At 67.2% G+C, this 113,684-nt stretch carries 96 protein-coding genes (2 of these 96 cut by a window edge); 30 read left to right on the top strand and 66 right to left on the bottom strand.

Features of this window, described 5'->3' with window-relative positions; genetic code table 11:
* From ntrC to surE, 31 genes are all read right to left on the bottom strand, one after another.
* Window positions 1-629 carry the beginning of a nitrogen regulation protein NR(I) gene (gene ntrC, locus HFGMBDPB_RS25385; protein ID WP_160851831.1) on the bottom strand. 940 nt of this gene lie to the left of the window's left edge, so the window shows 629 of its 1,569 coding nt (coding positions 1-629); its start codon is at window positions 627-629; its stop codon lies beyond the left edge, outside the window.
* 45 nt (window positions 630-674) lie between these two features.
* Entirely contained in the window at window positions 675-1,751 is a 1,077-nt protein-coding gene (gene glnL, locus HFGMBDPB_RS25380) for a nitrogen regulation protein NR(II) (protein WP_016447543.1), read from the bottom strand.
* A 30-nt stretch (window positions 1,752-1,781) separates the two neighbouring features.
* Window positions 1,782-2,285 (bottom strand): hypothetical protein, encoded by a 504-nt coding sequence (locus HFGMBDPB_RS25375; protein WP_017404153.1) that lies wholly within the window; start codon window positions 2,283-2,285, stop codon window positions 1,782-1,784.
* Between the two features lie 180 nt (window positions 2,286-2,465).
* Complete coding sequence (glnA, locus tag HFGMBDPB_RS25370; RefSeq protein ID WP_016447544.1) at window positions 2,466-3,881, bottom strand: type I glutamate--ammonia ligase; 1,416 nt, start codon at window positions 3,879-3,881, stop codon at window positions 2,466-2,468.
* 225 nt (window positions 3,882-4,106) lie between these two features.
* Window positions 4,107-4,925, bottom strand: coding sequence for a competence/damage-inducible protein A (locus HFGMBDPB_RS25365; RefSeq protein ID WP_212646520.1), 819 nt, complete (start codon window positions 4,923-4,925; stop codon window positions 4,107-4,109).
* Window positions 4,922-5,821, bottom strand: coding sequence for an EI24 domain-containing protein (locus HFGMBDPB_RS25360; RefSeq protein ID WP_212646519.1), 900 nt, complete (start codon window positions 5,819-5,821; stop codon window positions 4,922-4,924). Before HFGMBDPB_RS25360 ends, HFGMBDPB_RS25365 begins: the two co-directional genes overlap by 4 nt.
* Window positions 5,822-5,836: 15 nt before the next feature.
* Window positions 5,837-6,817 (bottom strand): sterol desaturase family protein, encoded by a 981-nt coding sequence (locus HFGMBDPB_RS25355; protein WP_013801177.1) that lies wholly within the window; start codon window positions 6,815-6,817, stop codon window positions 5,837-5,839.
* Window positions 6,818-6,856: 39 nt separating this feature from the next.
* Window positions 6,857-7,675, bottom strand: coding sequence for a polysaccharide deacetylase family protein (locus HFGMBDPB_RS25350; protein WP_017404151.1), 819 nt, complete (start codon window positions 7,673-7,675; stop codon window positions 6,857-6,859).
* The gene (locus HFGMBDPB_RS25345) at window positions 7,675-8,946 is read right to left on the bottom strand and encodes a YncE family protein (RefSeq protein ID WP_212646518.1); all 1,272 of its coding nucleotides are present in this window, start codon (window positions 8,944-8,946) and stop codon (window positions 7,675-7,677) included. Before HFGMBDPB_RS25345 ends, HFGMBDPB_RS25350 begins: the two co-directional genes overlap by 1 nt.
* A gap of 152 nt (window positions 8,947-9,098) precedes the next feature.
* A complete protein-coding gene (locus tag HFGMBDPB_RS25340; protein ID WP_012206807.1) occupies window positions 9,099-9,623 on the bottom strand; it encodes a phosphoribosyltransferase in 525 nt (174 codons plus the stop codon).
* 43 nt (window positions 9,624-9,666) lie between these two features.
* Window positions 9,667-11,043, bottom strand: coding sequence for an adenylosuccinate synthase (locus HFGMBDPB_RS25335; RefSeq protein WP_012206808.1), 1,377 nt, complete (start codon window positions 11,041-11,043; stop codon window positions 9,667-9,669).
* Between the two features lie 39 nt (window positions 11,044-11,082).
* Complete coding sequence (locus HFGMBDPB_RS25330; RefSeq protein WP_212646517.1) at window positions 11,083-12,231, bottom strand: ATP phosphoribosyltransferase regulatory subunit; 1,149 nt, start codon at window positions 12,229-12,231, stop codon at window positions 11,083-11,085.
* 201 nt (window positions 12,232-12,432) lie between these two features.
* Entirely contained in the window at window positions 12,433-13,323 is an 891-nt protein-coding gene (gene hflC, locus HFGMBDPB_RS25325; protein ID WP_016447552.1) for a protease modulator HflC, read from the bottom strand.
* A 12-nt stretch (window positions 13,324-13,335) separates the two neighbouring features.
* Window positions 13,336-14,730 (bottom strand): FtsH protease activity modulator HflK, encoded by a 1,395-nt coding sequence (hflK, locus tag HFGMBDPB_RS25320; RefSeq protein ID WP_016447553.1) that lies wholly within the window; start codon window positions 14,728-14,730, stop codon window positions 13,336-13,338.
* Between the two features lie 71 nt (window positions 14,731-14,801).
* The gene (hflX, locus tag HFGMBDPB_RS25315; RefSeq protein ID WP_016447554.1) at window positions 14,802-16,016 is read right to left on the bottom strand and encodes a GTPase HflX; all 1,215 of its coding nucleotides are present in this window, start codon (window positions 16,014-16,016) and stop codon (window positions 14,802-14,804) included.
* A gap of 67 nt (window positions 16,017-16,083) precedes the next feature.
* Window positions 16,084-16,335 carry an RNA chaperone Hfq gene (gene hfq / locus HFGMBDPB_RS25310; RefSeq protein WP_012206813.1) on the bottom strand — a complete coding sequence of 84 codons (252 nt, stop codon included), beginning with the start codon at window positions 16,333-16,335 and terminating at the stop codon, window positions 16,084-16,086.
* Window positions 16,336-16,437: 102 nt separating this feature from the next.
* Window positions 16,438-17,784 (bottom strand): ribosome biogenesis GTPase Der, encoded by a 1,347-nt coding sequence (gene der, locus HFGMBDPB_RS25305; RefSeq protein WP_016447555.1) that lies wholly within the window; start codon window positions 17,782-17,784, stop codon window positions 16,438-16,440.
* Window positions 17,785-17,799: 15 nt separating this feature from the next.
* Window positions 17,800-18,957, bottom strand: a complete 1,158-nt coding sequence (gene bamB, locus HFGMBDPB_RS25300; protein WP_016447556.1) for an outer membrane protein assembly factor BamB — start codon at window positions 18,955-18,957, stop codon at window positions 17,800-17,802.
* Window positions 18,958-18,977: 20 nt separating this feature from the next.
* Window positions 18,978-19,661, bottom strand: coding sequence for a YfgM family protein (locus HFGMBDPB_RS25295; RefSeq protein ID WP_016447557.1), 684 nt, complete (start codon window positions 19,659-19,661; stop codon window positions 18,978-18,980).
* 70 nt (window positions 19,662-19,731) lie between these two features.
* Window positions 19,732-20,991 (bottom strand): histidine--tRNA ligase, encoded by a 1,260-nt coding sequence (gene hisS, locus HFGMBDPB_RS25290; RefSeq protein WP_212646543.1) that lies wholly within the window; start codon window positions 20,989-20,991, stop codon window positions 19,732-19,734.
* Between the two features lie 184 nt (window positions 20,992-21,175).
* On the bottom strand, window positions 21,176-22,459 hold the full coding sequence (gene ispG, locus HFGMBDPB_RS25285; RefSeq protein WP_047472013.1) for a flavodoxin-dependent (E)-4-hydroxy-3-methylbut-2-enyl-diphosphate synthase: 1,284 nt from the start codon (window positions 22,457-22,459) through the stop codon (window positions 21,176-21,178).
* A 2-nt stretch (window positions 22,460-22,461) separates the two neighbouring features.
* On the bottom strand, window positions 22,462-23,424 hold the full coding sequence (locus tag HFGMBDPB_RS25280; RefSeq protein WP_212646516.1) for a RodZ domain-containing protein: 963 nt from the start codon (window positions 23,422-23,424) through the stop codon (window positions 22,462-22,464).
* Window positions 23,417-24,277 (bottom strand): type IV pilus biogenesis/stability protein PilW, encoded by an 861-nt coding sequence (pilW, locus tag HFGMBDPB_RS25275; protein ID WP_174538864.1) that lies wholly within the window; start codon window positions 24,275-24,277, stop codon window positions 23,417-23,419. The genes HFGMBDPB_RS25280 and pilW overlap by 8 nt, the downstream gene beginning before the upstream one ends.
* A 28-nt stretch (window positions 24,278-24,305) precedes the next feature.
* Window positions 24,306-25,430: a dual-specificity RNA methyltransferase RlmN gene (gene rlmN, locus HFGMBDPB_RS25270; protein ID WP_017404144.1), complete on the bottom strand. Its 1,125-nt coding sequence runs from the start codon at window positions 25,428-25,430 to the stop codon at window positions 24,306-24,308.
* Window positions 25,431-25,522: 92 nt separating this feature from the next.
* Window positions 25,523-25,948 (bottom strand): nucleoside-diphosphate kinase, encoded by a 426-nt coding sequence (gene ndk, locus HFGMBDPB_RS25265; RefSeq protein ID WP_016447563.1) that lies wholly within the window; start codon window positions 25,946-25,948, stop codon window positions 25,523-25,525.
* A gap of 124 nt (window positions 25,949-26,072) precedes the next feature.
* Window positions 26,073-27,470, bottom strand: coding sequence for a pseudouridine synthase (locus HFGMBDPB_RS25260; RefSeq protein ID WP_212646515.1), 1,398 nt, complete (start codon window positions 27,468-27,470; stop codon window positions 26,073-26,075).
* The gene (scpB, locus tag HFGMBDPB_RS25255) at window positions 27,467-28,384 is read right to left on the bottom strand and encodes an SMC-Scp complex subunit ScpB (protein WP_061287452.1); all 918 of its coding nucleotides are present in this window, start codon (window positions 28,382-28,384) and stop codon (window positions 27,467-27,469) included. The genes HFGMBDPB_RS25260 and scpB overlap by 4 nt, the downstream gene beginning before the upstream one ends.
* Before the next feature lie 110 nt (window positions 28,385-28,494).
* On the bottom strand, window positions 28,495-29,583 hold the full coding sequence (locus tag HFGMBDPB_RS25250; RefSeq protein WP_016447566.1) for an RluA family pseudouridine synthase: 1,089 nt from the start codon (window positions 29,581-29,583) through the stop codon (window positions 28,495-28,497).
* Window positions 29,583-30,488 (bottom strand): peptidoglycan DD-metalloendopeptidase family protein, encoded by a 906-nt coding sequence (locus tag HFGMBDPB_RS25245; protein ID WP_034364158.1) that lies wholly within the window; start codon window positions 30,486-30,488, stop codon window positions 29,583-29,585. The genes HFGMBDPB_RS25250 and HFGMBDPB_RS25245 overlap by 1 nt, the downstream gene beginning before the upstream one ends.
* Before the next feature lie 13 nt (window positions 30,489-30,501).
* A complete protein-coding gene (locus HFGMBDPB_RS25240; protein ID WP_016447568.1) occupies window positions 30,502-31,290 on the bottom strand; it encodes a protein-L-isoaspartate(D-aspartate) O-methyltransferase in 789 nt (262 codons plus the stop codon).
* Complete coding sequence (surE, locus tag HFGMBDPB_RS25235; RefSeq protein ID WP_016447569.1) at window positions 31,287-32,090, bottom strand: 5'/3'-nucleotidase SurE; 804 nt, start codon at window positions 32,088-32,090, stop codon at window positions 31,287-31,289. The genes HFGMBDPB_RS25240 and surE overlap by 4 nt, the downstream gene beginning before the upstream one ends.
* Before the next feature lie 117 nt (window positions 32,091-32,207).
* Between surE and HFGMBDPB_RS25230 the strand changes: the two genes are divergently transcribed.
* The 5 genes from HFGMBDPB_RS25230 (at window position 32,208) to HFGMBDPB_RS25210 (ending at window position 39,544) form a co-directional block, all read left to right on the top strand.
* Window positions 32,208-33,188 (top strand): NADPH:quinone oxidoreductase family protein, encoded by a 981-nt coding sequence (locus HFGMBDPB_RS25230; protein ID WP_016447570.1) that lies wholly within the window; start codon window positions 32,208-32,210, stop codon window positions 33,186-33,188.
* Between the two features lie 58 nt (window positions 33,189-33,246).
* Window positions 33,247-34,845, top strand: a complete 1,599-nt coding sequence (locus HFGMBDPB_RS25225) for a GGDEF domain-containing protein (protein WP_043790780.1) — start codon at window positions 33,247-33,249, stop codon at window positions 34,843-34,845.
* A 60-nt stretch (window positions 34,846-34,905) separates the two neighbouring features.
* Window positions 34,906-36,540 (top strand): alkaline phosphatase D family protein, encoded by a 1,635-nt coding sequence (locus HFGMBDPB_RS25220; protein WP_212646514.1) that lies wholly within the window; start codon window positions 34,906-34,908, stop codon window positions 36,538-36,540.
* A gap of 137 nt (window positions 36,541-36,677) precedes the next feature.
* Window positions 36,678-37,907: a sodium/glutamate symporter gene (gene gltS, locus HFGMBDPB_RS25215; RefSeq protein WP_016447573.1), complete on the top strand. Its 1,230-nt coding sequence runs from the start codon at window positions 36,678-36,680 to the stop codon at window positions 37,905-37,907.
* A 23-nt stretch (window positions 37,908-37,930) separates the two neighbouring features.
* Window positions 37,931-39,544, top strand: a complete 1,614-nt coding sequence (locus HFGMBDPB_RS25210) for a phospholipase D family protein (protein ID WP_016447574.1) — start codon at window positions 37,931-37,933, stop codon at window positions 39,542-39,544.
* A 16-nt stretch (window positions 39,545-39,560) separates the two neighbouring features.
* Here the strand turns inward: HFGMBDPB_RS25210 and HFGMBDPB_RS25205 are convergent, their stop codons facing one another.
* A complete protein-coding gene (locus tag HFGMBDPB_RS25205; RefSeq protein WP_046986655.1) occupies window positions 39,561-40,883 on the bottom strand; it encodes an NAD(P)/FAD-dependent oxidoreductase in 1,323 nt (440 codons plus the stop codon).
* 397 nt (window positions 40,884-41,280) lie between these two features.
* Between HFGMBDPB_RS25205 and HFGMBDPB_RS25200 the strand changes: the two genes are divergently transcribed.
* The 3 genes from HFGMBDPB_RS25200 to HFGMBDPB_RS25190 are packed head-to-tail and all read left to right on the top strand — an operon-like array spanning window position 41,281 to window position 42,697.
* Window positions 41,281-41,556, top strand: coding sequence for a ParD-like family protein (locus tag HFGMBDPB_RS25200; protein WP_016447576.1), 276 nt, complete (start codon window positions 41,281-41,283; stop codon window positions 41,554-41,556).
* Window positions 41,553-42,359 carry a type I methionyl aminopeptidase gene (map, locus tag HFGMBDPB_RS25195; RefSeq protein ID WP_203400549.1) on the top strand — a complete coding sequence of 269 codons (807 nt, stop codon included), beginning with the start codon at window positions 41,553-41,555 and terminating at the stop codon, window positions 42,357-42,359. The genes HFGMBDPB_RS25200 and map overlap by 4 nt, the downstream gene beginning before the upstream one ends.
* A 2-nt stretch (window positions 42,360-42,361) precedes the next feature.
* Window positions 42,362-42,697, top strand: a complete 336-nt coding sequence (locus HFGMBDPB_RS25190) for an SMR family transporter (protein WP_012206837.1) — start codon at window positions 42,362-42,364, stop codon at window positions 42,695-42,697.
* 27 nt (window positions 42,698-42,724) lie between these two features.
* Here the strand turns inward: HFGMBDPB_RS25190 and HFGMBDPB_RS25185 are convergent, their stop codons facing one another.
* From HFGMBDPB_RS25185 to HFGMBDPB_RS25175, 3 genes are all read right to left on the bottom strand, one after another.
* Window positions 42,725-44,371 carry an acyl-CoA synthetase gene (locus tag HFGMBDPB_RS25185; RefSeq protein ID WP_047326759.1) on the bottom strand — a complete coding sequence of 549 codons (1,647 nt, stop codon included), beginning with the start codon at window positions 44,369-44,371 and terminating at the stop codon, window positions 42,725-42,727.
* A gap of 471 nt (window positions 44,372-44,842) precedes the next feature.
* Complete coding sequence (locus tag HFGMBDPB_RS25180; RefSeq protein WP_212646513.1) at window positions 44,843-46,315, bottom strand: hypothetical protein; 1,473 nt, start codon at window positions 46,313-46,315, stop codon at window positions 44,843-44,845.
* Window positions 46,316-46,318: 3 nt separating this feature from the next.
* Window positions 46,319-47,656, bottom strand: a complete 1,338-nt coding sequence (locus HFGMBDPB_RS25175) for an SPFH domain-containing protein (RefSeq protein WP_151021216.1) — start codon at window positions 47,654-47,656, stop codon at window positions 46,319-46,321.
* A 266-nt stretch (window positions 47,657-47,922) separates the two neighbouring features.
* On the opposite strand from HFGMBDPB_RS25175, the gene HFGMBDPB_RS25170 reads away from it, so the two are divergent.
* The 5 genes from HFGMBDPB_RS25170 (at window position 47,923) to HFGMBDPB_RS25150 (ending at window position 56,265) form a co-directional block, all read left to right on the top strand.
* Window positions 47,923-48,648 (top strand): response regulator transcription factor, encoded by a 726-nt coding sequence (locus tag HFGMBDPB_RS25170; protein ID WP_016447581.1) that lies wholly within the window; start codon window positions 47,923-47,925, stop codon window positions 48,646-48,648.
* A complete protein-coding gene (locus tag HFGMBDPB_RS25165; RefSeq protein WP_212646512.1) occupies window positions 48,645-50,861 on the top strand; it encodes a sensor histidine kinase in 2,217 nt (738 codons plus the stop codon). Before HFGMBDPB_RS25170 ends, HFGMBDPB_RS25165 begins: the two co-directional genes overlap by 4 nt.
* A 41-nt stretch (window positions 50,862-50,902) precedes the next feature.
* Window positions 50,903-52,939 carry a DNA primase gene (gene dnaG, locus HFGMBDPB_RS25160; RefSeq protein WP_016447583.1) on the top strand — a complete coding sequence of 679 codons (2,037 nt, stop codon included), beginning with the start codon at window positions 50,903-50,905 and terminating at the stop codon, window positions 52,937-52,939.
* 260 nt (window positions 52,940-53,199) lie between these two features.
* A complete protein-coding gene (rpoD, locus tag HFGMBDPB_RS25155) occupies window positions 53,200-55,635 on the top strand; it encodes an RNA polymerase sigma factor RpoD (RefSeq protein ID WP_016447584.1) in 2,436 nt (811 codons plus the stop codon).
* Window positions 55,636-55,785: 150 nt separating this feature from the next.
* Complete coding sequence (locus HFGMBDPB_RS25150) at window positions 55,786-56,265, top strand: CYTH domain-containing protein (protein ID WP_016451277.1); 480 nt, start codon at window positions 55,786-55,788, stop codon at window positions 56,263-56,265.
* Window positions 56,266-56,377: 112 nt separating this feature from the next.
* Here the strand turns inward: HFGMBDPB_RS25150 and HFGMBDPB_RS25145 are convergent, their stop codons facing one another.
* Both HFGMBDPB_RS25145 and pdxR read right to left on the bottom strand, forming a co-directional pair.
* Window positions 56,378-56,884 carry a GNAT family N-acetyltransferase gene (locus HFGMBDPB_RS25145; RefSeq protein WP_016447586.1) on the bottom strand — a complete coding sequence of 169 codons (507 nt, stop codon included), beginning with the start codon at window positions 56,882-56,884 and terminating at the stop codon, window positions 56,378-56,380.
* A gap of 78 nt (window positions 56,885-56,962) precedes the next feature.
* Window positions 56,963-58,471: a MocR-like pyridoxine biosynthesis transcription factor PdxR gene (gene pdxR / locus HFGMBDPB_RS25140; RefSeq protein WP_016447587.1), complete on the bottom strand. Its 1,509-nt coding sequence runs from the start codon at window positions 58,469-58,471 to the stop codon at window positions 56,963-56,965.
* Window positions 58,472-58,618: 147 nt separating this feature from the next.
* Between pdxR and gabT the strand changes: the two genes are divergently transcribed.
* From gabT to HFGMBDPB_RS25125, 3 genes are all read left to right on the top strand, one after another.
* A complete protein-coding gene (gene gabT / locus HFGMBDPB_RS25135) occupies window positions 58,619-59,947 on the top strand; it encodes a 4-aminobutyrate--2-oxoglutarate transaminase (protein ID WP_203400548.1) in 1,329 nt (442 codons plus the stop codon).
* Between the two features lie 30 nt (window positions 59,948-59,977).
* Window positions 59,978-61,435 (top strand): NAD-dependent succinate-semialdehyde dehydrogenase, encoded by a 1,458-nt coding sequence (locus HFGMBDPB_RS25130; protein ID WP_203400547.1) that lies wholly within the window; start codon window positions 59,978-59,980, stop codon window positions 61,433-61,435.
* Window positions 61,436-61,540: 105 nt separating this feature from the next.
* Entirely contained in the window at window positions 61,541-62,518 is a 978-nt protein-coding gene (locus tag HFGMBDPB_RS25125) for a ketopantoate reductase family protein (RefSeq protein ID WP_203400546.1), read from the top strand.
* On the opposite strand, the gene HFGMBDPB_RS25120 is transcribed toward HFGMBDPB_RS25125, so the two are convergent.
* From HFGMBDPB_RS25120 to HFGMBDPB_RS25095, 6 genes are all read right to left on the bottom strand, one after another.
* Window positions 62,506-64,686 (bottom strand): TonB-dependent receptor domain-containing protein, encoded by a 2,181-nt coding sequence (locus HFGMBDPB_RS25120; protein ID WP_016451273.1) that lies wholly within the window; start codon window positions 64,684-64,686, stop codon window positions 62,506-62,508. The genes HFGMBDPB_RS25125 and HFGMBDPB_RS25120 overlap by 13 nt on opposite strands.
* 229 nt (window positions 64,687-64,915) lie before the next feature.
* On the bottom strand, window positions 64,916-66,301 hold the full coding sequence (locus HFGMBDPB_RS25115; RefSeq protein WP_212646511.1) for a sulfite reductase subunit alpha: 1,386 nt from the start codon (window positions 66,299-66,301) through the stop codon (window positions 64,916-64,918).
* A 45-nt stretch (window positions 66,302-66,346) separates the two neighbouring features.
* Window positions 66,347-67,423, bottom strand: a complete 1,077-nt coding sequence (locus HFGMBDPB_RS25110) for an FAD:protein FMN transferase (RefSeq protein WP_046985641.1) — start codon at window positions 67,421-67,423, stop codon at window positions 66,347-66,349.
* 47 nt (window positions 67,424-67,470) lie between these two features.
* Window positions 67,471-68,289 (bottom strand): DUF4198 domain-containing protein, encoded by an 819-nt coding sequence (locus HFGMBDPB_RS25105; RefSeq protein WP_046985642.1) that lies wholly within the window; start codon window positions 68,287-68,289, stop codon window positions 67,471-67,473.
* Window positions 68,290-68,389: 100 nt separating this feature from the next.
* On the bottom strand, window positions 68,390-68,917 hold the full coding sequence (locus tag HFGMBDPB_RS25100; RefSeq protein WP_013801141.1) for a DUF2271 domain-containing protein: 528 nt from the start codon (window positions 68,915-68,917) through the stop codon (window positions 68,390-68,392).
* 20 nt (window positions 68,918-68,937) lie between these two features.
* Window positions 68,938-69,576, bottom strand: a complete 639-nt coding sequence (locus HFGMBDPB_RS25095) for a PepSY-associated TM helix domain-containing protein (protein ID WP_026062185.1) — start codon at window positions 69,574-69,576, stop codon at window positions 68,938-68,940.
* 371 nt (window positions 69,577-69,947) lie between these two features.
* Between HFGMBDPB_RS25095 and HFGMBDPB_RS25090 the strand changes: the two genes are divergently transcribed.
* The 3 genes from HFGMBDPB_RS25090 (at window position 69,948) to HFGMBDPB_RS25080 (ending at window position 71,983) form a co-directional block, all read left to right on the top strand.
* Window positions 69,948-71,024: a Bug family tripartite tricarboxylate transporter substrate binding protein gene (locus HFGMBDPB_RS25090; protein WP_016451269.1), complete on the top strand. Its 1,077-nt coding sequence runs from the start codon at window positions 69,948-69,950 to the stop codon at window positions 71,022-71,024.
* A gap of 220 nt (window positions 71,025-71,244) precedes the next feature.
* On the top strand, window positions 71,245-71,550 hold the full coding sequence (locus HFGMBDPB_RS25085) for a winged helix-turn-helix transcriptional regulator (RefSeq protein ID WP_012206858.1): 306 nt from the start codon (window positions 71,245-71,247) through the stop codon (window positions 71,548-71,550).
* A 79-nt stretch (window positions 71,551-71,629) separates the two neighbouring features.
* The gene (locus HFGMBDPB_RS25080; protein ID WP_012206859.1) at window positions 71,630-71,983 is read left to right on the top strand and encodes an FKBP-type peptidyl-prolyl cis-trans isomerase; all 354 of its coding nucleotides are present in this window, start codon (window positions 71,630-71,632) and stop codon (window positions 71,981-71,983) included.
* 132 nt (window positions 71,984-72,115) lie between these two features.
* Here HFGMBDPB_RS25080 and HFGMBDPB_RS25075 read toward each other — a convergent pair whose 3' ends face one another.
* From HFGMBDPB_RS25075 to ppsA, 4 genes are all read right to left on the bottom strand, one after another.
* Window positions 72,116-72,631, bottom strand: coding sequence for a hypothetical protein (locus HFGMBDPB_RS25075; protein ID WP_212646510.1), 516 nt, complete (start codon window positions 72,629-72,631; stop codon window positions 72,116-72,118).
* A gap of 191 nt (window positions 72,632-72,822) precedes the next feature.
* Window positions 72,823-74,913 (bottom strand): VC_2705 family sodium/solute symporter, encoded by a 2,091-nt coding sequence (locus tag HFGMBDPB_RS25070; RefSeq protein ID WP_016447599.1) that lies wholly within the window; start codon window positions 74,911-74,913, stop codon window positions 72,823-72,825.
* Window positions 74,906-75,268, bottom strand: coding sequence for a DUF4212 domain-containing protein (locus HFGMBDPB_RS25065; protein WP_016447600.1), 363 nt, complete (start codon window positions 75,266-75,268; stop codon window positions 74,906-74,908). Before HFGMBDPB_RS25065 ends, HFGMBDPB_RS25070 begins: the two co-directional genes overlap by 8 nt.
* 17 nt (window positions 75,269-75,285) lie before the next feature.
* Window positions 75,286-77,676, bottom strand: a complete 2,391-nt coding sequence (gene ppsA / locus HFGMBDPB_RS25060) for a phosphoenolpyruvate synthase (protein ID WP_016447601.1) — start codon at window positions 77,674-77,676, stop codon at window positions 75,286-75,288.
* Between the two features lie 208 nt (window positions 77,677-77,884).
* Between ppsA and ppsR the strand changes: the two genes are divergently transcribed.
* Window positions 77,885-78,706 (top strand): posphoenolpyruvate synthetase regulatory kinase/phosphorylase PpsR, encoded by an 822-nt coding sequence (gene ppsR, locus HFGMBDPB_RS25055; protein ID WP_016447602.1) that lies wholly within the window; start codon window positions 77,885-77,887, stop codon window positions 78,704-78,706.
* A gap of 8 nt (window positions 78,707-78,714) precedes the next feature.
* Here ppsR and HFGMBDPB_RS25050 read toward each other — a convergent pair whose 3' ends face one another.
* A complete protein-coding gene (locus tag HFGMBDPB_RS25050) occupies window positions 78,715-79,659 on the bottom strand; it encodes a LysR family transcriptional regulator (RefSeq protein ID WP_043791855.1) in 945 nt (314 codons plus the stop codon).
* A 144-nt stretch (window positions 79,660-79,803) separates the two neighbouring features.
* Here HFGMBDPB_RS25050 and HFGMBDPB_RS25045 point away from each other — a divergent pair, with 144 nt between their 5' ends.
* Window positions 79,804-80,085, top strand: coding sequence for a DUF2798 domain-containing protein (locus HFGMBDPB_RS25045; protein WP_016447604.1), 282 nt, complete (start codon window positions 79,804-79,806; stop codon window positions 80,083-80,085).
* Between the two features lie 36 nt (window positions 80,086-80,121).
* Here the strand turns inward: HFGMBDPB_RS25045 and HFGMBDPB_RS25040 are convergent, their stop codons facing one another.
* The 5 genes from HFGMBDPB_RS25040 to ahpC form a co-directional block, all read right to left on the bottom strand.
* Complete coding sequence (locus HFGMBDPB_RS25040) at window positions 80,122-81,243, bottom strand: hemin-degrading factor (protein ID WP_017404638.1); 1,122 nt, start codon at window positions 81,241-81,243, stop codon at window positions 80,122-80,124.
* Window positions 81,240-81,593, bottom strand: coding sequence for a hypothetical protein (locus HFGMBDPB_RS25035; RefSeq protein WP_016447606.1), 354 nt, complete (start codon window positions 81,591-81,593; stop codon window positions 81,240-81,242). Before HFGMBDPB_RS25035 ends, HFGMBDPB_RS25040 begins: the two co-directional genes overlap by 4 nt.
* A gap of 70 nt (window positions 81,594-81,663) precedes the next feature.
* A complete protein-coding gene (locus HFGMBDPB_RS25030) occupies window positions 81,664-83,952 on the bottom strand; it encodes a TonB-dependent hemoglobin/transferrin/lactoferrin family receptor (RefSeq protein WP_203400543.1) in 2,289 nt (762 codons plus the stop codon).
* Between the two features lie 309 nt (window positions 83,953-84,261).
* Window positions 84,262-85,818 carry an alkyl hydroperoxide reductase subunit F gene (ahpF, locus tag HFGMBDPB_RS25025; RefSeq protein ID WP_212646509.1) on the bottom strand — a complete coding sequence of 519 codons (1,557 nt, stop codon included), beginning with the start codon at window positions 85,816-85,818 and terminating at the stop codon, window positions 84,262-84,264.
* 103 nt (window positions 85,819-85,921) lie between these two features.
* The gene (gene ahpC / locus HFGMBDPB_RS25020) at window positions 85,922-86,485 is read right to left on the bottom strand and encodes an alkyl hydroperoxide reductase subunit C (protein WP_016447610.1); all 564 of its coding nucleotides are present in this window, start codon (window positions 86,483-86,485) and stop codon (window positions 85,922-85,924) included.
* Window positions 86,486-86,853: 368 nt separating this feature from the next.
* On the opposite strand from ahpC, the gene bfr reads away from it, so the two are divergent.
* Window positions 86,854-87,330 (top strand): bacterioferritin, encoded by a 477-nt coding sequence (gene bfr / locus HFGMBDPB_RS25015; protein ID WP_016447611.1) that lies wholly within the window; start codon window positions 86,854-86,856, stop codon window positions 87,328-87,330.
* Window positions 87,331-87,424: 94 nt separating this feature from the next.
* Here bfr and HFGMBDPB_RS25010 read toward each other — a convergent pair whose 3' ends face one another.
* The 3 genes from HFGMBDPB_RS25010 to HFGMBDPB_RS25000 form a co-directional block, all read right to left on the bottom strand.
* On the bottom strand, window positions 87,425-88,723 hold the full coding sequence (locus tag HFGMBDPB_RS25010) for a sensor histidine kinase (RefSeq protein ID WP_070080937.1): 1,299 nt from the start codon (window positions 88,721-88,723) through the stop codon (window positions 87,425-87,427).
* A gap of 97 nt (window positions 88,724-88,820) precedes the next feature.
* Window positions 88,821-89,546: a FadR/GntR family transcriptional regulator gene (locus HFGMBDPB_RS25005; protein WP_016447613.1), complete on the bottom strand. Its 726-nt coding sequence runs from the start codon at window positions 89,544-89,546 to the stop codon at window positions 88,821-88,823.
* An 86-nt stretch (window positions 89,547-89,632) separates the two neighbouring features.
* Window positions 89,633-90,967, bottom strand: coding sequence for an MFS transporter (locus tag HFGMBDPB_RS25000; RefSeq protein WP_016447614.1), 1,335 nt, complete (start codon window positions 90,965-90,967; stop codon window positions 89,633-89,635).
* A gap of 216 nt (window positions 90,968-91,183) precedes the next feature.
* Here HFGMBDPB_RS25000 and HFGMBDPB_RS24995 point away from each other — a divergent pair, with 216 nt between their 5' ends.
* Window positions 91,184-91,726 (top strand): ureidoglycolate lyase, encoded by a 543-nt coding sequence (locus HFGMBDPB_RS24995; RefSeq protein WP_016451261.1) that lies wholly within the window; start codon window positions 91,184-91,186, stop codon window positions 91,724-91,726.
* Between the two features lie 62 nt (window positions 91,727-91,788).
* On the opposite strand, the gene HFGMBDPB_RS24990 is transcribed toward HFGMBDPB_RS24995, so the two are convergent.
* The 3 genes from HFGMBDPB_RS24990 to HFGMBDPB_RS24980 all read right to left on the bottom strand — a co-directional run bounded on the left by HFGMBDPB_RS24990 (window position 91,789) and on the right by HFGMBDPB_RS24980 (window position 96,890).
* A complete protein-coding gene (locus tag HFGMBDPB_RS24990) occupies window positions 91,789-92,757 on the bottom strand; it encodes an alpha-E domain-containing protein (RefSeq protein WP_016447616.1) in 969 nt (322 codons plus the stop codon).
* Entirely contained in the window at window positions 92,758-94,227 is a 1,470-nt protein-coding gene (locus tag HFGMBDPB_RS24985; protein WP_016447617.1) for a circularly permuted type 2 ATP-grasp protein, read from the bottom strand.
* A 143-nt stretch (window positions 94,228-94,370) separates the two neighbouring features.
* Window positions 94,371-96,890: a DNA internalization-related competence protein ComEC/Rec2 gene (locus tag HFGMBDPB_RS24980; protein WP_212646508.1), complete on the bottom strand. Its 2,520-nt coding sequence runs from the start codon at window positions 96,888-96,890 to the stop codon at window positions 94,371-94,373.
* Between the two features lie 174 nt (window positions 96,891-97,064).
* Here HFGMBDPB_RS24980 and HFGMBDPB_RS24975 point away from each other — a divergent pair, with 174 nt between their 5' ends.
* The gene (locus tag HFGMBDPB_RS24975) at window positions 97,065-97,523 is read left to right on the top strand and encodes a RidA family protein (RefSeq protein ID WP_012206880.1); all 459 of its coding nucleotides are present in this window, start codon (window positions 97,065-97,067) and stop codon (window positions 97,521-97,523) included.
* Between the two features lie 40 nt (window positions 97,524-97,563).
* Here HFGMBDPB_RS24975 and HFGMBDPB_RS24970 read toward each other — a convergent pair whose 3' ends face one another.
* The 4 genes from HFGMBDPB_RS24970 to HFGMBDPB_RS24955 all read right to left on the bottom strand — a co-directional run bounded on the left by HFGMBDPB_RS24970 (window position 97,564) and on the right by HFGMBDPB_RS24955 (window position 104,758).
* Complete coding sequence (locus HFGMBDPB_RS24970) at window positions 97,564-99,333, bottom strand: methyl-accepting chemotaxis protein (RefSeq protein ID WP_212646507.1); 1,770 nt, start codon at window positions 99,331-99,333, stop codon at window positions 97,564-97,566.
* 128 nt (window positions 99,334-99,461) lie between these two features.
* Window positions 99,462-101,849 carry a DNA topoisomerase IV subunit A gene (gene parC, locus HFGMBDPB_RS24965; protein ID WP_016447621.1) on the bottom strand — a complete coding sequence of 796 codons (2,388 nt, stop codon included), beginning with the start codon at window positions 101,847-101,849 and terminating at the stop codon, window positions 99,462-99,464.
* 39 nt (window positions 101,850-101,888) lie between these two features.
* Complete coding sequence (locus HFGMBDPB_RS24960) at window positions 101,889-102,770, bottom strand: lytic transglycosylase domain-containing protein (protein ID WP_074920991.1); 882 nt, start codon at window positions 102,768-102,770, stop codon at window positions 101,889-101,891.
* A gap of 5 nt (window positions 102,771-102,775) precedes the next feature.
* Entirely contained in the window at window positions 102,776-104,758 is a 1,983-nt protein-coding gene (locus tag HFGMBDPB_RS24955) for a DNA topoisomerase IV subunit B (protein WP_016447623.1), read from the bottom strand.
* 170 nt (window positions 104,759-104,928) lie between these two features.
* Here HFGMBDPB_RS24955 and HFGMBDPB_RS24950 point away from each other — a divergent pair, with 170 nt between their 5' ends.
* The 5 genes from HFGMBDPB_RS24950 to bamC all read left to right on the top strand — a co-directional run bounded on the left by HFGMBDPB_RS24950 (window position 104,929) and on the right by bamC (window position 109,069).
* Complete coding sequence (locus HFGMBDPB_RS24950; protein ID WP_017404391.1) at window positions 104,929-106,155, top strand: MFS transporter; 1,227 nt, start codon at window positions 104,929-104,931, stop codon at window positions 106,153-106,155.
* Window position 106,156: 1 nt separating this feature from the next.
* Window positions 106,157-106,306, top strand: a complete 150-nt coding sequence (locus HFGMBDPB_RS24945) for a hypothetical protein (RefSeq protein ID WP_016447625.1) — start codon at window positions 106,157-106,159, stop codon at window positions 106,304-106,306.
* A gap of 67 nt (window positions 106,307-106,373) precedes the next feature.
* A complete protein-coding gene (locus HFGMBDPB_RS24940) occupies window positions 106,374-106,943 on the top strand; it encodes a class I SAM-dependent methyltransferase (RefSeq protein WP_212646506.1) in 570 nt (189 codons plus the stop codon).
* Window positions 106,944-107,018: 75 nt separating this feature from the next.
* Entirely contained in the window at window positions 107,019-107,915 is an 897-nt protein-coding gene (dapA, locus tag HFGMBDPB_RS24935; RefSeq protein WP_016447627.1) for a 4-hydroxy-tetrahydrodipicolinate synthase, read from the top strand.
* 41 nt (window positions 107,916-107,956) lie between these two features.
* On the top strand, window positions 107,957-109,069 hold the full coding sequence (gene bamC / locus HFGMBDPB_RS24930; protein ID WP_016447628.1) for an NlpB/DapX family lipoprotein: 1,113 nt from the start codon (window positions 107,957-107,959) through the stop codon (window positions 109,067-109,069).
* Between the two features lie 212 nt (window positions 109,070-109,281).
* On the opposite strand, the gene HFGMBDPB_RS24925 is transcribed toward bamC, so the two are convergent.
* The 3 genes from HFGMBDPB_RS24925 to HFGMBDPB_RS24915 all read right to left on the bottom strand — a co-directional run bounded on the left by HFGMBDPB_RS24925 (window position 109,282) and on the right by HFGMBDPB_RS24915 (window position 112,151).
* Window positions 109,282-109,572: a hypothetical protein gene (locus HFGMBDPB_RS24925; protein ID WP_074920994.1), complete on the bottom strand. Its 291-nt coding sequence runs from the start codon at window positions 109,570-109,572 to the stop codon at window positions 109,282-109,284.
* A 385-nt stretch (window positions 109,573-109,957) separates the two neighbouring features.
* Window positions 109,958-111,088, bottom strand: coding sequence for a cupin domain-containing protein (locus HFGMBDPB_RS24920; protein ID WP_016447629.1), 1,131 nt, complete (start codon window positions 111,086-111,088; stop codon window positions 109,958-109,960).
* A 103-nt stretch (window positions 111,089-111,191) separates the two neighbouring features.
* A complete protein-coding gene (locus HFGMBDPB_RS24915; protein ID WP_061287434.1) occupies window positions 111,192-112,151 on the bottom strand; it encodes an AraC-like ligand-binding domain-containing protein in 960 nt (319 codons plus the stop codon).
* A 260-nt stretch (window positions 112,152-112,411) separates the two neighbouring features.
* On the opposite strand from HFGMBDPB_RS24915, the gene HFGMBDPB_RS24910 reads away from it, so the two are divergent.
* Window positions 112,412-113,684, top strand: partial view of an aldehyde dehydrogenase gene (locus HFGMBDPB_RS24910; protein WP_212646505.1) — the 5' portion only. It continues 179 nt past the right edge of the window; only the first 1,273 of its 1,452 coding nucleotides appear in the window; it begins with the start codon at window positions 112,412-112,414; its stop codon lies beyond the right edge, outside the window.

The raw sequence follows: 113,684 nt of genomic DNA, 5'->3' as shown, positions 1-113,684 counted from the left end.
TCCAGCAGGTCCTTGGGGATGGCGGCGGTGTTGATGGCCACGAAGGGGCCGCCCGCCACGGGCGAGTGCTTGTGCAGCGCGCGCGCCACCAGTTCCTTGCCCGAGCCCGACTCGCCCGTGACCAGCACCGTGACCTGGCTCTGGCTGAGCCGGCCGATGGCGCGAAAGACGTCCTGCATGGCAGGCGCCTGGCCCAGCATCTCGGCCTGCAGCGGGGCCTGTGCCTCGGCCACGTCCTCGCGCAGGCTTTCCTCGACGGCGCGGCGGATGAGTTCCACCGCCTTGGGCAGGTCGAAGGGTTTGGGCAGGTACTCGAAGGCTCCGCGCTGGAAGGCCGAGACGGCACTGTCCAGGTCGGAGTACGCGGTCATGATGATGACGGGCAGGCCGGGCTGCTGGGCACGGATCTGCTCGAGCAGTTCCAGGCCGGAGCCGCCGGGCATGCGGATATCGCTGACCAGCACCTGTGGTGGCTGGCGCGCCGGGTCGCTGGCATCGACATCGGACAGTGCCGTGAGCACGTCGCGCGCCTGAACGAAGCTGCGCGTTGCCCAACCTTCCCGGCCCAGTGCCTTTTCCAGCACGAAGCGGATGGAAGGGTCATCATCCACGATCCAGATCGGTTTCATTGGTGGTGCTTCCTTCCCTTGTTGCAGTGTTGACTTCCGTGGGCCTCAAGGCAGGGGAATGAGGATGCGGAAATCCGTGCGGCCCGGCTGGCTTTCACATTCGATCAGCCCCTGGTGGCGCTGCACGAAGGTCTGCGCCAGCGTCAGCCCCAGTCCCGAACCGCCATCCCTTCCCGATACCAGCGGATAGAAGATCCGCTCCTTGATGGCATCGGGAACGCCTGGCCCGTTGTCGATCACATGCAATTCCAATGCCAACCGGTAGCGTTGGCGACCAAAAGTTACCTGGCGCGCCACACGGGTTCTCAAAATGATCTCGGCATCGCCGGCAGCGATGCGTTCGTGCAAGGCCTGCGCCGCGTTCTGGACGATGTTGAGCACGGCCTGGATCAGCTGTGCGCTGTCGCCCCGGAACTCGGGAATGGAGATGTCGTAGTCGCGCGTAATGGTCAGCCCTGCAGGATGCTCGACCAGCACCAGCGAACGCACGCGCTCGCAGACTTCGTGGATGTTGACGTCACCGACCTCGTGCGGATGGCGGTGCGGCGCCAGCAGCCGGTCGACCAGCGCCTGCAGACGGTCGGCCTCGTGGATGATGACTTCGGTGTACTCGCGCAGCTCGGGCGCGTCCAGATCCATCTGCAGCAGCTGGGCCGCGCCACGGATGCCGCCCAGCGGGTTCTTGATCTCGTGGGCCAGGTTGCGGATCAGCTCCTTGTGCGCCTGGGCCTGCTCGCGCAAACGCTCCTCGCGGTCCTGGCGTGCCTGCTGCTCCAGCGGCCAGAACTCCACCAGCACATGGCCGGGCCGCTCGGCCAGGGAAACCGTGACGTGCACAGGAAGCGCATCGCCCCCCACGCGGTGCAGGCTGGCCTCGAAGCGCAGGGCGGCGAAGTCGTTGTCCTGGGCGCCGCGCAAGGCCTTGTCCAGCAAGGCCGGCTCGGTGAAGCAGGCTGCCAGCTCGCTGCCTTCGAGCATGCGGCGCGACAGGCCCAGTGCGTTCTCAAGGGCCGCGTTGGCGAAAAGCACGGCGCCTTGCTCGTCGAGCACGGTCATCAGCGTGCACAGCAGATCAAGCGCCTGATAGGAGGCCGGGGGCGCCGGCCGGTCGTCCTGGATCATGGCCGGGCTCGCATGGGCCGCTCGGGCCCGTCAGTTCTTGGGAAGTCGATCCAGTTCGCGGCGGATGCCGGCGACATCGCCTTCCTGCCGCGAGATGCTGCTCTTGAGCTGCTCGACACGTTCCAGATAGCCCTGGGGATTGCGCAACTCCAATGCGGTGCGCTGGGGATTGCCATCGTTGTACTCCTGACGCAGCTGTGTCAGCTTCTCCTGGGCGCGGGCCAGCTCGCTTTCGAGGATGGTCCGCGCATCGGAGTCGCGGGCCTTCTGGGCGCTGCTGTTGACCTTGGCCGGAGCGGGCGATCCTGCCGCAGGAGCGGCGGAGGTGCGCGGCGCCTGGCCGCCGCCCGAGGCCGCCGGCTTGCTGCCGCCATGGATCACCGTCACATGCCCGCCGTCCACCGGCTTGCAGTCCTTGGCCTTGGCCTGGCTGACGTTGTTGGTGTACTCGTTGCCGCAGCGGTAGATCACGTCCTGGGACCAGGCTCCTGCCGACAGCAGCGGCAGCAGCAGCGACACAAACAGTTTCTTCATTCCATTCCCTCGGGTAGCCAGATCGGAAGGGCCCGGCTTGTCCGGGCAAGTATCGCTCCATCTTCCGGGCTGGACGTCATTTCTTGAGCGGGACAACCCCTTTTGGTTCCGCGCCCAGCATACCCAGGTCCTGGCCGAAAGCAAAAAAGGCGGCTTGCGCCGCCTTTTTGCCGACCCGCCTTACAGCGAGAAGTACATGTCGTACTCGACCGGGTGCACGGCCTGACGGTAACGGGTCACTTCGCCCATCTTCAGCTCGATGTAGGCATCGAGCATGCTGTCCGAGAACACGCCGCCCTTGGTCAGGAACGAACGGTCTGCGTCCAGTGCTTCCAGGGCCTGGTCCAGGCTGTGGCAGACCGTGGGCACCAGCTTGTCCTCTTCCGGGGGCAGGTGGTACAGATCCTTGGTCGCGGCTTCGCCGGGATGGATCTTGTTTTCCACGCCGTCCAGACCTGCCATCAGCAGGGCCGAGAAGCCCAGGTAGGGGTTCATCAGCGGATCGGGGAAGCGTGCCTCGACGCGGCGGCCCTTGGGGTTGGCCACGTAGGGGATGCGGATCGATGCCGAGCGGTTCTTGGCCGAGTAGGCCAGCTTGACCGGAGCCTCGAAGCCGGGCACCAGGCGCTTGTAGCTGTTGGTGCCGGGGTTGGTGATGGCGTTCAGGGCACGGGCGTGCTTGATGATGCCGCCGATGTAGTACAGCGCGAAGTCGGACAGGCCGGCATAGCCGTCACCTGCGAACAGGTTCTTGCCATCCTTCCAGACGGACTGGTGCACGTGCATGCCGGAGCCGTTGTCGCCCGGATAGGGCTTGGGCATGAAGGTGGCGGTCTTGCCGTAGGTGTTGGCCACGTTCCAGATCACGTACTTCATGACCTGTGTCCAGTCGGCGCGCTCCACCAGGGTCGAGAACTTGGTGCCGATCTCGTTCTGGCCGGCGCCCGCCACTTCGTGGTGGAACACTTCGACGGGAATGCCCAGCTGCTCGAGCAGCAGCACCATCTCAGCGCGCAGGTCCTGGGTGCTGTCCACGGGCGGCACGGGGAAGTAGCCGCCCTTGTTGCGCGGACGGTGGCCGCGGTTGCCGGACTCGAACTTGGCGCCGGAATTCCAGGGGGCTTCGTACTCTTCGATTTCGTAGAAGGTGCTGCCGGGTTCGGTGTTCCAGCGCACGCCGTCGAAGATGAAGAATTCAGGTTCGGGACCGAAGTAGGCGGTATCGCCCAGGCCCGAGGCCTTCAGATAGGCTTCGGCACGCTTGGCCACCGAGCGGGGATCGCGGTCGTAGGCCTTGCCATCGCCGGGTTCGATCACATCGCACTGCAGGAACAGCGTGGTCTCTTCAAAGAAGGGGTCGATGTTCGCGGTGGCGGGATCGGGCATCAGTTGCATGTCCGATGCTTCAATGCCCTTCCAGCCTGCCACCGACGAGCCGTCGAAGGCGTGGCCCGAGGTGAACTTGTCTTCGTCGAAGTGCGACACCGGCACCGTGACGTGCTGCTCCTTGCCACGGGTGTCCGTAAAACGAAGGTCCACGAATTTGACCTCGTTCTCCTTCACCATGTTCAACACGTCTGCAACGGTCTTTGCCATCAGATCTCTCCTGCCAATCTGGCTGATCAAAAAAGATAAATACTCTTAAGCAGTTTGCGTGCCAGGCTGCATCCATTGAGTGCATGCCCGCAGACTGGCACCTGCTTGGCGCGCCAGCCCCGTGATTCTGCCGCCTTGCGTGGGCGTTGTGGATGACATTGCAGCTTGGCCCGGCCCGAGTGACCACTCACCAAATCGGTGCAGATTTGGATGAAGGGCCGCAAATCAGATATTGCGCACCAATTCAGGGCCAAGACTTGCACCAAATGAGTGCAGACCTTCCAGCAGCGTGGGCCAGGCCTTGGTGACGGCACCAGCTTCGCCCTTGACACCAAGTTCTATGTGCCGGCCGTGCTTGGAATCATCCACGCTGGGCAGGCTGAACACCTTGACGCCCGGGTGGTCGCGCTCTATGGCCACCATCAGCGGCGTCAGCGTGGCTTCCATGCCGCCGTAGACGATGACCGAATGCTCCCGCTGCACCGTGCTGTGGAAATGCTTGGCATAGCGCTGCTCAAGCACCCACTCGACCATGGGCCAGGCCATGACCGGGAAGCCGGGCACGAAGTGCACCGTGCCGCTGGCGCCCGAACAGGAAAAGCCCGGGATCTTGTTGTAGACGTTGGGGATGATGCGCGCGCCTTCGGGGAAGTTGCCCATCTGCAGCCGGTGCAGGTTGTCGGCCCGCTGGGGCTCGTAGGGCTTGCCTTCCTCGGTGGCCACATCGCGCATGCGTTCGCGGATCAGGGCCACGGCTTCCGGGTGCAGGGCCAGCGGCACGCCCAGGGCCTCGGCCGCGCATTGGCGCGTGTGGTCGTCGGGCGTGGCGCCTATCCCGCCAAAGCTGAAGAGCACGGCCTGCGATGCGAAGGCGCGGCGCAGGGCGTCGGTGATGCGTGCCCTATCGTCACCCACGTACTCGGCATGGGCCAGGGACAGGCCACGCGCGCCCAGCAGCTCGATCAGCTTGGGAAGGTGCTTGTCGGCACGCTTGCCCGACAGGATTTCGTCTCCGATGATGAGTGCGCCAACTTGAAGGGTCATGTGGTCTTTTCTTGCGGGGTGGGGGGAACAGGGGCTGTGCCGGCGCCTTGCGGCGCGTCGGGAGCGTAGGGAATGATGGGTGCTTCGGGCAGCGCCGGCTCCTCCTCGCGCATGCGCTGCAGCGCCGCCAGGCAGAAATGGGCAAACCACAGCGAGGAGAAGGCGAAGATCAGCGCATAGATCCAGATGGCCACCGGAATCAGTATCCAGAAGGCTGCAACGAAGACCACGCCCGAGGCCCAGACAATGGCCGGAGCCGCCCCCAGGTAGCCACAGACCACGCCCATGAGCATCAGCGCCAGGCGGTGGCGCAGGAACAGGCTGCGGCGTTCTGGCTTGCTGGCGTGGGCAGACAGCGCGTCGAAGGCCATGACGCGGTAGGTCAGCCAGCCCCAGATCAGCGGGGGGATCACCACCACCAGGGGAGGCACGAACCACAATGGAACCGATACCAGCAACGCGATCAGGGCGATCAGCGAGGAGCCGGCCGACCACAGCAGGCTGCCGATCAGGGTGGCACCCTGCCTGCGCTCGAGTGCCGGAAAGCGCCGTTGCGCCACCAGCTCGACCAGGGCCGGCGTCATGAACAGCGCCACCAGCAGCAGCGAGACCACGACCAGCACCGGCGTGACCGAGAGAACGACCAGCACCGGCGCCACCAGCTCGGGCAGCGATTGCACGCCCATCCAGGACCAGACCGTGTGCAGCCAGCCCACGCCCTGCAGGACTCCTTCCGTCCAGACCACGGCATCGGCCCAGAAGAAGTAACCCAGCAGCCAGGCCGTGATGGCCATGAAGAGCAGGGGAAACAGCGACCATGCAATCACCCGCTTATGCAGGCAATACGCCGTCGCACGCCAGAAGGAATCGAGTAGCAAGCCCATGCCGGCAAGCATACCCCGAGCCCAGCCTCAAGCGCGACCCATCAACCTTAGGAACCCACGCCATTGCTGGGCCCAAAAGCCCTGGCCGTAGTCGCGCAGCTGGCCCTGGGCATTGGGCTGGACCTGGTCGCGCACGCCGGTGGGATCGAAGCGCAGCTCGAAATTGGCGGTGCCGAACAGCATGTCCCACCAGGGCAGGAGCACGCCGAAGTTGTTGCCATGCGCCTTCTTGTTGCGCACGGGCGCCATGGGCTCGTGGCCAATGCCGATGGCGTGGTGGCGGCGGTGAAAGCGCGGGCTGATCCACAGCCGCTCGCCGATGGTGCCGAACCAGACGCGCAGGTTGGCATGCTGGAAGCTCTCGCTGAGCTGGGTGAAGGCCACGATGGCCACGAACTGGCCTGGAGCCACGCCGATGAGCTGGGCCACGAGCACGATGATGGTGTCGCGGATCACATCGTCGAGCAGGTGATTGCGGTTGTCGCTCCAGACCGTCATCTGGCGTTGCGAGTGGTGCAGCGCATGCAGCTTCCACCACCAGCCGATGCTGTGCTGGCCCCGGTGTATCCAGTAGTCGAGGAAGTCGAAGGCCAGCAGGTAGATGATCAGGCTGACCCAGGCCAGATCGGTCACGCCGGGCCAGACACCGTCCAGGTGAAAGCTCGGCAGGCCCCAGACATGCAGGCGGCCCATGAGCTCGTCCCACAGCGGGTCCAGCGTGAAGAACAGCGCCAGCCTGAACAGGCCCAGCCGGTGCACCACGGTATAGATGATGTCCACATGGATGGCGCGCCGGTCGGTAACGGGCTCGACGGGCCGCCAGTACTGCAGCGGCGCGATCACGGCCACCATGATGAAGATCTGCAGCAGGCCCACCAGCAGCCAGCCTGTGGCGTCGTAGGCATCCTCCAGCAGGCTGGCCTGTCCCAGCCAAAAGAGCACAGGCTGGACAACGCCCTCGAACAGGCGCTGCTGCGCATTACCGAACCACTGAATCCACCAGTCCACACCACGCTCCCATCGCCCGCCGCGCTGCGCGCGCGGACGTCATGCGAATTTTGCTATCCAATCCCGATAGTCGGGATGCTCCCGCAGCGTGCGGAAACAGAACCCCTGCTTGAGCAGGCCCGTGATCAAAGGTTCCAGCACGGCCGGTGCCCAGGGGTCCTTGCGTGACCAGATGCCCAGATGGGCCAGCAGGATGTCGCCGCTGCGGATGTTCTTGAGCGCCTGGGCCAGCAGCTGCGCATTCGGGTAGCGGTCGCTGGGCAGCTCGTCGCCCAGAAAGCCTGCGCTGGACCAGCCCACATGCATGTAGCCGCCCTGCCGCGCGGCGTCCAGCAGCGCGGGCGAGGTCTTGCCGCCGGGCGCACGGAACAGCGGCAGGGGCTTGCGCCCGGTGATCTGCTGCAGCCGCTGTGCAGCCCTGCGGATCTCGTCGCAATAGCCTGCCGCATCGACCGTGAAGTTCTCGTTGGCGCGTGGCCCGGCCGAGGGGCGCACGCGAAAGCCCGTGACCGGACCGTTCTTCGAGGCACGCAGATCACCGCGCCAGTACATGTGGTCGTAGGTGTGCGAGGCGAACTCATGGCCTTCGGCGGCGCGTGCGCGCCACCAGGGCGCCCAGGTCTCGCCCAGGCTGCCGTCGCCTTGCTGCGTGCGCTCGTTGGCGGCAAAGAAGGTCACTGGCACGCCATGGCGCTTGAGCACCTCGGCCACCAGGTCGGCAATGCCCATGTGGCCCGTGTCGAACGTCAGGTACACGGTCTTGGCGCAGCCCGTGCCCTGCCCTGCGGCCATCGAGGGGCGCAGCAGGCTGAAGGCGGCGGCGCCAGCCAGCGATTGCGCAAAGAGTCTGCGGTCCATCAGCGCTGCGCGTGGGCCAGTGTCCAGACACCGTGGGGCGACTTGCCGACCTTGACCTGCTGGACCACCTTCTTTTCGACGGTGTCGATCACCGACAGCTTGCGCGCCCAGCGCGAGCTGACCAGCAGGTAGCGGCCGTCGGCGGAAACGTCCATGCAGTCCGGGCCTCCCGGGGCCGGGTAGCTGGCCACGACCTGGTTGGTCTGCATGTCGATCTTGCTGATGGTGTTGGCCACGCGGTTGCTCACATACAGGTGGCGGCCATCGCCGGCGGCACGCATGGCGTGGGCGCCAGCGGCTGTCTTGATGCGGGCCACGCTGCGCGGCTCGGGGCCGGTGATGTCGAACACTTCCACGCCATCGCTGCCGGTCAGGCCGATGAACAGCTTGGTGCCGTCCGGGCTGCCATAGAGATCGGCCGGCATGGGGCCGGTGGGCACGCGGGCCTTGATGGTCTGCGTGGCGATGTCGATGGCCACCAGGGCATCGCTGTCCTGCATGGTGGAATAGATGGTCGTGCTCCTGGCATCGATCCAGAGATGGCTGGGCGTCTTGCCCGTGGGCACGCGCTTGACCAACTGCGGGTTCTGGCCATCCCAGCGGTAGATGTCGATGTGGTTGAGGCGGTTGGCCGCCGTGACGAACCACTTCATGTCCGGGCTGAAGCGCAGGTGATAGGGGTCGATGATGTCGCGGATCACGCGCTGCACCTCGCCCGTGCGCGGATCGACCAGGGTCAGGGTATCGCCCAGCGCATTGGCCACGACCAGCGATTTCTCGTCAGGCGTGAGGTAGAGGTGGTGCGGCTCCTTGCCCGTGGGAATGCGGGCCGTCTCCTGCCAGGTGACCGGGTCCACGATGCTGATGTTGGCATCGAGCGAGTTGAGCACGAAGATGGGCGTGGGGCCCTGGGTCTGCGGCGGCGGCGTGACACGCGCAACAGGCGCAACTGGCGCTACCGAGGCAGCAGAGGCCGCAGGCACGGAAGGCGCGGCGGGAACGGCAGCGGCCTGAGCCGATGCAGCCTGCGCCTGGGCGGCTGCAGGCGTGGCTGAGGCCGCACGGGCCGATTTGGATCCGGGCAGGGACGCCACGGCCAGCCAGGCCAGCGCACCGCCGCCCACAACCAAAGCCACAGCCGCGCCCAAGCGCCCGACGGAAAGACGTTTCACAAAGCACCACCTTCTGAGAATCTGCGCAGTGTAGCCGCGCCATTCAGCCCTCGGACGCTCTAGGGCATCGGCTTTTAAAGCTGTGCAAAAAACCGACATTTACGCGACGTTGGCCCGAGATATCGCGACAAGCGCGCCAACCCATGACTTGCATCAAGGCATGACGACAACGCATGAAAACGCAGGCCACAACGACAAAGGGAGCCGGCTGGCTCCCTTTGCAGGCAAGGACCTTGAAAGCGCAACGGCTCTCAGATCTTCCACTTTTCCATGAGCTTTTCGGGACGCAGCGTGTCGTAGTGCTCGAAAGGCTGGTGGATCCAGGGGTTGGTCGGCAGGTAGTCCACCGAGTAGTCGGGCGTGAACGCGGACAGGCCCTTGGTCCAGATCACGGCGCTGCGCAGCTCGGTGATCGGCGGATAGTTGGTCTTGAGCATGGCGATCACGGCATTCAGCGTGTGGCCCGAATCGGCCAGGTCATCGACCAGCAGCACGCGACCGGCAATCTCGCCCTTGGGCGTGGTGATGAAGCGCGCGATGTCCAGATGGCCCTGCACCGTGCCGGCTTCGGCGCGGTAGGAGCTGGTGGACATGATGGCCAGCGGCTTGTCGAAGATGCGGCTGAGCATGTCACCGGGACGCAGGCCGCCACGGGCCAGGCAGAGAATGGTGTCGAATTCCCAGCCGGACTGGTGCACTTTGATCGCGAGCTTTTCGATCAGTCCGTGGTATTCGTCGTAGCTCACATACAGGTGTTGACCGTCTTCCGTCAGCATGGAATGGCTCCTGGTTCAATCTTGGGGTTCAGCCGCCAGTGGTTCACTGGGCGGCGTAGGGGTTTTGCATCAGGATGGTGTGATCCCGGTCGGGGCTGGTCGAAACCATGGCGATGGGCACGCCCGTCACTTCCTCGATGCGCTCCAGATAGCGGCGGGCATTGGCCGGCAGCTTGTCGTAGTCGGTCACGCCCACGGTGGAATCGGTCCAGCCGGGGATGGACTCATAGATGGGCTTGCAGCGGGCGATCTCGTCGGCGCCCATGGGCAGCAGGTCGATCTTTTCGCCGTCCAGCTCGTAGCCCACGCACAGCAGCAGTTCCTGCAGGCCGTCGAGCACGTCGAGCTTGGTGATGCACAGGCCCGACAGGCCGTTGACCTGGGCGCTGCGCTTGAGCAGCGCGGCGTCAAACCAGCCGCAGCGGCGCGAGCGGCCGGTGGTCACGCCCTTTTCGGCGCCCACGGTGCTCATGTGCCAGCCCGGCGTGCCTTCCTTTTCCCAATCCAGTTCGGTGGGGAAAGGACCGCCGCCCACGCGGGTGCAGTAGGCCTTGGTGATGCCCAGGATGTAGTGCAGCATGCCGGGGCCCACGCCCGAGCCTGCAGCCGCATTGCCGGCGACGCAGTTGGACGAGGTGACATAGGGATAGGTGCCGTGGTCCACGTCCAGCAGCGTGCCCTGCGCGCCTTCGAACAGCAGGTTGGCGCCTTCGGCGTGCGCGGCGTTCAGCTCGCGGGAGACATCGGCCATCATGGGCTTGAGCAGCTCGGCATGGCGCATGGCCTCTTCGTACACCGCGTCGAATTGCACTTCGCCATCCTTGATGTACGGCTTGAGCGCGTCACCGAAGGTGAAGTTCTTCGAACCCAGCACGTTGACCAGGATGTGGTTGTGCAGGGCCAGCAGTTCGCGCAGCTTGGTGGCGAAGCGCTCGGGGTACTTGAGGTCCTGCACGCGCAGTGCGCGGCGGGCAATCTTGTCTTCGTAGGCGGGGCCGATGCCACGGCCGGTGGTGCCGATCTTCTCGGTGCCGCCCTGCTCGCGCGCCGCTTCGCGCGCCACGTCCAGCGCCGAGTGGAAGGGCAGGATCAGCGGGCAGGCTTCGGACACGCGCAGGCGGTCGCGCACTTGCACGCCGGCCTTCTCCAGGCCTTCGATTTCCTCGAACAGCTTGGCGGCCGACAGCACCACGCCGTTGCCGATATAGCACTTCACGCCGGGGCGCATGATGCCGCTGGGAATCAGGTGCAGCGCGGTCTTCACACCATTGATGACCAGCGTGTGGCCCGCATTGTGGCCACCCTGGAAGCGGACCACGCCCTGGGCGCTTTCGGTCAGCCAGTCCACCAGCTTGCCCTTGCCTTCGTCACCCCACTGGGTGCCGACCACGACCACGTTGCGACCTTTGGTAGCTTTCATATTCAAATCCGATGAAATCCGAAGAAATTGACAAATGCGTCAGATGGCTTGCACGGCCCACTGCCCGGCAACCTGCACGAGCTCACGGTCGCAGTGGAACTCGTCCACTTCGCTTTCATGGCCTGGCAGCACGCAGACCACGGTCTCGCCCTGCCGGCGCAATGCCGCGATGGCGGCTGCCACCTGGGGATCGTCGCCCCAGGGCGCACGGATGGCAGCCTTGAGCGGGCGCTCGGGCACAACGGCCACGAGCTGCTTGATGTCCAGGCTGAAGCCGGCGGCGGGCCGGTTGCGGCCGAAGACCGCGCCCACCTCGTCATAACGGCCGCCGCGCACCAGCGCGTCGCTGGCACCCGGAACATAGATGGCGAAGCGCGTGCCGCTGTAGTAGGCATAGCCGCGCAGATCGGCCAGATCAAAGCTCACGTTCACGCCTTCCAGGCGCTGGGCAAGCCAGCGCAGCTGGTCCAGCAGAGGCTGCACGCCTGCCGTGCGCGCCAGCAGCTTCTCGGCGCGGTCCAGCACCTCGATGCCGCCGTACAGCTGCAGCAAGGCCATCAGGCCTTCGCGCGAGGCGATGGGGAAGTCCTGGGTGAGGCGCTCGAGTTCGCTCGCATCCTTGGCGGCCAGCGCGGCATGCACGCCGCGCAGCACCTGCATGTCCACCATCACGCCAGCCAGCAGGCTGCGCACGATGCGCACATCGGCCAGATCGACGTTGATGTCGGTGACGCCTGCGCTGCGCAGGCAGTCCAGCGCCAGGTGCAGTGCCTCCAGGTCGGCTTCCATGCCCTGGTGGCCGTAGATTTCGGCACCGAACTGCAGCGGCTCGCGCGTGGCGCGGGGACGATCAGGGCGGGCATGGACGACGGGGCCGCAGTAGCACAGGCGCGTGAGGCCCTTGCGGTTGAGCAGATGGGCGTCGATGCGAGCCACCTGCTGCGTGGTATCGGCACGCAGGCCCATGGTGCGGCCCGTCAGCTGGTCGATGAGCTTGCAGGTCTGCAGGTCCAGCGCCTCCCCTGTGCCGGTGAGCAGGGATTCGAGGTATTCCAGCATGGGCGGCATGACCAGTTCATAGCCATAGCCACGTGCGGTATCGAGCAGGCCTCGACGCAATTCTTCGATGTGCCGGGCCTCGGAAGGCAAGACATCGGCGATGTGATCCGGCAGGACCCAAGCAGACATGGAAAAAGGGGGAGGCTGTTAAAAACGTGATTCTACCGGCTGTTGCGGGCCAGCCCAAATTGGGGGTGTCCCAAGGCCCACGAGGAGCGTTCGGTATTCCGAATCGATTCGGTGTGCGGGCGCCAGCGGCAGCGCAAGAAAAAACGGCGCCCCAACAGGGGCGCCGTGCATGGGCCGGGCGGCGTTGCCGCTCAGGCGTTCTTACTTTCCAGAGCTGCCGCCGTTGCGGTAGGCCTTGAAGAAGTCGGTCTGCGAAGGATCGAGCACAAGCACGTCGCTCTTCTTGGCAAAGCTGGACTTATAGGCCTCCAGGCTGCGGTAGAACTGCGCGAACTGCGGGTCCTTGCCAAAGGCGTCGGCATAGGTGCGGGCGGCTTCCGCATCGCCCTCGCCCTTGAGCTTCTGGGCATCGCGGTAGGCGTTGGCGATGGTGATCTCGCGCTGGCGATCGGCCTCGGCGCGGATCTTCTCGCCTTCGGCGGCGCCGGTGGAGCGCAGCTCGTTGGCCACGCGCTTGCGTTCGGCCTCCATGCGGCGATAGACCGATTCCGTGATGGTCTCGGCATAGTCCACGCGCGTGATGCGCACATCGACCACGTCCACGCCCCAGGGCTTGGCGCCGCGCACGGTCTCCAGCACTTCGCGCTTGACGTCGTTCATCAGCGCGTCGCGCTTGCTGGACAGAAGCTCGCGCACGGTGCGGCGGTTGATTTCCTCCTGGAAGGCGTTGCGCACCACGCGGTTGAGCTGCATGGCACCGGCCGATTCATCCAGGCCCACGTTGCGGATGTACTCCGACGGATCGGAGATGCGCCAGCGCACGTACCAGTCGATGACCACGCGCTGCTTTTCGGCAGTGAGCATGGGCTCGGTGTCGGTGCTGTCCAGCGTGAGCAGGCGCTTGTCGATGTAGCGCACGTTCTGGAACGGCGGCGGCATCTTGATGTTCAGGCCCGGCTCGGTGATCACTTCCTTGATCTGACCCAGGGCATAGACCACGCCGAACTGGCGTTGATCGACGACGAACAGCATGGAGCTGAGCAGCGCCAGCGCCAGAAGAATGCTGGTGATGAAAAATCCAACTCGGTTCACTTGGGCTGCTCCTCAGCGTGCTTCGCGGTCACGGCTGCGACTGCTGTCGCGGCTGCGCGCATCGTTCGAAAGGCCGGGAATGGCGGCAGGCGCAGGCGCCTGGGTGCTGGGGGCAGCCGAGCCATCGGCTGCCGGCACATTGCCGCTCACGCCTTGCATGATCTTGTCCAGCGGCAGGTACAGCAGGTTGGAGCCCTGGCGCGATTCCACCAGCACCTTGGTCACGTTGCCGTAGATCTGCTGCATGGTTTCCAGATACATGCGGTCGCGCGTGACCTGGGGCGCCTTCTGGTACTCGGTGAACACCGAGCTGAAGCGCTGCGCATCACCCTGGGCCTGGGCCACGATGCGGGCCTTGTAGCCATTGGCCTCTTCCAGCAGACGTGCCGCCGAGCCGGCTGCGCGGGGCACCACGTCGTTGGCATAGGCCTGGGCCTCGTTCTTGGCGCGCTCGCGCTCCTGGCCGGCACGCAGCACGTCGTCGAAGGCGGCCTGCACCTGCTCGGGCGGACGCACGCCGCCTTGCTGCAGGTTGATGCCCACGACTTCCACGCCCACCTTGTAGCGGTCCAGGATGGTCTGCATCAGGTCGCGCACGCGCGGCGCGATCTGGTCGCGCTCCTCGGCCAGCGCCGTGTCCATCTTCATCTTGCCGACGACTTCGCGCACGGCGGTCTCGGCGGCCTGGACCACGGCCTCGGACGGGTTCTTGCTCTCGAACAGCCAGGCACGCGCGTCGCTCAGACGGTACTGGACGGCGAACTTGATCTCGACGATGTTCTCGTCCTCGGTGAGCATGGCCGACTCGCGCAGGCCCGTGCTCTTGATGATGGTGTCGCGCCCCACGTCGGCCGAGCGGATCTGCGTCACGAACACCAGTTCATGGCGCTGGATCGGGTACGGCAGGCGCCAGTTGATGCCGGCACCCACCGTGCTCTTGTACTTGCCGAACTGGGTGATGACGGCCTGCTGGCCTTCCTGGACGATGAAGATGCCCGTGCCCATCCAGATGATGAAGGCAATGCCGGCAATCAGGCCCACGCCCATGCCGGCACTGCGCATGTCCGGTGGCTGGCTGCCACCGCCATTGCGCACGGGCGGCTGCCCGCGGCCACCGCCCGGCTTGCCGCCGAACAGGCCCGAAAGCTTGCGGTTGAGGTCACGCCACAGCTCGTCCAGATCCGGCGGCTGGCCACCCCCACCCGAGGAGGGACGGTTGTCACGGCTGTCGCGGTTGTCGCGTGCGGGTTCCGCAGGCGGCGGCGCAGCGGGACGGTCGGCATCGGGGCGCGAGGCATCGTCGTTCTTGTCGTCGCCACGTCCCCAGCGCGGATCATTCAGGTTGAACATCCCGCGAAGGCGCTGCGGCAGCATCGCCCAGCGATGGGCGCGTTGTGAAAGATTCATGCGAGAAGTCTCGGTTTCTTCGGTAAAGACAGGGACCCAATCGGCATTTTGCCCAATCAGGGCGCTAGCCCCTAGTATTCGGCGTCCTGCCCAGGGGGCATCGCGCCATCCACCTCCCCTTCGCCCCGCTCTTCACCACCATGCGCTTCGGCGTATTCCGCTTCTGCGCGCAGTGCGTGGTCGGCCAGCAGCTGCCGCAGCTGCGGCAGCCCCTCACCGGAGCGGGCGCTGACAAACACCCGTGAAACAGGTAGCCCGTCAAGCTCGTACTGGTCCTGCAACTGCGCTGGAAGCCGCTCTTCATCGACGGCATCGAGCTTGTTGAAAACCAGTACCAGAGGCACCTCCTGGGCACCGATTTCCTTCAGAACTTTCTGGACTTGTTGGATTTGTTCCGGGAAATTCGGATTGGAGGCGTCAACCACATGCAGCAGAAGATCGGCATCGATCGCCTCCTGCAACGTGGCCTGGAATGCATCGACCAGCCCGTGCGGCAGGTCGCGGATGAAGCCCACGGTGTCCGACAGGGACACCGATTGCCGGGCCTCGTTCAAATACAGCTGGCGCGTGGTCGTGTCCAGCGTGGCGAACAACTGGTCGGCCGCATAGGCCCGCGCCTTCACCAGCGCGTTGAACAGCGTGGATTTGCCGGCATTGGTGTAGCCGACCAGCGAGATGTTGAAGATGCCATGGCGCTCGCGCCGGCGGCGCTGCGTGGCGCGTTGCTTCTTGACCTTCAGCAGCCGTTCCTTGGTGCGCTTGATCGATTCGTCGATCATTCGGCGATCCAGCTCGATCTGCTTTTCACCAGGGCCGCCGCGCCCGCCGATGCCGCCCATCTGGCGCTCCAGGTGGGTCCAGCGGCGCACGAGGCGCGTGGCCACGTATTGCAGGCGCGCCAGCTCCACCTGCAGCTTGCCTTCATGGCTGCGGGCGCGCTGGGCGAAGATCTCCAGGATCAACAGGGTGCGGTCGTTGACCGGCATCTGCAGATGGCGCTCCAGATTGCGCTGCTGGGCCGGGCTCAGGGCCTGGTCGAACAGCACTTCCTGGGCACCGTGCATCTGGGCGAGCATGCGGATTTCGTCGGCCTTGCCGCTGCCCACGAACAGCGCCGCATCGGGCACCTTGCGCTTGCAGGTCAGGCGTGCAACGGGACGCAGGCCGGCCGTGCCGGCCAGCAGGCCCAGCTCTTCCAGCTCGCCATCGAAATGGGGAAAGCCGAAATCCACGCCCACCAGCAGCACTGGCGTTGGCGTGGACCGGTCAAAAGATTCAGAACTCAAGAAAAACCTCTCCCGAAGGGTGAGGAAGCTCCCCGGCTGTGCGGGGAGGCATCAGGGCGCAGCGAGCTCAAGCGCTGGCGTCGCTGCCGGCAGCTTCGGCCGTGGAGAAGTTCACGGCGCGGCCGGGAACAATGGTGGAGATGGCGTGCTTGTAAACCATCTGGGTGACGGTGTTGCGAAGCAGAACCACGTACTGGTCGAAGGATTCGATCTGGCCTTGCAGCTTGATGCCGTTGACGAGGTAGATGGACACCGGCACATGTTCGCGGCGCAGCGCGTTCAGGAACGGGTCTTGGAGGAGTTGGCCTTTGTTGCTCACGATATTCTCCGTGTTCGAAGAGTGTTGTTGTAAACCGACACCTTACCACAGTGTTTTGGGCCCCCTGTCTGCACAAGGGTTTTCCCCAAATTCCGTGGCTTGTTATTTGTCCTTGTCGGCGAAAGGATTATGAGAGGTTTTCAACTCGATCCGCAACGGCGTGCCGACCAAATTGAATTCCTTGCGGAACCGCCCTTCGAGGAAGCGCTTGTAGGCCTCCGTCACATGCTCGAGCGAATTGCCGTGTATGACGATGACCGGCGGGTTCATGCCGCCCTGGTGCGCGTAACGCATCTTGGGTCGGTAGATGCCTGTCTTCTTGGGCGTCTGGAACTGCACGGCTTCCATCAGCAGGCGCGTGAGCACCGGCGTGGGCATCTTGCAGGTGGCTGCCTTGTGCGCCTGGATGATGGAGTTCCACAGCGGACCCAGGCCCTGGCGCTTTTCGGCCGAGATGAAGTGCATGGGAGCGAACTTCAGGAAGGACAGGCGCGTCTCGATCGAGCGCTCCAGCATCTGGCGCTGGTAGTCGTCCACCGCATCCCATTTGTTCACGGCCAGCACCACGGCGCGGCCGCTTTCCAGCACGTAGCCGGCAATGTGCGCATCCTGGTCGGTCACGCCCTGCGTGGCATCGATGAGCAGCAGCACGACGTTGGCACTCTCGATGGCCTGCAGCGTCTTGACGACGGAGAACTTCTCGATGGCCTCGAACACCCGCCCCTTGCGGCGCAGGCCTGCCGTGTCGATGAGTTCGAACTTCTGGCCGGCGCGCTCGAAGGGCACGGAGATGGCATCGCGCGTGGTGCCCGGCATGTCGAAGGCGACCAGTCGCTCCTCGCCCAGCCAGGTATTGATCAGCGTGGACTTGCCGACGTTGGGGCGGCCGGCCACGGTGAGGCGGATGGGCTTCTGCGCCACATCGTCGAAGGGGTCGTCTTCCTCGGGTTCGGGCAGGTTGAGCTGGCCCAGGGCCAGGTCGACCAGGCCGCGCACACCCTGTCCGTGCGCGGCGGAAACCGGCAGCACTTCGCCCAGGCCCAGTTCGTAGAACTCGGTCAGCTGCACGCCTTCCTTCATGCCCTCGGCCTTGTTGGCCACGAGCACGCAGGGCTTGCCCAGGCGGCGCAGGTACTTGGCGATGTCATGGTCCTGGGCAGACATGCCCAGGCGCGCATCGACGACGAAGACCACGACGTCTGCCTCGGCCACGGCCTGCTGCGTCTGGCGCGCCATCTCCTTGAAGATGCCGCTGGATGCATCAGGCTCGAAGCCGCCGGTGTCGATCACGATGTATTCGTGCTTGCCCTGGCGGCCCTGTCCATAGTGGCGGTCACGCGTGAGGCCCGCGAAATCCGCGACGATTGCATCCCTCGACTTGGTCAGCCGATTGAACAGCGTCGATTTGCCCACATTGGGTCGCCCTACCAGGGCAATAACTGGCTTCATTCCCGAAAATACCTATCAATCCGGCCGGAAGCCGTACACAGTTCCGCTGCGGCTTACCACCACCAGCGTATTGGCAGCCGATACCGGGGGCGAGGCCACACCGGAGTCGTCCGTCTTCAATCGTGCCAGCGCCTGTCCGTCCGTCTTGGACAGCAGGTGCACCACACCATAGTCATCACCAAACACCACCGAACGGCCCAGCATCAACGGCGCCGTCAGGCGGCGGTGCTGCAACTGGTCGATGGACCACACGCGCGAGCCGTCGCCGCGGCGCCAGGCCTGGACGGTGCCATTGCTTTCGGCGCCGAACACGGTCTCGCCATCGCCGTCGATGCCGTCGGCACCCTTGGACGGCTGGGTCCAGCGCACCGATGCATTTTGCGTATCCACACAGCCCACGGCAGCCTGGAAGGCGCGCGCGCAGACGCTGTCGCCGACACGGCTGACGCGGCCGACGAGGTCCACCAGGCGCTCCACGTCATTGGTGCCGCGCGGGCTGGCCAGCGGGGCCTCCCAGCGCACGGCACCTGTGTCGGGATCGATGCCCACCATGCGGCCCGACAGGCCGGCCACCAGGGTGTTGCCCACGGCGATCAGAACGCCGGGCTGGCGCAGCACCAGCGGTTCGCCAGGGCGCTGCGCGGTCCACAGCTTGCGGCCATTGGCGGCATCGAATGCGGCCAGCGAGCGGTCGGCCGCCAGCACGAAGACGCGGCCTCCCGCCACCAGGGGCGGCGTGTAGGCGGCTGCGGGCAGCGGCTGCTTCCACAGCTGCTTGCCTTGCGAGTAGACGATGACCTGGTTGCTGCGCGTGAGCACGGCCTGGCGCTGGGCGTCGCCACCCACGCCGGCAGTCAGCGGCTCGCCAACGGTGAAGCGCGACAGCTGGCTGCCATTGCGCGCATCGAGGGCCGTGACGCTGCCGTCCTTGGCCGCGATCAGCAGCGTGTCACCCTGCACATGGATGTCGGTGGCCAGCGGCACTTCGGCGCCCAGCTTGGCCGTCCAGGCCTGGTGCACTGCCAGCAGGCCGGGGTTGGCCCCCAGTTCCTTGGGCTTGGGCTTGGTGTCGCTGCTGAACCACGAGGAGACTGTGGAGCAGCCGCCCAGGGCACCGGCCAGCAGGCCCAGAGCCATCCAGCGCGCAACGCCACGCGGGCGCGAGATTGCCATCAGTTGATCTGCCGAAGTTTTCAAGGTTGCTTCTCCGAGGTCGAAGTCTTGGCCTGTGCCAGCACGGTGGGCGTGGCGCCCAGGGCGTTGAGCTTGAATTCGATCAGGCGTCCGTAGTCCACGCCCTTGTCCAGGAGCGCATGGGCGCGCTGGTAGGCATCGATGGCCTCGGCCGTCTTGCCCTGGGCCGCAAGAATGTCACCGCGGCGGTCGGCCACGATGCCGGCGAAGGATTCGGGCATGCTGCCATCCAGCGCCTTCAGGGCTTCGTCGTACTGCTTTTGCTGCTCCAGCACGGCGCTCAGGCGCAGCTTGGCCAGGGCCTTGTAGCCTTCGTCGCCCTTGTCGGCCACCCAGGTCAGGGCTGCCTTGGCATCATCGAGCCTGCCTTCGTCCACTGCGGCCTTGGCCAGCAGCAGGCCGGCCTGGGCTGCCTGCGTGGTGCCGGCGTACTTGTCCTTGAGATCGGCAAAGGCCTGGCCGGCGCGCGCCGCATCCTTGCCTGACAGCGCCACATCGACGGCATGCGCCAGAGCGGCAGCCTGGGTGGCCTGGCGCTTTTCCCAGTACTGGTAGCCATTCCAGCCGGCAAAGCCGACAAAGATGACCACGAGCACACCCGTGATCAACGTGCCCCAGGTATTCCAGAAATGCTTGAGCTGCTCTATCTGCTCTTGTTCTTCGAGATCGAAATGGTTTGCCATGAATCGCCTGTGTCGCCTTGTGTATGGAGGACGCCGCTGGAGCGGTGGCCTGGAAAGCTGCGGATGACGGTCAAACCGCCGATTGTAGGGTGGCAGCCCATTGGGCCGCATCGGCCAGGGCTTGCTGCACCTGCTGGCCCGTGCCGTCGCGCAGCGACTTGACGGTGACCAGGCCCTGCTGCAGCTCGTCGGAGCCGAAGATCAATGCGAAATGCGCGCCACTGGCGTCGGCCTTCTTGAACTGCGACTTCATGCTGCCCAGGCCTTCGGCGCTGGCCGCATGCATCTGCACGCGCACGCCGGCCTCGCGCAGTTGCTGCAGGGTGCGCAGGGCCACGGGCATGGCCGACACGTCGGGAACGATGGCGTAGGCATGCAGCGTGGGCGCGGGGATGTCGGCGCCCAGCTCCTTGACGAGCTCCAGCACGCGCTCCACCCCCAGCGCCCAGCCCACGGCCGGCGCGCTCTTGCCGCCCACCTGCTCGATCAGGTAGTCGTAGCGGCCGCCGGCGCAGATGGTGCCCTGCGCGCCCAGCATGTCGGTGATGAACTCGAACACCGTGAGGTTGTAGTAGTCCAGGCCGCGCACCAGGCGCGGATTCACGGTCCAGGGCACGCCATTGGCGTCCAGGATGGCCTTGAGTCCGTCGAAGTGGGCCAGCGAGCCCTCGCCCAGGAAGTCCAGCAGGCGCGGCGCCCCGTTGACCATGGCCTGCATGGCGGGATTCTTGGTGTCCAGCACGCGCAGCGGGTTGCTGTACATGCGGCGCCTGGCCTCTTCGTCCATCACGTCCTGGTGCTGCTCCAGGTAGGCGATCAGGGCCTGGCGGTGGGCCTGGCGCTCCTCGGGCTGGCCCAGGCTGTTGATTTCCAGGCGCCACTGCGTCAGGCCCAGCTGCTTCCACAGGGAGACGGCCAGCAAAATGAGCTCGGCATCGACATCGGGGCCGGCAAAGCCCAGGGCCTCGGCACCGATCTGGTGGAACTGGCGGTAGCGGCCGCGCTGCGGGCGCTCGTGGCGGAACATGGGACCCATGTACCACATGCGCTTGCCGCCGTCGTACAGCAGGTTGTTTTCGATGGTGGCGCGCACCAGGCTCGCCGTGCCTTCTGGGCGCAGCGTCAGGCGCTCGCCATTGAGCTTGTCCTCGAAGGAGTACATCTCCTTTTCGACGATGTCCGTCACCTCGCCGATGCCGCGCACGAACAGTTGCGTGTGCTCGACGATGGGCGTGCGCACGTTGCGGTAGGCAAAGCGCGCCATCAGCTCGCGCACCTGCGCCTCCAGCCATTCCCAGCGAGCGGACTCGGCGGGAAGAATGTCGTTCATGCCTTTGACGGCGGAGAGTTTTTCGGGTTTGGCCACGTTGTTCTCGTTCGATGAATGCTCGGAAACAGGAGCGGACCCCGCCTTTTGCGCTCCATGCTCCCACGCGCATCCCGCGTGAGACCCCATGAAACAAAGCGTGGTGTGCTATCTATTTTGCAATAACTGCAATGCCTGGCGCAGCCGCTCAGGCGGGTGCGGCAGCGGTGGTGCCATAGGTGCGCGCCACATAGTCTTCGACCAGGGTCTGGAATTCCTCGGCAATGCGCTCGCCGCGCAGCGTCAACGCCTTCTCGCCGTCAATGTAGACGGGGGCAGCGGGCGCCTCGCCCGTCCCGGGCAGGCTGATGCCGATGTTGGCGTGCTTGCTCTCGCCAGGGCCGTTGACGATGCAGCCCATCACGGCCACCTTCATGGCCTCGACGCCGGGGTACTTCATGCGCCACAGCGGCATCTGGCCGCGCAGGTAGTCGTCGATGCGCTTGGCCAGCTCCTGGAAGGTGGTGCTGGTGGTGCGGCCGCAGCCAGGGCAGGCCGTGACGCTGGGCACGAAAACGCGCAGGCCCAGGGCCTGCAGGATTTCGGAGGCAACCACCACTTCCTGCGTGCGCGCCTCACCGGGCTGGGGCGTGAGCGAGACGCGGATGGTGTCGCCAATGCCTTCCTGCAGCAGCACGGACAGCGCGGCGGCCGAGGCCACCGTGCCCTTGGTGCCCATGCCGGCCTCGGTCAGGCCCAGGTGCAGCGCATAGTCGCAGCGCTGCGCAAGGGCCCGGTAGACCGAGATCAGGTCCTGCACGCCGCTGACCTTGCACGACAGGATGATGTTGTCGCCGTTCAGCCCCATGGACTCGGCCAGGCGCGCGGAATCGACGGCCGAGGAGATCAGCGCCTCGAACATGACCTGGCGCGTATCCCAGGGCTGGGCGCGGCGCGAGTTCTCGTCCATCAGGCGCGCCATCAGCTCCTGGTCCAGCGAACCCCAGTTGACCCCGATGCGCACGGCCTTGTCGTAGCGGGCTGCCGCCTCGATCATCTGGCCGAACTGCCTGTCCTTTTTCTCGCCCTTGCCGACGTTGCCGGGGTTGATGCGGTACTTGGACAGCGCCTCGGCGCAGGCCGGGTATTCGGTGAGCAGGCGGTGGCCGTTGTAGTGGAAGTCGCCCACCAGCGGCACGTACTCGCCCATGCGGTCGAGCTGCTCGCGGATGTAGGGCACGGCAGCGGCTGCCTCGGGCGTGTTGACGGTGATGCGCACCATCTCCGAGCCGGCCTGGGCCAGCTGGCGCACCTGTATGGCCGTCTCGACCGCGTCCACCGTATCGGTGTTGGTCATGGACTGCACGCGCACAGGCGCATCGCCGCCCACGGTGACGACATTGTTGCGCCAGACCACGCGGGCCTGGCGGGACTTGCGCGGCAGCGGCGAGGCAATCGCTATCGGCTGCTGCGTGGATAGGAAATCTTGCACGGTCACTTCACCTCAAAGCGGGCCACGTTGTCACGGGTGGTCTTGGCCACTTCCAGCAGCTCACCACGGACGCGCACTTCGGTGCCGCTGGCATTGCCGACGATGACAGACAGCGGCAGCGCACCTTCAGCGCCAACCGACTCACCTGCCGCCAGCGTCTTTTGCAGCACCACGCGGCCGTTGGCATCCTTGACCTGCACCCACGATTGTGCGCTGGCCTTCATGACCAGCACGCCACCAGGCGTTTGCGCGGCCTGGGTTGCAGGAGTCGCCGCTGCGGCATCGGCAGGCACATCGCCAGGCACGCCGGCTGCGGGAGCCGCTGCTGCAGGCGCCTGGACGGCTGGCATGGCTGCAGGCGCTGCAGGCGCCGCCCCTTCGGAGGCTGGCGCCGTCACTGCGGGCGCCACAGGCTCCTGGGCAGCCACGGGCTCGGACACGGTTGCGGCCGGCGACACCAGGGCAGCGGCGTCGGAAGAGCCGGCCTGCGGCTCCTCGGCATCGCCTTCGTGCTTGGGCAGGAAGTACACGGCGGCGGCGGCCGCCAGCAGCAGCAGCACGATGATGGCGACCTTGCGCGAACCGTTTTCGCGGCCCAGCGGTGTTCCGGTGGCCTTGAAGGAGCGCTCCTTGAACGTGGCATTGATGCTGCCGCGATCATCGGCCAGGCTCTTGAGCTGGGTGCGCGGCAGCAGGGCCAGCACCGAGGCCGAGTCCACGCGCAGCGTGCGGCAGACGCTTTGTGCCAGGGCCCGCATGAAGACATGGTCCTGGAAGGCGGCATAGTCATCCGCCTCCAGGGCCTCCAGCTTGGGGGCCGGCACCTTGAGCGCCGCCGCCAGTCCGGCCAGCGACAGGCCTGCCGCCTCGCGCGCCTGGCGCAGCAGCGTGCCCGCCGTCATGGAAGTTTTGGCGTTCTCGCCTTGCGTACCTGCTTCGTCATGCACCGCCAACACCTCACTCATTGAATGCTCCACGCTCGTAGGCCAGCCATTGGCGGGACTCCGGGAAGCGCTGGTGCAGCTGGTCGGCCAGCTGCCGCATCGCTGCAGATTGCTGCAGCGCCCTCTCTATCTTGATGCCCAGCCACAGGCTTTCCGCGTTGGACTGGGGGCTGCTGTTGAGGCGGCGGATGTAGAACTGCGCCCTCTTGGCGTCGCCCCCCTGCAGCATCACATTGCTCAGGTGATAGGCTATCACCGGGTTGGCGGCGTCGAGTTCATAGCCCTTGAGCAGCGCCTGCTGGGCCTCGACCAGCAGACCGGCCTGCTGCAGGCACAGGCCCTTGGCCATCCATGTCTTGGGACGCTCCAGGTAGCCGGGCTGGGCCAGTGCCTTGTCCAGCCATTCCTGGGCCTGCACATACTGCTTGCGCTGGCACAGCAGCCATCCGTAGTTGTGCTGCAGGTCACCGTCCTGGGGGCGCAGCGACATGGCCTTGCGCAGGCTGGCATCGGCCTGGTCCCAGTCCTGGTTGCGCATGTAGATCAGGGCCAGCAGTCCATAGCCATCGGCGGAACCGGGGTCGGAGGCCAGCGCCTGGTTTACCTCTTCCAGGGCCACATCGATGCGGCCGGCCTGGAAGTAGGAAGCCGCCAGCTCCAGGCGAATGGCCGCGCGGCGACGGGGATCGACCTCGGCGGCCGAGGCCATCGAGGCATTGGAGACGGACGAAGCATTGCCGGAGCCTGAATTCGCCGAAGGCACCAAAGGTTGCTTGCCGGCGCAGCCGGCCAAGGCAAGGACCAGCACCGGCACTGCCCAGCGCATGCATCCACCGATACCCCCCGATCGCAGCCGCCGAGCCACTGACTTCATGAACTGTCCCTTTGTTCCGTAGGTCCTCTCAAGGCATCTGCTTGAGAACAATGGTGCGCTGCTTTGCCATGCGCTCGGCAGCGCGCGTGCGGTCCTTGACATCGCCAGCCAGCTGTCCGCAGGCTGCGTCGATGTCGTCGCCACGTGTCTTGCGCACCGTGGTCACAATGCCGGCATTGCTCAGCAGGCTGGCGAACTCCGTCACCCGCGCTGCAGGTGAACGCAGCAGGCCCGAGGCCGGGAAGGGGTTGAACGGAATCAGGTTGAACTTGCACCAGCTGCGGCCGTCGCCACGTGCGCGGACCAACTCTATCAGTTGGCGCGCATGCTCGGGCTGATCATTGACGCCATCGAGCATGCAATATTCGAACGTGATGAAATCGCGCGGCGCGAACTCCAGGTAACGCTCGCAGGCATCGAGCAGCTCGTGGATGGGGTACTTGCGGTTCAGCGGCACCAGCGGGTCGCGCAGCTCGTCGTTGGGCGCATGCAGCGACACGGCCATGGCCACGGCGCAGTCCTGCGACAGCCTGTCGATCATCGGGACCACGCCCGAGGTGGACACGGTCACGCGGCGGCGCGAGAGGCCGTAGCCATGGTCATCCAGCATCACGCGCAGCGCCGGCACCAGGGCCGTGTAGTTCTGCAGCGGCTCGCCCATGCCCATCATCACCACGTTGGAGATGACGCGCTCGCCACCCGTGCCCAGGCGCTTGCGCAGCGCATGCTCGGCATACCAGAGCTGGGCCAGGATCTCGCCCGTGCTGAGGTTGCGGCTGAAGCCCTGGTGACCCGTGGAGCAGAAGCGGCAGCCCACGGCACAGCCGGCCTGGGACGACACGCACAGCGTGCCCCGGTCATCTTCGGGAATGAAAACGGATTCGACGGCATTGCCGCCCCCCACGTCGAACAGCCACTTGACCGTTCCATCGGCAGACACATGCTCGGTCAGAACCGGCAGGGCCGTGATGTGGGCACGCGCCTTGAGCTTTTCGCGCAGGGACTTGGCCAGATCGCTCATCTGGTCGAAATCGCTGGCGCCTCGCTGGTGGATCCAGCGGAACAGCTGCGTTGCGCGGAAACGCTTCTCGCCGAGCTGTTCGCAATAAGCGGCCAGTCCGTCGAGATCAAAATCTAGCAAATTGGTATTCATGTCGGCAGGCCGGTGCCACGCCGCTCTCGGCTCTTCCGCGGCAGGCATGGCCTGCACCGGACAGACCATGACGGCCGCGGAAGACGCGGGGATCAGCGCGAGTAGACGTTCATGCCGGGGAAGAAGAATGCCACTTCCACGGCTGCAGTTTCAGCGGCGTCAGAGCCGTGCACGGCGTTGGCGTCGATGCTGTCGGCGAAGTCGGCGCGGATCGTGCCCTTCTCAGCCTTCTTGGGGTCGGTGGCGCCCATCAGTTCACGGTTCTTCAGGATGGCGTTCTCGCCTTCCAGGGCCTGGATCATCACGGGGCCGGAGATCATGAAGTCCACCAGGTCCTTGAAGAAGGGACGCTCCTTGTGGACGCCGTAGAACTGCTCGGCTTCGCCGCGCGACAGGTGCACCATCTTGGCGGCGATGACCTTCAGGCCGGCGGCCTCGAAGCGAGCGTAGATCTGGCCGATCACGTTCTTGGCAACGGCGTCGGGCTTGATGATGGAAAGAGTGCGTTCGATGGCCATTTGAATGGTTCCTAATCAGGGTTACTATGGATTTTTGTCAATTGGACAAAACCGTTGATTCTAGCTGTGCCATCAAAGTCCTTGATGACATGGTGCTGCCAAAGGGGAGGCTGACCGCCGTATTTCAGCGGCGCCCTCCCGGCTTGCGCTTGGCGTTCTGGCGTGCACGCGACAGGCTGTCGGAGCCGATGTAGCCCACCGATGTACGCATCGGATCGGGCTGCTGGCTGCCACCTGTCTTGCCCCGCCCGCCTGCACCGCCCTGCCCTCTGCCCTGGCCGCCGTCCGCCTTGCCACCCTTGGGAGCGGGCTTGGCACGCGGGCCGTCCAGCATGGCATTGGGTGCCGGGCGATTGCCGTCGAAATAGCGGCCGCCGCCTTCGCGGCGGACGGTGTTGCGGTCGGCCGGGCCACCACGGCGGCCTCCGGCCGGAGGCTTGGGTGCAGCAGGCGCACGCGCCTGCATGCCTGCCGCGGAGGCCAGGGACTGGATGTCGGCCTGGTCCAGCTCCACCCAGGCGCCGCGCTTGAGGCCGCGCGGAAGCACCATGGCGCCATAGCGGATGCGGATCAGCCGACTCACGGCATGGCCCACCGCCTCGAACATGCGGCGCACTTCGCGGTTGCGGCCTTCGGAAATGGTCACGCGGTACCAGCAGTTGGCGCCTTCGCCGCCGCCATCCTCGATGGAGCCGAAGGCGGCCACGCCGTCTTCCAGCTGCACGCCATCGGTCAGGCGCTGCTTTTCTTCCTTGCTGAGCGCGCCCAGCACGCGGGCCGCGTACTCGCGCTCCAGGCCGAAGCGCGGGTGCATCAGGGAGTTGGCCAGCTCGCCCGAGCTGGTGAACAGCAGCAGGCCTTCGGTGTTCAGGTCCAGGCGGCCAACGGACTGCCATTTGCCATGCTGCAGGCGCGGCAGCTTGCGGAACACCGTGGGGCGGTTCTGGGGATCGTCGTGCGTGACGACTTCACCCACGGGCTTGTGGTAGGCGATGACACGCGCCGGCGGCGGATCGATGCGAAAGCGGATGGGCTGGCCGTTGACCTTGATCTGGTCGCCGAACTGGATGCGCTGGCCCACGTGGGCAGGCTCGTTGTTGACCGAGATGCGGCCTTCAAGAATGAGCTGCTCCATTTCAAGGCGCGATCCCAGCCCGGCCTGGGCCAGCACCTTGTGCAGCTTGGGCGAATCGACCTGGGGCAGCAGTACGCGCTTGGCAGGCGCGGCATCGTCGCGCTCTTCGGCGGCGTCGAGCTCGCCCGAGATGACGTCCGCAAAACCGTAGCCTTCGGCAGACCCTGAGTCGCTTGACTCTGATGCATCAGCCGTCACCAGCTCCTGCTCGGTGTCTTCGGCAGGCACAGCCTCGGCGGCCGGGCGCGGCTTGCGCGCAGGCCTGGCGCCAGGCCGGGACTCGGCCTTGGGAGCGCGCGAGCGCGCGGGGCGGGCCTTGCGCTGTGCGCCAGCCTCGTCGGACGCCGGCTGGGCGTCCTGGTCCTTGGAGATATCACTACCCGTCATGGCTTTCCTTCTTCGGCCTGCAGTGCAGCGCCGTCCGTATCCGTTGTGTCTGTCGTATCCGCGGTGTCCGCTTTTTCCGCTGTGTCTGCGGTCTGCGCAGCTTCTGCGGCACTCGCGGCATCTGTCCCATCCGGTGTCTCAGGCTCGCCCGAGGGCGCCTCTGGCAAGAGAGCGGCAAGGGCGTTGTCCTCACCGTCCTCGACCAGCTCCGGCAGCTCCGTCTCATCGGCCTGCAACGGCACCTGATCCAGCAATTCCTCGCCCACGTCCTGCGCGCCGATGACTGGCGGCACTTCGTCGGGACCCCAGCCTTCGGTCGGCGGGGCGTCACCGGCTGGCGCACTCTCTTGCACCTCAGGCTCGCCCGACTCCTCCAGCGCCTTGAACAGGCTTTGCTGGGATTCGGGCTCCTCAAGCATGGGCAACTGGTCCAGCGACTGCAGGCCCAGGTCGTCCAGAAACTGGCGCGTGGTGGCAAACAAAGAGGGTCGGCCCACGGTTTCCCGGTGGCCAATCACCTCGATCCAGCCCCGGTCTTCCAGTTGCTTGATCAGCAGGCTGTTGACCGTCACACCACGTATGTCCTCGATATCACCGCGCGTCACCGGCTGACGGTAGGCGATGATGGCCAGCGTCTCCAGGGTCGCACGGGTGTAGCGTGGCGGCTTTTCAGGATGCAGCCGGTCCAGGTACACCCGCATCTCGGGCCGGCTCTGGAAGCGCCACCCGGACGCCACCTGTACCAGCTCCACGCCCTTTTGCGCCCAGTCCTTCTGCAGGTCCAGCAGCAGGTCCTTCAGCGTGTCGGAGCCCAGCACGTCATCGAACAGCGAGCGCAGCTCACGCAGCGTGACAGGCTGCGGCGCGCAGATCAATGCAGTTTCCAGGACCCGCTTGGCATCTACCGTATTCATGGCTCAGCGTCTCGGGAACAAAGGCGCGCGTGCCACCAGGGGTGGCAGCCAGGGTGCGCCGAATCAAAGAAGAGGAAGCAAGCGCTCCACAGATGCCATGCGAGAGATGGTCAGAGGCTTTCGGCGGGATTGTAGCTCAGCCCCCAATTTTCCAGCGCCTGCGCCATGTCGGCGGGCAGCGGCGCATGCAGCACCAGGGCCTGGCCCGTCATGGGATGGGTGAAGGCCAGCCGGAAGGCGTGCAGGGCCTGGCGCGTCATGCCGCCAGCGTCCTTGCCACCGTAGACGGCATCGGCCACCAGCGGATGACCCAGAGAGGCCATGTGCACGCGGATCTGGTGGGTGCGGCCCGTATGCAGCGTGCAGCGCACCAGGCTGACCTCGTCGTTGCCGGCCAGCAGGTCGATGTCGGTGCGCGCGGTCTTGCCCGCATGCTGGGCCAGGTCGACCACGGCCATGCGCAGGCGGTTGCGCGGATCGCGGCCGATGGGCGCATCGACCTCGCGGTGCTTGCGCGGGCCCCAGGCCTTGTGGGCCAGCGCCAGGTACTGCCGGCTGACATCGCGTGCGGCGATCATGGCCACCAGCGCATCCATGGCGGCGCGGCTGCGCGCCACGACCATGAGGCCGCTGGTGTCCTTGTCCAGGCGATGGACGATGCCGGCGCGCGGCACCTCGCGCGCCTTGGGGTCGCGCCCCAGCAGGCCGTTGAGCAGGGTTCCCGTCCAGTTGCCGGGCGCCGGGTGCACGACCAGGCCAGCCGGCTTGTTGACGACCAGCAGGTGCTCGTCCTCATGCACCACGTCCAGCGCCATGTCCTCGGGCTGGAAGGCCATGCTCTGCTGCGTGGGCCGCATCTCCAGCACCATGCGGTCGCCGGCCGCGACCTTGGCGGAAGGCTTGCCCAGCACACGCCCGTTGAGGGTGACCGCGCCCTGCGCAAGCAGCTGCTGCAGATAGCTGCGCGAGAACTCGGCCACGCATTCGGCCAGCACCTTGTCGGCGCGCAGGCCGTGCTGGGCGGGCGGCACGGTGATTTCGCGCAGCTCGGCGGCGGCGGCCTCGACCTCGCCACCTTCGGCGTCGGCCTCGTCCTGGTCCTGGTCCTCGACCGATTCCGGCAGCGGTTCGCCGGGCGCAGAAGAAACAAGCCCCTGCGGGGCAGGGGCTTGTCCGGTTTGCCTGGTGCTGCGGCTCATCAGCGCGAAGGCAGGTAGCGCGAAGGATCGACAGGCTTGCCCTGGCGACGCACCTCGAAGTGCAGCTTCACGCGGTCGGCGTCGGTGCTGCCCATCTCGGCAATCTTCTGGCCCTTGCGCACGGTCTGGTCCTCCTTGACCAACAGCGTCTGGTTGTGCGCGTAGGCCGTGAGGTAGGTGTTGTTGTGCTTGAGGATGATCAGGTTGCCATAGCCACGCAGGCCGGCGCCGGCATAGACCACGCGGCCATCGGCAGCGGCCATCACGGGGTCGCCGGCCTTGCCTGCGATGTCATAGCCCTTGTTGCGCGCCTCGTCGAAGCCGGCAATCAGGCTGCCCGAGGCAGGCCAGATGAAGTCCACATCGTCGGCGCCCTTGCCGGCTGCGGGTGCAGGAGCCGGTGCCGGGGTCGGCGCGGGTGCAGGCGTTGCGGTGGAGCTGCCAGACGATGCCGAGGATGCCACGGGCGGCAGCGGCGTTGCCACCACCGGCGAGCCGCTGGGCGTGGAAGAGGAGGACGAGGACGAAGAACGTGTGCTGCCGCTGTCCGAACTTGCCATGGACGAGCTGGTCGGCGGCACGACGCGAACCACCTGACCGACTTCGATCAGGTTGGGGTTCTCCAGATTGTTCCAGCGCGCGATGTCCTTCCAGCTCTGGCCGGTCTCCAGGCCGATGCGGATCAGCGTGTCACCAGGCTTGATGGTGTAGTAGCCGGGCTTGCCGGCGTTCTCGACGCCGGGCAGCGGCTTGACGGCCGCCGATGGCGAGGAAGAGGTGGAAGTGGAGGTGGATGTTCCGCGGTCCTCCACGGGAGCCCTGTTCACTTGGGATGTGCAGCCTGCCAGAACCATGCCGGCCAGCACCACCGTTCCCCAAGCCCCAAGACTTCGCGATACCAACATAAGTTATTCCCTTCTAGGCGATGCCCGATTTTAGGGGGACAAAGTTCACGGCCTCCAAAATCGATTGCGTAAACCCGTGTGAACTCTTGTCAATCACCAGCAGTGCCTGCTTACCCCCCGTAACCACCATGGGCGCGACAAGCCGCCCGCCCACGGCCAACTGGTCGCACCAGGCCGAGGGCATGCTCTCGCCGCCGGCGGCCGAGATGATGCCCGCGTACGGAGCGCCGCTGCCATAGCCTTCCATGCCGTCTCCAAAGATCAGATGGACATTGGTCAGGCGCCAGGGCCGCAGGTTGCTGCGCGCTTTCTCGTGCAGGCCGCGCAGGCGCTCGATCGAATAGACCTCGCGTGCCACGCGCGCCAGCACGGCCGCCTGGTAGCCGCAGCCGGTGCCGATCTCCAGCACGCGGCCCAGGCCCGACTTCGCGGCCTCCGAACCCAGCAGCAGCTCGGTCATGCGGGCGACCACGCTGGGCTTGGAGATCGTCTGGCCCAGACCGATGGGCAGGCTGGTGTCCTCATAGGCCTGGTTGACCAGGGCGCTGTCCACGAAGCGGTGGCGCTCCACCGCTCCCATGGCAGCGAGCACGGCCGGCGACTGGATGCCGGTGGCGGCCAGTCGCTGCACCATGCGCGCGCGCACGGCGGCCGAATCCATGCCGATGCCCGAGGGCTGTTGCGGGGCACGGGCGGCGGCGGTGGCCAGCGCGGAGCGCGCGGGCACCGCGCGCGAGGCCGGCGCAGGGTTCTGCACCGAGCGCGCCACCCAAGAGGGAACTCCGGGACGGCGCTCGCTCACGGTTGCACCGCCCCGCCCTGGGCAGGCAGCACGGCCTGACTGGCCGATGCCAGCCTGGCCGCCGTCTGCGCCCAGTAGCCCAGGTTGTCATGGTCGGTCAGGTCCACCTTCAGCGGCGTGACAGACATGTGGCCGTGGGACGTGGCGTGGAAGTCCGTGCCCTCCGAGTCATCCATGGCCGCGCCTGCGCTGCCTATCCAATACATCATTTCGCCGCGCGGGCTCTCCTGGGTGATGACGCGCTCGGCCGCATGGCGGCGGCCCAGCCGGCACAGCTTGAGCGGCTTGAGCGCGGACAGCGGCATGTTGGGAATGTTCACGTTGAGCAGCCAGGGCGACAGGCCGATCAGTTCCTGCGACTGCATGTCCATGACCAGCTGGCGCGCGGCGGCGGCGGCAGCCTCAATCTCGGACCAGCCCTTGTCCACCTGGGAGAAGGCAATGGCGGGAATGCCGAAAAGAAAGCCCTCCATGGCCGCGCCGACGGTGCCCGAGTAGATGGTGTCGTCGCCCATGTTGGCGCCGTTGTTGATGCCGGAGACCACCAGGTCGGGCCGGTAGCCCAGCAGGCCGGTCAGGGCGATGTGCACGCAGTCTGCCGGCGTGCCGTTGACATAGCGGAAACCGTTGTGGGCCTGGTGCACGTACAGCGGTGCATTCAGCGTCAGGGCGTTGGACTTGGCACTGTTGTTGTGCTCCGGCGCCACCACCTCGACGTCTGCCACCGTGCGCAGCGCCTCGTACAAGGCCTGGATGCCGGGCGCCTGGTAGCCGTCGTCGTTACAAATGAGAATCTTCATGGATACAGCAGGGATTGCGGGCGATTGTAGGCGGGCGTCTCGTCGCCCGAGGGACAGGAGGCATTCCCGCCACACTCCTATCATCGGCCAGGCATTCAATCACAGGAGACAACCACCATGCACGCTTGGCTTTGCACAACGCCCACGGGCGTCGATCAACTGCAGTGGACGCAGCTGCCCACACCCGCACCGGGCCCTGGACAGGTACTGCTCGAAGTGAAGGCGGCCAGCCTGAACTTCCCCGATCTGCTGATCGTGCAGAACAAGTACCAGATGAAGCCTGAGCTGCCGTTCGTGCCGGGTTCGGAATACGCGGGCGTGGTCCAGGCCGTGGGCGAAGGCGTGAGCCACCTCAGCGTGGGCCAGCGCGTGGCCTGCCTGTCGGGCACCGGGGGCTTTGGCACCCATACGCTGGCACCGGCCGCGCTGTGCATGCCGCTGCCCGATGGATTCAGCTTCGTCGATGCAGCGGCCTTCATCATGACCTATGCCACCTCGCACCATGCGCTGATCGACCGTGGCCAGCTGCGCGAGGGCGAGACCGTGCTGGTGCTGGGCGCGGCAGGCGGCGTGGGCACGGCCGCCATCCAGATCGCCAAGGCGGCAGGCGCACGCGTGATCGCGGCAGCCTCCACCGACGAAAAGTGCGCGCTGTGCAAGGCACAGGGCGCCGATGCCACCATCAACTACAGCCAGGGCGACCTGCGCGCGGCCATCAAGGAGGCCACCGACGGCAAGGGCCCCGACGTGGTCTACGACCCCGTGGGCGGCGACTTCGCCGAGCCTGCCTTCCGCTCCATCGCCTGGCGCGGCCGCTATCTGATCGTGGGCTTTGCCGCAGGCCCCATCCCGGCCCTGCCGCTGAACCTGCCGCTGCTCAAGGGCGCATCGCTGGTGGGCGTCTTCTGGGGCGAGTTCTCCCGGCGCGAGCCCAAGGCCAACGCGGCCATGATGCAGGAGCTGGCCCAGTGGTACGGCCAGGGAAAGATCAAGCCCGTGATCGACCGCACCATGCCCATGGCCGAGCTGCACGCGGCCTACGCACGCATGGGATCGCGCCAGGTCCAGGGCAAGCTGGTCATGGTCAACGAGCAGTGAACCGGGCGCCGGCCATGCCACACTGGAGGGCATTGCATTCTGAAACAACTGCCCACCCATGGCCGAGCGCTCCGCTTCCGAACTGGCACGCGAAACCCTGCGGCAACTGGCGCTGAACCGCCTGCCGCCCACCCCGGAAAACTACACCCGCCTCTATGAGCAGGCAGCCGGCGAACCCGGCCCCGCCAGCTTTCCCCAGGGGCCGCTGCGCCACGTCCATGCGCTTTTGCCTGCGCAGACGCCCGGACAGAAGCGCCTGCGCGACCAGTTGGGCGCCGCCATAGAACGCAGCGACTGGCAGGGCCTGCAGCAGGTCATCACCGCCTATGCCAACGCGGCCCTGCAGCCGCCAACCCATGAGGCCAGGCCCGTGGAATTGCCCGTGCCGCCGCCCCTGCAGGCTTTGCCCGAGGATCTGACGCAGCAGCTGGCGCGGCGCTTCGAGGCCTTCTTTGCGCTGCTGAATACCCAGGAAGCCAAGACCCGGCAACTGCATCAGCAGCTCATGGAACAGCTGCAGGCACCGCCCGTGGACGCCAAGGCCCTGGCGCGGCGCCTGCATGACCAGCACTACCAGCTGTCGTTCTCCATTGCCGACCAGCTCCAGGTCCTGCAGCTGGTGCAGGAGCTGCTGCAGACCCTGATCCAGCATCTGGCCCAGGACCCCACGCACGGCAGCTGGCTGGTGCCGCAGCTCACGGCCATCGAGCAGGCCATCACGCCGCCGCTGTCACCCGCGCCCCTGGTGGATGCGCGGCGCGAGCTGCAGACCGTGATCCACCGGCGCATGCAGCTGCAGGACGGCATGGCCGCCGCGCAGCAGGCGCTCAAGGACATGCTGGGCGGCTTCGTCCAGCATCTGGCAAAGATCACGAGCAGCAACGAAACACTGGGCGCCCGCATGGAGGAAGCCGCGCGCCAGCTGGACGGCATCCAGCGCCTGGAGGATGCCGCCCCGCTGCTGCAACAGGTGCTGGAGGCCACCCGCACCATGGCCGCCGGCAGCCGCGTGGCCCAGGAAGAGCTGCAATCGCTGCGCAGCCATGTCGATGCCTGCGAGGCGCGCATAGAGGCCCTGCAGCAGGAACTGGACGAGGCCGCGCGCCGTGCACGCCACGATCCGCTGACCGGCCAGCTCAACCGCCTGGGTGTGAGCGAGGCGCTGGACCGCGAGGTGGCGCGCGCCCAGCGCCATGGCCAGCCGCTGAGCGTTGCCCTGCTCGACATGGACGGCATGCAGGCCCTCAATGCCGAGCTGGGGCATGCCATGGGCGATGCCGCCCTCATCCATGTGGCCCAGCTGGCACGCCAGGGACTGCGTCCCGAGGACGTGGTGGGCCGATACGAGGGCCAGGCCTTCGTGCTGCTGCTGCCCCAGACACCGGAGACTGCGGGCGCCCAGGCGCTGCAGCGCCTGCTGCAGTTGCTGGAGCAGACGCCTTTGCCAGCCTCTTCGCAGACGCCAGGCCAGCCGGCCCCCCGGCCATTGAGCTTCAGTGCGGGCGTGGCCCAGCTGCAAAGCCACGAAAACGGCATGGACGTGCTGCGCCGCGCGGATACCGCCATGCTGCAGGCCAAGGAGCGCGGCAAGCACAGCATTGCCACGGCATCAGGCGCACAATGGCAGCCAGTTGGAAATGCAGGCGCCGGCCTTTGATCCACCGAGGCCACGCTCCGTATCTCCCCGCTTTCTTGCGCCACCTGCCCCCGAACCGCCATGCCCCTGCCCTTCAGCGCCCCCGTCCCTGCACCGCGGCGCCAGTTTCTGGTCGCAGCGGGCTTGGCCACGGCGCTGGGCCAGTTGCCTGCCTGGGCCCGCCTGGGCGAGCGGCCTGCGCACAACCCCTTCACGCTGGGCGTGGCCAGCGGCGACCCCGAACCCGACAACGTGCTGCTGTGGACGCGGCTCACGCCGCCGCTTGCACAGCTGGGCGAGACCGACACCACGGCCATGCCTGCGCTCAGGATCCGCTGGGAGCTGGCGCACGACCCGCTGTTCCGCCAGATCGTGCGCAGCGGCGAGGCCATGGCCCAGCCCGAATGGGGCCACGGCGTGCATGTGCAGGTGGGAGGGCTGGCGCCTGACCGCTGGTACCACTACCGCTTCATGCTGGGTCAGGCCGTGAGCAGCACGGGCCGCTGCCGCACGGCGCCCGCGCCCGGCAGCCTGCCCCAGCGGCTGCGCCTGGCCTATGCCTCCTGCCAGCGCTGGGAGCACGGCTACTACGCAGCCTGGCGCCAGGTGGTGCAGGACGCGCCGGACCTGGTGCTCTTCCTGGGCGACTACATCTACGAGTACGCCACGCCCGCCATGACGCTGGGCCTGGCCCGCACCCACAACCTGCGGGCCGCGCAAAGCCTGCAGGACTACCGGGACCGCTACGCCCTGCACAAGAGCGACCCGCTGCTGCAGGCAGCGCACGCCATGTGCAACTGGTCCGTGGGCTGGGACGACCATGAGGTGGAGAACAACTACGCCGGCGACCAGGGCCAGGGCGATGCCGGGCGCTTCCTGGCCCGGCGCATGGCTGCCTGGCAGGCCTTCTACGAGAACATGCCGCTGCGCGCCAGCGCACTGACCGGCGCGGGCGCCCAGCATGGCGGCGGCGGGCTGCAGCTGTACCGCAGCCTGCAGTGGGGCCGGCTGGCCCGGCTGCATTTTCTGGACGGCCGCCAGTACCGCAGCGCCCAGGCCTGCCGCGCCGAGGGAGCGGCAGACAAGGGCAGCGTGCGCCCTGCGCAATGCGCAGCCCTGTCGGATACGGCGCGCAGCTTCCTGGGCTGGACGCAGGAGCAGTGGCTGTACCGCCAGCTGGCCGAAGATGCCCGCCAGCACGCAAGCGAGGGACCGCGCTGGAGCATCCTGGCCCAGCCCACCCTGGTGTCCGCGCACCGGCCGCCATCGGGATCGCAGGCCACGGACAGCTGGGACGGCTACCCTGCAGCGCGCCAGCGCCTGGTGCGCCACCTCACGCCGGGCGCCCAGCCCACGCCGCGCAACAGCGTGCTGCTGGGCGGCGACCTGCACCAGAACTATGTCTGTGCCGTGCACGCAGACCCCGAGGCCGCGCCCGAGCGGCGCAATCCCGTCGTGGCCAGCGAGTTCTGCAGCACCTCCATCACCTCGCGCAGCGGCACCACCCAGGCCAAGGTCGATGCCATCGTCGACCACAACCCTCAGGTGCTGTACGCACGCTGCGAGGAACGCGGCTACGGGCTGGCCGACATCACGCCCGAGCGCTGGACCAGCGAGCTGCGCGCCGTGGCCAACCCGATGCGAGCCGACAGCCGCATCTACACGCTGGCCCGCTTCACCGTCGAGGACAGGCGGCCCGGCCCCGTAGCCAGCTGACAGGGCACTGACGCAGGGCACGATCAAAGGGCACTTTCAGCAGGCCTGGCAATCAGTGGCTATCCTGACATCGCCCCCCGGCATGCCGCCTATCGTATGGTGCGCTGCCTTGCCCCGCCCACCGGAAAACGGAAGCCATGCACCTGACTTTCAGCGCCTACTACACCCTGATCTTCGCCGCCCTCGTCCTTTTGCTGGGCAAATGGCTGGTACGGCATCTGCGCCTGCTGCGCGAATTCAACATCCCCGAGCCCGTGGCCGGCGGCCTGGTCGTGGCCGTCGCCCTGTTCGTGCTCAACCAGACCCTGGGCTGCACCTTCAGCTTCAGCAGCGAGCTGCAGATGGCCTTCATGCTGGTGTTTTTCTCGTCCATCGGGCTGAGCGCCAATTTCGCCAAGCTGCGCGAAGGCGGCCGTTCGCTGCTGCTGTTCCTGGCCGTGGTCGCCGTCTTCATCAGCCTGCAGGATCTGGTCGGCGTGAGCCTGGCCAAGATGCTCGGGCTCGATCCGCTGTTCGGGCTGATCGCAGGCTCCGTCACCCTGACGGGCGGCCATGGCACGGCAGGTGCCTGGGGCCAGGTTTTCGAGCGCGAATACGGCATCCAGGGCGCGGTCACCCTGGGCATTGCCTGTGCCACCTTCGGACTAGTGATCGGCGGCCTGATCGGCGGCCCGCTGGCCAAGGCCCTGATCACGCGCCGCAGGCTTGCCGTGCATGACCCCGCAGCCGCCCCCGAAAAACAGCCCCCGCTGGGCGAAAGCGCAAGCCACGGCGGCTTCGAGAACCCCGAGCAGACGCGCCTGATCACCACCAGCGCGGCCATCGAAACACTGGCCCTGTTCGCGGGCTGCCTGGGCTTTGCCGAGTTCATGACGCAGTTCACCGCCGGCACCCTGTTCTCCCTGCCCACCTTCGTCTGGGCGCTGGCCGGTGGCGTCCTGATCCGCAACACGCTGGACTATGTCTTTCACTTCCAGGTATTCGACCGGGCCATCGACGTCTTCGGCAATGCCTCGCTGTCCATCTACCTGGCCATGGCCCTGCTGTCGCTCAAGCTGTGGGAGCTGGCGGGGCTGGCGGCGCCGCTGATGGTGATACTGGCGGCCCAGACGCTGGTCATGGGCCTGTATGCCGCGCTGGTGACCTTCCGCATCATGGGCAGCAACTACGATGCAGCCGTGCTGGCCGCCGGCCACTGCGGTTTCGGCATGGGTGCCACGCCCACGGCCGTGGCCAATATGCAGGCCATCACCAACCAGTACGGCCCATCGCACAAGGCCTTTCTCATCGTCCCTATGGTGGGCGCCTTCTTCGTCGACATCGTCAATGCCACCGTGATCCAGCTGTTCATACGCTGGCTGCACTGACCACTACGAACACCGAACGCACCATGCCCCTGCTGCGCCGTGCCCTTGCCGCCACCCAGGCGCTCGTCCTGACCCTGCTGCTGGCAGGCTGCAGCCTGCCGCCCCTGGCCGGCCGCAGCGAATCCACGGCACTGCCGCCCGAGGCCGCCCAGGCCACGCTGCTGGGCCAGGCGCTGGCACCGCTGCTGGACCAGCATCCGGGGCTCACCGCAATCCACGCGCTATCCGACGCACGCAATGCCTACGCCGCGCGCGCCCTGCTGGCCCGCGTGGCACAGCGCACGCTGGATGTGCAGTACTACATCTGGCGCGGCGACACCACGGGCCATCTGCTGCTCGACGAACTGCGCCGCGCCGCCGACCGGGGCGTGCGCGTTCGCCTGCTGCTGGACGACGGCGGCACGGCAGGACTGGACACCCAGCTCGGCGCCCTGGACCAGCATCCGCAGATCGAGGTGCGGCTGTTCAACCCCTTTGCCCAGCGCACGCCCAAGGCGCTGGGCTATGTCACGGATTTCTCGCGCACCCAGCGGCGCATGCACAACAAGAGCTTCACGGCCGACAGCCAGGCCAGCATCGTGGGCGGACGCAACATAGGCGACGAGTACTTCGCGGCCACCGACGGTGTGCTGTTCGCCGACCTGGACGTGGTGGCCATGGGGCCGGTGGTGGCCGACATTTCACATGCTTTCGACCAGTACTGGGCCAGCGCGTCGGCCTATCCCGCGGCCAGCCTGCTGCCGCCGCTGCCCGACTATGCGGTGGCGCGCGCCTACGAGGCCCTGGCCACCGAAGTGCAGCGCCCCGAAGCCCAGGCCTATGTGCGCGCCGTGGCGCAAAGCCCATTCACGCGCGAGCTGCTGGCCGGCCGCCTGCCACTGCAATGGGCCCGCGCCACCCTGGTCAGCGACGACCCGGCCAAGGTGCTGGGCCAGGTGCCCAAGGAGGGCCTGCTGATCACCCAGCTGACCCCGGCCATCGGCCAGCCGCAGCGCCAGCTGGACCTGGTCTCGCCCTACTTCGTGCCCACCGAGGCCGGCGTGCGCGCCCTGGCCGGCCTGCGCCGCCAGGGCATTGCCGTGCGCGTGCTCACCAACAGCCTGGAGGCGACCGACGTGGCCGTGGTCCATGCCGGCTATGCCCGCTACCGGCGCCCGCTGATCGAGGAAGGCGTGCAGCTGTACGAGCTGCGCCGGCAGATCGGCAGGCAGGACGACGAACCCAGCCCAGGCCCGCGTTCGCCCGCAGCGGCATCGGCAGGGAAAGCGGGGGTGGGCTCAGGCAGCCGCCCCGGCAGCTCGGGCTCCAGCCTGCATGCGAAGACTTTTGCGGTCGATGGCGAGCGCATCTTCGTGGGCTCGTTCAACTTCGACCCGCGCTCGGCCCACCTCAACACCGAAATGGGCCTGCTGATCGACAGCCCCGAGATGGCTTCGCAGATGAGCCGCATGCTCGACCAGAGCCTGCCGTCCGCCGCCTACCACGTGCAGATCGATGCACAGGGCCGCCTGAGCTGGACCACGGAAAGCGGCACGCCGCCTGCGCCACTCACCACCACCACCGAGCCCGGCAGCAGTGCATTCAAGAGCCTGATGCTGCGCGTGCTGGGCTGGCTGCCCATCGAGGGGCTGCTTTGATGCCGGGCCCGGCCGCTCAGTCCAGCCGGATCGACGGGCGCAGGCGCGAATTCATCAAATCGATCAGCCACAGCAGCCCGCCGCGCCAAAAGCCGTAGATGCGGGCCTGGTGCGAGCGGTACAGCATGATGTGGCTCAGCATGGCCATGCGCCCGCGGATCACGCCGCCGTTGAACAGGCCGAATTTGCCCAGCGATCCATAGGCGTCGTAGTGGGCCAGCGACACCAGGGCGCCAAAGTCGCGGTAGGCAAAGCCTTCGGGACGGAAACCCGGCTCCTTCAGCAAGCGCGGCAGCGTCTCCACCAGATAGCGGGCCTGCTGGTGCGCCACCTGGGCGGTGGGCGGCAGCGGCACGCTGGCCCCGGGCAGGGTGAAGCTGGCGCAATCCCCCACGGCGTAGACATGGGGGTCGCTGGTCTGCAACTGGCCGTTGACCTTGAGCTGGTTGCCTTGCGTGGTCTCCAGTCCCAGCTGCGCCAGGAAGGCCGGGGCCTTCACGCCCGCTGCCCAGACGCGCAGGCCTGCGGGGACGAACTCGCCGCTGGCCAGCACGAACCCCTCTTCGCTGGCCGACTGCACGCGGCCGTTGACGATCACCGAAACGCCCAGGGCCTGCAGCCGCAGGCGCGTGGCTTCGGAAATCTCTTCAGGAAAACCGGGCAGCAGGCGCGGCCCGGCCTCGATCAGCACGATGCCGAAGCGCGCGGCCTCGCCCAGCGCGCCGTAGGCCCGGGCGCTCTCGGCCAGCTGCACCAGCTCGGCCGCCAGCTCCACGCCCGTGGCGCCGCCGCCCACGATGGCCACGCGCAGCTGCTCGCCGCTGGTCATGCAGCGCACCATGCGCAGGCGGATCTCGCTGTTGAAGGCATCGGCCTTGCGGCGCGAGTCGATCATGAAGCAGTGCTCGTCCACGCCCGGCGTGCCGAAATCATTGGCGCCGCTGCCCACGGCGATCACCAGCCTGTCGTAGGCAATGCGCCGGCCCGGCACGATCTCGCGGCCATCGGGCGCCTCGATGGGGGCCAGCAGCACCTCGCGGGCCTCGCGGTCCAGGCCGCACATTTCGCCGGGCTGGTAGGCAAAGCTGGCGTCGCTGGCCTGGGCCAGGTAGGTGGTCTGCTGCTGGGCCAGGTCGCGCGTGCCGGCCGCAATGGTGTGCAGCATGGGCTTCCAGACATGGGCCGAATCGCTGTCCACCAGGGTCACCGAGCCGATGGCGTCCGTGCGTCCCTTGCCCAGCGCCGTGGCAATCTCCAGCCCCGCCACGCCACCGCCCACGACGACGATGCGCGCCCCGCCCGATGCCGTTGCCGAACCCGCTTCTTGTTCCTTGCCCATTGCTGCTCCCTGCCGGAAGGCCCGGCCGGCCGCACCATGCGCCGGCTTGCAGGACATTCGCTTCCAGACAGTCTTGATTCTTGTCAGTTTGGGTAGCAGGCGACTTGCTAGGGGTAAGCCCTAGATCTGCAACAGATATCTGATAGAAGACCGCCGATCACACCGAGCAGGGTCTTGTACAGGACCGCGCCGCAGGAAAAACATCACCTCTGTCGGATGGCCAGCCGGACCTGATCATTGCGCTATCAACACAAGAGCATCCGCCCCGTCCGTCACGCAGCATCGCCGACGACATGACGGCCTGCATCTGCAGGCATGCACGAATGCCCCGCTGCCGGGCCCGCGATTTGCGATTGTCAATATACGAAACGTATATTCCCCGTATGATCGCCACCCCATGGGAATCGTCAAAATATCCGACCAATTGCACGACCAGATCCGCCTGTCCAGCGCGGCCCTGGGTCGATCCATCAACGCCCAGGCCGAGCATTGGCTGCGTGTCGGCCAGCTGGCCGAACACCACCCCCATCTCGACTACGCAGGCATCTGCGCCCTGCTGCTGCAAGAGGCCGCGGCCACGCTGAAGCTGGGCGAGCCCGAAGCGGCGCCGGCTCCCGCCGATACGGCAGCACGCCGCCCGCGCCCCGTGCGCCTGTCGGAAGGCCTGCAATGAGGGGCGCCAAGCTGCGCAGCGTTCCGCTGCACGATGCCCTCGATATCGGGCAATCACGCAAGGCCGGTGGCCTGGCCGCCCGCGTCCTGCAGATGCTGGTGCCCCACGTGCAGCCAGGCGTCAGCACCGAGCACCTGGACAGGCTCTGCCATGACTTCATCGTCGACGAACTGCGCTGCGTGCCCACCAACGTGGGCTACCACGGCTTTCCGAAGACGGTCTGCACCTCGCCCAACCACGTGGTCTGCCACGGCATCCCCGACGCCCGTCAGATCCTGCGCGAGGGCGACATCCTCAATGTCGATGTGGCCGTGACCACGCCCGAGGGCTGGATCGGCGACACCAGCCGCATGTACTACGTGGGCCAGCCCTCCAACCAGGCGCGCCGCCTGGTGGAGACCACCTACGAGGCCCTGCTGGCCGGTATCCGCGCCGTGCGCCCCGGCGCCACGCTGGGCGACATCGGCCATGCCATCCAGACCGTGGCCCAGCGCGAGCGCTTCAGCGTGGTGCGCGAGTACTGCGGCCACGGCATCAGCAAGGTCTACCACGACGACCCCCAGGTGCTGCACTACGGCCAGCCCGGCCAGGGCATGGTGCTGGAGGCCGGCATGATCTTCACCATCGAGCCCATGCTCAACGCCGGCAAGGCTGCCACGCGCGAACTGGCCGACGGCTGGACGGTGATCACCAACGACAAGTCGCTGTCCGCCCAGTGGGAGCACATGGTGGTGGTGACCGACACGGGCTTCGACGTGCTCACGCGCTGGCCCGAGGGCACGGGCAACTACGCGGCCATCTGAGCATGGCGTCCAACTACCTATACCTGGGCCTGGCCATCGTCGCTGAGGTGGCGGCCACCTCCTGCCTCAAGCAGTCCGAAGGCTTCACGCGGCTGTGGCCCAGCGTGGTCACGGTCCTGGGCTACGCGCTGGCCTTCTACTTCCTGTCGCTGACGCTGCGCACGGTGCCCACGGGCGTGGCCTATGCGATCTGGTCGGGCGCGGGCATCGTGCTGATCTCCCTGGTCGGATGGCTCTGGCAGGGCCAGACGCTGGACCTGCCCGCGCTGGCGGGCATGGGCCTGATCGTGGCGGGCGTGCTGGTCATCCAGCTGTTTTCCAAGACGGCCGGACACTGAGCCGCTGCCCGCGCTGCGGCCTGGCCCTCAGCCCGTGATGGCCTGGACCGACCCGGCCTGGCGGCGCAGCTCGAACTTCTGGATCTTGCCCGTGCTGGTCTTGGGCAACTCGCCAAAGACCACGGCACGCGGCACCTTGTAGCCGGCCAGGTGCTTCTTGCAGTGGGCCACGATGTCTTCGGCCGTGGTCTGCGCGCCGGCCTTCAGCTCGATGAAGGCGCAGGGCGTCTCGCCCCACTTGGGATCGGGCTTGGCCACCACGGCGGCGGCCAGCACGGCCGGGTGGCGGTAGAGCACGTCCTCGACCTCGATGGACGAGATGTTCTCCCCGCCCGAGATGATGATGTCCTTGCTGCGGTCCTTGATCTGTATATAGCCGTCCGGATGCTGCACGGCCAGGTCGCCCGTGTGGAACCAGCCGCCGCGGAAGGCCTCGTCCGTGGCCTGCGGGTTCTTCAAGTAGCCCTTCATGGCGATGTTGCCCTGGAACATGATCTCGCCCATGGTCTGGCCGTCATGGGGCACGGGTTCCATGGTCTCCGGATCGAGCACGCTGGCCGAGCGCTGCAGGTGGTAGCGCACGCCCTGGCGGGAATTGAGGCGCGCGCGTTCGCCGATGTCCAGCCCATCCCAGGCTGCATGCTTGGCGCAGACCGTGGCCGGGCCATAGACCTCGGTCAGGCCATAGACATGGGTGATGTCGAAGCCCAGCTGCTCCATGCCCTCGATCATCGAGGCCGGTGGCGCGGCGCCTGCCACCATGGCCTTGACTCCGGCGGGCACTCCCTCCTTCATGGCGGCCGGCGCGTTGACCAGCAGGCCGTGCACGATGGGCGCGCCGCAGTAATGCGTGACGCCGTGGTTGCGGATGGCGTCGAAGATGGCCTGCGCCTCCACCCGGCGCAGGCAGACGTTGACGCCGGCGCGTGCCGCCACCGTCCACGGAAAGCACCAGCCGTTGCAATGGAACATGGGCAGGGTCCACAGGTAGACGGCGTGCTTGGGCATGTCCCACTCCAGCACATTGCTGATGGCATTGATGGCCGCACCCCGGTGGTGATAGACCACGCCCTTGGGGTTGCCCGTGGTGCCGCTGGTGTAGTTCAGCGCAATGGCGTCCCACTCGTCGGCGGGCAGCTGCCAGTCGAAACCGGCATCGCCGCCGGCCACGAAGTCGTCGTAGTCCAGGCTGCCCACCTGCTCGGCGGCCGGGCCGTACAGCGTGTCCTCGACCTGGATCACCAGCAGCGGCGCGCTGCGCTGGCGCAGCTTCAGCGCCTTGGCCACCACGCCCGTGAACTCCGGGTCCACGATCAGCACCTTGGCCTCGCCATGGTCCAGCATGAAGGCGATGGTTTCCGCATCCAGCCGCGTGTTCAGCGCATTGAGAACGGCGCCGGCCATGGGCACGCCGAAATGCGCCTCCACCATGGGCGGCGTATTGGGCAGCATCACGGCCACGGTGTCGTTCTTGCCCACGCCCGCCTTGTGCAGGCTGCTGGCCAGCTGGCGGCAGCGCGCATAGGTCTCGCCCCAGTTGCGGCGCAGCGTGCCGTGGACCACGGCCAGCCGCTCGGGATAGACCTCGGCCGTGCGGGCGATGAAGCCCAAGGGGCTGAGCGGCGCATGGTTGGCGCTGTTGCGGTCCAGGTGCTGGTCGTAAATGTGGGTCATCGTGGTCTCCGGTTCGCTGGGGTTCTTGGTGTGATGCAGGTCTGCCATTGCAGACTGGCGAAACCTGAAGATATAGCAAGACAGGCTTACACAAGCTTGATGCGCGACCACCGGGCGCGCCACCGCACAGGCCCGGATAACCAAAGCGGCATGCATGGTCTTTGCAGGGCATCACAACTTTCAGAATTTCATGAAAATTGAAAATACTCATGCAAAACAATCACTTGACCTGCCTGCAGGCGCGCCCCCGACTGTCCCCCAGGCGACTGCACAACCACAGTCCTCTATAAGACATCATTTATCAGATGACTCGGCCGCACGGCCTCGGCTTCACTCGTAGAATCGCCGCTTGGATTCGCCGGCCAGCACCGCTGGAAGGCGAACAAGGAGTTCCTAGAGGAGTCGCCTGGCAACGCTCCAGGCATCGTTGGAGACGAGCCTGCACCCCACCGGTGCAGGCTTTTTTTTGCTTCAGCGCAGGCTCAGGGACTGGCGCTTCCAGGCCGGGTCCTGCCAGCGCTGGAACAGCGGCAGGGCAGACACATCGCCGGTCACGCGCTCGGTGGCCAGGCCGTCCAGCCGCACCACTTCGAAGCTCTTGCGGTAGCGGCCCTGGCCACGGGCCTCGCGCGCCACCAGCATCAGCTGGCCGCCAGGCACCCAGCCCGCCCATTCGGCCACGCCGGTCTCCGGCGCGGTGGCGGCGGGGGGAAGCACATCGGCCAGCCAGCCGCCTTCGGTCTTGCGCAGCACCCACAGTTCGCGCCAGCCTTCCAGCGGCTGCACGGCCAGGGCCACGGCCGTGCCCTCGCGGTTGGTGCTGGCCGATGCAGCCCACACCAGGCCATAGGTGCAGCGGCGCAGCAAAGGGGCCTTGGCGCCGTGCTGGGCGTCCACCAGCAGCACGCAGGTTTCGCCGGCAGCACCGGGCTCGGTCAGCAGCGTCGGGCGGGCTCCGGCAGCAGGAGCCGCAGCAGCAACAGGCGCCAGCGCCCAGCGCACGGCGCTCACCCGCATGGCCGCGTCGTTGTAGGCGCTCTGGTCTTCATCGGGCAGCTCGGACTTGCTGACGCCCGTGAACTCGGCCAGCGCCCGGGCGGCCGATGCCGCCACGGCAGGGTCGGCCATGCTTTTGCGCGCCTGCTGAAAGGCCAGCGCGCCCCACACGCTGGCGCGGCGCATCTGCACGCGGCCGCGCAGGTAGGGCGGCAGGCCGGTCACATCCACGCGCTCCAGCACATCGGCCTGCCAGGCGTACAGGCGGGCGCGCTCATGGGCCGGCAGATCGGGGTCCACGCATTCGGGCCGTGTCAGCGCCAGGGCGGCGCGGGCGCGCTGCGGCGCGTCGGCAGCGGGCATGGCGAGCACGCGGCGGAAGAATTCCCCTTCGTAGCAGACCTGCATGCGGCCTTCGACCTCATAGGTCGCAAAGCGCAGGCCGTAGCCGCTGGCCACATCCAGGTGGGCCGACAGCGTGGCGCCCGAGGCCTTGCCGGGCGCAGCGGCGGAGGCGCGCCGCGCCAGCCGGTCGGCAAAGCCGCCCAGTGCGTCGAAGGCCTGCGCGCCTTCGGCGCCAGCCAGGGTCCTGGCGGACGCGGCCTGCAGGTAGGCGGCCGCCAGGCCGATGCCCAGCGCCTCGGCACCGGGCGTGTCCTGCACGAAGCGCAGCACGGCCAGCAGCGCGGGGGCATCGGCCTCTGTCAGGGCCACACGGCGCACATCGCTGGCGCGGATGAAGCCGCCGCGCTCGCGCTTGTGGTCCCAGACCTGGAGGTAGTCCAGGCGTTCGCCCCTGATCTCCAGTACCTCGCCCTGCCACAGGCTGGCCTGCTGCTGGGCGCCATCGCGCGGCGCGGCGCGCAGGCTGGCCTGGTCCTGCACCACGATGGCGCTGCCCATGCCGGTGGCCAGCGCTGCGGCGGCCAAGGTCGATACGGTCAGCATGGCTTATTGCTCCTGAACGGCTGCGTTGGCATCTTCGGCCGCCACGGAGGCTGCGCCGGCCTGTGCGTTGCGGCTGCCGCCCAGCAGGGCCGCGCCGATGAAGTCGCCATTGGTCGGCGGGGGCGCGATGATGACCTGGATCTTGTCCGAGAGCTTGTCGGCCAGCGTCTTCTGGATGAGCAGCGGGTAGCGCGTGACCAGGGTGCCTTCGCGCGCCATCTGCTCGGCGTTGACCTTGCCCAGGCGGTCCATGCGGAAGGCCTCGGCCTCGGCCAGCTTCTGGCGTGCATCGGCTTCGCCGTTGGCCTCGATGCGGCGGGCCTGGGCGCTGCCCTCGGCAGCTTTCACGCGGGCCACGCGCTCGGCCTCGGCCTCCAGCTGGCGCTGCTCGATCTGGCGCTGCTTGAAGGGCAGCACATGCTTCATGGCCTCTTCCTGGGCACGCGCCGCAATCACCTGCTCGCGTGCGGCGGCTTCGGCGGCCACTTCGCGGCGCACCTTGTCGGCATTGGCGTCCAGCTCGGTTTCCTTGACGCGCTTGTCCTTGAGCTCCAGCGTGTAGCGCATCTTCTCGGAGGCCAGCTCCTCGGCCAGCAGGCTGTCCATGCCGCGGCGGTACTCGGCGGGCAGGTCCACCTTGCCGATCTGGATGCTGCGCAGCGTGACGCCGTCGGCCGCCAGGCGCGTGCGCAGTTCGGTTTCCATGATCTGGGCGATCTCGGCACGCTTGGTCGAGAAGATCTCGCGCACGGTGTAGCGTGCGAACACCTTGTAGACCAGGCCCTGCACGGCGGGCTCCACGATGTCGCCGCCTATGTCCAGAGGCAGGTTGCCGGCCTTGACGGCGGGCGATGCGGGATCAAGCGCATAGCGGACGTTCAGGTCCAGACCCAGGGACAGGCCCTCGACCGACTGCAGGGGGGCGCTGCCATTGGCCTGGCGCATGGCCTCCGGACGGTAGCTCTGGTCGCGCAGGGAGAACACGCGCACCGTGTGCAGGCCCGGAACCACCCACACGCTGCCATCGCGCCACAGGCTGACGGAGCCCGTGAACTGGTTCAGGCGCACGCCCAGCGTGCCCTGCTCCAGGTGCTGCACGGGCGGGTTGCGCACCACCACCAGGCCGGCCGCCACCACCACGGCGCCGATGGCCAGCCAGCGCACGGTACGTGCCGTGGGCAGCAGGACTGCCCAGTCCACGGGCTGGCGGCGGGGCGCGTTGCCCGGCAGCGTGCCGGCGTCGGCTGCAGGCTCGGAGGAATCGGCGGTGCCGGCTCCGTCCAGGCGGGCGGACTTGCGGCCCGTCAGGGCCTGCATGATGCGGTTCCAGGTGGCTTTCATGGTGTTCTCTCTCTCGGCTGTGATGGCTGTTGTTGGCTGTTGTTGGCTGTTTCTGAGGCACCGGAAACAGGGGTGGCTCATTGAGGACCGATTGTTCGGATCCACCCCGGAAGCAACAACGCAGCGCACGGACCAAAGCGCTCACACCGGCGGCGCAAACGCTCCGGCCCCGGAAGAAAAACTCACACCCGGGCCGGCGCAGGGCCGAGATAATCCCGCGAACACCGCCACGGCGGCCTCCCCCGACCCCACCCCTGCACAGCCCCATGACCCGTATCGCCGTGATCGAAGACGACCTGCCCACCAGCAACCAGTTGGCGGGATGGATACGCAGTGCGCGCAGCGGCATCGTGATCGACCAGTGGTTCACGCGCGACGAGGCCGAGGCCGCCCTGGCGCGCGAGCACTACGACGCCGTGGTGCTGGACATCGAGCTGGGCCGCGAGCGCCATGCCGGCGTGGCCCTGATCAACGCCATCAACAAGCTGGGCCAGGGCACGCCGGTGCTGGTGGTGTCGGCCATGCCGGCCGCCATCTACCGCAGCATCATGAAAGCGCTGGACGCCTGGGACTACCTGCAAAAGACCACCTTCGAGGAGGCCGACTTCATCGAGACCTTCCTGGACATCCTGCGCACCACGCAGCGTGCGGCGCCCGTGGCCGCGCAGGCAGCCGCAGCGCCTGCAGGCGACGCCCTGGTGCTGGACCCGCTGTGGCAGCGCACGCCCACCTGGCGCGGCGAGCGCATCAACCTGCCGCTGACGGCCCAGCGCATCCTGGCCACGCTGCACCAGCGCAGCGGCGAAGTGGTGTCCTACGACGAGCTGTTCGAGGTGGTCAAAAGCGGCCGCAACCGCGACAACGTGCGCAAGCACGTCAGCACCATCCGCGAGGCCCTGCGCGAGGTGGACCCGGGCTTCGAAGGCATAGAGAACGTGCCCATGCGCGGCTTTCGCTGGGTGGGCCAGGCCGGCGCCGCCGCCCGCGCATGAAGCGCCTGCTCAACCCCAAACTGGAGCTGCCCCGGCTGGAAGTTCCGCGCCTGGGCCTGGCCGCCTTCCGCCAGCGCATCCTGCTGCGCGGCGTGTTCGTGCTGCTGGCCGTGGCCACGGTGGCGCTGAGCGTGGTGGTGCTCAAGGACGAGAAGGAACGCGCCTGGCAGGCCTACCAGCACGGCTTTGTGCGCAGCCAGGCCGAGGTCATGGCGCGGCTGCGCCATCCTTCGGGACGCTTGGCCCTGCTCAATGCCGGACACCTGGGCCAGGGCGTGACACCGCTGGCGCCGCTGCTGCTGCCCTACGCGGCCATCGACTTCGACGATCCGCAAAAGTCCCAGCAGGCCGTGGAGATGGCCGGCTGCTCGGTGCAGTATCCCGATGGCGCCTCGCTGTGCGCGGCCATCGGCAACAATCCCTACGCAGGCGGCTTCATCTATCTGGTGGGCAGCTTCTTCGCAGGCGAGCTGACACCGCGCGAGCGCGGCTCGCGCGAGCCCGCCCAGGCGCACCGCGCCCGCATCACGCTGGACATGCGCGGCAGCACCTACCGCTGGATCGCGCCCTATGAGGCCATGCCGCAGCAGGGCAGCAGGGCCGGCAACGGCGAGCACGGCCGGCTCACCGGCTTTGTGGACAACGGCACGCCCCAGCTTGACGCCCGCGCGCGGCCCGTGCGCGATTTCCGTGGCTGGCTCTGGCAGAACGGCCATTGCCGCGACCTGCCGCCTGGCGTGCAGGGCCATGCGGGCAATGACAAGACACCCCCTGCAGCCGACTGCCTGCGCCGCACGCACTACTCCATCCGCCTGCCGGTCGAGCTGTTCCGCGAGGCCCTGTTTCGCAGGGACGTGCGCCCCGTCTGGCCGCCCGAAGACCTGGGCAGCATGCGTGTGCGCGTGGAAATGCTGGCCCCGGGCGAGGCGGCCGCGCCCCTGTTCGACAGCAATGCGCCGGGGGCGCAGCTGGCCGCCTCGCTCAACGACATCTCGCGCAGCCTGCTGCCCGGCGAGCGCGTGCAGATCCGCAAGGTGGGTGCCGACGAGGCCAGCGCCATCACCCTCAAGGGCGTGGATGTGCAGGCCGCGCCGTCGGCGCCCTGGCTGCTGCGCCTGATCAGCTGGCTGCCGCTGCATGCGGCCGGCGTCTCCGCCGCCACCATGACCCCGGCCGTGCCCACGGGCCAGGACATTCTGGACACGCCCACGGGCAACTACACCGTCAGCTTCACCGGCCACCCGCGCGATGTGGAGCAGGGCCTGGCCGCCGTGGCCACGCGCCTGTCCTGGTACCTGGGCGCCATGCTGGCCGCCATTGCGCTGGCCTGGCTGATCGTCGAGCTGGGGCTGATCCGCCGCGTGACCGCCCTCACCCGGCGCGCCGCCGCCGTGTCGTACAACGTGCAGGACGGCCATGTCGGCCCACGCCTGGGCGACCTCGAAGTGTCGGACCTGCGTGGTTCCGACGAGCTGGGCATTCTGGCCGGCGGCCTGGCCGACCTGCTGCAGCGCGTGAAGGACGACCTGCAGCGCGAGCAGCTGCGCGCCCAGCAGGAACGCGACATGTGGCATGCCGTGGGCCACGAGATCATGTCGCCCCTGCAATCGCTGATGGTGCTGTACGGCCCCGACGACCCTGGCCACCGCTATGTGCAGCGCATGCAGCAGGCCGTGCATGTGCTCTACGGCACGGCATCGCCGGCCGAGGCGCTGCAGGCCGCCACCGTGCCGGAGGGCCGGCTGGACCTGGACGCCTTCCTCAGCCACGTGGCAGCCAACGCACACTATGCGGGCATTGCCGATGTGGTCTACGAAGGCGGGAACAAGAGCGGGAGCGCGGGAGCCGCCGGCGCCGTGATCGTGCGCGCCGACGAATTTGCCCTGGAGGACGTGGTCACCCACATCCTGCGCAATGCCGACAGCTACCGGCCGGCCGGCACGGCCATCACGCTGTCGCTGTCGGCCTCCGAGTCCACCGCCAGCGCCACGCTGCACAACCAGGGCGCCACCATTGCGGAGGACCTGCTGGAGCGCATCTTCGAGCTGGGGGTGTCCGCGCCCCAGGAGCCTTCTGCCGCCAGCGGCGCCGAGCACCGGGGACAGGGCCTGTTCGTGGCCAGGACCTACATGGCCAAGATGGGCGGCACGATCAGGGCCCACAACACGCGCGATGGCGTGGCCTTCACGCTGACCTTCCAGCGCCTGGGCTGAGGGCCGGGCGCTGCCGGCCAGTGCCCCCGGGGCACGGCCGGATGGCCCCGCGAAGGCACAATACGCGGGTGTCCATTCCCCAATCGTTCATCCAGGAGTTGCTCGCGCGCGTCGACGTGGTCGACATCGTGGGCCGTTACGTACAGCTCAGGAAGGGCGGCGCCAACTTCATGGGCCTGTGCCCTTTCCACAGCGAGAAGTCGCCTTCCTTCACCGTCAGCCCCAGCAAGCAGTTCTATCACTGCTTCGGCTGCGGCAAGAACGGCAACGCCATCGGTTTTCTGATGGACCATGCCGGCATGGGCTTCGTTGAGGCCGTGCAGGATCTTGCCGGCCAAGTCGGCCTGCAGGTGCCGCAGGACGACATCAGCCCGGCCGAGCGCGAGCGCCAGGCCGCCCAGAAGCAGAAACAGGCCACCCTCACCGACGTGCTGGAAAAGGCCGGTGAATCTTTCCGCAAGCACCTGAAAGCCTCCCCCCAGGCCATCGAATACCTCAAGCGCCGCGGTGTCTCGGGCGAAACCGCCAGGCGCTTCGGCCTGGGCTACGCGCCCGCCGGCTGGCGCAACTTGGCCAGCGTCTTTGCGCATTACGACGATCCGCAGCTCGAAGAATCGGGCCTGGTCATCGTCGGCGAGGACGACGGCAAGCGCTACGACCGCTTCCGCGACCGGCTGATGTTTCCCATCCGCAACGTCAAGGGCGAGTGCATAGGCTTCGGCGGCCGCGTCTTCGGCGACGAGAAGCCCAAATACCTGAATTCGCCCGAAACCCCGGTGTTTCACAAGGGGCGCGAACTCTACGGCCTGTTCGAGGCCCGCACCGCCCTGCGCGACATGGGCTATGCGCTGGTCACCGAAGGCTATATGGACGTGGTGGCCCTGGCCCAGCTGGGCTTTGCCAACGCCGTCGCCACGCTGGGCACGGCCTGCACGCCCGATCACATTCACAAACTGTTTCGATTTACTGACGCCGTCGTTTTCAGCTTCGACGGCGACGGGGCGGGCCGGCGCGCCGCGCGCAAGGCGCTCGATGCGGCCCTGCCCTATGCCAGCGACACGCGCAGCGTCAAATTCCTCTTCCTGCCCGCCGAACACGACCCGGACAGCTTCATCCGCGAATACGGCAGCGAAGCCTTTGCCCGCTACGTGGGCGACGCGCTGCCGTTGAGCCGCTTTCTCATCGAAGCCGCCAGCGAAGGCTGCGACCTGGGCCAGGCCGAAGGCCGTGCCCACATGGCCAGCAATGCCCGCCCCCTGTGGACGGCCCTGCCTGACGGCGCGCTCAAGCGCCAGCTGCTGGGCGAGATCGCCGAACTCGTGCAGCTCGATGCGCGCGACCTCTCCGACCTGTGGTCGCAGGAAGCCGCTCGCAGCGGCCCGGCGCGGGGCTCCATGGCCGGCGGTGCTTCCCATCCGGGCCAGCAGGCCGGCCATGCACCGGCCGCGCCCGACTGGGGCCAGCCTGTCGAATACGGCGCGCCTTCGGGCTGGCACGAGCGTGGCGGCCATGGAAGCGGCGCGGGCGGCTGGCGCAGCGGCGAGCCCGGGCGCGGCGGCAAAAAGCCCTGGCCGCGCAAACCCTGGGACAAGAATGGCCGGGCCGACTTCAACCCGCCCCCCATGGGCCCGCGTGGCGCGCCAGCCACACGCACCGACCAGGCGGCACGCCTGCTCATGGCGCACATGGAATTCATGGAAGAACTCACCCACGAGGACTTCGAGGCACTGGCGCACTGCTCAGGCGAACATGGCGCCATGTTCCGCTGGATGGAGGCACAGTTCCAGGAATCCGGTGCCCGGCCCTTTGCCGTGCTGCGCGAACAACTGCGCGGCCTGCCTCACGAAACGCTGGCAGACAGGCTCATGAGCGGCCCCCACGCGCATCCCGAGGGCGAACTGCCCGAGCTGCGCCGTGAGTTGCGTGATGTCCTCAATCGCATGGTCATCGTCCACATCAAGGCCCAGATCGACGAAGCCTTGCGCGACATGGCACGGGACCCCAGCGCCGCCCAGCGCTATCGCGATCTCTTTGCCCGACAGCAGGCCCTGGAAAACCAGATGCGCACTTCCTCTTGAAATCGAGGTAAGCAGATATAATTGGGGGCTATCGGCAAGAGCGACAGCAGCACCTCCGGACCGGGCCCCGTGACGAACTCACGTGATTGCAGCAACTGCACGGCCCAATTTCCCGCAAGGACTGCACACCAAATGATCGCCCAGACATCTTGCCTGGAATATGTACGCTTCCCTGGCGGGCCTAGTCCGTCCGCGCGCGCTTAGGCGGCGCTTGTTTGAGTTTCCCTTTGTGTGTGTTCGCTCCCGACCGTGAGGTGCTCATGCCCGTTTCAAAGTCCGTGAAGTCCAAGCAGGCCCCCGAAGCTCCAGCGAAGCCCAAGACTTCGACAACCTCTTCAGCCCCGGCCGTCAAGGCCGGTGCCGGCAAAGCCGCTGCAGGACCGAAGAGCGCCGCATCTGCGGCCAAAGCAAAGAAAGATACCGACGTGGTAACCAAGTCCCAAGCCGAACTCAAAGCCATGGCCGACGAACTGCTCGCCGCCGCGACGCCCAAGCGTGGCCGCAAGAAGGCAGCCGAAGGCGACGACGCCCCCGCCCAGACAGAAAAGAAGCCTGCTGCCGCCAAGAAGGCGCCGGCCAAGGCCGCCACTTCCACCGCTGCAGCCAAGACCCCCGCCAAGCGCGGCCGCAAGCCCAAGGCCAAGGAAGCGGGCGACGACATGGACGACGCCGACCTGTCGGACATCGATGGCGACATCGATGGCGAAGTGGAAGGCGAAGTCGAGACCGAAGTGGAAGTCGAGGTCGAGGCCTCCTCGGCCCCGGCTGAAAAGGTCAAGCCCCTGCGCATGAAGATCAGCAAGGCCAAGGAACGTGCCTTGATGAAGGAATTCGGCCTGGACGAAACCGTCCTGACCGAAGAGGAAATGTCCACCCGCCGCCAGCGCCTGAAGGCGCTGATCAAGCTGGGCAAGACGCGCGGCTACCTGACGCACAGCGAAATCAACGACCACCTGCCCGACAAGCTGGTCGATGCCGAGACGCTGGAAGTCGTGATCTCCATGCTCAACGACATGGGCGTGGCCGTCTACGAGCAGACCCCCGACGCGGAAACCCTGCTGCTGAACAACACGGGCCAGTCCGCCACCACCGAAGAGGAAGCCGAGGAAGAGGCCGAAGCCGCCCTGTCCACGGTGGACTCCGAATTCGGCCGCACCACCGACCCCGTGCGCATGTACATGCGCGAAATGGGCACGGTGGAGCTGCTGACGCGCGAAGGCGAGATCGAAATCGCCAAGCGCATCGAAGGCGGCCTGATGGACATGATGGAGGCCATCTCGGCCTCGCCCGCCACCATCGCAGAAATCCTGGCCATGTCCGAGGAAATCCGCGAAGGCAAGGTCGTCATCTCCACCATCGTCGACGGTTTCGTCAACGCCAATGAGAACGACGACTACGTGGCCGAAGAAGACTTCGACGAATACGACGAAGAGGACGACGACGACGGCAAGGGCGGCTCCAAGGCACTGACCAAGAAGCTCGAAGAACTCAAGAACGAGGCGCTGCGCCGCTTCGACGCCATGCGCGAGAACTTCGACAAGATGCACAAGGTGTACGACAAGGAAGGCTACGGCACGCCCACGTACATCAAGGTGCAGAAGGCCCTGACCGAAGAGCTGATGACCATCCGCTTCACGGCCAAGACCATCGAGAAGCTGTGCGACCTCGTGCGTGCCCAGGTCGATGACGTGCGCAAGAAGGAACGCGAGCTGCGCAAGATCATCGTGGACAAGTGCGGCATGCCGCAGGAAACCTTCATCGCCCAGTTCCCGCCCAACCTGCTGAACCTGCAGTGGGTGGTGGAGCAGGTCGCGGCCGGCAAGCCCTGGAGCAGCGTGCTGGAGCGCAATGTCCCGCCCGTGCAGGAACTGCAGCAGAACCTGATCGACCTGCAATCGCGCGTGGTCGTGCCGCTGGACGAGCTCAAGCGCATCAACAAGCGCATGAACGACGGCGAGCGCGCCAGCCGTGACGCCAAGAAGGAGATGATCGAGGCCAACCTGCGCCTGGTGATCTCCATCGCCAAGAAGTACACGAACCGCGGCCTGCAGTTCCTAGACCTGATCCAGGAAGGCAACATCGGCCTGATGAAGGCCGTGGACAAGTTCGAATACCGTCGCGGCTACAAGTTCTCGACCTATGCCACGTGGTGGATCCGCCAGGCCATCACGCGCTCGATCGCCGACCAGGCGCGCACCATCCGCATCCCGGTGCACATGATCGAGACCATCAACAAGATGAACCGCATCTCGCGCCAGCATCTGCAGGAGTTCGGCTTCGAGCCCGATGCGTCCATCCTGGCGGCCAAGATGGAGATCCCGGAAGACAAGATCCGCAAGATCATGAAGATCGCCAAGGAGCCGATCTCCATGGAAACGCCGATCGGCGACGACGACGATTCGCACCTGGGCGACTTCATCGAGGACACCAACAACACCGCTCCCGTGGACGCCGCCATGCAGGCCGGCCTGCGCGACGTGGTCAAGGACATCCTCGACGGCCTCACCCCGCGCGAAGCCAAGGTGCTGCGCATGCGCTTCGGCATCGAAATGTCCACTGACCACACGCTGGAAGAAGTGGGCAAGCAGTTCGACGTCACGCGCGAACGCATCCGCCAGATCGAGGCCAAGGCCCTGCGCAAGCTCAAGCACCCGAGCCGCTCGGACAAGCTGCGCAGCTTCATCGACTCGCTTTAAGGCGCTGTGGATGCCGCCCCCCGGGCCGGCAACCGCCCCCCTGGAAAGCCCCGCACTCCCCTGCGGGGCTTTTTGTTTGTGGCCGGCCATCTGCCGGGCAGGGCGATGGTGGCGCGATAGACTGCCGCCTTTGTCTGCAAGGGCATCAGCATGGCTCTCGAAATCGAACGCAAATACCTTGTGGCCGACCCCGGCGTCGTGACCGGCCTGACCGGCGTGCGCATGGCGCAGGGATACATCGCCGACAACGGCATGTGGGTGCGGGTGCGCATCGCCGGGGACACCGGATTTCTCACGCTCAAGGGGCCGGCACGCGGCATGAGCCGCGCCGAATTCGAATACCGGATTCCGCTGGCCGACGCCGAGACGCTGCTGGCCCAGCACTGCGCGCATGGCGCACTCGAAAAGGTGCGCTACATCGTGACGGTGGACGGCTTCGACTTCGAGGTCGATGTATTCGAAGGCCCGCTGGCCGGGCTGGTCACGGCCGAGATCGAACTGGCCAGCGAGGATATCCAGCCGCCCTCGCCCGCCTGGCTGGGAGCGGAGGTCACCGCTGATCTTCGCTACAGCAACGCGCAACTGGCCAAGACCCGGCAGGTGCCTTCACCGGCCGTGCTGCCGGGCTGATGCAGGACGGCCTTGTGGACGCCCCGGGGCTACGGGGGGCTACAGGGGGCCACCAGGGGGCGACAGAGGCCGCAGGGACTGACTGCCGGAACTTCCTGCGCTGTGCAGCGGCTCAGCCGCCGGCCCGGTCCAGGGCCATCGTCTGCACGCGCAGTTCGCAGCCCTCGCGCAGCGGCTGCAGCCCGCCCACAGGCCGGAAGCCGTTCGCCAGGTACAGGCGCATGGCGGGAGAGTCGGCATCGGTCACACCCAGCCGCACACGCTGCATGCCCTTGTGCCAGGCCCAGGCGACGGCCTGGGCCAGCAGGGCCTGGCCCGCACCCCGGCCACGCACGGCGGGATCGACCCACATCTGGAAGAGATCGGCCACGCCGGGCTCGGGGGCACACAGCTTGCACCAGAGCAGGCCGCAGGCCTGGCCGCCGTTGACGGCGAAGAGCACCCTGTCCCTGCCGCCGGCAACGGCGGCCTGCAGCCGCGCAGCCCAGTCCGCGTCAACCCTTGCGGCCTCCGACTCCCAGGTGCTGCCGAAGGCGTCGGGTGCATCGCGCAGGGCACGCAGGCGGATATCCCGGTACTGCGGCCATTCATGGGGTTCAACGGGGCGGATGGAGATCATGGTGCGTCCTTAGGCAGACAAAAAAGGGTTGGCGTCGGGAGCCAAGGCGGCGCCCGGCCGGATGGTCCGGCCCGGGCCTCAGCGCCGGCCATGCCGGGCTCCGAGCACTGCCAGCATGCGGAAGAAGGCTGCGCCTATCTCTTCCTCGGAAACGCAGGCGTACCCCAGCAGCAGGCCACGCCGCCGGTGCGGACCCGCGTAGTAGCGCGACAGCGGCTTGACGAAGATGCCGGCCTGCCGGAGGTCCTCGGCGAGCACGACATCATCGTCCTGCCCGGGCAGCTGCATCACGAAATGCAGCCCCGCGCCGCTGTCCACCCAGGGCAGGTGGTCGGCGCCCAGATAGCGCTCGATCAAGGCCATCAGCATGCGGCGGCGCTTGCCGTAGAGCAGGCGCATCTTGCGGATGTGGGCGGCGTAGTGGCCTTCCACGATCAGTTCGGCGATGACCTGCTGCGGCAGCTGGTGACCCTCTCGGTACAGCTCTGAATGGATGCGGCGCAGCGGCTCGGCCAGGGTCGGGGGCAGCACCATGTAGCCCATGCGCAGTCCCGGGTAGAGGGTCTTGCTGAAGGTGCCTATGTAGATGACGGGCGCGTCCTCCTCCATGCCCTGCATGCTGGGCACGGGGCTGCCGGAGAACCGGAATTCGCTGTCGTAGTCGTCCTCGACGATCCAGGCACCCACCCGGCGCGCGTAGGCGATCAGCGCGCGGCGCCGCGCCATGCTCATGACGGCGCCCAGCGGGTACTGGTGCGAGGGAGTGACGAAGATCAGCCGCGGCACGGGCAGGCCGTCCGGCAGATGCATGCCCTCCTCGTCCACTGGCACGCTGTGCAGGCTCAGCCCGTGCTGCATGCGCAACACGTTGGCGATGCCCCAGTAGCCCGGCTCCTCCATCCAGACGCAGTCGCCAGGGTCGGCAAGGCTGCGCACCACCAGGTCGATGGCCTGGTGCACGCCTTCTGTGATCAGCACCTGATCGGCTGCGCAGTTCACCGAGCGCGCCACGCGCAGGTGCTCGGCCAGCGCCTGCTTGAGCGCCTCCACGCCGCCGCGCGTGCCATAGGTGAGCAGCTGCGGCCCGGCGTGTCGCAGCAGGCGGTTGTGGATGCGCGCGTAGGCGGCGCGCGGGAACTGCGTCACGTCGGGCACGCCAGGCATGAAGGCGCCCCATTGCTGCTCCGAAGCCTGGGCGGTTTTCAGCAAGGCCTGTGCCTGCACGGACAGGCCGCCGCCAGGCGCAGGCGCTGCGGCGGCAGCGCGGCGGGCGGGTGCACGTCCGCCGCTCAGCAGCATGGCCGCAGGCAGGGTGTCGACCACCTGCGTGCCGCGCCCGACCTGGCTGCGCACATAGCCCTCCACCTGCAGCTGCTCATAGGCATGGTTGACGGTGTTGCGCGACACATCCAGCTCGCGGGCCAGGTCGCGCGAGGCCGGCAGGCGGCTGCCCGGCAACAGGGCCCCGCTGTCCACGGCCTGGCGCAGCGCCAGGTACAGGGCCCGGTTCAGGCGGACGCGGTCCCCGCCCAGCCCGCGCCAGTCCATCTGGAGGATGAGGTCCGCGCACACGGAGGGTTTTGCCATGTCTGCCTTGCCTGCGTTGCCTGCCTTGTGGAAGCGATGGTGGCGAACTCGATTGGCACCATCATCTTTTCAAAAGATGGCTCCATTCATGGAACCAATCGCCACTATAACCGTAAGCATTGCAGCCACCTCAACGGAGACCTTCCCATGTCCAGCGCCGCCACCAACGACACCACCAGAGCCTCGTCCGTCAACCAGCAACTCAAGAGCCGGCGCACCGCCGCCATGCCGCGCGGCGTGGGCGTGATGTGCGGCTTCCATGCCGTGCAGGCCGACAACGCCTTGCTGACCGATGCCGAGGGCCGCCAGTACATCGACTTCGCGGCCGGCATTGCCGTGCTCAACACGGGCCACCGCCATCCGCGCGTGGTGCAGGCCGTGCAGCGCCAGCTGGAGTGCTTCACGCACACGGCCTTCCAGATCGTTCCCTATGAAAGCGCCATTGCACTGGCTGAGCGCATCAATGCACTGGCGCCCATCGACGGCCCGGCCAAGACCGCCTTCTTCACCACGGGCGCCGAGGCGGTGGAAAACGCCGTCAAGATCGCCCGCCATGCCACGGGCCGCTCGGCCGTGATCGCCTTCCAGGGCGCCTTCCACGGCCGCACCCAGCTGGGCATGGCGCTGACGGGCAAGGTGGCGCCCTACAAGCAGGGCTTCGGCCCCATGCCGGGCGAAGTCTTCCACGCGCCCTTCCCCAGCGATGTGCAGGGCATCAGCGTGCAGCAGTCGCTGGACGCCATTGCCATGCTGCTCAAGACCTCGGTGGACCCGCAGCGCGTGGCAGCCATCATCGTGGAGCCCGTACAGGGCGAAGGCGGCTTCAACCCCGTGCCTGCCGCGCTGTTCACGGGCCTGCGCCAGCTGTGCGACCAGCACGGCATGCTGCTGATCGCCGACGAGGTACAGACCGGCTTTGCACGCACGGGCAAGCTGTTTGCCATGGAGCACTACAGCGTGCGGCCCGACCTGATCACCATGGCCAAGAGCCTGGGCGGCGGTCTGCCGATCTCGGGCGTGGTCGGCCGCGCGGCCATCATGGACGCCCCCCATCCCGGCGGCCTGGGCGGCACCTATGCCGCCAACCCGCTGGCCGTGGCCGCAGCCCATGCCGTGCTCGATGTGATCGATGAAGAGCGCCTGTGCGAGCGGGCCATGGCACTGGGCAGCCAGCTGCGCTCGCGCCTGCAGGCATTGCAGACGCAGGATGCCGGCATCGCCGAAGTGCGCGGCCTGGGCTCGATGCTGGCCGTGGAATTCCGCCTTCCCGGCAGCGGCGAGCCCGACGCGCAGCGCGTGGCCGCCATCGTCCAGCGTGCGCAGCAGCAAGGCCTGCTGCTGCTGACCTGCGGCCTGTACGGCAACGCCATCCGCTTCCTCTATCCGCTGACGATTCCAGAGCCGCTGTTCGGCAAGGCGCTGGACATCATCGCCAACGCCATCACCCAGACCGCGTCCCAGCCGGTCGCCGCCTGAATCCCCATCCCAGCCACACCCTGCCGCACCATGAGTCTTTCACTGCAACGCCCCGATCTGTTCCGCCAGGCCTGCCTGCTTGCCCAGGGCTGGCACCCCGTGGGCTCCGGCCCCGCCATCGATGTCTTCAACCCCGCCACCGGCGAACGCCTGGGCCAGGTACCCGCCCTGCAGGCCGGCGAGGCCGAGGCCGCCATTGCCGCCGCGCAGCGCGCCCTGCCCGCCTGGGCCGCGCTGACGGGCAAGCAGCGCGCCGGTATCCTGCGCCGCTGGTTCGACCTGATGCTGGCGCACCAGGACGATCTGGCGCGGCTGATGACGCTGGAGCAGGGCAAGCCCCTGGCCGAGGCGCGCGGCGAGATCGCCTATGCGGCCTCCTTCATCGAATGGTTTGCCGAGGAAGGCAAGCGCGTGGACGGCGAGCTGCTGCAGTCGCCCAACGCAGGCCAGCAGCTGCTCACGCTGCGCGAGCCCATTGGCGTGTGCGCCGCCATCACGCCCTGGAATTTCCCGGCCGCCATGATCACGCGCAAGGCCGGCCCGGCGCTGGCCGCCGGCTGCACCATGCTGGTCAAGCCGGCCGAAAGCACGCCCTTCACGGCCCTGGCCCTGGCCGTGCTGGCCGAGGAAGCCGGCATTCCCGCCGGCGTCTTCCAGGTGCTGACCGGCCATCCGCAGGACATCGGCCAGGCGCTGACGCAAAGCCCCGTGGTGCGCAAGCTCAGCTTCACGGGCTCCACGGCCACCGGGCGGCTGCTGATGCGCCAGTGCAGCGACACGGTCAAGAAGCTGTCGCTGGAGCTGGGCGGCAATGCACCGTTGATCGTGTTTGACGATGCCGATATCGACCAGGCCGTGGCCGGCATCGTGGCCTCCAAGTTCCGCAACGCCGGCCAGACCTGCGTGTGCGCCAACCGCATCTATGTGCAGGACGGCATCCACGACGAACTGGCCCGCCGCCTGGCCCGTGCCATGGCGGGCTTCAAGGTCGGCAATGGGCTGGAGCCCGGCGTGACCCATGGCCCGCTGATCAACGAGGCGGCCGTGCAGAAGGTGGAAAGCCATGTGGCCGATGCGCTGTCCAAGGGCGCGCGCCTGCTGGCGGGCGGCAGGCGCCCGGTGCCGGGCCAGCTGTTCTTCGAGCCCACGCTGCTGGTCGATGTGAACGACAGCATGCAAGTCTGCGAGGAAGAGACCTTCGGCCCGCTGGCGCCGCTGTTCCGCTTCCATGACGAGGACGAGGTGGTGCGCCGCGCCAACGACACCATCTACGGCCTGGCCGCCTATCTGTTCACCAACGACAACCGCCGCATCTGGCGCGTGTCGCGCGCGCTGGAGTACGGCATGGTGGGCATCAACACCGGCCTGATCTCCAACGAGGTCGCGCCATTCGGCGGCGTCAAGCAGTCCGGCCTGGGCCGCGAGGGCTCGCGCCACGGCATCGAGGAATACCTGGAGACCAAGTACCTGTGCCTGCAGACGGCATGAGGGTTGCCTGACGTCCGCAATGGCACCCGGCAGGGAAGACGGCATGGGCCTTCGAAGGCAGCCTGGCTAGACTGGGCGCCATCAAAGGCCCATCCGATCTGCACCATGGACGCTTCTTCCGCCCGCCTCCCCTCTCCTTCCGAACCGCTGCGCATCGCCGTCATGGGCGCAGGCGCCGTGGGCTGCTATTTCGGCGCACTGCTGGCGCGCGCCGGCCACCAGGTCACGCTGATCGGCCGTCCCGCCCATGTGCAGGCCGTGCAGCAGCATGGCCTGCGGCTGGAGACGGCGGCACTGGACATCCAGGTGCCCATGCAGGCATCGACCGAGGCCAGCGCCGTGCGCGATGCCGATGTGGTGATGTTCTGCGTCAAGTCCACGGCCACCGAGGAAGCGGCCCGCGAGATGCAGCCGCACCTGGCGCCGGGCACCCTGGTGCTGACCATGCAAAACGGCGTGGACAACGACGAGCGCGTGCGCGCCGTGCTGGGCCCGTCCGTGGCCGTGGCCGCCGCCGTGGTCTACGTGGCCACGGCCATGGCCGGCCCCGGCCATGTGCGCCATTTCGGCCGCGGCGAGCTGGTCATTGCGCCGTCTGCACTCAGTGAACAGGTGGCCCTGCAGTTTGGCAAGGCAGGCATTGCCGTGCAGGTATCGCCCGACGTGCGCGGCGCGCTGTGGGCCAAGCTGGTGATCAACTGCGCCTACAACGCGCTGTCGGCGCTGTGCCAGCTGCCCTACGGCCCGCTGGTGCAGTCGCCCGGCGTGACGGACGTGGTGGACGACGTGGTGGCCGAATGCCTGGCCGTGGCCAGGGCCGACGGCGTGGCCCTGCCCGGCGACGTGCCCGCTGCCGTGCGCGGCCTGCCGGCCACCATGCCGGGCCAGTTTTCGTCCACCGCCCAGGACCTGGCGCTGGGCAAGCCCAGCGAAATCGATCACCTCAACGGCTACGTGGTGCGGCGCGGCGAGGCCCTGGGCGTGCCCGTGCCGCTGAACCGCACGCTGCAGGTGCTGGTCAGGCTGGCCCCTTCACGCGTGCAGGCCAGCCAGGAGCCCCTGAACCCGCCTCAGAACTCGTAGTTGGCAGACACCCACAGGCGGCGGCCTTCCTGGTTGTTCGCGTAGCGGTTGCCAAAGATCACGGTGCCCTGGACCTGGCCCGGTACGTTGTAGGGCTGGTAGTCCACGAAATCCTTGTTGAACAGGTTGTAGATGGCCGCGTTGATGGTGAACTGCTTGCTCACGCGGTAGCTGCCGCCCAGGTGGAACTGGGTATAGGCCTTGTAGTTGCCCAGCGCGGCCTTGGCGGCCTGGGAGCTGGCGCTGGTGCCGGGGTCACGGTAGCGCTCGCTGCGGTATTCGGCGCGCAGCCACAGGTTCCACTGGGCACCCGGCTCCCAGTTCAGGCGGGCGTTGAGCGCGTGCCTGGGTGTGTCGCTCAGCGGGTTGCCACGGTTGGGGCCGCTCTTTTGCTCGCTCTTGGTGAAGGTGTAGTTGGCGCTGGCGTTCCAGCCGCGCGCCAGCGGCATGCGCGCACTCAGCTCCAGGCCGCGCGTGACGGCCTCGTCCACGTTGATGGACTGGCCGAAGGCATCCACCAGCGGCCAGTCGCCGAAGCTCACGCAGCCGGGGCGATTGGGCGCTGCCGCAAAGTCGCAGTTGATCAGGCCCGGGCCGCTGGTGATCTTGTCCTTGAACTCGTTGTTGAACACCGTGGCGCTGCCCGCAAAGCCCGTGGGGCTGTCGAAATAGACGCCCAGTTCGGTGGTGCGGCTGGTTTCGGGCTTGAGGTTGGGGCTGCCCACCAGCGGCAGGCGGCCCTGCTGGCCGAAGCCGTTGATGCCGGGCGCCAGCTGCTCCACGCGCGGCGTCTTGTAGCCGTTGCTGACGCCGCCCTTCACGGTCCACTGCGGCGCGGCATTCCACACGCCGTAGATGCGCGGGCTGAGCTTGCCGCCGAAGAGGCTGTGGCGGTCATAGCGCGCGCCCATGGTGAGCTTGAAGGCGTCGGTCAGGCTCCATTCGTCCTCGGCAAACAGGGCCTTCTGCGTGAAGGCGAACTTGTTCGGCGCCACGCCGTCCTTCATCTCGGCATCCCACCACTGGCCGCCCAGCGTGGTCAGGTGGGCACCCCAGGGCAGGACCAGCTTGCTGTCCAGCACCTTGCTTTCCACCTCCAGCGTGCGCGCGGCACCTGGCGTCGCGCCCGGGGTTCCCCGGGGAATGGTCCGGCCGATGGTCTCGGTCCGGTTGACCATGAAGCTGGTGTCCCAGGTTCCGAAGCCGTAGCGACCGGTATGGGCCAGCGTGAGCTGGTCACGGTTGTATTTCTGCTCGGGACTGTAGCCTCCCGTGCCCAGCGTGCCCAACTGGCCCTGCGAGTTGTCATAGGTCTGGCGGCCCGAGTCCAGGTCCAGCGTGATGTCGTGGTACCTGTTGGGCGTGAGCGCCAGGCGCAGGCCCAGGTTGTTGATCTCGGACTTGACGGGGTTGCCGCCCATGATGGGAACGGCTGGCTGGCCGTTGGCGCCCGCATAGGTGATGTCCGAAGCGGCCCGGCGCTGGGTGCTGCCGCGGATCGACAGGCCCAGCAGGTCCTCCTTGATGGGGCCGCTCAGGTAGAACTTGCCGGACTTGATATCACCGAACTCCGACTCTTGCTGCAGCGTGTAGTCGGCGCTGACGCTGCCCGTCCAGGTCTTGCCGACCTTGCGCGTGATGATGTTGATCACGCCGCCCATGGCGTCGGAGCCGTAGAGCGTGGACATGGGGCCGCGGATGACCTCGATGCGCTCGATGGCGCCGATGGGCGGCATGAAGCTGGTCTGCGTCTCGCCAAAGCCGTTGGGCGTGACATTGCCGGCCGAATTCTGGCGGCGCCCGTCGATCAGCACCAGCGTGTAGTCGCTGGGCATGCCACGGATGCTGATGTTCAGGCCGCCGGTCTTGCCCGCGGGGGCGCCTACGTCGATGCCTTCCACGCTCTCCAGCGCGTCGGTCAGGCTGCCGAAGCGGCCCTTGGCCAGTTCCTCGCGCGGGATGACGGTGATGGAGGCCGGCGCCTCCTTGATGTCCTGCTCGAAGCCCGAGGCAGAGACCACGACTTCGCGCAACTCGGTGGCGGCAGCCGCATTGCTTTGCGATGGGGTCTGTGCCGATGCGGCACCCGAAGCACAGATGGCGGCCACCAGGAGGGCCAGAGGGGAAGGACGCGACGGAAGAACGCCGCGCAGATCGCGATACGACATGCAAACACTCCAGAAACGGAAAACGGGCTGTGAGGCCCGTGCAACTCGCTTTGAAATCTTTGGTTATGCGATGGGATGGGGATATGTAACGAAATTATATGAACATTGAGAATCATTTCCATTCTCATGATCACAATAGGATTTATCTGTCGCACGGATGCTACGTTCCTAGGAGCAGAAAGCGCTGACGGCACCAATGCTTGCGCTGGCGCAAGCTGCTCTCACCACCTCAATACACGTCACGCCGGTAGCGGCCGCTGCGCACCAGCTGGTCCATTTGCGCCTCACCCAACACGGCGTGCAACGCCTGGTCCACGCCCTGGGCCATACCCTGCAGGCTGCCGCACACATAGATGGCTGCGCCCTGCGCCACCCATTGGCGCAGCACATCGCCGGACTGCGCCAGCAGGTCCTGCACATAGGCGCGCGGCGCGCCTTCGCTGCGATCGCGCGAGAAAGCCAGGTCCAGGCGCTGCAGCACGCCGCCCTCGCACCAGGCCTGAAGCTCGTCGCCATAGAGCCGGTCATGCGCGGTATTGCGCTCGCCGAACAGCAGCCAGTTGGGCCCCAGGCCTGCTGCGGCACGCGCACGCAGGTGGCTGCGCAGGCCGGCCAGACCCGTGCCGTTGCCGATCAGCACCAGCGGGCGCTGCAGGTTGTCTTCCAGCCGGAAATTGCGGTGCGCACGCAGCCGCAGGGTGATGGCTGCCCCCAGGGGCGCGCCCTGCGTGAGCCAGCCCGAGGCTAGGCCCGGCGAGCCGTCCTCGCGCCGCGCCTGGCGCACCAGCAGATGCACGCAGCCGTCCTGGGCGATGGAGGCGATGGAGTACTCGCGCGGATGCCGCGGGTCCGCAGGAATGCAGACCTGCGCCAGGTCGCCGGACTCCCACAGCGCGGCCTCCGTTGCAGGGGGCTGCAGCTCGATGTGGAACACCGGCTCGCCTGCGCTGCCCGGGTTCATATGCCGGCGCGCGGCCAGCGTCCATTCGCTGAAGACCGGCTGCTCCCATGCCGGCATGTCGCCCAGGCTGCTGATCTGGGTCAGCTGGTGCTGCCAGGCGGTCAGCGCCTGCGGCGCGCCGTTGTCCATTTCAATGCGCTCGAACCAGGGCCTGGCGCCACCGGCGCGCAGCCAGCCGTCCAGCGCGCGGCCAAAGCCGCAGAACTGCGCGTACTGGCGATCACCCAGCGCCAGCAGGCCGTATTGCAGATGGGACAGGCCCTGCGCCTGCGCCATGGAGTGCGCCAGGAACAGGGCTGCGTTGTCGGGCGGATCGCCCTCGCCATAGGTGCTGGCGATGAACAGCGCCCTTTGGGTCTGCGCCAGCAGCTTCACATCAACGGCATCGAGGGCGCACAGATGCACGCTCTCACCGGCCGTATGCAGCAGCCGCGCAGTCTCGCGTGCCAGCTCCTCTGCCTGGCCCGTCTGGCTGGCATAGGCCACAAGCAGGGGGAGCGCGCCCTCGCGCGCCGAGGCCAGCGCCGCGGCTTCGTGCTGCGCCCGCGCGCGCTGGCGGCGCTCGCGCCACCAGATGGCGGCGCACATGGCCACATACAGCAGTACCAGGACAGCGGCTGCGAGTATGCGCAGCCCGGATTCGGACAGGAACATGGCGTGACCGGAAAATCTACACGGCGCAGAAAAGGTTAGGGGCGCTCACGGCGCCAGCGCGGCAAACGCCGTGGTCATCGCCATGGCAGGGCCCTGCGCCGTGCGCTCGCACAGCAGTGCGGCCACGCCGTGCTGCTCGGCAAAGTCCAGGCCCGCACGCGGCCCCAGCACGGTGAGCACGGTGGCCAGGGCGTCGGCCTGCATGCATTCGGCATGCAGCACGGTGACGCTGGTCAGGCCGTGCGCCACGGGCTCGCCGCTGCGCGGATCGATGGTGTGGGAGTAGCGGCGCCCGCCCTGCTCGAAGGCATGCCAGTGGTCGCCCGAGGTGGCGATGGCCATGTCGCGCAACGGCAGCGCCAGCGGCGTGGACTGGTCCGCCATGCTGGCCACGGCCACGCGCCAGGGCTGGTTGCCAGGGCGCTGACCGCAGGCCCGCAGCTCGCCGCCCACCTCGACGAGGAAATCGGTATGGCCCAGCGCCTGCAGGTGCTCGGTGACCAGGTCCACCGAATAGCCTTTGGCAATGCCGCTGAAGTCCACATGCACGGCGCCGGGCTGCAGCGCGCGCCGGCCCTTCAGGTCCAGCACGATGCGCTGGTAGCCCACGCGCTCGCGCACCCGCCGCAGCGCATCGGCATCGGGGATGCCGGCGCCCTGCGCCTTTTCCGCACGCGGGCCGAAGCCCCACAGATCAACCAGCGGCCCCACGGTGGGGTCCCAGGCGCCGCCGCTGGCCTGTGCCCAATCGAGTGCACAGGTCAGCACGGTGAAGAATTCGGGCGGCAGTGCATGCCAGCTGCCGGGCTCGGCGCGGTTGAAGCGCGAGATGTCGGAGCCGGCTTCCCAGTTGCTCATCTGGCGCACGACCAGGGCCAGCGCAGCCTCTATGGCCTGGCGCGCCTCATCGAGCGGGCGGAAATCCGGGTTGTGCAGGCGCACGCTCCAGGTCGTGCCCATGGCCTCGCCGGTGAGCGTTTGCAGCGCGGCGGGGTCTGCCCGCCGCACGGCCTGCGGCGCGTAGCCGGAGACGGCAAAGGACGCTGCGCCTGTGGGCACAGGCGCGGCAAGGCCCCGGCCTGCGCTGCCCTGCAACAGGGCGGGCGCGAAGCTCACGCGCACGGGCGCAGGCGCAGGCGCGGGCGGGGCCCCGGGTGGGGACGCAAGGCTCAGGGCAGCACCTCGAACGTGCCCACATAGGACAGGCGGCGCTCCTTGGCCTGGGGCAGCGAGGTCTTGTTGTCCTGGGCGTCGGCATCCACCCAGTACATGCCGGCGGTGGGCCAGGTCACGCTGAACTCGCCCTTGGCGTCGGTCGTGGCCTTGATCTCGCCCTTGTTGTCGCGGTAGCGCGTGGCGCCGGGCACCAGCACGACTTCCAGGTTGGCGGCGGGCTTGCCGTCCACATGGAAGGCGAAGGTGGCCTTCTCGCCCTTGACCAGGTCGTTGGGATGGGTCACGGGCACCAGCTCCAGCCCCTTGCCCGAAGGCTTGACGGCGCTGGGCTTGCCCACGGTCACGAAGGTCTCGATGCGGCCCACGGACTGGGTCACCTTCAGGTCCTGCGCGTCAGCGGGCACATCGGCGGCGAACTTCTCGGGCGAGCCGCGCCAGCGGCGGTTCTGGCCCGTGGCCTTGTCCTTCCAGGAGGCAAACAGGCCGTCGTTGACGATGGCCAGGCGGTAGGTGCCGCTTTGCTGCAGGTCCAGATCGAACACGCTGCGCAGCTTGCCGCGATGGGCATTCTGCGGCGCGACGGCCGAGCCGTCCGGCGCCGAGACAACGAGGTTGTCCAGGCCCAGCGGCACGTGGTTGAAGAAGAACAGGTCGTTGGAGACAGCGGCATCCACCGTGATCCATTCGGCCTTGGACAGCACCGTGGTCGAGGGCAGCAGCCACAGGTTGTGGGCCTGGGCGGCCTGGAAGGCGCCGCAGGCAATGGCGAGGCTGGCAGCCAGACGGACGGCAAAGGGGGTCTTGGACTTCATGAAAAATCTCCTTGGTTCGTGGATGGGTCTGGCACGTGCAGCGATGGCGTAGTCCCCCTCGTGAGGGGGAAGGCGCACAGCGCCTCGGCGGCTTTCAATTTCAAGGCTTGAGTTCGACGCTGATCTCGCCCAGCTCGCTGCTGCCCTTGGCGCTCAGTTGCTCGGCCTTGGCCGCGGGCCACTTGAAGGGCACGGTGACCACTTCGCGGCCGCCGACTTCGCGCGCGGCCTCGACCACGAGCTTGTATTCACCGGGCGGCAGCTTGGCGAAGGGATTGGAGCCTTCGGTGAAACTCAGCTGGTGCTTGCCCACGGGACGCGTGGGGCTGGTCACGCCATCGATCGGCAACGTCAGGTCACGGCCCGTGCGGCGCCACCACTGGCGCATGTCCTTGAGCCACTTCGTGCCTTCGGCATTGCGCATCTTCACGTCGTACCAGACCGACAGCGTGGAGGCCACCGAGGCGTCGGCGCGCTCGATCCATACGGCCACGTAGGGGCGGTGGTATTCGGCGACATCCAGGCGCGGAATTTCCACGCCCACGTTCAGGCCGGCGGCAAAGACCGGGACCGCGCCCAGGCAGGCGCCAAGCGCCATGGTGTAGCGCAGAGAGAAGTGCGGATTCATTGGCAAGGCTCTTTCGGTTCTCAGTGGATCAACAGGAGGGCCAGCAGCATGGGAATCACCAGCCCCATGCCGACCATGGGCCAGGTGAAGGGACGGTTGCCCGCGTGCATCTTCAGGATGAACAGCCCGGTGACGGTGAACACCAGGCAGGCTGCGGCAAAGATATCGATGAACCAGCTCCAGGCAGCGCCCGTGTTGCGGCCCTTGTGCAGATCGTTCAGATAGGCGATCCAGCCCCGGTCGGTGCGCTCGTATTCGGCCTCGCCATCGGCCAGGCCCACGCGCACCCAGGCATCGCCGCCGGGGCGAGGCAGGGACACATACAGCTCGTCGGCCGTCCATTCGGCTTCGCGGCCCTCGGCTTCAAGCCCCCACTGGCCGCGCACCCAGTCCGCAAATGGCGCAGGCACGGGAGCACGATCGCGCGACTGGCTGGCCTGCTGCCGGACCAGCTGCACGCGCAGCGCGTCCGGCAATGCCGCCTCGCCGCGCACGATGCGCGGCTTGGACTCGATCTGCCCCGCATGATTGAGCGTGAACCCCGTGACGGCGAACAGCAGCATGCCGATCAGGCACAGCGCAGAGCTGACCCAATGCCACTCGTGCAGTGTCTTGAGCCAGTAGGAACGGCGCCGAGGGTCCGGTTTGGGGGATGTCATCGCAACAGAGGCAGGCGGCAGCACCACGCGGCCACAACCATCACGGCGGCGGCCACGGGGAGCACAGGAAAGAAAAAGGCCGGGGGATTCTACCGCCCACGAATAAGAATTGATCGCATTTACACAAGCTTTACCGGCTTAATCGACATCTGTGTCACGGCGCTCCATCTCCGCTCCTTGCCCCCGGGCGCGCATGCCCCCACGCATCCCGGGACAGCGATGCACCGTCGGTGGGCCCTCTCCTGAAGCGTCTGGCACCCATGCCGCCAGACAGCCTGCGTTATGTCAACTAGCTGACGCACATGCTTACATAATCTGCTTTTCTGATTCATTTGCGCCCACAATGGCGCGCGAACCCGATTGGAGACTGCATGCGCCTTCCGAGCTTTTCGCAAACCACTGCCAACGCCGCCCACTCCGGTGACGGCACGCGCCAGAACCGCCGCCAGCTGCTGGCACAGGGTGCAGCCCTGGCCATGCTGTGCTCCCCGCTGGCCCATGCCGCGCCGCCCGCTGCAACGCCTGCGGCCCATGCGCCGCGCGCTGCCGCCGGTGGCCAGCGCGTGGCCGCCAGCCTGCGCATCGTCATTCCGGCCAATGCCGGGGGCGGCTGGGACCAGACCGGCCGCGCACTGGGCGCGGCCCTGGTGGCATGCGGCGCGGCAGATCGCGTGGAGTATGAAAACCTGGGCGGCAAGGGCGGCACCATCGGCCTGGCACAGTTTGTCGAGCGCCATGGCCAGGACCCCGATGCGCTGCTGATCGGCGGCATGGTCATGGTCGGTGCCGTGGCGCTGCAAAAGCCGGCCGTGAACATGTCGCACGTGCAGCCGATTGCCCGCCTGACCAGCGACTATCTGGTAGTGGCCGTGCCTGCCGACTCCCCCATCCGCAATGCCAAGGACCTGGTCGCCGCGCTGCGCAGCGATCTGGCCCACCAGTCGTTTGCGGGCGGCTCGGCCGGCGGCGTGGACCATATGTTTGCCGGCCTGCTCACGCGCGCCGCCAAGGCGGCGCCCGAGCAACTGGTCTACAAGCCCTTTCCGGGCGGCGCCCAGGTGGTGGAGGCCTTGCTCAAGGGCGATGCGCGCATGGGTGTGTCCGGCTACAGCGAGTTCAGCGAAGCCCTGGCCAGCGGCAGGCTGCGCGCCATTGGCGTGTCTTCGCGCCGCAGCCTGTTCGGCCTGCCCTCGTTCCGCGAACAGGGACTGGATGCCGACATGGCCAACTGGCGCGCCGTCTTCACGGGCAAGCAGGTCAGCGCCGCACGCGCCCAGGCCCTGCTGGGCGCCGTGGAGCAGGCGACCCAGCACGAAAGCTGGCAGCGCGCCCTGCGGCAGAACCGCTGGGAGCCTTCGTGGCAGGCAGGCCGCGATTTCAGCGGCTTTCTGGAGCTGGAGCACACCACGGCCAGCGTCATGACCTATCTGCTCAAACTCAAGAGCTGAGAAACCGAAGTCCAGCGGGCAGGTTGCGTGGCGGGCCTGCAACACTGGTTCGGAGATTCGCGTATTCCTCTAGCGAAGCGCATTGCCGCTGTGGGTTTTGAGCTACCAAACTTGTAGCAGAATGGATCCAGAGCTATAGTTCCCCGGGACTTGGCTCGGCGCGCGTCCCACCCGGATGCCCCCGCCGGCTCACACACACCATTGCGCAAGGAGAAGCGTCATGAGCTCCAAGGAAAACGCCGCCATCAACCAGCTGTTCGAGAAACTCGAATGCCGCTACGCGTTGCGCGTGCTGTGGGCTTTGCGTGACGGCCATCCTCAGACCTTTCGACTGCTGCAAGACAGCGTGGGCGGCATCACGCCCAACACGCTGAACACCCGCATCAAGGAACTGCGCGAATGCGGGCTGCTGGAGCATGGCTCCGACGGCTATACCGTGACGCTGGCCGGCCAGGACCTGCTCAAGCGCCTGTCCGATGTGCAGGCATTCGCCAACCGCTGGGTGGCCGCGCGCGCCAAGAAGTGATTCTTGCGGCCAGGCCCTTCGCCCTCTTGCCGCCGGACAGTCTTTTTCCCCCACCGTTTCTCTCTCAAGGAATACCACCATGGCTTTCACCACCACCGCATCCGGCCTGCAGTATGAAGACACCGTCGTGGGTGACGGCGCCGAGGCCCAGCGCGGCCGCAGCGTGACCGTGCACTACACGGGCTGGCTCTACAACAACGGCGTGCAAGGCGCGAAGTTCGACTCCAGCAAGGACCGCAACGATCCCTTCGTCTTCCCCCTGGGCGGCGGCATGGTGATCAAGGGCTGGGACGAAGGCGTGCAAGGCATGAAGGTGGGCGGCCAGCGCACCCTGATCATCCCGGCCGAACTGGGCTACGGCGCACGCGGCGCTGGCGGCGTGATCCCGCCCAACGCCACGCTGAAGTTCGACGTGGAGCTGCTGGCCGTCTGAGCCTGCACCCGCTGGCCCACGCAAGGGCAAGGCGCGAAGGCGCCTTGCCTTTTTTCATTTGCGGACCGTCCCAAGAGCCCCCAGGAGCATCGGACCTTGCGCGGCAAGGATAGCGTGGGGGCGGCTTCTCGCTCAGGGGGCTTTGCCGAACAGCGCCTCGTGCAGCGGCACATAGCTGGCGGGGCTGGCAGCCTCGCGCAGGCGCGGGGCCAGCGCCACGAGCTGGTCGTAGCCCATGGCAGCCTCCACGGCCAGGTTGAGCCGGAATCCCTTGAGCCCCATATTGGCCGTGATGGCCACCGCCAGCGGATAGGCGTTGCGGTAGCGCACGGCCAGCGAAGGCTCGGATGGCGCAGACGCATCGCCGGTAGGCTGGGCCGGCGATGCGGCGGCAGCAGTGACGGCAGGCGCCGCAACGGCCACCACGCCCAGCCGGGGTTCGGCTGCATCGCGGGGCGCCAGCCATTCGCGCTCCACCAGCGCCAGGATTTCGTCCTGGGTCACGCCCATGCCGGCAACGGCCTGCAGCACCTGCGCCACGCTGCGTTGGCCGTCAAACAGCAAAAATGCCGAGCGCAGCCGGGGAGAGAGATCGGCATGGCGTTCCTTGAATGCCTGTTGGCCGGCGGACGTTTTCACAAGATGCATGGCGGACGCAATTTTCTGCAGGGGATCGGATCGGACACGGCTCGCAGCGTGTCATGAGCCTCCGGCTCCCAAAAGCGGGTTTTCCAGCACGCGCGGGCTTCAGTTGGGCCGGGACTGATCCAGATCTGCCATCAAGACAAAAATTGGCAATTTCGTTGGCAATGTCGTCGGCCCATGGAGCCCATGCCGCGTCAGGCCACGCGCCCTGGCACGGAGCGCGCCGCAGCGCGCCGGCGCGGGTCCAGGCAGCTGACCAGCCAGGTCACCAGCAGGCCCGCCGGCACGCCGAAGACACCCGAGGAAATCGGCTGTATTCCCCACCACAGGCGGGCATGCAGCGCCTCGGGCAACACGGGCTGCAGCGCGGGCACGTGCGAGACCATGTAGTAGACGGTGATGCCCAGGCCGGCCAGCATGCCGGCCACCGCCCCGCGACGCGTGGTGCCGCGCCAGAAGATGCCCAGCACCATGGCCGGAACAAAGGCCGATGCCGCCAGCGAGAACGAGGCCGTGACCATGGGCAGGATGTCCGAGGAACGGCGCGAGGCCACGAAGGCGGCCGACAGCGCCACCACCAGCAGCGCGAACTTGGACAGGATCACGCGCTGCTCGGGCGAGGCGCGGCGCCGCCGCGCGCGAAAGTACAAGTCGCGCACCAGCGCATTGCTGATGGTCAGCAGCAGGCCATCGGCCGTGGACAGCGCGGCGGCAAGGCCGCCCGCCGCGACCAGGCCCGAGACCACGTAGGGCATGCCACCCAGCTCGGGCGTGGCCAGCATGATGAGGTCGGCGCCCATGCGGATCTCGCCGAACTGCAGGACACCGTCGCCATTGACGTCTTCCACGGCCAGCAACGAGGCATCGACCCGGGCCCACTGCGCCATCCAGGTGGGCAATTCATCGAAGCGTATGCCCACCAGGTTGTTCATGACCTCGAACTTGACCAGCACGGCCAGGGCCGGCGCGCTCATGTACAGCACGCCGATGAAGAACAGCGTCCAGCCCACCGAGGCCCGCGCCCCAGACACCGAGGGCGCCGTGTAGTAGCGCGTGAGCAAATGCGGCAGGCCTGCCGTGCCGGCCATGAGACAGAACATCAGCGCCAGGAAGTTGCGCCGGCTGTCCTCGTAGACCTGACGCTCCTCGGCCGATCCATCGGGGTTGCCGGCAAAGGGCAGGCTGTGCAGCGGAATGCCGCCCAGCGGCTTCTCGCGCTCGCGCATCTCCTGCAGCTGGCGTGTCCACAGGGCGCGCGCAGTCGCTTCGTCGCGCGGCATGGCGGCCAGTTCGCGGCTGGCCGCCATGATGGCGCCAATGTCGCCGCTGCGCGTGCGCAGATCGCGTATGCGCTCGGACAGCTGCTGGCGCTCGGCGGCCAGCACGCGCGGCACGTCCTTGAGCTTGTCCTCCAGCACCTCGGCGCGCAGGCGGTAGGCGGCGACCACTTCCTGTTCGGCCGGCGAGTCCAGCAGGCGCTGCTCCATCTCCGCGATCTGGCCGAGCTGGGCCGTATAGGCCAGCGGCGCCACGGGATTGCCCATCTGCCGGTAGGCCAGCCAGGACACGGGGATCAGAAAGGCCAGCAGGATGACCACGTACTGCGCGACCTGGGTCCAGGTGATGGCACGCATGCCGCCCAGGAAGGAGCACAGCAGCACGCCGCCCAGGCCCAGCATGATGCCGATCTCGAACTGCACGCCCGTCAGCCGCGAGGCAATGAGCCCCACGCCGTAGATCTGGGCCACCACGTAGGTGAACGAGCAGGTCACGGCAGCCAGCGCCGCGATCACGCGCGGCCAGCGCCCGCCGTAGCGCTGCTGGAAGAAGTCGGGAATGGTGTAGAGCTTCATCGCCCGCAGGTGCGGCGCGATCAGCATGGCGACCAGGCAAAAGCCGCCCGTCCAGCCCAGCAGGTAGGCCAGTCCGCCGGCCTGCCCCGGCACGCCGGCAAAGCCCTGCAGGTACAGCGCCCCCGACAGGCTGATGAAGGACGCCGCGCTGACCCAGTCCGCCGCTGCCGCCATGCCGTTGTAGAAGGGCGGGATGCGCCGGCCCGCGACGTAGTACTCCTCGGGATCGCTGGTGCGCAGGTACACGCCGATGGCCGCGTAGACCATGACGGTGAAGAACAGGAAGATGGGGCCTATCCAGTGGCGTGACAGGCCTTGCTGCTCGGCCCAGAACATGAGGGCCAGAAAGCCGAGCACGCCCAGCGTGTACAGGGCCACGATGCGGTGCAGCCGCCAGCGGGAGGCGGCCGTCAGCAGCGAGCGCTCAGCCATGGCCGGGAGGCGACGGCGGGGCGGGCGGTTGCGGGGCGGCGGGTTCAGACGGGGCAGCGGCCCGGGCCTCGCGGCGCTCGAAATGGTCCATGGACAGACAATAGACGATGACGATGGCCAGGAACATCAGGACTGCCCCCTGGGCCGCGAACCAGTAGGCCAGCGGCCAGTCGGGGACCAGCGCCTGCAGGTCGCGTGCGTAGTAGCAGGCACCGAAGGAGACGGCGACCCAGACCGCGAGCAGCACGGCCTTGAGCCACAGATGGTGGATGTCGTGCAGGTCGGGGGCGAAGGTCTCGCCTTCGGACGGTCCCCCGACTGCGTCGTCATGCAAGTGCGCGTCCGGCGTATGCATGGCGACGCTGCCAGCCCTTACTGCGCCAGGCGCTGCCAGGTGGCGACCACGCTGTCGGGATTCAGCGAGATGGAGGCAATGCCTTCGTCAGCCAGCCATTGGGCGAAGTCCGGGTGGTCGGATGGGCCCTGGCCGCAGATGCCCACGTACTTGCCCTGGTCCAGGCAGGCCTTGATGGCGCGCGACAGCATCTTGCGCACGGCGGGGTCGCGCTCGTCGAAGTCGGCGGCCAGCAGCTCCAGGCCGGAGTCGCGGTCCAGGCCCAGCGTGAGCTGGGTCAGGTCGTTGGAGCCGATGGAGAAGCCGTCGAAGAACTCGAGGAACTCGTCCGCCAGGATGGCGTTGGAGGGCACCTCGCACATCATGATGAGCTTGAGTTCGTTGTCGCCGCGCTTGAGGCCGTTGGCCGCCAGCAGCTGGGTGACGCGCTCGGCCTGCTTGAGCGTGCGCACGAAGGGAATCATGATCTGCACGTTGGTCAGGCCCATGTCCTCGCGCACGCGGCGCAGTGCCTCGCACTCCATGCGGAAGGCCTCGCCGAAGTCCTCGGAGATGTAGCGCGCCGCGCCACGGAAGCCCAGCATGGGGTTCTCTTCCTCGGGCTCGTAGCGGCTGCCGCCGATGAGCTTGCGGTACTCGTTGGACTTGAAGTCCGACATGCGCACGATCACGGGCTTGGGCCAGAAGGCGGCGGCAATCGTCGCCACGCCTTCGGCGACCTTGTCCACGTAGAAGGCGCGCGGCGAGGCATGGCCACGGGCCACGGACTCCACGGCCTTCTTGAGGTCGGCATCCACGGCGGGATAGTCCAGGATGGCCTTGGGGTGCACGCCGATGTTGTTGTTGATGATGAACTCCAGGCGGGCCAGGCCCACGCCCTCGTTGGGCAGCTGGGCGAAGTCGAAGGCCAGCTGGGGGTTGCCCACGTTCATCATGATCTTGGTCTTGATGGCGGGCATCTCGCCGCGCTGCACCTCGGTGACCTCGGTCTCGATCAGGCCGTCATAGATCTTGCCGGTATCGCCTTCGGCGCAGCTGACGGTGACCAGGGTGCCGTCCTTGAGCAGATCGGTGGCGTTGCCGCAGCCGACCACGGCCGGAATGCCCAGCTCGCGCGCAATGATGGCCGCGTGGCAGGTGCGGCCGCCACGGTTGGTGACGATGGCCGAGGCGCGCTTCATCACCGGCTCCCAGTTGGGATCGGTCATGTCGGTCACCAGCACGTCGCCGGGCTGGACCTGGTCCATGTTGGCGATGTCATTGACCAGGCGCACCGGGCCCGTGCCGATCTTCTGGCCGATGGCGCGGCCTTCGGCCAGCACATTGCCCGTGCCCTTGAGCGCGTAGCGCTGCTCGGCCTGGCCCTTGGCCTGGCTCTTCACGGTCTCGGGGCGGGCCTGCAGGATGTAGAGCTGGCCGTCCGTGCCGTCCTTGCCCCACTCGATGTCCATGGGGCGGCCATAGTGCTGCTCGATGACCAGGGCATAGTGGGCCAGCTGCTGCACGTCCTCGTCGGACAGCGAGTAGCGGTTGCGCAGCTCATGGGCCACGTCGGTGGTCTTGACAAGCTTGCCGCTGGCGGCCTTTTCCTCGGGCGAGGCAAAGACCATCTGGATCAGCTTGGAGCCCAGGTTGCGGCGGATCAGGGCCTTCTTGCCGGCCTTGAGCATGGGCTTGTGCACATAGAACTCGTCAGGATTGACGGCGCCCTGCACCACGGTCTCGCCCAGGCCGTAGCTGGAGGTGATGAAGACCACGTCCTCGAAGCCCGATTCGGTGTCGATGGTGAACATCACGCCGGCCGCGCCCAGGTCGGAGCGCACCATGCGCTGCACGCCGGCCGACAGGGCCACCACGTCATGGGCAAAGCCCTTGTGCACGCGGTAGGAGATGGCGCGGTCGTTGTACAGGGAGGCGAACACCTCCTTCATCTTGTGCAGCACCGACTCGATGCCCACCACGTTCAGGAAGGTTTCCTGCTGGCCGGCGAACGAGGCGTCGGGCAGGTCTTCGGCCGTGGCCGAGGAACGCACGGCGAACGAGGCCGCCTCGTTGCCGCCCTGCAGGCGCACGAATTCCTCGCGGATGGCCTGCTCCAGATCGGCCGGGAAGGGCTGGTTCTCGACCAGGGCACGGATCTCGGCACCCACCTGGGCCAGGGCGCGGACATCCTCCACGTCGAGGGCGGCCAGCTTGGCACTGATCTTGTCGGCCAGGCCGTCGTGGGCCAGGAACTGGCGGAAGGCATGGGCCGTGGTGGCAAAGCCCGTGGGCACGCGCACGCCCTGCGGCAGCTGCGAGATCATTTCGCCGAGCGAGGCGTTCTTGCCGCCTACGGACTCGACATCGGTCATCCTCAGTTGTTCAAACGGAACGACGAGGGCGGTGGCCTCGAACAGTTGAGACATGGGAAAGCTCCAGAAGTTGAAAACCGTAGTGCGCCGCCCCGGCTGCCAAAGCCGGGCACGGTCGATCCACCCACGCAGGCGTGCGCGAGGCTTTGCTGTTCTGGTTGGAGGCCGGCAGCGAGCATGGATGGGAAATTGGGAATAATGGGCGCCATTGTAGGCGTTTGCCGTGAACCGACGGCAGCCCCCTGTCCAGAGCCCGACCACCATGCACACCCACACCATCTTCGTCATCTCCGATGGCACTGGCATTACAGCCGAGACCTTTGGCACGGCCATCATGGCCCAGTTCGACACCAAGTCGCGCCTGGTCCGCATCCCCTTCGTGGACACCATGGACAAGGTCCACCAGGCCGTGCGGCAGATCAACCATGTGGCCGAGTCGGAAAGCCACAAGCCCATCGTCTTCACCACCCTGGTCAACCAGGACATGCTCGACCTGATCGAGAGCCAATGCAAGGGCAAGGTATTCGACATGTTCGGCACCTTCGTGCGGCCGCTGGAGCTGGAGCTGGGCCAGAAGTCGCTGCACCGCGTGGGCCGCTTCGCCGACATCAGCGAAAGCAAGGAATACCTGGAGCGCATGGAGGCCATCAACTACACGCTGGCCCATGACGACGGCCAGACCCACCAGGACCTGACGGGCGCCGACGTGATCCTGGTCGGCGTCTCGCGCAGCGGCAAGACGCCCACCAGCCTGTACCTGGCCATGCAGTTCGGTCTCAAGGTGGCCAACTACCCGCTGATTCCCGAGGATTTCGAGCGCAAGCAGCTGCCGCCCGCCCTGGTGCCCTACCGCAAGAAGCTGTTCGGCCTGACCATCGACCCCCAGCGCCTGTCCAGCATCCGCAACGAGCGCCGGCCCGACTCCAAGTACGCCAGCCTTGCCAACTGCCGCTACGAGGTGGCCGAGGCCGAGTCCATGATGCGCCGCAGCGGCATCCAGTGGCTGTCCAGCACCACCAAGTCCATCGAGGAAATCGCCACCACGATCCTGCAGGAAGTCCTGCCCCAGCACCTGGGGCACTGAACCCTGTCTCAGGCCGAGGCGTTCCAGCGCAGCATGGGCTGCTGCGGCAGCGTCTCGACCAGGTAGTCCACCAGGGCACGCACCTTGGTCGGCACGTACTGGCGGTCGCGAAAGCAGGCGAAGAAATCCAGCGTGGTGTCATCGAAGTGCAGCTGCCCCTTGCGCGCCGGGCCCAGGGCCAGCGGTTGCAGCAGCCCTTCGCGCATGTACCGGTGGGCGATGAAGCTGCCGATCCAGACGATGCCGCCACCGGCCACGGCCATTTCGGTGAGTGCATCGACATCGCTGGCGATGGCGGTCACGCGCAGCTGCGGGTCCACGCGCTTGCCGTCGCGTGAAAACGGCCAGCGCATGAAGCGGCCATCGGCCTCGCGCCGGTACAGCAGGCAGGCATGGTCGAGCAGGTCCTGCGCGGTCTGCGGCCTGCCGTGGGCCTGCAGGTAGGCCGGCGAGGCGCACAGCACGCGCGGCACGGCCGCCAGCTGGCGCACGGCCATGCCGGGCTCCAGCACATCGCGGTAGCGCACGCTGATGTCCACGTCTTCCTTGAGCACATCCACCTGCCGGTCCACCACCAGCAACTCCAGCTCCAGCCGGGGATGCCGCGCGGCAAAGGCCGGCAGCAGCGGCGCCAGCACATGGCGGCCAAAGGCGGCCATGCAGGCGATGCGCAGCCGGCCCTGCAGTTCGCCATGCAGCTGCGACAGGTCGGACTGCGCTTTTTCCAGCTCCTGCAGCACAGGGCCCACACGTGCCAGATAGCGCTCGCCGGCTTCGGTCAACGCCATGGAGCGCGTGGTGCGCGTGATCAGGCGCGTGCCCAGTTCGCGCTCCAGCCGGGCGATGTTCTGGCTGGCCGCCGCCGGAGAAATACCCAGCTGGCGCGCGGCCGAGGCGATGGAGCCGCCTTCCAGGGCTTTGACGAAGGTCTCGATGGAGCGCAGATTAGGCACAAAAACCTATGGATGAAAAATCAATTCATCAATATAGCTTACGAGTGCACCAAGCTGCAGCCCTCTACACGGCGGCCCGGGCCTTGCCTACAGTTGCGCACTTGCCGCGCCGAATCGACAAGCGGCCTGACCGGATACGCCTTCATGCCCGATACCTCTGCCTCCATCGCTCCCGCAACCCCTGCGGCGCCGCGCAGCCGCAAGCTGCACCGCCGCTTCGCGCCCATCGTCTTTGCCTTCTACATGTCGGCCATCATGGCGTTTCTGATGTGCTGCGCCATCGTCGGCGCCAACAGCGGCCTGGGCGCCGACTACCTGCGGCGCGTGATGCAGACCTATGTGCTGGCCATGCCCGTGGCCTTTGTCTGCGTGATGGTGGTGCGTCCGCTGGTGGGCAGGCTGGTGGCCGCCACCGTGCATCTCTGAGGCGGCCCGGCCGGCTCTTTCCAGGGCCTGGGCCGCTCAGGCCAGTGTCTGCACTGCCAAGCGCGGCAAGCCCGCCACCAGCTCGCGCCATCCCGGCAGTTCGGCCAGGCCCGGTTTGCGCTCGCCAAAGAACATGGCCATCAGATCGCCCTGCGCGTCGAAGGCCTCGACCGAGGTGACCACGCCATCGGCCGTGGGCTTTTGCACGGCCCAGACGCTGGCGATCATGTCGCAGCGCAGATGCAGGTTGAAGCCGGGGTCCAGCACATTGATCCATTGCGCGCCGCCGGGCGTGCCCATGGGCTGGATGTTGTGCACGGGGCCGGTATGGATCTGGATGCAGCCGCCGCTGTCCACGAAGACCATGATGGGCAGCCCGTCCACCGCCGCATCACCCAGCAACTGGGCCACGGACTCGGGTGCCAGCCGCGCGCAATGGCCGGGGACCAGACGGAAGGCTTGCTGGCGCTCCACGCCGAACCGGCGCAGCAGGTCGAAGAATTCATGCGTGTCCTGAAGGGCATCCCAGGCGGCGCTCAGGCCGTGCACGTCGATGACCTTGTCGGACTGCGGCAGCGCTCTGGGCCGGGCATGGCGAAACAGGTAGCCCGCGCTGGGCTCGGCAAAGCGCCGTACCAGCGCATCCCACGCTGCCATGTCGGTGGACTCGCGCGCATGGACCTTGTGCACGGCGCGGCCGTGGGCATTGAAGAACTGCAGGCTGTGCGTGGCCGGCCTTCCAGCCTGGGCGGGCTGCTCGGTCACGGCATAGCCGGCATGCCATTGGGCAAAGAACAGGCGCAGGTCGATCTCGCGGCCCAGCGCCAATCCCACGCCACCGCTGGCCGAGAGCTTCTGGTACACGCCCGTCTTCTCATGCACCGTGGATTCATTGCGCGTGAGCGCCATCACGGTGCCGCAGTCCTGCAGCGCGCGCAGCACCTGCAGCCACTGCGCGCGCAGCGGCACGACCTGCAGGCCGCCGTCATGCAGGCCCGCGTGGGCGCCGATGGCGGCGCCTTCGGGCAGGCCCATGGATTCGGCGGCCTCCTTGGCACGCAGGCCGCTCTGGCGTGCCTGGGCAAAGCGCTGGCGCACGTCGGGCGCATTGACGGGAATCAGCAGGTCATCGCAGGCTGCGGCGGCGGTGGTGATCATTGCAGGGTCTCCAAAGGGGCATGCCAGAGCGCGTGGGCAACGGAGGGATGGCGGGTCTCGGCCGCCGCCTCGGCCCGGGGTGCGCGCTGCGCGGCGCTGGCCTCGGAGACCGCCTGCCAGCGCCGCTGCAGGCGTTGCAGCAAGGCCCGCATGTCCGGCGAAAAGCTGCTGTCGCCGGACAGGCCCTGCAGTTGATCGGCCACCTTGCCGGCAATGGCGGGCCGGTGGGCCTCGCAGCAACCGTGGCCGAAGCCGGTCATCAGCGCCAGCGTGGCGGCCAGCTGGGCCTCGCCTTCGGCCAGCAGGTATTCCTCGTCACGGGCAAGGCTTTCACTCTCGGTACGGTGCATGGGGCTCTCCTTGCGTTGCAAAACATCGTTGGGACACGGGTCGCGGCGCCCGGCCTTCAGGCGCCGGGCTTCAGAAATCCTTGATCAGCGAGACGCGCGCATGGCGCCCCGGCTGGCTGTAGGCGTCGGCAATCGCCGTGGTGGCCAGCAGGCCGCGCACGTCGGACCAGCGCCAGTACTTCCTGTCGGTCAGGTTGTAGATGCCGGCGTTCAGGCGCAGGTCGGGACGGATGCGCCATTGCGCGCTCAGGTCCAGCACCGTGGCCGAGGGGCTGAGCCAGGCCGTGCTGCCGTTGGACACGTCGCCGGCCTTCTTGCCGCTCCAGTGCGAGACGTTGAACTGCACGCCCACGACAGAGCGCTCGTAGCGCACGCCCAGCACCAGTTGCTGGGGCGAGATGGTGTCCAGCGGCTTGTCGGACTGCGTGTCCTTGCCGTCGGTGTAGCCGTAGGCCAGGCGCGTCTGCCAGTCGCCGCCGGCCCAGCGGCCCCAGTCGTAGTCGGCCTTGAGTTCGAAGCCGCTGATGCGGGCGCGGCCCACGTTGATGGACTGGTAGATGGCGGGGTTGGCCGCGTTGCCGGGCTGGCCCGCAACCAGTTGCTGGTCGACGATGAAGTCCTTGTAGCGTCCCCTGAACACGGCGGCGTCCAGACGCAGCCTGTCCATGCGCCCGCGCAGGCCCAGCTCGAAGGTCTGGCTCTTTTCGGGCCGCAGGTCGGGATTCGGAATGTTGCGGTAGAACGCCACCGGGTTCTCGAAGAAGGCGTTGATCTGCCCGGCGTTGGGCGCCCGGAAACCTGCCGCATAGTTGCCATAGACGGACCAGACCGGGCTGGCCTGCAGCATCACGCCCAGCTTGGGCGAGAGCGCGGAGTCCGAGTTGCTGACCACGGTGGGCACAAAGCCGTTCTGCCGGGGCTTGATGCTGTAGTGCTCGGCGCGCAGGCCCGGGGTCACGCTCCAGGGGCCGTTGTGCAGTTCGGCCTGGGCGAACAGGGCGGTGGCGCTTTCGGTGGTGTCGGGGAAGCGCTTGAGCGGGAAGCTCTCGCCCACGGGCGGCGTGATGCCGTTTTGCACGTTGACCACCTTGTTGCGGAGGTAGTCCAGCCCGTACGTGAACTTGCCGCTGGCCGAGGAACTCCAGCGCAGCAGGCGGCTGGCCTGGGCGTGCAGCTGGATCGCGTCCTCGTCATAGGTCACGTCGCGCTCGCGGTACGGCAGGCCGATGCGCGTCTCGGTGACGAATTCGCGCGCGTCGGACTTCTGGTAGCTGGCCATCAGCTGCAGTTCGTCGGCCAGCGCCGTGCCCAGCTGCTGCCACTGGCCCTGCCAGCTGGCCCGCCAGCGCTTCATGTCGGTGCGCGAGTCGGAATTGGCCACGGTGGCCGAGCGCGCGGACAGCAGGGCGTAGTCGGCGCGCTTGTCCACGTTCTCGAAGGTGAAGACATGCTTTTGCACGGCGCTGGGCGTGAAGACCAGGCGGCCCATCAGCGATTCGCTGCGGTCTTTCTCGGGATTGGGCGTGGTGCGCGCCGCCCCCGTCACGTTGTTCGTGCCCATGTTCTCCAGCGCACGGGAGCGGCCCAGGCCCGCCGACAGCAGCCATGCCCATTCGGGGCTGGCTCGGCCCGCCACGGTGGCGCCCAGCTTGCGGCCGTTGTCCGAGCCGTCATAGCCGGCAGCCACGCGGCCGGCGATGCGCTTGTCCTTGCCCAGCAGATCATCCGGCTGCACGGTCACGAAGTTGACCAGGCCGCCCATGCCGTCCGATCCATACAGCGCGGGCGTGGAGCCGCGCAGGATTTCCACGCGCTGCACCAGGCCCAGGTCCAGGTAGTCGCGGCCGAAGCTGTTGGCGCTGAAGCTGTAGCTGCGCGGCAGGCGCACGCCATCGACCAGCATGAGCACGCGGTTGCCATCCAGGCCACGGATGTTGAAGCCGCTGTTCTGGTCACGCCCGGCCGACGAGGCCGCCAGCGAGAAGCGGGCCGGGGCGCGCGGCACATCGACATTGGGCAGCAGGTTGACCATCTCGCGGATGTCGCTGGCCTGCTCGCGCTCCATGCGGCCGGCGTCGATCACGTCGATGCTCATGGGCAGGGTGTCAGGGTCCTGCACCTCGCGCGAGGCGCTGATCACCATCTCCTTGAGGGCCGGGGCACGGGTCCGTGCCCCGGGTGCGGCCTGCGCCAGCAATTGCGTGTCGGCATCTCCGGCGTTTGCGGCATTTGCCGCGTCTGCGGCGGCCTGCCCCGGCCCCTGGGCCAGGGCAGCGGAGGCGCACAGCAGCGCGCAGGCGGCGGCCAGGGGATGGCGCGCCCGCCGGGCGCATGATTGCATTGCGAAGTCGTAAGCCATTGCGAAGCCCTCTCTCTCTGATCAACATGGATGTGCGAGAGCTGGCTTCTGGTTGCAGCGGCTGGCGGTTGGCCCGCCAGCCGTTGGCGCGTCATGTGCTGGCTGGATGAAGAAAAATTATATGCGAATAGTTCTCATTCATTGATTTGATCTGGCGCATAGGCCCTGGAGCAATCCCTGCTGGCACACCGGGCTGCTGGACAGCCATCTGTGTGCCACCTGCGCCGGCAAGGCACGCGCCTGACAGCGCCGGAATGAAAAAAGGCCCGGATGCCGAGGCATCCGGGCCCTTTCTCACGCCTGTTCAGCTCAGTGGCGGATCAGGTGGTCGAAGGCCGACAGCGCAGCCGTGGAGCCGGCACCGGCAGCGATGATGATCTGCTTGTACGGCACGTTGGTGCAGTCGCCTGCGGCGAACACGCCGGGCACGCTGGTGTGGCCCTTGGCATCGATCACGATCTCGCCGAAGCGGGTCAGCTCCACCGTGCCCTTGAGCCAGTCGGTGTTGGGCAGCAGGCCGATCTGCACGAAGATGCCTTCCAGCGCCACGGTCTTGACCTCTTCCGTCGTGCGGTCCTTGTAGGTCAGGCCGGTGACCTTCTTGCCGTCGCCGTTGACCTCGGTGGTCTGGGCGTTGAGGACGACGGTCACATTGGGCAGGCTCTTGAGCTTCTTTTGCAGCACGGCATCGGCCTTGAGCTCGCTGGCGAACTCCAGCAGCGTCACGCTGCGCACGATGCCGGCCAGGTCGATGGCCGCTTCCACGCCCGAGTTGCCGCCGCCGATGACGGCCACATTCTTGCCCTTGAACAGCGGTCCGTCGCAGTGCGGGCAGTAGGTCACGCCCTTGGTGCGGTACTTGTCCTCGCCCGGCACGTTCATGTTGCGCCAGCGCGCGCCGGTCGAGAGGATGACGGTCTTGGCCTTGAGGCTGGCGCCCGAGGCGGTCTGCACCTCGATCAGCCCGCCTTCCGTGGCAGCCGGAATCAGTTTGGAGGCCGTCTGCAGGTTCATGATGTCCACCTCGTAGTCGCGCACATGGCGCTCCATGGCGGCGGCCAGCTGAGGGCCTTCGGTCTTGGAGACCGAGATGAAGTTCTCGATGTCCACGGTGTCCAGCACCTGGCCGCCGAAGCGCTCGGCGGCAATGCCGGTGCGGATGCCCTTGCGTGCCGCATAGATGGCAGCGGCCGCGCCGGCGGGGCCGCCACCGACGATCAGCACGTCGAAGGCGTCCTTGGCGGAAATCCTGGCCGCTTCACGCGAAGCGGCGCCGGTGTCGACCTTGGCGACGATCTCGGCCAGCTCCATGCGGCCCTGGCCGAAGCGCTCGCCATTGACGAAGACCGTGGGCACGCCCATGACTTCGCGCTGCTCGACTTCCTTCTGGAACAGCCCGCCGTCGATGGCGGTGTGGCTGATCTTGGGATTGAGCACGGACATCAGGTTCAGCGCCTGCACCACGTCCGGGCAGTTGTGGCAGGACAGCGAGTAGTAGGTCTCGAAGTGCAGCGGCACGTCGATGTTGCGCACCTGCTCCAGCAACTCGGCCGATTCCTTGGACGGATGGCCGCCGACCTGCAGCAGGGCCAGCACCAGCGAGGTGAATTCATGGCCCAGGGGGACGCCTGCGAAACGCACGCCGCTGTCCACGCCGGGATTGGTGATCAGGAAGGAGGGCTTGCGCACCTGGGCATCGTTGTGCTCGACAACGGTGATCTTGTCGCTCAGCTCGCGGATTTCCAGCAGCAGTTCCTTCAGCTCGCGCGCACCCTGGCTGTCATCCAGCGAAGCCACCAGCTCCACCGGACGCTGCAGGCGCTCCAGGTAGGCCTGCAATTGGGCTTTCAGGTTGTTGTCAAGCATGTCGGACTCCTAGGGAAATACGAATTTTCGGAAAAAAAAGCCCGGGCGCCAGGCACCCGGGCGTCTTCAACAGTTCAACTGTGAACAGGAAGCGGTGTACCGCTTAGATCTTGCCGACCAGGTCGAGCGAGGGAGCCAGGGTCTTGTCGCCTTCTTCCCACTTGGCGGGGCAGACTTCACCGGGGTGGTTGCGGACGTACTGGGCAGCCTTGACCTTGCGCAGCAGATCGACGGCGTTACGGCCAATGCCTTCGGCGGTGATTTCCACGGCCTGGATCACGCCATCGGGGTCGACGATGAAGGTGCCGCGGTCAGCCAGGCCCTGGCCGGGACGCAGGACTTCGAAGTTGTTGCTGATTTCCCAGGTGGGATCGCCCAGCATCGTGTACTTGATCTTGCGGATGGTGTCCGACGCGTCGTGCCATGCCTTGTGCACGAAGTGGGTGTCGGTGGACACGGAGAACACTTCCACGCCCAGCTTTTGCAGTTCGTCGTAGTGGTCGGCCACGTCGCCCAGCTCGGTGGGGCACACGAAGGTGAAGTCAGCGGGGTAGAAGAAGAACACGGCCCACTTGCCCAGGACGTCCTTTTCGGTCACTTCGATGAACTTGCCATTCTTGAAGGCCTGCGTCTTGAAGGGCTTGATTTGGGTGTTGATCACGGACATTGCTGTTTCCTTTGTGGTTGGTGAGTGAACACAGGACGAAGTCTAGGCCCAGGCCATCGATTGATCCAATGAATTGATTGAATTCATCCGATTGCCAAAAACTATGTGAACATCCTTGTCTCCAGGCCTGCGGGCTTGACCAGCCCGCCACCGGCCTGAAGAGGCTATTTTGGGCCGAAATATGACAAGGCAATGCAGCAACCCCGCAGCCGCGTCAGCATGCCGGCCCGCAAACGAGAACGCGCCTCATAAGCAGCCAATGCGTGATAACAGGGGTTTGCTTGATCTGACGCAGAAACCCTAGACAATCCACCCCTATAGCGGCCGGCGATCGGCGCGGTCCCCCACGTACAACAAAGGAGTTCCCCATGCAAGGCGACGCACAAGTCATCACCTGGCTGCAAGCCCAGCTCAAGAACGAGCTGACGGCCATCAACCAGTACTTCCTGCACTACCGCATGTACAAGCACTGGGGCTTCGACAAGCTGGCCAAGAAGGAATACAAGGAGTCCATCGGCGAGATGAAGCACGCCGACTGGCTCATGGACCGCATCTTCGTGCTCGACGGCCTGCCCAACCTGCAGGATCTGGGCAAGCTGCAAGTCGGTGAGGACGTGCCCGAAGCCCTGGCTTGCGACCTGAGCAGCGAGAAAACCGCGCAGCAGACCATCAAGGACGGCATCGCCCACTGCGAAAGCGTGCGCGACTACGTCTCGCGCGACCTGCTGCAAAAGATCCTGGACGATACCGAGGAGCACATCGACTACCTCGAAACCCAGCTGGACCTGATCGACAAGGTCGGCATCCAGAACTATCTGCAGTCGCAGATGGACGAAGAGTCCTGAGCACCGGACTCAGGGGCGGCGGCACAGGCTGCGCCCCGCACGCGAAACGACGGGCCTGTGTGCCCGTTTTTTCATCTCCTGGCCCAGCTATCGGTCACTCGTCGGCGTATCGCAGCGGAAACAGAAGCAGAAAGGTCGTGCCGGTCTGCGCGGCCGACTGCACCTCGATCGTGGCGTCCAGCAATTCCGCCAGCCGCTTGACGATGGACAGGCCTATCCCCTCGCCTGCGCCGCTGCGGTAGCGGGCCGCCGCGACGCCGGGCCGTGGCTCGCCCCCGGCGCGGACCTCTGCGGAGGCCGCCGACGTCAGATGGCCCGAAGGGTCCAGGTCCGTGGCGTGCTTGAGGGCGGCAACCAGGGGCGCCGCCGGCTCCATGCCGGGGCCCGTATCCCCGATGGAGAGCATCCAGCGGCGCTGGTCCTCCCCATCACCAAGGGCCCACTTCACCGTGACGCCGCCCTCCTGGGTGTACTTGAGCGCGTTGAGCACCAGGTTCTGCGCGATGCGGCGCAGTTTCAAGGCATCCCCCTCCACCGGCATCGTCCCCGGCCCCTGCAGGTGCAGGTACAGGCCGCGCTCGTTGGCCAGGGCCTGCAGTCCCTCGCACAGATGGGTGATCACCTGGGCTGCGTCAAAGGAGGTCAGCTGGCGATGCTCGCGCCCGGCGTGCAGCTTGGCCAGCTCCGTCACGTCATCCAGCAGATGTCGCAGCGACTGGACGTTGCGGTCCAGCATGCGCAGGAGTTTCTCGCGCGACTGCGCCGGCGCATGCTGCATGCCCAGGCCATGCGTCACATTGGCCACCACGCCGACGTTGCTGCGCAGGTCATGCGCAACCTGCTCCCACAGTTGCGAGCGCTGCAGGTCCAGCGCGCTCAGGTCATGCAGCGCCGCTTCCAGGTCCCGGACATGGCCCTCGGCCTCCTGCTGCTGCAGGCGGAAATACTGGGTGCTGCTGTCCTGAACGTCGCGGGTATAGGTGGCGGCCCAGGCCTTGCGCGCAACGGGCATGGCGACGTGCGCATCAGGGCGCCCCTGGGCATAGTCCTCCAGCTGCGCCACCATGACTTCGTTGAGCAGCCCCAGCTCGCGCACGACTTCATGCAGGTCATAGCCCTGCTGCCAGCGGTGCAGGCCGTGGGCGGCGGCCTGCTCGCCATCGCCCGGCGGCTCGGCGGTGTCTGCCGGTGCACCGCCCAGTGTCCGCAGTTGCTGCTCGAACGCGGCCAGCACGGCCGGGATGTGATCGTTCAGCTGGGTTCGGGGAAGCGCCTCACCAGCGGTCAGCGCCGGGTCCCGCCTGACGGCCTTGCGCCATGTCTGCAAGAGTCCTTCGCGCTGCGCCTCTAGGGCGTCTGCCAGTATGCAGAGTTCATTTCCTTGGCTTGTCATGGATCGGCATCCGGGCGGTCTGTAGATAGGGAAAAAATGCGCTGTGCCGATGATGGTAAGGCCAAAAACCCGGCCGATCAGGCACGGGCTGGCGTGCCTACAGGCCGGTGGGAAAGTGCACGCCCGCGCGCTGGGCCGCCTGCACGATGTGGGTGGCCATGGCCTGCTGGGCCAGTTCGGGATGGCCGCGGGACAGGGCATCGATGATGGCCGCATGCTCCTCGGTGGTCGCATGCCGTGCGCCCCGCTTGTAGAACGGCAGGCGCTGGCTTTCCTGCATGACCTCGCCGCTGCCGCGCAGCACGTCGGCGATGGCATGGTTGCCCGAGATGGTGGCGATCTGCAGGTGGAACTCGAAATCCAGTCGCGTGGCCTGCACGAAATCGGCCCGCTCTATGCTCTGCTGCATGGCCTGCAGATTGGCCTGCAGGGCCTGCACATCCTCAGGCTGCACCACCAGGGCCGCCAGGCGCGCCACAAAGCCCTCCAGCGCGTAGCGCAGCTGATAGACATCGGTGAGCGCATGCGAGTCGGCAAAGCGCCAGGCGTCTGCGGCCGCAGCCTCGGGCGCCTCGGTCACGTACATGCCCTTGCCAGGCCGGGCCACGACCAGGCCCAGCCCCTGCAGCGTGGACAGCGCCTCGCGCAGCGAGGTGCGGCTGATGCCCAACTGCTCCGACAGGTCGCGCTGCGAAGGCAGGAGCGAGCCCACCGGATACACGCCGCCCTCGATCCACTCGCGGATCACGCGGGCGGCATTGCCGGCAACGGCGGTGCTGGCAGGGTTGCCGGCGGGTGTGCTGATGGCGGTGCTGGGTTCCATGCGTTGGCGGATCTCTGGCCCGGGGGCGGTGCGCCGATCTTAGCGACTGCGCGCCTCGCCCGCCGGTTCACGCGCCCTGTCCGGCGCTACTTGTTGACCAGTTTGGCGGGCACGGTATAGGTCAGGAAGGCCCCGAACAGCAGCACGCCGGCCAGCACGAACATGGCCGCATTGGTGCTCTGCGTCGCATCCTTGATGAGGCCGATCATGTAGGGGCTGATGAAGCCGGCCAGGTTGGCGAAGGAGTTGATCAGCGCAATGCCGGCCGCAGCGCCTGCGCTGGACAGGATGGCCGTGGGCAGGCTCCAGAACAGTGGCGAGGTTGCCAGGCTGCCGCCCGCGGCCAGCGCCAGGGCGGCCAGCGACAGGTAGACGTTGCCGCTGAAGATGGCCGACAGCATCAGGCCCGCCGCGCCCACGCAGAACGGAACGATCAGGTGCCAGCGGCGCTCGCGCATGCGGTCCGAGCTGCGGCTGACAAGGTTCATGGACACCACGGCCACCGAAAACGGCACGGCCGTCAGCAGGCCGATCTGGAAGGCACCCTCCACGCCCGACTGGCGGATCAGGCTGGGCAGCCAGAACGTGAGCCCGTACTGGCCCATGACGGTGCAAAAGCAGATCATGGCCATCTTGATGATGCGCGGGTCGGAAAACAGTGCGCGCAGCGTGACGTGGCTGTCGCTCTTGCTGGCGTTCTCGCGGGCGATGTTGCGCTCCAGCAGGGTCTTTTCCGCCTCGGTCAGCCAGCGCGCTGCGCGGATGCTGTTGTCCAGGTACCAGAGCACGGCCAGGCCCAGGATCAGCGAGGGAATGGCCTCGATCAGGAACAGCCATTGCCAGCCGCGCAGCCCCGCCACGCCCTGCATCAGGTCCATGATGCCGCCCGACAGCGGTCCGCCCAGGATGCCCGAGACCGGGATCGCGCACATGAACAGCGCCACCATGCGGGCGCGCCGGTACGAGGGAAACCAGTAGGTCATGTACAGGATCATGCCGGGGTAGAAACCGGCCTCGGCCGCGCCCAGCAGGAAGCGCAGCACGTAGAACTGCGTGGGCGTGGTCACGAACATCATGGCCGCCGAGATCAGGCTCCACATGATCATGATCCGCGAGATGGTGGCCTTGGCTCCTATGCGGTGCATCAGCATGTTGCTGGGCACCTCGAAGAAGAAATAGCCGATGAAGAACAGCCCCGCGCCCAGGCCGTACATGGCCTCGCTGAACTGCAGGTCGGCCAGCATGTGCAGCTTGGCAAAGCCCACGTTCACCCGGTCCAGATAGGCCGCCACGTAGCAGGCCATGATGAAGGGAAGCAGGCGCCAGGCCACCTTGCGGTAGACGGCTGCCTCGGCCGGCGTTTCGCTGGACAGCGCCGGGGCCGCGCCGGCGGCCTCGGCGGATGCGGGAAGTGATGACATCAGGAAGTCCTTGGTTGAAGGGTTGCGATCAACTGGTATGACCGGTCTGAAAATACGGAGCGAATGTTGCCCTTCCCGCCGGCCAAAGCACACTCGCATTTACCCGAACCACCGCAAATGACGCGCAGGACATAGGCTGGCGTCACTCAGATTTGACAAAATCCCCAGGCAACAGCAAACTGGTAATACCAGTATGAAAACAAGAGGCAATACTTCGTGAGTACCTTGTCAGAGACCCGCCCCGCCCGCCTTCGCCTGCGCGTCCAACCGCTGACCGCCGAAGCCTTTGCCGAGTTTGGCGAGGTCATCGACAGTGCAGGCCACACGCCGCTGCTGATCAATGACGGCATGACCGAGCGCTACCATGCCCTGGCCCGCGTGGACACGGGCGGCAGCGAGGGCCACGCGCTGATCAACCTGTTCCACGCCCGCCCCTATGCGCTGCCCCTGCAGCTGACGAGCATGGAGCGCCATCCCCTGGGCAGCCAGGCCTTCATGCCGCTGGACGCCCAGCCCTTCATCGTGGTGGTTGCGCCCCTGGGCGAGCAGGTGGCGCCCGGCGACCTGCGCGCCTTCATCACCAACGGACGCCAGGGCGTGAACTACCGCCGCGGCGTCTGGCACCACTCGCTGATTGCCCTGAACGCGCCCGCGCGCTTCATCGTGGTGGACCGGGGAGGCCCTGGCGACAACTGCGACGTGGTGCCCATCGGCGATGCCGAAGGCGTTGTGCTGGAGCTGGACAGCGCGCAGGACTGAATGGCCCTGCCCCAATGAACAAAGCCGCCCGAGGGCGGCTTTGTTCATTGGGCGACGGCGGCTCAGGCAGGCACCAGGAAGTCGCGGCTGATGCCCTGACCCAGGTCGTGCACGCGATCCAGGAACTGCGTGAGATAGGCGTGCAGGCCCGTGGCCAGGATTTCGTCGATGCGCGCATAGCGCAGGTCAGCCAGCAGGCGGCCCGCCTTGCGCTGGGTCTCGCGCGACTGGTCGTTGGCCACGCTTTCCAGGTTGGCCACCACTTCCAGCATGCTGGCCAGCAGCGAGCGCGGCATGTCGCTGCGCAGCATCAGCAGCTCGGCCACGCGCTCGGGCGTGATCACGTCGCGGTAGACCTTGCGGTAGACCTCGAAGGCCGAGACGCTGCGCAGCAGCGCGCTCCAGTGGTAGAAGTCGAAGGGCGTGGCCCCTTTGCCCGACGCTCCGTTGCGCGCGCTGCCATGGTAGTCGCGCTCGATGGCGTGGAATTTCACGTCCAGCAGGCGCGCCGTGTTGTCGGCGCGCTCGATGAAGGTGCCCAGGCGCAGGAAGTGGAAGGCCTCGTCCTGCAGCATGGTGCCCAGTGTCACGCCGCGCGACAGGTGCGAGCGGTGCTTGACCCATTCGAAGAACTGGCCCGGATCGCGCTCCCAGTCCCCCTCGGCCAGCAGGCGCTTGAGTTCCAGCCAGGTCTGGTTCTGGGTCTCCCAGGCCTCGGTGGTCAGCGCCCCGCGCACGGCACGCGCATTCTCCCGCGCAGCGCGCAGGCAGGAGGCGATGGACGATGAGTTGCTCTCGTCGCGCACCATGAAGTGCAGCACGGCCTCTCGCTGCACCTCGCCGTGGCGGGAGGCATAGGCGGGGATCAGCTCGCTGATGGACAGCACGCCCTGCCAGGCCTTGCGCGCCGCCTGAGGCGCCTGGGGCAGCATGGAAGTGTCATAGGAGACGTTGAGCATGCGGGCAGTGTTCTCCGCACGCTCCGTGTAGCGGGACATCCAGTACAGATGATCGGCAGTACGGCTGAGCATTCAATGTCCTCCCTCGTTTGACTCACCGGCCCCGAGCACCCAGGTGTCCTTGGTGCCGCCGCCCTGTGATGAATTGACCACCAGCGAGCCTTCCTTGAGCGCCACGCGCGTGAGGCCGCCGGCCACCATGCGTACCTGATTGCCGCTGAGCACGAAGGGACGCAGGTCGATATGCCTTGGAGCGATGCCCTGCTCCACCAGGGTGGGGCAGGTGGACAGCGCCAGCGTGGGCTGCGCGATGTAGCCGCCGGGATTGGCGATGAGCGCGCGGCGGAAATCCTCTATCTCGCCGCGCGAGGCGGCAGGCCCGATCAGCATGCCGTAGCCACCGGCGCCATGGACTTCCTTGACCACCAGCTCATCCAGGTGGTCGAGCACGTAGCGCAGGTCGTCGGGCTTGCGGCACAGCCAGGTCGGCACGTTCTGCAGAATGGGTTCCTCGCCCAGGTAGAAGCGGATCATCTCCGGCACATAGGGATAGACCGATTTGTCGTCGGCCACCCCCGTGCCCGCCGCATTGCAGATGCTGACGTTGCCCGCGCGGTAGGCGCGCATGAGGCCGGGGCAGCCCAGCGTGGAGGTGGGACGGAAGACTTCGGGGTCCAGAAAATCATCGTCCACGCGCCGGTAGATCACGTCCACGCGCTGCAGGCCGCGCGTGGTGCGCATGTAGACCACGTCCTTGTCCACCACCAGGTCCTGGCCCTCGACCAGCTCCACGCCCATCTGCTGGGCCAGGAAGGCGTGCTCGAAGTAGGCGCTGTTGTACATGCCGGGCGTGAGCACCACCACCGTGGGCTCGGGCGTGCCGGCCGGAGCGCTGGCGCGCAGCGTCTCCAGCAGCATGTCGGGATAGTGGGCCACGGGCTCCACGGGATGACGGGAGAACAGGTCGGGGAACAGCCGCATCATCATGCGGCGGTTCTCCAGCATGTAAGACACGCCCGAAGGCACGCGCAGGTTGTCCTCCAGCACGTAGTACACGCCCTCGCCCTGGGCATTGGCGGCACGCACGATGTCGATGCCGGCGATGTGGGCGTAGATGCCGCCCTGCACGGCAAGGCCCCGCATCTCGGGGCGGTACTGGCTGTTGTTCAGCACCAGCTCGCGCGGCAGCAGGCCCGCGCGCAGGATTTCCTGGTCGTGGTAGACGTCGTGCAGAAAGCGGTTGAGCGCCGTCACGCGCTGCACCAGGCCTGCCTGCATGCGCTCCCATTCATGGGACGGGATGACGCGCGGAATCAGGTCGAAGGGAATGAGGCGCTCGGTGCCGGCGCCACTTTCATCCTTGTCGCCGTAGACGGCGAACGTGATGCCTACGCGCCGGAAGATGATCTCGGCCTCGGCGCTGCGCGCTCGCAGCGTCTGTTCGGACTGGCGCGCAAGCCATTGCGCATAGTCCTTGTAGTGCAGGCGCACATCGCTGCCGTCGAACGGCGTCATCGTGTACATCTCGTCAAATGGATGCATTCGTCACCTCCTGTCGCTGCATGTGTACGAGGTAAAGCAAGCTGCGGGCCAGCCCTCGTATCGCACCAGTGTAGCGATAGGTAACCTCAATCCGGACAAGCGGTATCCAGCATATGCCGGCTGCGCGGCCATCGGCACCCGTCCTATCCGCCCTGCCTCTGCGTGATGTGCCTGACGTGCGTGACATGCATGTCCCAGTAACGGCGCGCCCGCTCCCGCTCGCAGACCAGCTGTGCGGGATCGGCAGAGCGCCAATGCGCTGCGCCGCAGCGGGCCGACTGCACCACGCTGGAGCCGTTGGCCTCATAGCGCCGCACCACCTCGGGGACCGGGTGTCCATAACGGCTGCGGTATCCCGCCTGAACCATGGCCCAGCGCGGTGCCAGGGCCTGCACCAGAGCAGTGCTCGATGAGGTGCGGCTGCCGTGGTGCGGCACCAGCAGCCACTGCACGGGCGTGAGGGCGCCGGCCTGCGCCAGCGCCCTTTCCTGTGCAGCCTCGATATCGCCGGCCAGCAAGGCCTGCACCCCGGATGCCGAACGCAGCAGCAGCACGCAGCTGCCCGCATTGGCGTGGGCCAGGGCCTGCGCGGCCGGCAGCGGTTCGCCCGCGGGTGGATGCAGCACCTGCATCTGCACGCCATCCCACTCCCACTGCTGGCCGGCCTCACATCGGCGCACGGCGCCCAGGCCGGCCAGAGCGGGGTCCAGGATCACGGAGTCCGATCCCCAGACCTCGGCCTGCGGCTGCGCGGCATGCACGGCCAAGGCACCGCCCGTATGGTCGCCGTCGCGGTGGCTGAGCCACAGCGCATCCAGGCGCAGCCCCAGGGCCTGCAGCAGCGGCACCAGCACCCGTTCGCCGGCATTGCTATCCATGCCGTACTGCGGACCCGTGTCATACAGCAGGGCGTGCCGGGCCGTGCGCAGCAGCACGGCATTGCCCTGGCCTATGTCCACGGCCATCAAATCGAACTCGCCATGTGCCGGTGCGGCCGGCGGCCACCACAGGGCCGGCAGGCACATGGCCAGGCCCCAGCAACGCCATCCGGCCGGCACCGGAGCCACCAGCGCCAGGCCTGCACCCAGCGCAGCCAGCCCCGCCCACAGCGGCGGCTGCGGCAGCTGCAACACGGCCCAGCCCCACCGGTCCAGCCACTGCAGCAGTTCCAGCAGCGGCGCCAGCGCCAGCGCCGCGCCCGTCCAGAACGGGGGCCACAAGGCCCCCAGCAAGGCCAGTGGCGTGACCACGAAAATCACCCAGGGAATCGCGGCCAGATTGGCCAGCAGCCCCGACAGCGACAGCTGGCCAAACAGCATCAGCCCCAGCGGCGCCAGCGCCAGAGTGATGCGCCACTGCTCACCCCACAACGCCAGGGCACGGGCGGGCAGCGACGGCCGCACCGCGCCCTGCATGCGTGCATCGGTCGCCAGCAGCACGCCCACGGCGACAAAACTCAGCCAGAAGCCCGCCTGCCACAGGGCCCAGGGATCGAGCACGACAACCACGGCCAGCGCCAGGCACCACACTGCGGGCCAGGGCCAGCGCAGCCCTGTGACGCGCAACGCGGCCACCGTTGCCAGCATGCACACCGTGCGCTGCGCCGGCAGACCCCAGCCGCTGAACAGGGCATAGCCGCCCGCCAGCAGCACGCCAGCCAGCAGGGCCGCCTGCGGCGCCGGGCACCACAGGCAGGCCCGGGCACTGCAACGCCACAGTCGCCCCACGACCAGCGCAGCCAGCCATGCGAACAGGGTGATATGCAGTCCGGAAATACTCATCAAATGGGCCACGCCGGTATGGCGGAACAGCGTCCAATCGTCACGCGCAATGGCCTGCTGATCGCCCATGGCCAGGGCGGCCACCACGCCCAGCATGCGCGGCGACTGCGCGGGGTCCATGCCTACGCGCTGCATGGCTTGCGCGAGTGCGGCTGCCCGGTTCACGATGGCCTCGCGCATCTGCTGGCGCCAGCGCTGCAGGGCGTAGGCGCCGGTGTCGGCCAGCAGGCTCGCCGCTGGCTGTTCGCGCACATAGCCCGTGGCCTGCACGCCCTGCTCCCACTGCCACAGCTCATAGTCGAAACCGTGGGGATTGCGCGCGCCATGCGGGCGCTTGAGCCGTACGGTCAGGGCCCAGCGCTGGCCCGGGCGCAGGACGGGCAGCGACGCTGCGGCGCCCTTGGACGCCCGGCCCCGGGCTGCGTACCAGGACAGCTCGATCAACCCGGGAAACGGCGCCAGGGCCTCTTCGCTGCCCGCGATCTGCGCCTGCTCCACGGCCATGCGCCAGCGCACGCCCTGGGCCATGTTCTGGGGCAGCGATGCCACGACGCCGACGATGCGCAGGTCACGCCCTTCCAGCTGCGGCGACAGCGCGTGGCCCGCAAAGTCCTGGGCACGCCAGCCTGTCAGGCCGGCCGCCAGCGAGGCTGCGCAAGCGGCGACCCACAGGCCGCTGACCGCGCCGCGGCGGCCGCCGGCCCGGGCCCGCCGGACCTGTCCTGACAGACACAGCAAGGCCAGGCCCATCATCAGCAGATACATCCACAGCGGCCACAGCTGCGGCTGCGTGACCTGCCAGGCGGCACCGACCACGCAGCCGAGCAGCCACGGCGTCCACGAAGACGATGAAGGAGTGGGTGCAGGGGCCACAGCGCGCATCCAGGCATGCTAGAAGCAGGTGCCTCGAAGCCACCGTGCTCCGACTCAGATTCGGACAAGAATCAGACTGGCGCATGCCCAGCCCCTGACATGCCAAGGTGCACGGGGGCTGTGTCACACTGTCCGCCACCCCGGCACTGGCGCCGGATTTTTCTTGTCTCGAAGGAATCAACGATGAGCGTTTACGAACAACTGAAGGCCCTGAACATCGAACTGCCGTCGCCTGCCATCCCGGCGGCAGCCTACGTGCCCTATGTGCAGACGGGCAATCTGGTGTTCCTGAGCGGACATATCGCACGCAAGGACGGCAAGGTCTGGGCAGGCCAGCTGGGCCGTGATCTGCAGACTGCCGACGGCCAGCAGGCCGCGCGCGCCATCGCCATCGACCTGATGGGCACGCTCCAGCACGCCGCCGGCGGCGACCTGGGCCGCGTGCGCCGCATCGTCAAGCTGATGTGCCTGGTCAACTCCACGGGCGACTACACCGAGCAGCATTTGGTGGCCAACGGCTGCAGCGAGCTGCTGGGCCAGGTCTTCGGCGATGCCGGCACTCATGCGCGCAGCGCCTTCGGCGTGGCCCAGATCCCGCTGGGCTCCTGCGTGGAAATCGAGCTGATCGCCGAACTGGCCTGATCGGCATGCCGCCGCACGGCGCCGCCGTGCTCGCAGGCGGCTAGAAACTCTCCCATTGGCCATCCTCGGCTGCCGGTGCGGCGGGCCGGGGCGCCGAGGCCAGCTTGGGCGCCGCCTCCCTTGCTGCGGCAGGCCGCGCGGCAACCGGCCCGACAGCCGCAGGCGCCACGGCTGCTGCCGGCCGCCTTGGCGCTGCGGCCGCGCTGTGCGCAGTGCGCACCGCCGGCGCAGCCTGCCTTGCGAGCGTCGTCGGCGAGGGCGCCAGGTGCGCCACCTTGAACACCGCCACCGTCCGCGACAGCTGCTCGGCCTGCTCACGCAGGCTTTGCGCTGCGGCCGCACTTTGCTCGACCAGGGCCGCGTTCTGCTGCGTCATCTGGTCCAGCTGTCCCACGGCCTGATTGACCTGGGCCACGCCCGCGCTTTGCTCCGAAGAGGCCGCCGTGATCTCGCCGATGGTGTCGGCCACGCGCTGCACGGACTGCACGATGCCCTCCATGGTGGTGCCGGCATCGCCCACCAGGCGGGCGCCGTCCTCCACCCGTTCCACCGAAGCGCCGATGAGCTGGCGTATCTCCTTGGCAGCCGCCGCGCTGCGCTGGGCCAGCGTGCGCACCTCGCTGGCCACCACGGCAAAGCCCCGGCCCTGCTCGCCGGCGCGGGCCGCCTCCACGGCGGCGTTCAGCGCCAGGATATTGGTCTGGAAGGCAATGGAGTCGATGACGCCGACGATGTCGGCAATCTGCCGGCTGCTGTCGTTGATGCCTTTCATGGTCTCGACCACCCGGGCCACGACCTCGCCGCCGCGCTGGGCCACCTGTGACGCGCCCGCCGCCAGGCTGCTGGCCTGCTGCGCACTGCTGGCGCTTTGCTGCAGCGTGCTGGTGAACTGCTCCATGGCGGCTGCGGTCTCCTGCAGGTTGCTGGAGGTCTGCTCGGTGCGCACGGACAGGTCGTGGTTGCCGGTGGCAATCTCGGCACTGGCGATGGCAATGCTGTCCGTGCTCTGGCGCACCTGCTGCACCATGCCCGACAGCGATTCGCTCATGGCCTGCAGCGAGCGCAGCAGGTCGCCGAATTCGTCAGCGCGCTGTGTCTGTCCCTGCGCCGCTGCGCTCAGGTCGCCTGCGGCAATGCGTTCGGCCAGTTCCCTGGCCTGGGCCAGGGGACGGCGGATGCTGGCAATCAGGAAATGGGCGCCGATGACGATGCACAGCAGCAGCACGCCCACGGCCGCAGCGGCAAAACCCACGGTGAGCCTGCGCGAGGCTGCCGTCTCTTCCTGGCTGCTGCGCACCACCTGCTCCTGCATCTGCACGAAGTCGCGCAGCGTCTGCAGATAGGCATCCACGGCAGGGTTGTAGGACTGCTTGACCAGGGCCAACGCCTGCTCCTGCCGGCCATCGGCCTTGAGCTGGCGTGCCTGGGCACGCAGTTCGATCATGGTCTTGCGGGCTGCCGCAATCCTGGCCATCTGCGCCTTGTCTGCGTCGGACAGGGGCATGGCTTCCAGTGATTTCTGCACCTCGGTGATCCGCGCCGAGGTGGCGCTGATCACGTCCTTGAACTCGGCCTCGACGGCAGCATCACTGCTGACCACCAGGGCCTGGGTGCGGGCCGCATTGGTTTCGGTCAGCCCCATCCAGCGCACGGCGGCCTGGACCCGCGCCTGCATCTCCTGGGTGACGGTCTCGGACCGGGCCTGGACCTGGGCCGAGCGATAACCCGACAAGCCGACCACGCCCACCAGCGCCACCACGATGGCGGCCACGGCAAGCCACAGCTTGTGTGCCATGCGAAGTCGCAGCATATCCAGTCTCCCTCATGTTGGAAGACTCCATGTTGAGGCCTGCAGCAGGGCCCGGAGGCCGGAAAAACCCAGAGAAAACCCCTGATCCGCCCCTTTCGCGGAAGGCATTGCAGGGGCAGATGCGCTCTTTACTCCACGCGCGTCACGCTTTGCGGCTTGAAGCCCAGGTCGGCCGACTTGCCCTTGCGGCCGCGCGTGCCACGGGCATTGTTGAGACTGCGGATCTCCAGCGTCTCGCTGCGCTCCTTGCCGCCGCGGCCCAGGCCATCGATGCGGATGCTGCGCGTGTAGGCGGCAGCGCCCGCCAGGGTGTCCTTGTCCTCCAGGTCGAGCAGCATCAGCCCGCGACCGCCCTTGGCCATGTGCTTGAGGCTGGCGATCTCGAAGGTGAGGATGCGGCCGCCCGTGGAGGCGCAGATCACATGCGTGGCCGGCAGCAGCAGGCCCGCGCCCTGCTCGCCTTCCTGCGGCTCGGCGCGTGCGCCCATGGGCACGCCGTAGGCCGTGGACGGGGCGCACAGCGTCTCGCCGTCGGCCAGCGTCACGAAGGCCTTGCCCGCCTTCTGGCGCGAGACCATGTCGCCCACCATGGCCACGAAGCCGTAGCCGCCCGACCCCGACAGCAGCAGCGCCGTTCCTTCGGCTCCCGCGAAGTAGTACAGGATCTGGGTGCCGGCCTCCAGCTCGATGAGCGTGGTCACGGGCTGGCCATCGCCGCGCCCGCCGGGCAGCTGCGACACCGGCACCGAATAGACCCGGCCATTGCTGCCGAAGGCCAGCAGCTGGTCCACCGTGCGGCACTCGAAGGTGCCGTGCAGGCTGTCGCCGGCCTTGAAGCTGAGCGTGCCCGCATCGACGCCATGGCCCTGGCGCGTGCGCACCCAGCCCTTGTCCGAGATGATGACCGTCACGGGCTCATCGACCACCTTGACTTCGGCGACCACCTTCTTTTCTTCCTGGATCAGCGTGCGGCGCGCATCGGCGAACTGCTTGGCGTCGGCCTCGATCTCCTTGCAGATCAGGCGGCGCATGACGCTCTCGCTGCCCAGGATGTCTTCGAGCTTGCCCTGCTCGACGCGCAGTTCCTTGAGTTCCTGCTCGATCTTGATGGCCTCCAGCCGCGCCAGCTGGCGCAGGCGGATTTCCAGAATGTCGTCGGCCTGGCGCTCGGACAGCGCAAAGGCATCGATCAGCGCCTGCCTGGGCTCGTCGCTGGCTCGGATGATGGCGATGACCTTGTCGATGTTCAACAGCACGGCCTGGCGGCCTTCGAGGATGTGGATGCGGTCCAGCACCTTGGCCAGCCGGTGCTGGCTGCGCCGCGTGACCGTGGTCTGGCGGAAGGCGATCCATTCCTCGAGCATCAGGCGCAGGCTTTTCTGCACCGGCCGGCCATCGAGGCCGATCATGGTCAGGTTGATGGAGCTGGACGACTCCAGGCTGGTATGCGCCAGCAGCGCCGTGACCAGCTCCTGCTGCGGCACCTTGCCGGTCTTGGGCTCGAAGACCAGGCGCACGGGCGCATCCTTGCTGGACTCGTCGCGCACGCCATCGAGCACGGCCAGCATGCTGGCCTTGAGCTGGGTCTGTTCCTGGCTCAGCGCCTTCTTGCCGGTCTTGACCTTGGGGTTGGTGATGTCCTCGATCTCTTCGAGCACCTTCTGCGCAGAGACGCCGGGCGGCAGCTCGGTCACCACCATCTGCCACTGGCCGCGCGCCAGCTCCTCGATCTTCCAGCGCGCGCGCAGCTTGAGGCTGCCGCGCCCCGTGCGGTAGGCATCCTGGATGTCGGAGGCGCTGCTGATGATCTGCCCGCCGCCCGGATAGTCGGGGCCGGGGATGATCTGGAACAGCTCCTCGTCGCTGAGCTGCGGCCGCTTGATCAGGGCCACGCAGGCGTCGGCCACCTCGCGCAGGTTGTGGCTGGGGATTTCCGTGGCCAGGCCCACGGCAATGCCGCTGGCGCCGTTGAGCAGGGCGAACGGCAGGCGCGCGGGCAGCTGCTGCGGCTCCTGCGTGCTGCCGTCGTAGTTGGGCACGAAGTCCACCGTGCCCATGTCGATCTCGTCGAGCAGCAGGCCCGTGATCTTGGACAGGCGCGCCTCGGTGTAGCGCATGGCCGCTGCGCCGTCGCCGTCGCGGCTGCCGAAATTGCCCTGGCCATCGACCAGCGGATAGCGCTGGTTGAAGTCCTGGGCCATGCGCACCAGCGCGTCGTAGGCCGACTGGTCGCCGTGCGGGTGAAAGCGCCCCAGCACATCGCCGACCACGCGCGCGCTTTTGACGGGCTTGGCCGCCGTGTTGTGGTTGGGGCCGCTGTAGCTCAGGCCCATGCGGTCCATGGCGTACAGAATGCGCCGCTGCACGGGCTTGAGGCCGTCGGTGACATCGGGCAGTGCCCGGCCCTTGACGACAGACAGTGCGTATTCAAGGTAGGCGCGCTGTGCGTACTGGCCCAGGTCCAGGGCATCGCCGGCCGCCTGTTGGGCCAGATCCAGAGTGTTTTGATCGCTCATGAAGAAATTCGTGATCTCAATAAATGCAGTGAAGGCCGCTCATCGCGGCGATGGCAGCCCTGTGGACAAGGTCATCCGTATCCGGGGCGCTGTGCCAGGCTGTGCCGCCACCGCAGGCGCTGCCTGGCCCGCACGCTGGCGCCCGCCCTGCAGCTGCTCGTAGATACCGAGCACGGCCTTCACGTAATTGCGGGTTTCCTGATAGGGAGGAATGGCCTGCCCCGCACGCCGCACGGCACCCTCGCCCGCGTTGTAGGCGGCCAGCACCAGGTCCAGCCGCCCGGGGAACAGCCCCATCAGATGGTTGAGGTAGCGCGCGCCGGCCGGCACGTTGATGGCCGGGTCGGCCAGTTGCTGCTGCACGCTGCGCTGGCGGCTGGCCTCCACGCCGAAGCGCTGGGCCGTGGCCGGCATCAGCTGCATCAGGCCGACTGCGCCCTTGGGCGAGATGGCCTGCGCGTCAAAGCCCGACTCGACGGCAATCACGGCCTTGAGCAGGTCGTAGTCCACCCCCGTGTGGTCCGCCGCCTTGCGCAGGTGGCCGCGCACGCTCTTGTAGCGCGGCGAGATGTCGAAGAAGCTTTGCATCCGCGTGCTCGCCTGCAGCCTGCGCCCGGCATCGCTGCCGCCGTCATCGTCGGCAGCGGCCTCGGCTTCCACCAGCGGGGGCTTGAGTCCCTGCTCGGTGCTGTCATACAGCGAGCCGCGGAAGTAGAGCTTGTAGCGCTCGTCCAGCGCCTGCGCGGCGAAGTGCGTGATGCCGCGCTCGTCCACGAAGGCCCAGAGATCGGCATGCGCGGGCTGCGCCACCCCCCACAGCGCCAGGGCCGCGCCCAGCGCTGCAAGCGCGCGCGCGGCAGCGGCGCGCGCAGGGTGCGGGCGGTGCGGAAGGTGCTGTGGGGCAGCCGGGCGCAGGGGCATGGGGATCAGATATCCACTTCGATGGCGTCGCCGTGCAACTCCATCAGCTCGCGGCGCGCCGCAGCCTCGCCCTTGCCCATCAGCTTGGTGACGACCTGCTCGGCCGCCGCAAAGTCCAGATTCATGAACTGCACGGGCAGCAGGCGGCGCGTGTCGGGGTTGAGCGTGGTTTCCCACAGCTGCTCGGCATTCATCTCGCCCAGGCCCTTGAAGCGGCTGATCTGGCATTTCTCGCGCGGCACGCCATCCTTGGCGGACTTGTCGAGGATGGCGGTCAGCTCGCCCTCGTCCAGCGCGTACATCTTGGCTGCTGGCTTCTTGCCGCGCGCAGGCACATCGACGCGGAACAGCGGCGGAAGCGCCACATGGATGTGGCCGGCCTCGATGAGCTTGGGGAAGTGGCGGAAGAACAGCGTGAGCAGCAGCACCTGGATGTGCGAGCCGTCCACGTCGGCATCCGAAAGAATGCAGATCTTGCCGTAGCGCAGGCCGGACAGGTCGGGCGTGTCATGGGGGCCATGCGGGTCCACGCCGATGGCCACCGAGATGTCGTGGATCTCGTTGTTGGCGAACAGGCGGTCACGGTCGACTTCCCAGGTGTTGAGCACCTTGCCGCGCAAGGGCAGCACGGCCTGGGTTTCCTTGTCGCGTCCCATCTTGGCGCTGCCGCCGGCCGAGTCGCCCTCGACCAGGAAGACCTCGTTCAGGCTCAGGTCGCGGCTTTCGCAATCGGTGAGCTTGCCGGGCAGCACGGCCACGCCCGAGCCCTTGCGCTTTTCGACCTTCTGGCCCGCCTTCTGGCGGGTCTGGGCGGCCTTGATGGCGATCTCGGCCAGCTTGCGGCCCCATTCCACATGCTCGTTGAGCCACAGCTCCAGCGCAGGGCGAACGTAGCCACTGACCAGGCGCACGGCATCGCGCGAGTTCAGGCGCTCCTTGATCTGGCCCTGGAACTGCGGGTCCAGCACCTTGGCATTGAGCACGTAGCTGGCGCGCGCGAAGACGTCGTCAGGCATGAGCTTGACGCCCTTGGGCAGCAGCGAATGCATCTCGATGAAGGCCTTGACCGCCTGGAACAGGCCGTCGCGCAGGCCGCTGTCGTGCGTGCCGCCGGCCGTGGTGGGGATCAGGTTGACATAGCTTTCGCGCAGCGGCGCGCCATCCTCGGTGAAGGCCACACACCAGGCGGCGCCCTCGCCTTCGGCAAAGCTGTCGTGGTTGCGGTCGGCAAAGCCCTCGCCTTCGAACAGGGGGATGACGGCCTCGCCATGCAGGCTTTGCTGCAGATAGTCGCGCAGGCCGCCCTTGAACTGCCAGGTCTGGGTGTCGCGCGTCTTCTCGTTGACCAGGGTCACCGACACGCCGGGCATGAGCACGGCCTTGCTGCGCAGCAGATGCATCAGCTCGCCCATGGGCAGCTGGGAGGATTCGAAGTAGCGGGCATCGGGCCACACGCGCACGGTCGTGCCCTGCTTGCGCTCGCCTGCGGCCAGCGGCCGCGACTGCAGGGGCTCGACCACGTCGCCGCCCGAGAAGGCGATGGTGGCCACCTTGCCCTCGCGGTGGATGCAGGCCTCAAGGCGCGTGGCCAGCGCATTCGTGACCGAGACGCCCACGCCATGCAGGCCGCCCGAGAAGCTGTAGGCGCCGCCCTTGCCCTTGTCGAACTTGCCGCCCGCATGCAGGCGGGTGAAGACCAGTTCCACCACGGGCGCCTTTTCCTCGGGGTGCATGCCGAAGGGGATGCCCCGGCCGTCGTCCTCGACGCTGTAGGAGCCGTCGGAATGCAGGGTGAAGCGGATTTTCTTGCCGAAGCCGGCCAGCGCCTCGTCGGCCGCGTTGTCGATCACCTCCTGCAGCACATGCAGGGGGTTGTCGGTGCGCGTGTACATGCCGGGACGCTGCTTGACGGGCTCCAGGCCCTTGAGCACGCGTATCGAGCCTTCGGAGTATTCGCTGGCGGAAGTGGGAGATGGTTTGACTGCCATGGGGGCGGATTGTAGTGCGCGGCCCGGCTCAGTGCTGGATACATTCACAGTCATTGACATTGACTATCCCGAAAAGGCCAGTGCCGCCAAGGGCTACGAAGTGCCGCGCTGGCGCATGGGCGACCCACGCGTCGCAGCGCAAAACCCGGAGTTTCGCTAAAGTTTGCCGCATGCACAAAAACAACCAACCCATGTCCATGGTGCAGATACTGCTGTGCGGGGGCGCAGTCGTGACGCTGTCCATGGGAATCCGGCACGGCTTCGGCCTGTGGCTGCAGCCCATCACCCAGGAGATGGGCTGGACGCGCGAGTCCTTCGCGCTGGCCATTGCCATCCAGAACCTGTCCTGGGGCGTGCTCGGCATCTTCGGCGGCATGCTGGCCGACCGCTTCGGCGCCTTCCGCGTGCTCCTGGTGGGCGCGCTGCTGTATGCGCTGGGCCTGGCCGGCATGGCCATGGCGCCCACGACAACCTGGTTCGCACTGACGGCCGGCGTGGTGATAGGCGCAGCCCAGGCCGGCACCACCTATGCCGTGATCTACGGCGTGCTGGGCCGCCAGATTCCCGTGGCGCGGCGCAGCTGGGCCATGGGCGTGACGGCGGCGGCGGGCTCCTTCGGCCAGTTCTTCATGGTGCCCGTGGAAGGCAGCCTGATCTCGAACTTCGGCTGGTCCAACGCCCTGCTGCTGCTTTCGCTGTGCGCCCTGATGATCATTCCGCTGGCCTTCGGCCTGCGCGAGCCGGGCTTCACGGCCGGCAATACCCGACCCGTGCGCGACCAGAGCGCGGGCCAGGCCGTCGCCGAAGCGCTGCGCACGCCCAGCTTCGTGCTGCTGACGGCTGGCTACTTCGTCTGCGGCTTCCAGGTGATGTTCATCGGCGTGCACATGCCCAGCTACCTCAAGGACTACGGCCTGGCACCGCAGGTGGCCAGCATCTCGCTGGCGCTGGTGGGGCTGTTCAACATCGTCGGCACCTACGTGGCCGGCAACCTGGGCCAGCGCCTGCCCAAGCGCTACCTGCTGTCCACCATCTACTTCACGCGCTCGGTGGTGATCGTGCTCTTCCTGCTCGCGCCGCTGACGCCCTGGTCGGTCTACATCTTCTCGGCCGCCATGGGACTGCTGTGGCTGTCCACCGTGCCGCTGACCAATGCCACCGTGGCCCAGATCTTCGGCGTGCAGCATCTGTCCATGTTGAGCGGAATGGTGTTCTTCAGCCACCAGGTCGGCAGCTTCCTGGGTGTCTGGCTGGGCGGCTATCTGTATGACCACACCGGTAGCTACCAGGTGGTCTGGTACCTGGCCATCGGCCTGGGCGTGGCCGCCGGCCTGCTGAACCTGCCGATACGCGAAGCCCCGGTGGCAAGGCCGCGTGCGGCGCAGGCGGCGGCCTGACATGACGACAGCCACCACGCCCCGCCCACAGCTGCTGCGCAGGCTGGCGCTGTGGGCCGCCGTGCTGCTGGTGCTGGGCCTGGTCTTCATGCTCTATCTGCAGCCCGAGTTCATGCTGGGCATGGCCGACCAGCTCTGGGCCTGCTTCTGAAATTGAAGCGCGGCAAAGGCCTGGCGGCACAATGGCGGCCGCTTTCAATTCATTTCCGAGATTTCACATGCACGCAGCCACGCCGCCTTCGCCCTGGATCCAACGCTGGGCGCATCTTCTGGCACCCGAGGCCACCGTGCTCGACGTGGCCTGCGGCCCTGGCCGCCACATGCGCTGGTTCCATGCACGCGGCCATGCAGTGACGGGCGTGGACCGCGACGCCCAGGCCCTGGCCGGCCTGCAGGGCGTGGGCGAGCTGCTGTGCGCCGACATTGAAAACGGCCCCTGGCCCCTGCCCGGCAGGCAGTTCGGCGCCGTGGTCGTGACCCACTATCTGTGGCGCCCGCTGTGGCCGGCGCTGCTGGGCAGCGTGGCCCCCGGCGGCGTGCTGCTGTACGAAACCTTTGCCCAGGGCAACGAGGCCTTCGGCAAGCCTTCCCGGCCCGATTTCCTGCTGGCGCCCGGCGAGCTGCTGCAGGCCTGCGCGGGCTGGCACATCGTGGCCTACGAGCACGGCCAGCTGGGCGAGCCCGATCGCATGGTCCAGCGCATCGCGGCACTGCGCCCCGATGCAACAGGCCGGGAACCCGTGGCCATGCTGGCGCATCAGAAGGCGTCGGGGGCTGCAATCGCCTGAATCCCTACAGGCGACCGCCTTGGGCCTGCCTCCGACACTCGTTAGAATGATCCTTTCCCGTTTTTTCTTGCGGACATGACATCCTCCTCCGTCGCTCTCACTGGCAGCATCGTTGCCCTCATCACGCCCATGCACGAGGACGGTAGTGTTGACTACCCGGCGCTGCGAAAACTCATCGACTGGCATGTGGCCGAGGGCACGGACTGCATCGGCGTGGTGGGAACGACAGGTGAATCCCCCACCGTCAACGTGGAGGAACACTGCGAAATCATCCGCGTGTCCGTCGAGCAGGCTGCGGGCCGCGTTCCCGTGATGGCAGGCTGCGGCGCCAACAGCACGCACGAGGCCATCGAGCTGGCCCGCTACGCCAAGAAGGTCGGTGCCGACAGCCAGCTGCAGGTCGTGCCCTACTACAACAAGCCCACGCAGGAAGGCCAGTACCAGCATTTCAAGGCCATTGCCGAAGCGGTGGGCGACCTGCCTGTGGTGCTCTACAACGTGCCCGGCCGCTCGGTGGCCGACATGCAGCACGACACCGTGCTGCGCCTGGCGCAGATCCCCGCCATCATCGGCATCAAGGAAGCCACGGGCAACATCGAACGCGCCCAGTGGCTGATCCGTGAAGTGCCCGAAGGCTTCGGCGTGTACTCCGGCGATGATCCGACCGCTGTGGCACTGATGCTGTGCGGCGGCCACGGCAACATCAGCGTCACGGCCAACGTGGCGCCGCGCCTGATGAGCGATCTGTGCAAGGCGGCCCTGGCCGGCGACGTGCGCACCGCCATGGACATCCAGATGCGCCTGATGCCTGTGCACAAGAACCTCTTCGTCGAGGCCAACCCCATTCCCGTCAAGTGGGCCGCAGCTCGCCTGGGCCTTTGCGGCCCGGCCATGCGCCTGCCGATGACACCCCTGAGCAAGAATCTGGAAGCCACCGTGGAAGCCGCCCTGAGCTCCGCTGGCCTGCTGTGAGGCGCCCCGCCCCACCGACCGAACGCACCAAGGATATTCGCGTGAAACAGCCCATTGCACGTCTGAGCCTGCTGAGCCTGGCCATCGGCCTGACAGCCTGCACGACCACGTTCCAAGAGAGCAAGATCGACTACAAGAGCGCCGGCAAGCAGCAGGCGCCCACCCTGGAAGTCCCGCCAGACCTGACACAGCTGTCCACGGACTCCCGCTACGCCGTGCCCGGCGGCGTGGTCTCCGCCGCCGCCATGGAAGCCAACTCCAAGGCGCAAAAGCCGGCAGAGGGCCGAACGGCCACCGCCGCCCTGGGCGATGTGCGCATCGAGCGCAATGGCGAGCAGCGCTGGCTGGTGATCAAGCGTCCGGCCGACCAGCTGTGGGAGCCCGTGCGCGACTTCTGGCTGGAAAACGGCTTCATCTTCACCACCGAAGACCGCCAGCTCGGCATCATCGAAACCGATTGGGCCGAGAACCGCGCCAAGATCCCGCAGGACGTGATCCGCAAGACGCTGGGCAAGGTCTTCGACGGCCTGTACTCCACCAGCGAGCGCGACAGGTTCCGCACCCGCCTGGAGCGCTCGGCCGACGGCTCCACCGAGGTCTACATCACGCACCGCGGCATGCAGGAGGTGTACACCAGCGCCCAGAAGGACCAGACCATCTGGCAGCCGCGCCCCTCCGATCCGGAACTGGAAACCGAATTCCTGCGCCGCCTGATGGTCAAGCTCGGCGTGAGCCAGGAGCAGGCCGACGCCGTGGCCAAGGCCAACACCACCACGGCAGCCGCCACCGGCAGCGTGCGCATGGAATCCGCCAACGGACAGCCCGTGCTGCAGATCGACGAAGGCTTTGACCGCGCATGGCGCCGTGTCGGCGTGGCCCTGGACCGCACGGGCTTCACCGTGGAAGACCGCGACCGCAGCCGCGGCATCTACTTCGTGCGCTATGTGGCGCCCGATGCCAAGGTCGAGCCCAAGGGATTCTTCAGCAAGCTGTTCAGCCGCTCGCCCGACGCGGCCGCGCCGGTCAAGTACCAGATCCAGGTGCGCAGCGAGGGCGACAAGTCCACGGTCACCGTGCTCAACACCCAGGGCCAGCCAGAGACCTCGGCCAATGCCCAGCGCATCGTGCGCGTCATCACCGACGACATGAAGTAAGCGATCCTCACGTCGGGATTGAGGCGGCAGCCGCCGCCCTCGCCTGCAGCCACCGCGCATTCACTTGCCGGTGGCTTTTTTGCATACGGGCCGTCGTGCATAGACCATGGATATGCATGACCGGGCCCTGGTGGACGAAAAAAAACCGCAGCCCGAAGGATGCGGTTTTTTCGCAGCACAAGCCTAAGCCTGTGCCACCGGCGAAGGCCGGATTACTGCTTGGTGGCTTCCTTGGCGGCAGCGTCGGCAGCAGCCTTGGCGGCGTCTGCAGCAGCAGCGTCAGCAGCGGGAGCGGCAGGTGCAGCTGCGTCAGCGGCGGGCGCTGCGGGAGCAGCTGCGTCGGCGGCGGGAGCAGCAGGAGCGGCTTCTGCGGGAGCGGGAGCTGCCGGTGCGGGAGCTTCAACAGCAGGAGCGGGAGCGGGGGCCGGAGCCTCTTCCTTCTTGCCGCAAGCGGCCAGAGCTGCAGCAGCGATCACGGTAGCCAGGATCAGAGAGTTCTTCATCACAGTTTCCTAGAGAGTAGGTAAGAAGACAGTAAACAGGAGGGCCCCGCCATTGCGACGCCGGATGCAGGCAACCGGAGCGCTACGGCCAAGCCGCGTCAAAACATTCATTCGACTCGCGTCAGATTATAGGGAGGTTTTCCCGAAGCTGACCGAAACTGACAGCCTCAGAACAATTCCGCACAAATCCTCTTGCAAAGTCCGGATAGGGCAGTGGATTGACTGCCTTGACATGCACTGTGTAACAAAAGCAGGTGGCTGTCAATTTACTGACGGACTCAAGACAATTCTTTACAAATCTAACGAAGTCCGCCCTTGTTCAGCAGCATGCTGTCAACAGTGAATGCCCGAACTTAGCATGCCTGTGGCGCAGCGTCTACCCGGTTCAGGACAGCTTGCCGCCACGCACCCAGCCTGCGTCAAACCATGAGGACAGCAGCTCCAGCGCATCGTCGCTGGCCTTGGCCAGATCGGTGCGCGACAGCGCGCGCGTGTCGGCCAGCTTGCGCATCAGCGTGGCATCGCGGCCACCGGCCAGATAGCTTTCTCCGTTGATGAAGATGTGCCTGGCGTCATACATCATGCGGGTGCGGCGGTCCAGGACCACGCTCTCGAACATGCCGTTTTCCTCGCCATGCTCGAACCACACATTGGCCTTGGGCTCGGTCATGTACTCGCCCAGAGCGCGCTCCAGCGCCAGCGGCTCGGCCAGCGCGCGTTCCAGCGACTTGCGGGCGAAATCGTGCAGGCTGGCGGGAATCTCGCCCGGGGCTTCGACGGCCGGCTGGTCGGGATCGCGGTAGACGACCGGCACTTCGGGTTCATCGGGCTCGTCGGACATGCGCAGCAGCAGCTCGCGGGCCAGCTCGTCGCGCGCGGGCGAGCGAAAGCCGATGGAGTAGGTCATGCATTCGCCCTCGGCGATGCCGTCATGGGCCCACTTCGGGGGCAGGTAGAGCATGTCGCCGGGCTCGAGCACGAATTCCTCTTCCGGCTCGAAATGCGAGAGCACCTTCAGCGGCACATCGGGCTGCAGCGACAGGTCCTTCTGGCGGCCGATGCGCCAGCGCCGGCGGCCGTGGGCCTGCAGCAGGAAGACGTCGTAGCTGTCGAAATGCGGGCCGACGCCGCCCTGGTCGGTGGCAAAGCTGATCATCAGGTCGTCCAGCCGCGCCTCGGGCACGAAGCGGAACTGCTGCATCAACTGGTGCACGCCGTCGTCGTGCAGGTCCACGCCCTGCACAAGCACGGTCCAGCCGGGCTTTTGCAGCGAAGGCAGGCTGCGGCGCGACAGCGGGCCGTGGCTGAGCTTCCAGCTGCCGCCGTCGTGCTGCTGGATCAGGCGCGATTCCACACCGTCCTCGCCTGCCATGGCCAGCAGCCTGGCGCGGGGAATCAGGGGCTTGAAGCCCGGGATTGCCTGGCGCACCAGCAAGGGCTTCTTGTGCCAGTGGCGGCGCATGAATTGGGAAGCGGTAAGCCCGCCCAGCAGGGCAAGCGGTGTGTTGGTGTCCATGAAATGGTCCGAAGTGAGCGAAGAGACAGGGCGGCATTGTCCTATGCGGGCATTGCCCTGTCCTGGCGCCAGCGCAAGCTGCCCCGCAATGGCTTCTTGGCAGTCAGCCGGCCGGCTTGCGCATGGCCCTGAAATCCGAGGGCGCCAGGCCCGTATAGGCCTTGAAGGCCCGGCTGAAATGCGCGCTGCTGCCAAAGCCGCAGTCCATGGCGACTTCGGTGATGGTGCGCTGCGCGTGCTCGGGCAGCAGCAGCTCTCGCATGCACAGCTCCAGCCGGCTGTGCTGTATGAAGGCGCCCAGGCTGGTCTGGCTGTCCGCAAAGGCGTTGTGCAAATGGCGCTTGCTGCAGTTGAGCGCGGCAGCCACGGACTCCACCGACAGGCCCGGATCGCGCAGATGGGCCACCACATGGGCGCGTATGCGGTCCTGCAGCGCCAGTTGCTGGGTGCCTGCCGTGCCCTGCCCGGCCAGCTCCTGCAGCGAAAGGTGGACCATGTCCACCAGCAGCTCGCCCGCGCGGCGCGCCAGGTGCGGTGCCATGCCGGGCAGCTCCTGGTAGGTGCTGCGCATGGTCTCCAGCGCGATGCGGGCGATGCCCGAGCTGCCGCCCACATTGCGCCCCATCAGCCCTTCCAGCCGGATGCCCCGGTCCACGATGGCCTGGCGCGGCAGCATCACGATGAGGTGTTCGGACCATTCGGGGTTGGTGACCTCGTACTCCTGCGCCGTGTCATAGATCACCCAGCTGCCCTTGCGCACGCTGGCCTCGCGGTTGTGCTGGCGCACGCTGGCCACGCCCTCCCAGGGCGCGACGATCTTCAGATAGGGGGACTCATGGGCGCGCAGGCCCTGCATGCTGCGCATGACGCGGTGGCGGCCCGCCTCCAGCCGGGTCAGCACCACATCGCCGGCATTGGCCACGCGCACATGGCCTTCGAACAGGTGATCGCCATAGACATCGGTATCCAGGCCCGCAAACAGGCGCGACATCCAGGCGTGCCAGGCCGACGCCGTCTCGCCGGGCGGCAGTCCGTCGGTGCTCAACACCATGGCATCGGTCATGTGCGGTCTCTCCTGCTCGCCGCACGGGTGAAGGATCTGTGTGCGGCCATGGACGTGATTATGGGAAAGTGCAGGCCCGTCGCGCCCCATGGCTTTCCCCGCGGACAGCCAGGACAAGGGTAAACCCCGGAGCCTGTGCACGATCCGTCATGCGCTTTGTGCGCGCAGCGGGCTGCCTGCGCCATCGCCTGCTTCTACGATGACCGGCACGCCCGGCTGCGCCAACGCCCAGGCCACAACCGCATACCAAGGAGACAGTCATGATCGAACAAACCATGCTCATCGCAGGCCAGGCCGCACAGGCCGGCAATGGCGCCACCTTCGAGCGCCGCAATCCGCTGGACGGATCGGTGGCCACGTGCGCCCCGGCCGCCACGCCCGAAGATGCCGTGCGCGCCGTCGAAGCCGCGCAAAAGGCTTTCCCCGCCTGGGCCGCGCTGGGCCCGACCGAGCGCCGCCAGATGCTGATGAAGGCATCGCAGGCGCTGGAGGCCAAGACCGAGGCCTTTGCCGCCGCCATGGCCGCCGAGACGGGCGCCTCGGGCATCTGGGCCGGCTTCAACGTGCACCTGGCTGCCAACATGTTCCTGGAGGCCGCATCGCTGACCACCCAGATCAATGGCCAGATCATTCCCTCGGACGTGCCCGGCAGCCTGGCCATGGCCGTGCGCCAGCCCGCTGGCGTGGTGCTGGGCATTGCGCCCTGGAATGCGCCCGTCATCCTGGCCGTGCGCGCCATCGCCACGCCGCTGGCCTGCGGCAACACCGTGGTGCTCAAGGGCTCGGAGCTGTGCCCCGCCACGCACGGCCTGATCATCGAGGCCCTGCAGGAAGGCGGCCTGCCGCCCGGCGTGGTCAACTTCGTGACCAATGCGCCCGAAGATGCCGGCGCCGTGGTCGAGGCCATGGTGGCCCACCCGGCCGTGCGCCGCGTGAACTTCACGGGCTCCACGCGCGTGGGCCGCATCATCGGCCAGACCTGCGCCAAGTACCTCAAGCCCGCCATTCTGGAGCTGGGCGGCAAGGCGCCCTTCGTGGTGCTGGACGATGCAGACATCGACGCCGCCGTGGCCGGCTGCACCTTCGGTGCCTTCGCCAACTCGGGCCAGATCTGCATGTCCACCGAACGCATCATCGTGGACGAGTCCGTGGCCGGGGATTTCCTGGACAAGCTCGTGGCCCGTGCCACCTCGCTGCCGCTGGGCGATCCGCGCAAGGGCCCCGTGGTGCTGGGCTCGGTGGTGGACATGGCCACCGTGGAGCGCGCCAACCGCCTGATCGACGACGCGCTGGCCAAGGGCGCAAAACTGCTGTGCGGCGGCAAGGCCACCAACACCCTGATGGCGGCCACGCTGATCGACGGCGTCACGCCCGAGATGGAGATCTTCCGCGAGGAAACCTTCGCCCCCGTCAAGGCCATCGTGCGCGTACGCGGCGAGGAGCAGGCCATCGCCATGGCCAACGACAACGAATTCGGCCTGTCCTCGTCCGTCTACACCCGCGATACCGCACGCGGCTGGCGCGTGGCCGCGC

The organism is Delftia sp. PE138, from assembly GCF_018320755.1.
GTDB classification, from domain to species: domain Bacteria; phylum Pseudomonadota; class Gammaproteobacteria; order Burkholderiales; family Burkholderiaceae_C; genus Comamonas; species Comamonas tsuruhatensis.
This window is presented reverse-complemented; position numbering and strand designations above follow the sequence as displayed.

Excerpts from the sequence above, each read along its gene's own strand:
- glnL (WP_016447543.1), bottom strand. The coding sequence starts at position 1,751 with ATGATCCAGGACGACCGGCCGGCGCCCCCGGCCTCCTATCAGGCGCTT.
- HFGMBDPB_RS25375 (WP_017404153.1), bottom strand. The coding sequence starts at position 2,285 with ATGAAGAAACTGTTTGTGTCGCTGCTGCTGCCGCTGCTGTCGGCAGGA.
- glnA (WP_016447544.1), bottom strand. The coding sequence starts at position 3,881 with ATGGCAAAGACCGTTGCAGACGTGTTGAACATGGTGAAGGAGAACGAG.
- HFGMBDPB_RS25365 (WP_212646520.1), bottom strand. The coding sequence starts at position 4,925 with ATGACCCTTCAAGTTGGCGCACTCATCATCGGAGACGAAATCCTGTCG.
- HFGMBDPB_RS25360 (WP_212646519.1), bottom strand. The coding sequence starts at position 5,821 with ATGCTTGCCGGCATGGGCTTGCTACTCGATTCCTTCTGGCGTGCGACG.
- HFGMBDPB_RS25350 (WP_017404151.1), bottom strand. The coding sequence starts at position 7,675 with ATGGACCGCAGACTCTTTGCGCAATCGCTGGCTGGCGCCGCCGCCTTC.
- HFGMBDPB_RS25345 (WP_212646518.1), bottom strand. The coding sequence starts at position 8,946 with ATGTCGGTTTTTTGCACAGCTTTAAAAGCCGATGCCCTAGAGCGTCCG.
- HFGMBDPB_RS25340 (WP_012206807.1), bottom strand. The coding sequence starts at position 9,623 with ATGCTGACGGAAGACGGTCAACACCTGTATGTGAGCTACGACGAATAC.
- HFGMBDPB_RS25335 (WP_012206808.1), bottom strand. The coding sequence starts at position 11,043 with ATGAAAGCTACCAAAGGTCGCAACGTGGTCGTGGTCGGCACCCAGTGG.
- HFGMBDPB_RS25330 (WP_212646517.1), bottom strand. The coding sequence starts at position 12,231 with ATGTCTGCTTGGGTCCTGCCGGATCACATCGCCGATGTCTTGCCTTCC.
- hflK (WP_016447553.1), bottom strand. The coding sequence starts at position 14,730 with ATGAATCTTTCACAACGCGCCCATCGCTGGGCGATGCTGCCGCAGCGC.
- der (WP_016447555.1), bottom strand. The coding sequence starts at position 17,784 with ATGAAGCCAGTTATTGCCCTGGTAGGGCGACCCAATGTGGGCAAATCG.
- bamB (WP_016447556.1), bottom strand. The coding sequence starts at position 18,957 with ATGGCAATCTCGCGCCCGCGTGGCGTTGCGCGCTGGATGGCTCTGGGC.
- HFGMBDPB_RS25295 (WP_016447557.1), bottom strand. The coding sequence starts at position 19,661 with ATGGCAAACCATTTCGATCTCGAAGAACAAGAGCAGATAGAGCAGCTC.
- hisS (WP_212646543.1), bottom strand. The coding sequence starts at position 20,991 with ATGAACGACATTCTTCCCGCCGAGTCCGCTCGCTGGGAATGGCTGGAG.
- HFGMBDPB_RS25280 (WP_212646516.1), bottom strand. The coding sequence starts at position 23,424 with ATGAGTGAGGTGTTGGCGGTGCATGACGAAGCAGGTACGCAAGGCGAG.
- pilW (WP_174538864.1), bottom strand. The coding sequence starts at position 24,277 with ATGAAGTCAGTGGCTCGGCGGCTGCGATCGGGGGGTATCGGTGGATGC.
- rlmN (WP_017404144.1), bottom strand. The coding sequence starts at position 25,430 with ATGAATACCAATTTGCTAGATTTTGATCTCGACGGACTGGCCGCTTAT.
- ndk (WP_016447563.1), bottom strand. The coding sequence starts at position 25,948 with ATGGCCATCGAACGCACTCTTTCCATCATCAAGCCCGACGCCGTTGCC.
- HFGMBDPB_RS25260 (WP_212646515.1), bottom strand. The coding sequence starts at position 27,470 with ATGACGGGTAGTGATATCTCCAAGGACCAGGACGCCCAGCCGGCGTCC.
- scpB (WP_061287452.1), bottom strand. The coding sequence starts at position 28,384 with ATGAATACGGTAGATGCCAAGCGGGTCCTGGAAACTGCATTGATCTGC.
- HFGMBDPB_RS25250 (WP_016447566.1), bottom strand. The coding sequence starts at position 29,583 with ATGAGCCGCAGCACCAGGCAAACCGGACAAGCCCCTGCCCCGCAGGGG.
- HFGMBDPB_RS25245 (WP_034364158.1), bottom strand. The coding sequence starts at position 30,488 with ATGTTGGTATCGCGAAGTCTTGGGGCTTGGGGAACGGTGGTGCTGGCC.
- surE (WP_016447569.1), bottom strand. The coding sequence starts at position 32,090 with ATGAAGATTCTCATTTGTAACGACGACGGCTACCAGGCGCCCGGCATC.
- HFGMBDPB_RS25230 (WP_016447570.1), top strand. The coding sequence starts at position 32,208 with ATGCACGCTTGGCTTTGCACAACGCCCACGGGCGTCGATCAACTGCAG.
- HFGMBDPB_RS25225 (WP_043790780.1), top strand. The coding sequence starts at position 33,247 with ATGGCCGAGCGCTCCGCTTCCGAACTGGCACGCGAAACCCTGCGGCAA.
- HFGMBDPB_RS25220 (WP_212646514.1), top strand. The coding sequence starts at position 34,906 with ATGCCCCTGCCCTTCAGCGCCCCCGTCCCTGCACCGCGGCGCCAGTTT.
- gltS (WP_016447573.1), top strand. The coding sequence starts at position 36,678 with ATGCACCTGACTTTCAGCGCCTACTACACCCTGATCTTCGCCGCCCTC.
- HFGMBDPB_RS25210 (WP_016447574.1), top strand. The coding sequence starts at position 37,931 with ATGCCCCTGCTGCGCCGTGCCCTTGCCGCCACCCAGGCGCTCGTCCTG.
- HFGMBDPB_RS25205 (WP_046986655.1), bottom strand. The coding sequence starts at position 40,883 with ATGGGCAAGGAACAAGAAGCGGGTTCGGCAACGGCATCGGGCGGGGCG.
- HFGMBDPB_RS25200 (WP_016447576.1), top strand. The coding sequence starts at position 41,281 with ATGGGAATCGTCAAAATATCCGACCAATTGCACGACCAGATCCGCCTG.
- map (WP_203400549.1), top strand. The coding sequence starts at position 41,553 with ATGAGGGGCGCCAAGCTGCGCAGCGTTCCGCTGCACGATGCCCTCGAT.
- HFGMBDPB_RS25190 (WP_012206837.1), top strand. The coding sequence starts at position 42,362 with ATGGCGTCCAACTACCTATACCTGGGCCTGGCCATCGTCGCTGAGGTG.
- HFGMBDPB_RS25185 (WP_047326759.1), bottom strand. The coding sequence starts at position 44,371 with ATGACCCACATTTACGACCAGCACCTGGACCGCAACAGCGCCAACCAT.
- HFGMBDPB_RS25180 (WP_212646513.1), bottom strand. The coding sequence starts at position 46,315 with ATGCTGACCGTATCGACCTTGGCCGCCGCAGCGCTGGCCACCGGCATG.
- HFGMBDPB_RS25175 (WP_151021216.1), bottom strand. The coding sequence starts at position 47,656 with ATGAAAGCCACCTGGAACCGCATCATGCAGGCCCTGACGGGCCGCAAG.
- HFGMBDPB_RS25170 (WP_016447581.1), top strand. The coding sequence starts at position 47,923 with ATGACCCGTATCGCCGTGATCGAAGACGACCTGCCCACCAGCAACCAG.
- HFGMBDPB_RS25165 (WP_212646512.1), top strand. The coding sequence starts at position 48,645 with ATGAAGCGCCTGCTCAACCCCAAACTGGAGCTGCCCCGGCTGGAAGTT.
- dnaG (WP_016447583.1), top strand. The coding sequence starts at position 50,903 with ATGGCCCCGCGAAGGCACAATACGCGGGTGTCCATTCCCCAATCGTTC.
- rpoD (WP_016447584.1), top strand. The coding sequence starts at position 53,200 with ATGCCCGTTTCAAAGTCCGTGAAGTCCAAGCAGGCCCCCGAAGCTCCA.
- HFGMBDPB_RS25150 (WP_016451277.1), top strand. The coding sequence starts at position 55,786 with ATGGCTCTCGAAATCGAACGCAAATACCTTGTGGCCGACCCCGGCGTC.
- HFGMBDPB_RS25145 (WP_016447586.1), bottom strand. The coding sequence starts at position 56,884 with ATGATCTCCATCCGCCCCGTTGAACCCCATGAATGGCCGCAGTACCGG.
- pdxR (WP_016447587.1), bottom strand. The coding sequence starts at position 58,471 with ATGGCAAAACCCTCCGTGTGCGCGGACCTCATCCTCCAGATGGACTGG.
- gabT (WP_203400548.1), top strand. The coding sequence starts at position 58,619 with ATGTCCAGCGCCGCCACCAACGACACCACCAGAGCCTCGTCCGTCAAC.
- HFGMBDPB_RS25130 (WP_203400547.1), top strand. The coding sequence starts at position 59,978 with ATGAGTCTTTCACTGCAACGCCCCGATCTGTTCCGCCAGGCCTGCCTG.
- HFGMBDPB_RS25125 (WP_203400546.1), top strand. The coding sequence starts at position 61,541 with ATGGACGCTTCTTCCGCCCGCCTCCCCTCTCCTTCCGAACCGCTGCGC.
- HFGMBDPB_RS25120 (WP_016451273.1), bottom strand. The coding sequence starts at position 64,686 with ATGTCGTATCGCGATCTGCGCGGCGTTCTTCCGTCGCGTCCTTCCCCT.
- HFGMBDPB_RS25115 (WP_212646511.1), bottom strand. The coding sequence starts at position 66,301 with ATGTTCCTGTCCGAATCCGGGCTGCGCATACTCGCAGCCGCTGTCCTG.
- HFGMBDPB_RS25105 (WP_046985642.1), bottom strand. The coding sequence starts at position 68,289 with ATGAAGTCCAAGACCCCCTTTGCCGTCCGTCTGGCTGCCAGCCTCGCC.
- HFGMBDPB_RS25100 (WP_013801141.1), bottom strand. The coding sequence starts at position 68,917 with ATGAATCCGCACTTCTCTCTGCGCTACACCATGGCGCTTGGCGCCTGC.
- HFGMBDPB_RS25095 (WP_026062185.1), bottom strand. The coding sequence starts at position 69,576 with ATGACATCCCCCAAACCGGACCCTCGGCGCCGTTCCTACTGGCTCAAG.
- HFGMBDPB_RS25090 (WP_016451269.1), top strand. The coding sequence starts at position 69,948 with ATGCGCCTTCCGAGCTTTTCGCAAACCACTGCCAACGCCGCCCACTCC.
- HFGMBDPB_RS25085 (WP_012206858.1), top strand. The coding sequence starts at position 71,245 with ATGAGCTCCAAGGAAAACGCCGCCATCAACCAGCTGTTCGAGAAACTC.
- HFGMBDPB_RS25080 (WP_012206859.1), top strand. The coding sequence starts at position 71,630 with ATGGCTTTCACCACCACCGCATCCGGCCTGCAGTATGAAGACACCGTC.
- HFGMBDPB_RS25075 (WP_212646510.1), bottom strand. The coding sequence starts at position 72,631 with ATGCATCTTGTGAAAACGTCCGCCGGCCAACAGGCATTCAAGGAACGC.
- HFGMBDPB_RS25070 (WP_016447599.1), bottom strand. The coding sequence starts at position 74,913 with ATGGCTGAGCGCTCGCTGCTGACGGCCGCCTCCCGCTGGCGGCTGCAC.
- HFGMBDPB_RS25065 (WP_016447600.1), bottom strand. The coding sequence starts at position 75,268 with ATGCATACGCCGGACGCGCACTTGCATGACGACGCAGTCGGGGGACCG.
- ppsA (WP_016447601.1), bottom strand. The coding sequence starts at position 77,676 with ATGTCTCAACTGTTCGAGGCCACCGCCCTCGTCGTTCCGTTTGAACAA.
- ppsR (WP_016447602.1), top strand. The coding sequence starts at position 77,885 with ATGCACACCCACACCATCTTCGTCATCTCCGATGGCACTGGCATTACA.
- HFGMBDPB_RS25045 (WP_016447604.1), top strand. The coding sequence starts at position 79,804 with ATGCCCGATACCTCTGCCTCCATCGCTCCCGCAACCCCTGCGGCGCCG.
- HFGMBDPB_RS25040 (WP_017404638.1), bottom strand. The coding sequence starts at position 81,243 with ATGATCACCACCGCCGCCGCAGCCTGCGATGACCTGCTGATTCCCGTC.
- HFGMBDPB_RS25035 (WP_016447606.1), bottom strand. The coding sequence starts at position 81,593 with ATGCACCGTACCGAGAGTGAAAGCCTTGCCCGTGACGAGGAATACCTG.
- HFGMBDPB_RS25030 (WP_203400543.1), bottom strand. The coding sequence starts at position 83,952 with ATGGCTTACGACTTCGCAATGCAATCATGCGCCCGGCGGGCGCGCCAT.
- ahpF (WP_212646509.1), bottom strand. The coding sequence starts at position 85,818 with ATGCTTGACAACAACCTGAAAGCCCAATTGCAGGCCTACCTGGAGCGC.
- ahpC (WP_016447610.1), bottom strand. The coding sequence starts at position 86,485 with ATGTCCGTGATCAACACCCAAATCAAGCCCTTCAAGACGCAGGCCTTC.
- bfr (WP_016447611.1), top strand. The coding sequence starts at position 86,854 with ATGCAAGGCGACGCACAAGTCATCACCTGGCTGCAAGCCCAGCTCAAG.
- HFGMBDPB_RS25010 (WP_070080937.1), bottom strand. The coding sequence starts at position 88,723 with ATGACAAGCCAAGGAAATGAACTCTGCATACTGGCAGACGCCCTAGAG.
- HFGMBDPB_RS25005 (WP_016447613.1), bottom strand. The coding sequence starts at position 89,546 with ATGGAACCCAGCACCGCCATCAGCACACCCGCCGGCAACCCTGCCAGC.
- HFGMBDPB_RS25000 (WP_016447614.1), bottom strand. The coding sequence starts at position 90,967 with ATGTCATCACTTCCCGCATCCGCCGAGGCCGCCGGCGCGGCCCCGGCG.
- HFGMBDPB_RS24990 (WP_016447616.1), bottom strand. The coding sequence starts at position 92,757 with ATGCTCAGCCGTACTGCCGATCATCTGTACTGGATGTCCCGCTACACG.
- HFGMBDPB_RS24985 (WP_016447617.1), bottom strand. The coding sequence starts at position 94,227 with ATGCATCCATTTGACGAGATGTACACGATGACGCCGTTCGACGGCAGC.
- HFGMBDPB_RS24980 (WP_212646508.1), bottom strand. The coding sequence starts at position 96,890 with ATGCGCGCTGTGGCCCCTGCACCCACTCCTTCATCGTCTTCGTGGACG.
- HFGMBDPB_RS24975 (WP_012206880.1), top strand. The coding sequence starts at position 97,065 with ATGAGCGTTTACGAACAACTGAAGGCCCTGAACATCGAACTGCCGTCG.
- HFGMBDPB_RS24970 (WP_212646507.1), bottom strand. The coding sequence starts at position 99,333 with ATGCTGCGACTTCGCATGGCACACAAGCTGTGGCTTGCCGTGGCCGCC.
- parC (WP_016447621.1), bottom strand. The coding sequence starts at position 101,849 with ATGAGCGATCAAAACACTCTGGATCTGGCCCAACAGGCGGCCGGCGAT.
- HFGMBDPB_RS24960 (WP_074920991.1), bottom strand. The coding sequence starts at position 102,770 with ATGCCCCTGCGCCCGGCTGCCCCACAGCACCTTCCGCACCGCCCGCAC.
- HFGMBDPB_RS24955 (WP_016447623.1), bottom strand. The coding sequence starts at position 104,758 with ATGGCAGTCAAACCATCTCCCACTTCCGCCAGCGAATACTCCGAAGGC.
- HFGMBDPB_RS24950 (WP_017404391.1), top strand. The coding sequence starts at position 104,929 with ATGCACAAAAACAACCAACCCATGTCCATGGTGCAGATACTGCTGTGC.
- HFGMBDPB_RS24945 (WP_016447625.1), top strand. The coding sequence starts at position 106,157 with ATGACGACAGCCACCACGCCCCGCCCACAGCTGCTGCGCAGGCTGGCG.
- HFGMBDPB_RS24940 (WP_212646506.1), top strand. The coding sequence starts at position 106,374 with ATGCACGCAGCCACGCCGCCTTCGCCCTGGATCCAACGCTGGGCGCAT.
- dapA (WP_016447627.1), top strand. The coding sequence starts at position 107,019 with ATGACATCCTCCTCCGTCGCTCTCACTGGCAGCATCGTTGCCCTCATC.
- HFGMBDPB_RS24925 (WP_074920994.1), bottom strand. The coding sequence starts at position 109,572 with ATGAAGAACTCTCTGATCCTGGCTACCGTGATCGCTGCTGCAGCTCTG.
- HFGMBDPB_RS24920 (WP_016447629.1), bottom strand. The coding sequence starts at position 111,088 with ATGGACACCAACACACCGCTTGCCCTGCTGGGCGGGCTTACCGCTTCC.
- HFGMBDPB_RS24915 (WP_061287434.1), bottom strand. The coding sequence starts at position 112,151 with ATGACCGATGCCATGGTGTTGAGCACCGACGGACTGCCGCCCGGCGAG.